Source organism: Enterobacter sp. RHBSTW-01064, assembly GCF_014103035.1.
Taxonomy (GTDB): domain Bacteria; phylum Pseudomonadota; class Gammaproteobacteria; order Enterobacterales; family Enterobacteriaceae; genus Enterobacter; species Enterobacter mori.
In genome coordinates, this window is sequence record NZ_JABXOU010000006.1 from 230,687 (window position 1) to 322,561 (window position 91,875).

At 56.3% G+C, this 91,875-nt stretch carries 94 protein-coding genes, 3 tRNA genes and 1 other annotated feature (1 of these 98 running past the window's edge); of the genes, 50 read left to right on the forward strand and 47 right to left on the reverse strand.

Annotation, left to right across the window (positions count from 1 at the left end):
* From thrB to yjjY, 5 genes are all read right to left on the reverse strand, one after another.
* A protein-coding gene (thrB, locus tag HV355_RS18470; protein WP_010427087.1) for a homoserine kinase crosses the window boundary here: on the reverse strand, positions 1–526 show its 5' portion. 404 nt of this gene lie to the left of the window's left edge; 526 of the gene's 930 nt are visible here — the first part of the coding sequence; it begins with the start codon at positions 524–526; its stop codon lies beyond the left edge, outside the window.
* Between the two features lies 1 nt (position 527).
* A complete protein-coding gene (gene thrA / locus HV355_RS18475) occupies positions 528–2,990 on the reverse strand; it encodes a bifunctional aspartate kinase/homoserine dehydrogenase I (protein WP_182402935.1) in 2,463 nt (820 codons plus the stop codon).
* Positions 2,991–3,014: 24 nt separating this feature from the next.
* Positions 3,015–3,132: a sequence feature (Thr leader region), on the reverse strand.
* On the reverse strand, positions 3,071–3,139 hold the full coding sequence (thrL, locus tag HV355_RS18480; protein ID WP_015572623.1) for a thr operon leader peptide: 69 nt from the start codon (positions 3,137–3,139) through the stop codon (positions 3,071–3,073). (Overlaps the previous feature by 62 nt.)
* Positions 3,140–3,350: 211 nt before the next feature.
* Entirely contained in the window at positions 3,351–4,037 is a 687-nt protein-coding gene (locus HV355_RS18485) for a tRNA/rRNA methyltransferase (protein ID WP_120159190.1), read from the reverse strand.
* A gap of 399 nt (positions 4,038–4,436) precedes the next feature.
* A complete protein-coding gene (gene yjjY / locus HV355_RS18490; protein WP_085928893.1) occupies positions 4,437–4,577 on the reverse strand; it encodes a protein YjjY in 141 nt (46 codons plus the stop codon).
* 95 nt (positions 4,578–4,672) lie between these two features.
* Between yjjY and arcA the strand changes: the two genes are divergently transcribed.
* Positions 4,673–5,389: a two-component system response regulator ArcA gene (gene arcA / locus HV355_RS18495; protein ID WP_003856501.1), complete on the forward strand. Its 717-nt coding sequence runs from the start codon at positions 4,673–4,675 to the stop codon at positions 5,387–5,389.
* 46 nt (positions 5,390–5,435) lie between these two features.
* Here arcA and creD read toward each other — a convergent pair whose 3' ends face one another.
* From creD to creA, 4 genes are read right to left on the reverse strand one after another with little or no spacing between them, the layout of a single operon-like run.
* Positions 5,436–6,788, reverse strand: a complete 1,353-nt coding sequence (gene creD / locus HV355_RS18500) for a cell envelope integrity protein CreD (protein ID WP_182402937.1) — start codon at positions 6,786–6,788, stop codon at positions 5,436–5,438.
* A 56-nt stretch (positions 6,789–6,844) separates the two neighbouring features.
* Positions 6,845–8,269 carry a two-component system sensor histidine kinase CreC gene (gene creC / locus HV355_RS18505; protein ID WP_182402939.1) on the reverse strand — a complete coding sequence of 475 codons (1,425 nt, stop codon included), beginning with the start codon at positions 8,267–8,269 and terminating at the stop codon, positions 6,845–6,847.
* Positions 8,269–8,958 carry a two-component system response regulator CreB gene (gene creB, locus HV355_RS18510; RefSeq protein WP_120159187.1) on the reverse strand — a complete coding sequence of 230 codons (690 nt, stop codon included), beginning with the start codon at positions 8,956–8,958 and terminating at the stop codon, positions 8,269–8,271. The genes creC and creB overlap by 1 nt, the downstream gene beginning before the upstream one ends.
* 14 nt (positions 8,959–8,972) lie before the next feature.
* Entirely contained in the window at positions 8,973–9,443 is a 471-nt protein-coding gene (gene creA, locus HV355_RS18515) for a protein CreA (RefSeq protein ID WP_010427098.1), read from the reverse strand.
* A 211-nt stretch (positions 9,444–9,654) separates the two neighbouring features.
* Between creA and robA the strand changes: the two genes are divergently transcribed.
* Positions 9,655–10,524: an MDR efflux pump AcrAB transcriptional activator RobA gene (gene robA / locus HV355_RS18520; protein WP_010427100.1), complete on the forward strand. Its 870-nt coding sequence runs from the start codon at positions 9,655–9,657 to the stop codon at positions 10,522–10,524.
* Here robA and gpmB read toward each other — a convergent pair.
* Complete coding sequence (gene gpmB, locus HV355_RS18525; RefSeq protein WP_008502057.1) at positions 10,521–11,168, reverse strand: 2,3-diphosphoglycerate-dependent phosphoglycerate mutase GpmB; 648 nt, start codon at positions 11,166–11,168, stop codon at positions 10,521–10,523. The genes robA and gpmB overlap by 4 nt on opposite strands.
* A gap of 49 nt (positions 11,169–11,217) precedes the next feature.
* On the opposite strand from gpmB, the gene yjjX reads away from it, so the two are divergent.
* On the forward strand, positions 11,218–11,733 hold the full coding sequence (gene yjjX / locus HV355_RS18530) for an inosine/xanthosine triphosphatase (protein WP_108417134.1): 516 nt from the start codon (positions 11,218–11,220) through the stop codon (positions 11,731–11,733).
* Here the strand turns inward: yjjX and trpR are convergent.
* Both trpR and sltY read right to left on the reverse strand, forming a co-directional pair.
* Complete coding sequence (gene trpR / locus HV355_RS18535) at positions 11,730–12,056, reverse strand: trp operon repressor (protein WP_021240574.1); 327 nt, start codon at positions 12,054–12,056, stop codon at positions 11,730–11,732. The genes yjjX and trpR overlap by 4 nt on opposite strands.
* A 55-nt stretch (positions 12,057–12,111) precedes the next feature.
* Entirely contained in the window at positions 12,112–14,049 is a 1,938-nt protein-coding gene (gene sltY, locus HV355_RS18540; protein WP_182402941.1) for a murein transglycosylase, read from the reverse strand.
* 226 nt (positions 14,050–14,275) lie between these two features.
* On the opposite strand from sltY, the gene ettA reads away from it, so the two are divergent.
* Positions 14,276–15,943: an energy-dependent translational throttle protein EttA gene (gene ettA, locus HV355_RS18545; protein WP_119935877.1), complete on the forward strand. Its 1,668-nt coding sequence runs from the start codon at positions 14,276–14,278 to the stop codon at positions 15,941–15,943.
* A gap of 128 nt (positions 15,944–16,071) precedes the next feature.
* Here the strand turns inward: ettA and HV355_RS18550 are convergent, their stop codons facing one another.
* Positions 16,072–16,971, reverse strand: a complete 900-nt coding sequence (locus HV355_RS18550) for a LysR family transcriptional regulator (protein WP_182402943.1) — start codon at positions 16,969–16,971, stop codon at positions 16,072–16,074.
* A 108-nt stretch (positions 16,972–17,079) separates the two neighbouring features.
* On the opposite strand from HV355_RS18550, the gene HV355_RS18555 reads away from it, so the two are divergent.
* Entirely contained in the window at positions 17,080–18,081 is a 1,002-nt protein-coding gene (locus HV355_RS18555; protein ID WP_182402945.1) for a zinc-binding alcohol dehydrogenase family protein, read from the forward strand.
* A 54-nt stretch (positions 18,082–18,135) separates the two neighbouring features.
* Here HV355_RS18555 and nadR read toward each other — a convergent pair whose 3' ends face one another.
* The 3 genes from nadR to serB form a co-directional block, all read right to left on the reverse strand.
* Complete coding sequence (nadR, locus tag HV355_RS18560) at positions 18,136–19,368, reverse strand: multifunctional transcriptional regulator/nicotinamide-nucleotide adenylyltransferase/ribosylnicotinamide kinase NadR (RefSeq protein ID WP_010427112.1); 1,233 nt, start codon at positions 19,366–19,368, stop codon at positions 18,136–18,138.
* A 35-nt stretch (positions 19,369–19,403) separates the two neighbouring features.
* Complete coding sequence (gene radA / locus HV355_RS18565; protein ID WP_182402947.1) at positions 19,404–20,789, reverse strand: DNA repair protein RadA; 1,386 nt, start codon at positions 20,787–20,789, stop codon at positions 19,404–19,406.
* Between the two features lie 74 nt (positions 20,790–20,863).
* Positions 20,864–21,832 (reverse strand): phosphoserine phosphatase, encoded by a 969-nt coding sequence (gene serB, locus HV355_RS18570; protein WP_025757501.1) that lies wholly within the window; start codon positions 21,830–21,832, stop codon positions 20,864–20,866.
* Between the two features lie 117 nt (positions 21,833–21,949).
* Between serB and HV355_RS18575 the strand changes: the two genes are divergently transcribed.
* Positions 21,950–22,594: a YtjB family periplasmic protein gene (locus HV355_RS18575; protein ID WP_182402949.1), complete on the forward strand. Its 645-nt coding sequence runs from the start codon at positions 21,950–21,952 to the stop codon at positions 22,592–22,594.
* A 39-nt stretch (positions 22,595–22,633) separates the two neighbouring features.
* On the forward strand, positions 22,634–23,650 hold the full coding sequence (gene lplA / locus HV355_RS18580) for a lipoate--protein ligase LplA (RefSeq protein WP_182402951.1): 1,017 nt from the start codon (positions 22,634–22,636) through the stop codon (positions 23,648–23,650).
* 85 nt (positions 23,651–23,735) lie between these two features.
* On the opposite strand, the gene deoD is transcribed toward lplA, so the two are convergent.
* The 4 genes from deoD to deoC form a co-directional block, all read right to left on the reverse strand.
* Positions 23,736–24,458: a purine-nucleoside phosphorylase gene (deoD, locus tag HV355_RS18585; protein WP_010427122.1), complete on the reverse strand. Its 723-nt coding sequence runs from the start codon at positions 24,456–24,458 to the stop codon at positions 23,736–23,738.
* A gap of 105 nt (positions 24,459–24,563) precedes the next feature.
* Positions 24,564–25,787: a phosphopentomutase gene (gene deoB / locus HV355_RS18590; protein ID WP_010427124.1), complete on the reverse strand. Its 1,224-nt coding sequence runs from the start codon at positions 25,785–25,787 to the stop codon at positions 24,564–24,566.
* Between the two features lie 53 nt (positions 25,788–25,840).
* Positions 25,841–27,163, reverse strand: coding sequence for a thymidine phosphorylase (deoA, locus tag HV355_RS18595; protein WP_042716514.1), 1,323 nt, complete (start codon positions 27,161–27,163; stop codon positions 25,841–25,843).
* A 109-nt stretch (positions 27,164–27,272) separates the two neighbouring features.
* Positions 27,273–28,052, reverse strand: a complete 780-nt coding sequence (gene deoC / locus HV355_RS18600) for a deoxyribose-phosphate aldolase (RefSeq protein ID WP_220470750.1) — start codon at positions 28,050–28,052, stop codon at positions 27,273–27,275.
* A gap of 262 nt (positions 28,053–28,314) precedes the next feature.
* Here deoC and HV355_RS18605 point away from each other — a divergent pair, with 262 nt between their 5' ends.
* Positions 28,315–29,862 (forward strand): YjjI family glycine radical enzyme, encoded by a 1,548-nt coding sequence (locus tag HV355_RS18605; RefSeq protein ID WP_148400830.1) that lies wholly within the window; start codon positions 28,315–28,317, stop codon positions 29,860–29,862.
* On the forward strand, positions 29,837–30,697 hold the full coding sequence (locus tag HV355_RS18610; RefSeq protein ID WP_182402954.1) for a YjjW family glycine radical enzyme activase: 861 nt from the start codon (positions 29,837–29,839) through the stop codon (positions 30,695–30,697). The genes HV355_RS18605 and HV355_RS18610 overlap by 26 nt, the downstream gene beginning before the upstream one ends.
* Here HV355_RS18610 and HV355_RS18615 read toward each other — a convergent pair.
* The 8 genes from HV355_RS18615 to HV355_RS18650 form a co-directional block, all read right to left on the reverse strand.
* Positions 30,692–31,474, reverse strand: a complete 783-nt coding sequence (locus HV355_RS18615; RefSeq protein ID WP_182402956.1) for a TatD family hydrolase — start codon at positions 31,472–31,474, stop codon at positions 30,692–30,694. The two genes, HV355_RS18610 and HV355_RS18615, sit on opposite strands and share 6 nt — an antisense overlap.
* Positions 31,471–32,523: a patatin family protein gene (locus HV355_RS18620; RefSeq protein WP_126816015.1), complete on the reverse strand. Its 1,053-nt coding sequence runs from the start codon at positions 32,521–32,523 to the stop codon at positions 31,471–31,473. The genes HV355_RS18615 and HV355_RS18620 overlap by 4 nt, the downstream gene beginning before the upstream one ends.
* Positions 32,524–32,645: 122 nt before the next feature.
* Positions 32,646–32,807, reverse strand: coding sequence for a DUF1328 domain-containing protein (locus HV355_RS18625; RefSeq protein ID WP_003856556.1), 162 nt, complete (start codon positions 32,805–32,807; stop codon positions 32,646–32,648).
* Positions 32,808–32,934: 127 nt separating this feature from the next.
* Positions 32,935–33,552 carry a molecular chaperone OsmY gene (gene osmY / locus HV355_RS18630; RefSeq protein ID WP_108417146.1) on the reverse strand — a complete coding sequence of 206 codons (618 nt, stop codon included), beginning with the start codon at positions 33,550–33,552 and terminating at the stop codon, positions 32,935–32,937.
* A 304-nt stretch (positions 33,553–33,856) separates the two neighbouring features.
* The gene (prfC, locus tag HV355_RS18635; RefSeq protein ID WP_010427141.1) at positions 33,857–35,446 is read right to left on the reverse strand and encodes a peptide chain release factor 3; all 1,590 of its coding nucleotides are present in this window, start codon (positions 35,444–35,446) and stop codon (positions 33,857–33,859) included.
* A gap of 91 nt (positions 35,447–35,537) precedes the next feature.
* Positions 35,538–36,215: a pyrimidine 5'-nucleotidase gene (yjjG, locus tag HV355_RS18640; protein ID WP_010427143.1), complete on the reverse strand. Its 678-nt coding sequence runs from the start codon at positions 36,213–36,215 to the stop codon at positions 35,538–35,540.
* Between the two features lie 20 nt (positions 36,216–36,235).
* Positions 36,236–36,679, reverse strand: coding sequence for a ribosomal protein S18-alanine N-acetyltransferase (gene rimI, locus HV355_RS18645; RefSeq protein WP_148400833.1), 444 nt, complete (start codon positions 36,677–36,679; stop codon positions 36,236–36,238).
* Positions 36,648–37,061, reverse strand: a complete 414-nt coding sequence (locus HV355_RS18650; RefSeq protein WP_182402957.1) for a DNA polymerase III subunit psi — start codon at positions 37,059–37,061, stop codon at positions 36,648–36,650. The genes rimI and HV355_RS18650 overlap by 32 nt, the downstream gene beginning before the upstream one ends.
* A 102-nt stretch (positions 37,062–37,163) precedes the next feature.
* On the opposite strand from HV355_RS18650, the gene rsmC reads away from it, so the two are divergent.
* The 4 genes from rsmC (at position 37,164) to HV355_RS18670 (ending at position 38,688) form a co-directional block, all read left to right on the forward strand.
* Positions 37,164–38,192 (forward strand): 16S rRNA (guanine(1207)-N(2))-methyltransferase RsmC, encoded by a 1,029-nt coding sequence (gene rsmC / locus HV355_RS18655; protein WP_120159173.1) that lies wholly within the window; start codon positions 37,164–37,166, stop codon positions 38,190–38,192.
* A 174-nt stretch (positions 38,193–38,366) separates the two neighbouring features.
* Positions 38,367–38,453, forward strand: a tRNA-Leu gene (locus HV355_RS18660).
* A gap of 28 nt (positions 38,454–38,481) precedes the next feature.
* Positions 38,482–38,568 (forward strand) — tRNA-Leu (locus HV355_RS18665).
* Positions 38,569–38,601: 33 nt separating this feature from the next.
* Positions 38,602–38,688 (forward strand) — tRNA-Leu (locus HV355_RS18670).
* 38 nt (positions 38,689–38,726) lie between these two features.
* Here HV355_RS18670 and HV355_RS18675 read toward each other — a convergent pair.
* Entirely contained in the window at positions 38,727–38,996 is a 270-nt protein-coding gene (locus tag HV355_RS18675; protein ID WP_182403023.1) for a DUF1435 domain-containing protein, read from the reverse strand.
* A gap of 215 nt (positions 38,997–39,211) precedes the next feature.
* On the opposite strand from HV355_RS18675, the gene HV355_RS18680 reads away from it, so the two are divergent.
* Both HV355_RS18680 and fhuF read left to right on the forward strand, forming a co-directional pair.
* Complete coding sequence (locus HV355_RS18680) at positions 39,212–40,276, forward strand: GGDEF domain-containing protein (RefSeq protein WP_089601011.1); 1,065 nt, start codon at positions 39,212–39,214, stop codon at positions 40,274–40,276.
* Between the two features lie 91 nt (positions 40,277–40,367).
* A complete protein-coding gene (fhuF, locus tag HV355_RS18685) occupies positions 40,368–41,156 on the forward strand; it encodes a siderophore-iron reductase FhuF (RefSeq protein WP_108417150.1) in 789 nt (262 codons plus the stop codon).
* Between the two features lie 95 nt (positions 41,157–41,251).
* Here fhuF and HV355_RS18690 read toward each other — a convergent pair whose 3' ends face one another.
* Positions 41,252–42,598, reverse strand: coding sequence for a PTS sugar transporter subunit IIC (locus HV355_RS18690; protein ID WP_126816022.1), 1,347 nt, complete (start codon positions 42,596–42,598; stop codon positions 41,252–41,254).
* 327 nt (positions 42,599–42,925) lie between these two features.
* Between HV355_RS18690 and HV355_RS18695 the strand changes: the two genes are divergently transcribed.
* A complete protein-coding gene (locus HV355_RS18695) occupies positions 42,926–43,384 on the forward strand; it encodes a YbaK/EbsC family protein (RefSeq protein WP_042714997.1) in 459 nt (152 codons plus the stop codon).
* Positions 43,385–43,421: 37 nt separating this feature from the next.
* On the opposite strand, the gene bglJ is transcribed toward HV355_RS18695, so the two are convergent.
* Positions 43,422–44,057 (reverse strand): DNA-binding transcriptional activator BglJ, encoded by a 636-nt coding sequence (bglJ, locus tag HV355_RS18700; protein ID WP_120159171.1) that lies wholly within the window; start codon positions 44,055–44,057, stop codon positions 43,422–43,424.
* A complete protein-coding gene (locus HV355_RS18705; RefSeq protein ID WP_182402959.1) occupies positions 44,057–44,791 on the reverse strand; it encodes a LuxR C-terminal-related transcriptional regulator in 735 nt (244 codons plus the stop codon). The genes bglJ and HV355_RS18705 overlap by 1 nt, the downstream gene beginning before the upstream one ends.
* 413 nt (positions 44,792–45,204) lie before the next feature.
* On the opposite strand from HV355_RS18705, the gene HV355_RS18710 reads away from it, so the two are divergent.
* The 13 genes from HV355_RS18710 to HV355_RS18770 all read left to right on the forward strand — a co-directional run bounded on the left by HV355_RS18710 (position 45,205) and on the right by HV355_RS18770 (position 55,364).
* Positions 45,205–45,978, forward strand: a complete 774-nt coding sequence (locus tag HV355_RS18710) for a threonine/serine exporter ThrE family protein (protein ID WP_126816023.1) — start codon at positions 45,205–45,207, stop codon at positions 45,976–45,978.
* Positions 45,969–46,442 (forward strand): threonine/serine exporter, encoded by a 474-nt coding sequence (locus HV355_RS18715; protein ID WP_120159169.1) that lies wholly within the window; start codon positions 45,969–45,971, stop codon positions 46,440–46,442. The genes HV355_RS18710 and HV355_RS18715 overlap by 10 nt, the downstream gene beginning before the upstream one ends.
* A gap of 67 nt (positions 46,443–46,509) precedes the next feature.
* Positions 46,510–47,148: a TetR family transcriptional regulator gene (locus HV355_RS18720; RefSeq protein WP_148400838.1), complete on the forward strand. Its 639-nt coding sequence runs from the start codon at positions 46,510–46,512 to the stop codon at positions 47,146–47,148.
* A gap of 41 nt (positions 47,149–47,189) precedes the next feature.
* Positions 47,190–47,642 carry a MarR family transcriptional regulator gene (locus tag HV355_RS18725; RefSeq protein ID WP_182402961.1) on the forward strand — a complete coding sequence of 151 codons (453 nt, stop codon included), beginning with the start codon at positions 47,190–47,192 and terminating at the stop codon, positions 47,640–47,642.
* Positions 47,643–47,726: 84 nt separating this feature from the next.
* Positions 47,727–48,155: an organic hydroperoxide resistance protein gene (locus HV355_RS18730; protein WP_182402963.1), complete on the forward strand. Its 429-nt coding sequence runs from the start codon at positions 47,727–47,729 to the stop codon at positions 48,153–48,155.
* A 149-nt stretch (positions 48,156–48,304) separates the two neighbouring features.
* Complete coding sequence (dnaT, locus tag HV355_RS18735) at positions 48,305–48,850, forward strand: primosomal protein DnaT (RefSeq protein ID WP_182402965.1); 546 nt, start codon at positions 48,305–48,307, stop codon at positions 48,848–48,850.
* Entirely contained in the window at positions 48,847–49,584 is a 738-nt protein-coding gene (dnaC, locus tag HV355_RS18740) for a DNA replication protein DnaC (RefSeq protein WP_010427177.1), read from the forward strand. Before dnaT ends, dnaC begins: the two co-directional genes overlap by 4 nt.
* Before the next feature lie 84 nt (positions 49,585–49,668).
* Positions 49,669–50,151 carry a DUF2501 domain-containing protein gene (locus tag HV355_RS18745; RefSeq protein ID WP_100165522.1) on the forward strand — a complete coding sequence of 161 codons (483 nt, stop codon included), beginning with the start codon at positions 49,669–49,671 and terminating at the stop codon, positions 50,149–50,151.
* A 270-nt stretch (positions 50,152–50,421) separates the two neighbouring features.
* The gene (gene opgB, locus HV355_RS18750; RefSeq protein WP_089601372.1) at positions 50,422–52,713 is read left to right on the forward strand and encodes a phosphatidylglycerol--membrane-oligosaccharide glycerophosphotransferase; all 2,292 of its coding nucleotides are present in this window, start codon (positions 50,422–50,424) and stop codon (positions 52,711–52,713) included.
* A 201-nt stretch (positions 52,714–52,914) separates the two neighbouring features.
* On the forward strand, positions 52,915–53,466 hold the full coding sequence (locus HV355_RS18755; RefSeq protein ID WP_182402967.1) for a LuxR C-terminal-related transcriptional regulator: 552 nt from the start codon (positions 52,915–52,917) through the stop codon (positions 53,464–53,466).
* 146 nt (positions 53,467–53,612) lie between these two features.
* Positions 53,613–54,356 carry a winged helix-turn-helix domain-containing protein gene (locus HV355_RS18760; protein ID WP_182402968.1) on the forward strand — a complete coding sequence of 248 codons (744 nt, stop codon included), beginning with the start codon at positions 53,613–53,615 and terminating at the stop codon, positions 54,354–54,356.
* 3 nt (positions 54,357–54,359) lie between these two features.
* A complete protein-coding gene (locus HV355_RS18765; RefSeq protein WP_126816029.1) occupies positions 54,360–54,833 on the forward strand; it encodes a hypothetical protein in 474 nt (157 codons plus the stop codon).
* Positions 54,834–54,857: 24 nt separating this feature from the next.
* Positions 54,858–55,364, forward strand: a complete 507-nt coding sequence (locus tag HV355_RS18770) for a GNAT family N-acetyltransferase (RefSeq protein WP_182402970.1) — start codon at positions 54,858–54,860, stop codon at positions 55,362–55,364.
* 92 nt (positions 55,365–55,456) lie between these two features.
* Here the strand turns inward: HV355_RS18770 and tsr are convergent, their stop codons facing one another.
* The gene (tsr, locus tag HV355_RS18775; RefSeq protein WP_126816030.1) at positions 55,457–57,121 is read right to left on the reverse strand and encodes a methyl-accepting chemotaxis protein; all 1,665 of its coding nucleotides are present in this window, start codon (positions 57,119–57,121) and stop codon (positions 55,457–55,459) included.
* An 82-nt stretch (positions 57,122–57,203) separates the two neighbouring features.
* Positions 57,204–57,644: a homoprotocatechuate degradation operon regulator HpaR gene (gene hpaR / locus HV355_RS18780; protein WP_089598019.1), complete on the reverse strand. Its 441-nt coding sequence runs from the start codon at positions 57,642–57,644 to the stop codon at positions 57,204–57,206.
* A 270-nt stretch (positions 57,645–57,914) separates the two neighbouring features.
* Here hpaR and hpaG point away from each other — a divergent pair, with 270 nt between their 5' ends.
* From hpaG to HV355_RS18855, 15 genes are all read left to right on the forward strand, one after another.
* Complete coding sequence (hpaG, locus tag HV355_RS18785; protein WP_182402971.1) at positions 57,915–59,192, forward strand: 4-hydroxyphenylacetate degradation bifunctional isomerase/decarboxylase; 1,278 nt, start codon at positions 57,915–57,917, stop codon at positions 59,190–59,192.
* Positions 59,189–60,655: a 5-carboxymethyl-2-hydroxymuconate semialdehyde dehydrogenase gene (hpaE, locus tag HV355_RS18790; protein WP_089598021.1), complete on the forward strand. Its 1,467-nt coding sequence runs from the start codon at positions 59,189–59,191 to the stop codon at positions 60,653–60,655. The genes hpaG and hpaE overlap by 4 nt, the downstream gene beginning before the upstream one ends.
* 2 nt (positions 60,656–60,657) lie before the next feature.
* Positions 60,658–61,509, forward strand: a complete 852-nt coding sequence (gene hpaD, locus HV355_RS18795; protein WP_042717302.1) for a 3,4-dihydroxyphenylacetate 2,3-dioxygenase — start codon at positions 60,658–60,660, stop codon at positions 61,507–61,509.
* Positions 61,510–61,518: 9 nt separating this feature from the next.
* The gene (locus HV355_RS18800; protein WP_182402973.1) at positions 61,519–61,899 is read left to right on the forward strand and encodes a 5-carboxymethyl-2-hydroxymuconate Delta-isomerase; all 381 of its coding nucleotides are present in this window, start codon (positions 61,519–61,521) and stop codon (positions 61,897–61,899) included.
* A gap of 107 nt (positions 61,900–62,006) precedes the next feature.
* Entirely contained in the window at positions 62,007–62,810 is an 804-nt protein-coding gene (gene hpaH, locus HV355_RS18805; RefSeq protein ID WP_104949458.1) for a 2-oxo-hept-4-ene-1,7-dioate hydratase, read from the forward strand.
* Positions 62,811–62,820: 10 nt separating this feature from the next.
* Entirely contained in the window at positions 62,821–63,618 is a 798-nt protein-coding gene (hpaI, locus tag HV355_RS18810) for a 4-hydroxy-2-oxoheptanedioate aldolase (protein WP_182402975.1), read from the forward strand.
* 21 nt (positions 63,619–63,639) lie between these two features.
* Positions 63,640–64,992 carry a 4-hydroxyphenylacetate permease gene (gene hpaX / locus HV355_RS18815; RefSeq protein WP_126816034.1) on the forward strand — a complete coding sequence of 451 codons (1,353 nt, stop codon included), beginning with the start codon at positions 63,640–63,642 and terminating at the stop codon, positions 64,990–64,992.
* Positions 64,964–65,854, forward strand: a complete 891-nt coding sequence (gene hpaA / locus HV355_RS18820) for a 4-hydroxyphenylacetate catabolism regulatory protein HpaA (RefSeq protein ID WP_182402976.1) — start codon at positions 64,964–64,966, stop codon at positions 65,852–65,854. The genes hpaX and hpaA overlap by 29 nt, the downstream gene beginning before the upstream one ends.
* Before the next feature lie 195 nt (positions 65,855–66,049).
* Complete coding sequence (hpaB, locus tag HV355_RS18825) at positions 66,050–67,612, forward strand: 4-hydroxyphenylacetate 3-monooxygenase, oxygenase component (RefSeq protein WP_010427196.1); 1,563 nt, start codon at positions 66,050–66,052, stop codon at positions 67,610–67,612.
* Between the two features lie 17 nt (positions 67,613–67,629).
* A complete protein-coding gene (locus HV355_RS18830) occupies positions 67,630–68,142 on the forward strand; it encodes a 4-hydroxyphenylacetate 3-monooxygenase reductase subunit (RefSeq protein ID WP_089598028.1) in 513 nt (170 codons plus the stop codon).
* Between the two features lie 179 nt (positions 68,143–68,321).
* The gene (locus HV355_RS18835; protein ID WP_182402978.1) at positions 68,322–69,212 is read left to right on the forward strand and encodes a WYL domain-containing protein; all 891 of its coding nucleotides are present in this window, start codon (positions 68,322–68,324) and stop codon (positions 69,210–69,212) included.
* Positions 69,213–69,429: 217 nt separating this feature from the next.
* Entirely contained in the window at positions 69,430–71,583 is a 2,154-nt protein-coding gene (locus HV355_RS18840) for a carbon starvation CstA family protein (RefSeq protein ID WP_100165532.1), read from the forward strand.
* Positions 71,584–71,678: 95 nt separating this feature from the next.
* Positions 71,679–71,882, forward strand: a complete 204-nt coding sequence (locus HV355_RS18845) for a YbdD/YjiX family protein (RefSeq protein ID WP_182402980.1) — start codon at positions 71,679–71,681, stop codon at positions 71,880–71,882.
* A gap of 10 nt (positions 71,883–71,892) precedes the next feature.
* On the forward strand, positions 71,893–72,846 hold the full coding sequence (gene yjiA / locus HV355_RS18850; RefSeq protein ID WP_182402982.1) for a GTPase: 954 nt from the start codon (positions 71,893–71,895) through the stop codon (positions 72,844–72,846).
* Positions 72,847–73,032: 186 nt separating this feature from the next.
* Positions 73,033–74,880, forward strand: a complete 1,848-nt coding sequence (locus HV355_RS18855) for a 3'-5' exonuclease (protein WP_182402984.1) — start codon at positions 73,033–73,035, stop codon at positions 74,878–74,880.
* A 41-nt stretch (positions 74,881–74,921) separates the two neighbouring features.
* Here HV355_RS18855 and HV355_RS18860 read toward each other — a convergent pair whose 3' ends face one another.
* On the reverse strand, positions 74,922–76,280 hold the full coding sequence (locus HV355_RS18860; protein ID WP_182402986.1) for an esterase-like activity of phytase family protein: 1,359 nt from the start codon (positions 76,278–76,280) through the stop codon (positions 74,922–74,924).
* Between the two features lie 411 nt (positions 76,281–76,691).
* On the opposite strand from HV355_RS18860, the gene HV355_RS18865 reads away from it, so the two are divergent.
* Positions 76,692–77,237: a YfaZ family outer membrane protein gene (locus HV355_RS18865; RefSeq protein ID WP_063428749.1), complete on the forward strand. Its 546-nt coding sequence runs from the start codon at positions 76,692–76,694 to the stop codon at positions 77,235–77,237.
* A gap of 54 nt (positions 77,238–77,291) precedes the next feature.
* Here the strand turns inward: HV355_RS18865 and HV355_RS18870 are convergent, their stop codons facing one another.
* Positions 77,292–78,662: an NAD-dependent succinate-semialdehyde dehydrogenase gene (locus HV355_RS18870; protein WP_182402988.1), complete on the reverse strand. Its 1,371-nt coding sequence runs from the start codon at positions 78,660–78,662 to the stop codon at positions 77,292–77,294.
* Between the two features lie 151 nt (positions 78,663–78,813).
* Here HV355_RS18870 and HV355_RS18875 point away from each other — a divergent pair, with 151 nt between their 5' ends.
* Both HV355_RS18875 and HV355_RS18880 read left to right on the forward strand, forming a co-directional pair.
* On the forward strand, positions 78,814–79,557 hold the full coding sequence (locus HV355_RS18875; RefSeq protein WP_148400854.1) for an AraC family transcriptional regulator: 744 nt from the start codon (positions 78,814–78,816) through the stop codon (positions 79,555–79,557).
* Positions 79,558–79,604: 47 nt separating this feature from the next.
* Positions 79,605–80,231, forward strand: a complete 627-nt coding sequence (locus HV355_RS18880; protein WP_182402990.1) for a LysE family translocator — start codon at positions 79,605–79,607, stop codon at positions 80,229–80,231.
* A 20-nt stretch (positions 80,232–80,251) separates the two neighbouring features.
* On the opposite strand, the gene tssD is transcribed toward HV355_RS18880, so the two are convergent.
* Genes tssD through HV355_RS18895 form a run of 3 tightly spaced genes read right to left on the reverse strand, consistent with a single transcriptional unit; the run spans position 80,252 to position 81,798 of the window.
* Complete coding sequence (gene tssD / locus HV355_RS18885; RefSeq protein WP_182402992.1) at positions 80,252–80,743, reverse strand: type VI secretion system tube protein TssD; 492 nt, start codon at positions 80,741–80,743, stop codon at positions 80,252–80,254.
* On the reverse strand, positions 80,744–81,256 hold the full coding sequence (locus tag HV355_RS18890; protein ID WP_182402994.1) for a hypothetical protein: 513 nt from the start codon (positions 81,254–81,256) through the stop codon (positions 80,744–80,746).
* A complete protein-coding gene (locus HV355_RS18895; protein WP_249420877.1) occupies positions 81,256–81,798 on the reverse strand; it encodes a tlde1 domain-containing protein in 543 nt (180 codons plus the stop codon). Before HV355_RS18895 ends, HV355_RS18890 begins: the two co-directional genes overlap by 1 nt.
* A gap of 66 nt (positions 81,799–81,864) precedes the next feature.
* Here HV355_RS18895 and HV355_RS18900 point away from each other — a divergent pair, with 66 nt between their 5' ends.
* A complete protein-coding gene (locus HV355_RS18900; RefSeq protein WP_182402996.1) occupies positions 81,865–83,136 on the forward strand; it encodes a DUF445 domain-containing protein in 1,272 nt (423 codons plus the stop codon).
* Here the strand turns inward: HV355_RS18900 and HV355_RS18905 are convergent.
* The 7 genes from HV355_RS18905 to HV355_RS18935 form a co-directional block, all read right to left on the reverse strand.
* Positions 83,133–84,209, reverse strand: coding sequence for a DUF2955 domain-containing protein (locus tag HV355_RS18905; protein WP_182402998.1), 1,077 nt, complete (start codon positions 84,207–84,209; stop codon positions 83,133–83,135). The two genes, HV355_RS18900 and HV355_RS18905, sit on opposite strands and share 4 nt — an antisense overlap.
* Entirely contained in the window at positions 84,199–85,266 is a 1,068-nt protein-coding gene (locus tag HV355_RS18910; protein WP_182403027.1) for an HlyD family secretion protein, read from the reverse strand. Before HV355_RS18910 ends, HV355_RS18905 begins: the two co-directional genes overlap by 11 nt.
* A complete protein-coding gene (locus HV355_RS18915; RefSeq protein ID WP_023334371.1) occupies positions 85,263–85,733 on the reverse strand; it encodes a MarR family transcriptional regulator in 471 nt (156 codons plus the stop codon). Before HV355_RS18915 ends, HV355_RS18910 begins: the two co-directional genes overlap by 4 nt.
* 150 nt (positions 85,734–85,883) lie before the next feature.
* Positions 85,884–86,579: a winged helix-turn-helix domain-containing protein gene (locus HV355_RS18920; RefSeq protein ID WP_182403000.1), complete on the reverse strand. Its 696-nt coding sequence runs from the start codon at positions 86,577–86,579 to the stop codon at positions 85,884–85,886.
* A complete protein-coding gene (locus HV355_RS18925; RefSeq protein ID WP_182403002.1) occupies positions 86,554–86,949 on the reverse strand; it encodes an amino acid-binding protein in 396 nt (131 codons plus the stop codon). The genes HV355_RS18920 and HV355_RS18925 overlap by 26 nt, the downstream gene beginning before the upstream one ends.
* Entirely contained in the window at positions 86,942–87,265 is a 324-nt protein-coding gene (locus tag HV355_RS18930) for an antibiotic biosynthesis monooxygenase (protein ID WP_182403004.1), read from the reverse strand. The genes HV355_RS18925 and HV355_RS18930 overlap by 8 nt, the downstream gene beginning before the upstream one ends.
* 152 nt (positions 87,266–87,417) lie before the next feature.
* Complete coding sequence (locus HV355_RS18935; RefSeq protein WP_182403006.1) at positions 87,418–88,833, reverse strand: aldehyde dehydrogenase family protein; 1,416 nt, start codon at positions 88,831–88,833, stop codon at positions 87,418–87,420.
* Between the two features lie 100 nt (positions 88,834–88,933).
* Between HV355_RS18935 and HV355_RS18940 the strand changes: the two genes are divergently transcribed.
* Entirely contained in the window at positions 88,934–89,836 is a 903-nt protein-coding gene (locus HV355_RS18940; protein ID WP_182403008.1) for a LysR family transcriptional regulator, read from the forward strand.
* Here the strand turns inward: HV355_RS18940 and HV355_RS18945 are convergent.
* The gene (locus HV355_RS18945; protein ID WP_010427243.1) at positions 89,823–90,302 is read right to left on the reverse strand and encodes a carboxymuconolactone decarboxylase family protein; all 480 of its coding nucleotides are present in this window, start codon (positions 90,300–90,302) and stop codon (positions 89,823–89,825) included. The two genes, HV355_RS18940 and HV355_RS18945, sit on opposite strands and share 14 nt — an antisense overlap.
* A 101-nt stretch (positions 90,303–90,403) precedes the next feature.
* Here HV355_RS18945 and HV355_RS18950 point away from each other — a divergent pair, with 101 nt between their 5' ends.
* Complete coding sequence (locus HV355_RS18950; RefSeq protein WP_182403010.1) at positions 90,404–91,792, forward strand: PLP-dependent aminotransferase family protein; 1,389 nt, start codon at positions 90,404–90,406, stop codon at positions 91,790–91,792.
* The last annotated feature ends 83 nt before the right edge of the window (positions 91,793–91,875 follow it).

Here is a 91,875-nt window from a genome sequence, read left to right on the forward strand (position 1 = left end):
CCAGCACCCACAGCCACTCATCAAACCCTGGCACCTGCTGGCTGATGATGCCATTTTCTTCGATCATCAGCTGCATGCCGCCGAGGAAGCACGGCGCCACGTTATCATAATGAATACTGCCCGAAATGCGCCCTTCCAGCTCGCCCATCAGCCCCAGCAGACGGCTGTTGTTCAGCGGCTTGCCGCAGTGCTCGTTCATCGCCACCAGCGCGGCGACCACGGAACACGCGCTGGAGCCCAGGCCTGAGCCAATCGGCATGCTTTTTTCCAGCGTCATGGCGACCGGCACGTTTTTGCCGATCTCCTGACAAAAGCGTTCCCAGCACTGATAAACGATATTTTCGCGCGGCTCAGACGGCAGTTTGCTGGCGAAGCGGCCCACGTTATTCAGGCTGAAGCTGTCCGCCGCTTCCACCGTAACCGTATCGCCCAGCAGCGAACCATCCACCGGCGTGACCGCCGCGCCCAGCACGTCAAATCCGACGCTCATATTCGCGCTGGAAGCCGGGGCATAGACTTTGACCATGTTAAACTCCTAACTTCCATGACAGGGTACGCAGCAGATCGGCAAACACACCCGCCGCCGTAACATCGTTCCCTGCGCCATAGCCGCGAAGCACCAGCGGCAGTGGCTGATAATAGTGGCTGTAAAACGCGAGGGCGTTTTCGCCGTTTTTGACTTTGTACAGCGGGTCGTTGCCATCCACTTCGGCAATCTTCACCCGACACACGCCATCTTCTTCAATGTTGCCAACATAGCGCAATACCTTACCTTCATCACGGGCTTTCGCAACGCGCGCGGCAAAAGCGTCGTCAAGCTGCGGCAAACGGGCCATAAAGGCAGCGACATCACCGCTGCTGTCAAATTCTGCCGGCAGGACCGGCTCAATCACGATATCGGAAAGCTCAAGCTCACGGCCCGTTTCACGCGCGAGGATCAGCAGCTTGCGCGCCACGTCCATACCGGAAAGGTCGTCACGCGGATCCGGCTCGGTATAGCCCAGCTCGCGCGCGGCGCGGGTCGCTTCCGAGAGGCTCATCCCCTCATCCAGCTTGCCAAAAATAAACGACAGCGAGCCGGAGAGAATGCCGGAGAAACGCTGCAGTTCATCGCCTGCGTTCAGAAGGTTTTGCAGGTTCTCGATAACCGGCAGCCCCGCGCCCACGTTGGTGTCGTACAGGAACTTGCGGCGCGACTTGCTCGCCGCCAGACGCAGCTGGTGATAGTAATCCATCGACGAGGTGTTGGCCTTTTTGTTCGGCGTCACCACGTGGAAACCTTCGCGCAGGAAGTCCGCGTACTGGTCGGCAACCGCCTGGTTCGAGGTACAGTCGACGATCACCGGGTTAAGCAGGTGATACTCTTTCACCAGACGGATCAGGCGGCCCAGGTTGAACGGCTCTTGCGCCTCGTTCATCTCGGCCTGCCAGTTTTCCAGGTTCAGACCGTGAACGTTGGTCAGCAACGCTCTGGAGTTGGCAATCCCGCAGACGCGCAAATCGATATGTTTCTTCTTCAGCCACTCCTGCTGACGCTTCACCTGCTCCAGCAGCGCGCCGCCCACGCCGCCCACGCCAATCAGGAACAGCTCGATGACCTGATCGGTGTTGAACAGCATCTGGTGAACCACGCGTACGCCGGTGGTGGCGTCATCGTTGTCCACGACAACCGAAATTGAACGCTCTGACGAGCCCTGGGCAATCGCCACGATGTTGATATTGGCGCGCGCCAGCGCGGCAAAGAACTTGGCGGAGATACCGCGCAGCGTGCGCATGCCGTCGCCGACCACAGAGATGATCGCCAGACGCTCCTGAATAGAGAGCGGCTCCAGCAGCTCTTCTTTCAGCTCCAGATAGAACTCTTCCTCCAGCGCGCGGCGGGCGCGCAGGCAGTCGGCCTGCGGCACGCAGAAGCTGATGCTGTATTCAGAAGAGGACTGGGTGATCAGCACCACCGAGATACCGTTGCGGGACATGGCCGCAAACACGCGTGCCGCCATGCCGACCATCCCTTTCATACCCGGACCGGAGACGCTGAACATCGCCATGTTGTTGAGGTTGGAGATGCCTTTCACCGGCAGACCGTCCTCGTCGGTGCTCGCGCCAATCAGCGTACCCGGCGCCTGCGGGTTACCGGTGTTTTTAATCAGGCAAGGGATCTGGAACTGGGCAATCGGGGAGATGGTACGCGGGTGAAGCACTTTGGCGCCGAAGTAGGAAAGCTCCATCGCTTCCTGGTACGACATCGACTTGAGCAGCCTGGCGTCCGGAACCTGGCGCGGGTCGCAGGTGTACACGCCGTCGACGTCAGTCCAGATCTCACAACAGTCCGCGCGTAAACAGGCGGCCAGCACGGCGGCGGAGTAGTCGGAGCCGTTACGGCCCAGCACCACCAGCTCGCCCTTCTCGTTACCGGCGGTGAAGCCTGCCATCAGAATCATGTGGTCAGCGGGAATTTTGCTCGCGGCGATACGGCGGGTTGATTCGGCAATATCAACGGTAGATTCGAGGTAGTGGCCCACCGCCAGCAATTTTTCAACCGGATCGATCACGGTCACGCTATGGCCGCGCGCTTCCAGCACGCCCGCCATGATGGCGATTGAGAGTTTTTCGCCCCGGCAGATCAGCGCCGCGTTGATGCTGTCCGGGCACTGGCCGAGAAGGCTGATGCCGTGCAGGACGTGTTTGATTTGCGCGAATTCCTGCTCAACGAAGGACTTCAGCTGAGCGTGCGGGAAGCCGGGCAGCGCCTCTGCCAGCCCTTGCAGTAGGTCAGCGAAGATACGCTCTGCGTCACTGATGTTCGGGAGTGCATCCTGGCCACCGATGGTTTTTTCAATCATCGCCACCAGATGGTTCGTGATTTTTGCCGGGGCAGAGAGCACGGTCGCAACCTGCCCCTGCCTGGCGTTGCTTTCCAGGATATCGGCAACACGCAGAAAACGTTCTGCATTTGCCACTGATGTACCGCCGAACTTCAACACTCGCATGGTTCTACCTCGTTTCCTTTAGCCGAAAAAAAAGCCCGCACTGTCTAGGTGCGGGCTTTTTTTTGTTTTTCCTGTACGCGTCAGCCCGCATCGTTACCTGTGGTAATGATGATGGTTGTAGTAATGGTGGTAATGCTGATGCGTTTCATGGATGTTGTGTACTCTGTCATTATTATCTGTCTGTGCTGTATTCTTTTAGGGTTAAAGGATCGGGCACCTTAAGTCAACGAATTTTTAATTTGATCACAATTCGGAGGACTCTCACGTCCCGCTGCCGTCGGATTTATTTTCATCCGAATACCCCAAAAGCAACCCTTAGCATCAGATGATTACACCATAATAAAAATGTATGACAGCACTTTACTCGGCCAATTTTTTTTCAATATCGTGCAGCAAACGGTGCAGCATTGCCGTGTCGCGTTGCTCAAGACGGCCCAAACGCTGCTGTAGCCAGTCGACCATTTTTTGATCGTCAGCCACACCCAGCTGCATGAGCAGGTTTTCCACGCGCGCGCGAAGTGCAGACAGCTGGTTTTCATCGGTGCCTGTAACAGGCGGCTGCGGAATTTGTATTAAGGATGCTAATTGATAGCAATAGACCATCACCGCCTGGCCTAAATTGAGAGAAGGATAATCTGCAACCATCGGCGCGCCTGTCAGCACATCCGCCAGTTCCAGCTCTTCATTGGTCAGCCCGGAATCTTCACGCCCAAACACCAGCGCGGCTTTCTCCAGCCACTGGCTTTTCTCTTCCAGCATCGGCACCAGCTCCGCGGGCGTGGCGTAGTAATGGAACTTCGCCCGGCTGCGCGCCGTGGTCGCAACGGTAAAGGAGATATCGTGAAGCGCGTCGGCAAGCGTAGCGTAAGTGGTTATATTATCGAGAATATCTCCCGAACCGTGCGCGACCCAACGTGCCGCAGGCTCCAGGTGCGCGGCGCTGTCCACAATACGTAAATCGGTAAAACCCATGGTCTTCATGGCACGCGCCGCAGCGCCTATGTTTTCGGGTCTTGCTGGGGCCACCAGCACAATCGACAGATGCATTTATGCTCTCTTTTTAAGCAGTTAGCGGGTAAAAATGTGATGCGGCTCAACATATTACGCAGCACGAATTTACAAAATTGCAACACAAATCACCGAAATAGCGTTTCATAACAAATTAAAAACGCTAAACTATTTTGTGGCTGAACAATCAGTTAGAATGTTAACAGACAGATATTATCCCTATGTTTTATAATGATAATGACTGTGTGAATGCCTATTCTTAATTGGATTCGTATTGTTTATCAATCAATGTCCGCAACTAGTTGGTTTATTGAAAATTTGTGACAAAGGCTAGCATTCGGATACGATGATTTCATCAAACTGTTAACGTGCTACAATTGAACTTGATATATGTCAACGAAGCGTAGTTTTATTGGGTGTCCGGTGTCACTTAGCCTGTTATGTTGCTGTTAAAATGGTTAGGATGACAGCCGTTTTTGACACTGTCGGGTCCAAAGGGAAAGTACCCAAGACCAAGCTAATGATGTTGTTGACGTTGATGGAAAGTGCATCAAGAACGCAATTACGTACTTTAGTCACGTTAAGCCGATCATGTTAATTTGCGACATGCATCAGGCAGGTCAGGGACTTTTGTACTTCCTGTTTCGATTTAGTTGGCAATTTAGGTAGCAAACATGCAGACCCCGCACATTCTTATCGTTGAAGACGAGTTGGTAACACGCAACACGTTAAAGAGCATTTTCGAAGCAGAAGGCTACGATGTCTTTGAAGCGACCGATGGCGCAGAGATGCATCAGATCCTTTCTGAAAATGATATCAACCTGGTCATTATGGACATTAACCTGCCAGGCAAAAACGGCCTTCTTCTGGCACGCGAACTGCGTGAACAGGCGAACGTCGCGTTAATGTTCCTGACAGGCCGTGACAACGAAGTTGATAAAATTCTTGGCCTGGAAATCGGTGCGGATGACTACATCACCAAACCGTTTAACCCACGCGAGTTAACCATTCGTGCGCGCAACCTGCTGTCCCGCACCATGAACCTGGGAACGGTCAGCGAAGAGCGTCGTAGCGTAGACAGCTACAAATTCAACGGCTGGGAACTTGATATCAATAGCCGTTCACTGATCAGCCCGAACGGTGAGCAGTATAAACTGCCGCGCAGTGAATTCCGCGCGATGCTGCACTTCTGCGAAAACCCGGGCAAAATTCAGTCCCGTGCAGAACTGCTAAAGAAAATGACCGGTCGCGAGCTGAAGCCGCATGACCGTACCGTAGACGTGACCATCCGTCGTATTCGTAAGCATTTCGAATCTACGCCAGATACGCCGGAAATCATCGCCACGATCCACGGCGAAGGGTACCGTTTCTGCGGCGATCTGCAGGAGTAATCCCGCAGTTAACGCATTAAAAAACGGCGCATTTGCGCCGTTTTTTTTATTTCCAGATCCGCATCGTATCGTCATCCGGTGCTGCGGGTGGCTCGGGTTGCTTCGGCTGAGAGAGCGAGTACCAGTCGAAATGACGGGTCAGGTACATGACGGCGAACAGCGCCAGCGCGAGAACCGCTGACCCCAACAGCAGTGCGCTGTCCTCCGAGCGCAGCAAGAACCACATCACCACGTCCAGCCCCAGCAAGGCCAGCACAAATAGCCCGCTGCGCTTCCAGCTTTTCAGCACGGCCTGCAGGTACACTCCGTTCATCGCTGCGCCCACCAGACTTGCAACAACCCAGGCTGGCGTAAACCCAACGTGTTCAGACAACGCCAGCAACACCAGATAGAACAGCACCAGCGACAACCCCACCAGCAGGTACTGCATTGGGTGCAGGCGCAGCCCGGTTAAGGTTTCGAAGACAAAGAAGGCCATAAACGTCAGCGCAATCAGCAAAATGGCGTACTTGATCGCCCGGTCAGTCAGCTGATACTGATCGGCGGGCGTGGCTACCGTGACGCTAAAGGCAGGGATCGACTCCCACGATGGCGATTCGCTCCCGCTGAACCAGCTCTCAAGGTTGTTCGCAAACCAGCTGCTCTTCCAGTTCGCCTGGAAACCAGACTCGCCAATTTTGTGCTTAACCGGCAGATAGTTGCCCATAAAGCCCGGATGCGGCCAGTTGCTGTTGAGCGTCATTTCGCTATTACGCCCTACCGGTACCACCGCAAAACTGCCGGTTCCCGCCAGATTGAGTGACATCTCAAGTGCAAACGTTTTGGATTCCAGCGCGTTGTCGGTCAGCGGGATGTGGATCCCCGCAAGCGCCCCGTAGACACCTGAACCGGGTTCCACGCTTAGCGTCTCACCGTTGATTTTAGAGATACTGACCGTGCCAATACCCCGCGCGTCGCCAACGCCCGCCACGATAAACGGCTGCCCTGTCGTGATCGTTTCTCCTTTCAACTGCTTCAGCGCTTCGGTATTAAACTGCGCTTTTATCTTCAGGTCAGTGTTCCAGATTTGCCCGTCGTAGATGCCAATATTTCGGGACTCCACGCGCTGGTTCCCTTCCACAACCAGAGAGTCCGGCAGAATGAAATGCATATAGCTTTTCTTGTATTCGACCTTCTTCTCGTCCTCCAGCTTGTAAAAAATCTCCGTCACCGGAATGGCAATCAGCGGGCCGACCAGTTTTTGCGGTCCGCTGGTGCTCTGGCGAAGCGTATTTTCGACATCGTTACGATAGCTTTCACGCTCTGAAATGAGGTTACTGACCATAAACAGCGGGACTAACAGCAGCAGGATGCACCCCAGCAGGGTGCTTACTTTCCAGAACAGGGGGGATTTCATCATTACGTCTCCTTTGTGATGAGGAGAGCGTAACCAGGCCGTGTGGGGTCAGTTTGAAGCTATGTGAAGGGACGGTGAAGTGCCAGCGTGGCCATCACGCCACCTTCATCGCGATTACGCAATGTAATCGCTCCCTGATGCAGACGCGCCACCTCCTGGACAAACGCCAGCCCGAGTCCGCTGCTCTTCAGCCCGTTCTCACGCGGCAGGGAATAAAAGCGCTCAAAAATACGCGCCAGCGCATAATCCGGGATACCGCTTCCGCTATCGGTCACCGTGAGCAGGACCTGCGTTGGCGCTTCATACGCGGCCAGTGCAATAACCCCGCCGGGCGGCGTGAAGTCGATGGCGTTATCCAGCAAATTACCCAGAGCCTGTTCGAGCAGTTCGGGATCGCCCGCAACACACAGAGAGGTGCTTTGGATCGTCAGCGTGATATTTTTCGCTGTCAGAACCGCCGAACGCGCGTCGGCCAGGCGGGTAAATAGCGTGTCGACGTCGACGCTGACCGGCACGATCTCGACCCGATTTTCAAGCCGCGACTGGGTAAGCAGCTTTTCGACCAGCGACTGCATGCGCGCGTTTTGCACCAGAATATTATCGATAAACCGCGCGGCCACCTGCGGCGGCGGCTGCTCGGCGAGAATTTCCGCCGCGCCGCGTATCGCGGCGATGGGGCTTTTCAGCTCGTGGGTCAGCGCATGGACATAGTGTTCAATGTAGTTTTTCCCTTCCAGGCGAATGCGCATATTCTCCAGCGCCTGGGCCAGCTTGTGCAGTTCGCTGCTGCCAGGATTAGGCAGCGGGAGAGGCGTATCCGTGGTCACCGAGTCGGCATAGCGCGATAACGTACTGATAGAACGATTGATCCACCAGGCGACGAGAAGACCGATCAGCAGGGCAATGCCGAGCAGCGCTCCGCCTGCCCACAGGATCCTTCGCTCGCTGCGATGGATAACCGGTGCCATCGCGCTGTTAGGTTTCCCGACCGACAGCACGCCGATAATCTTGCCCTGCTCCACAACCGGCGCGGCCACATACATCACCGTGCTCTCCGGATCGTCGGGATGGCTCTGGGTACTGCGCGCGCCGTATTCGCCGCGAAGGGTCAGCCAGACATCGTTCCAGCGCGAGTAATCTTTCCCCACGGCCAGACCAGCGGAATCAAACACCACTCTGCCCTGCGCATCGGTCATGTAGACGTGATACTCGTTACGCACTTTATGAATGCCGCCGATATTGGCGCGGAAAGGGCGCTGATGAAGCTGAGAAAAGGCCTGTGCCAGTTTGCCCTGCTGCGCATTGCCCGAAAGGAGATCCTCACGCCCGACTTCGGCGAGTAAGGTCGCCGTATCGATTAACGTGCCCTCGGTTGCCCTGCGCACGCCGGGCTTTACTTCCTGAACAAAGATCGACAGCACGAACCACGCGGCGATGGCCACGATCAGGAAGTACCCCAGCAGCAACCGCATCCCAATGCGCATCAGTAAAGACCCAGACTGTAGCCCATACCGCGATGGGTGCTGATGGGTGAAAGTTCCTCGTTTACCGCCCGCAGCTTGGCGCGCAGGGTTTTGATGTGGGTGTCCACGGTACGGTCGAAACTGTCGCCGTCTTCACCCCATACCTTGTCCATGAGCTGCTGACGAGAAAAGACCCGTCCGGGGGCCTGTAACAAGGTTTTGAGCAGCAAGAATTCATAGCGGGTCAGGGGCAGTGCTTCACCGCACCAGCTAATCCGCGCGGCTGGCTCATTCAGCTCAAACTGCCCGATTCGGACGATGTCAGAAGGCGCAGCCGATTTTTGCATCCGCCGTAAAATGGTCCTTACCCGGGCGCACACTTCCCGTGGGGAGAAAGGCTTGGCAACGTAGTCGTCAGCGCCCATTTCCAGGCCGAGGAGTTTATCCACTTCATCGCTGCGCGCCGTCAGAAACAGCACCGGCAGTGACGGATGCTGGGCCAGCAGCTGGCGGCACAGCTCGAAGCCGCTGATGTCCGGCAGCCCGACGTCCAGAATGGCGAGCGCCGGAGCCTGCCGCCGCGCTGCCTCCAGCACCGGTAAACCGCGCTCAAACGCCTTTACCGCGAATCCTTCCTGCTGAAGCATGTAGATCAGCGTATCGGCGATACTGGTTTCGTCTTCAACCAGCCAGACCACAGGTTGTTGCATGGTTCATCCCTGAATTAATGCCACGGCATAATCGGCACCGCGCTGATCGCGTTTTTCGGCGAGCCTTCCACCACTTTGTCGGAATAGGCGAGGTAAGCCAGGGTGTTACGTTTGGCATCATAGAAACGCACCACCTGCAGCTTTTTAAACACCAGCGAGGTCCGTTTCTGGAATACCACGTCGCCCTGCGCTTTGCCGTTTTTAATTTTATCGCTCAGCTCAACCGGCCCCACCTGCTGGCAGGAGATCGCCGCATCGGAAGTATCTTCCGCCAGCCCCAGCCCGCCTTTGATACCGCCCGTTTTCGCGCGGCTCACGTAGCAGGTGACGTTTTTCACGTCCGGATCGTCAAACGCCTCCACCACGATTTTGTGGTCCGGGCCAAACATTTTGAACACGGTATCGACGGAACCAATCTGTTCCGCCTGCGCGGCGCGGCCGACCATCAGCAGCAACGCGGTGAAGATCAAAGTCTTGTATTTCATATTGTTACCATTCTTTAAAATTGCACTGGGCGATTATTCAACACTTTAGACAAAAATGTAGCAAGATCACAGGATTAGAATATATTCGCCCAAAACGAGCCGTAAAAGGCATTAATGCGCAAAAAAAACACTGAATGCTAAAACATCAAAAAATGCTATTATCCGCTAACCTGTTATCAGGCACCTGCTGTTTTAAGGATGAGGATAGTATATGGATCAGGCTGGAATTATTCGCGACCTGCTAACCTGGCTGGAAGGTCATCTCGACCAGCCTTTGTCACTGGATAATGTGGCGGCTAAAGCAGGCTATTCCAAGTGGCATCTGCAAAGGATGTTCAAGGATGTCACCGGTCATGCTATCGGTGCCTATATTCGCGCACGTCGTTTATCTAAATCTGCTGTGGCATTGCGCCTGACCGCGCGGCCGATTCTGGATATTGCCCTGCAGTATCGTTTTGATTCGCAGCAAACGTTCACCCGCGCCTTTAAAAAACAGTTCTCGTTGACGCCAGCGCTTTATCGTCGTTCGCCTGACTGGAGCTCGTTTGGCATGCGTCCGCCGCTGCGTCTGGGCGAGTTCGCGATGCCGAAATATGAAATTGTCGCGTTGCCGGAAACCCATCTGATTGGCACAACCCAGAGCTACTCCTGTTCTCTGGAGCAGATTTCTGAGTTCCGTCATCAAATGCGCGTCCAGTTCTGGCGCGACTTCCTGAGCCATGCACCGGCAATCCCGCCAATTCTGTATGGTCTGAACGAAACGCGCCCAAGCCAGGAAAAAGACGACGAGCAGGAGGTGTTCTACACCACCGCGCTGACGCCAGAGATGGCGAATGGTTATATTCAGGGTTCGAAACCGGTCGTGCTGGAAGGCGGCGAGTACGTGATGTTCTCGTATGAAGGGCTGGGAACGGGCGTTCAGGAGTTTATCCTGACCGTTTACGGGACCTGCATGCCAATGCTGAATCTTAATCGCCGTAAAGGTCAGGACATTGAGCGCTACTACCCGGCGCAGGATGCCAAACCGGAAGAAGGCCCAATCAATCTGCGTATGGAATTCTTGATTCCTATCCGCCGTTAACGCTGCAGTTCGTCAAGCGCAGGGGCATCGAGATGCGAAATGTCCCCTGCCATCTCCACTACCCAGCCCGACGCCAGCCATGCGCTTTCCTGATAATCAATTCGGGAAATGGAGCAGTTGCGCAGACGCAAACGGCGCTCAGCGTAAGCCGGTAACCCCAGAATAGTGCTCACCAGGCAGCCCAACGCAATCCCGTGACTCACCAGTAGCGGACGGCTTCCCGCCGGGAGCTTCAGGCATTCCGCCAGTGCGGCATGCATACGCACGCTCAGCTCCTGCATGGATTCCCCTTCCGGAATACGGCCATCTTCGGTACCGTTCACCAGCGTGCGACGCCAGCCCTCTTCCGTTTCCGTCAGCGTATCGATATGGCGTTTTTCCAGCACGCCCATATCCAGCTCGCGCAGGCGCGGCTCCAGCATGACATCACAGCCGCAGGCATCTGCGATGATGCGCGCCGTCTGCTGTGTGCGACCTAAATCGCTGGTAATCACGTGAGTAATGCCCAGCGTTCTGGCGCGTTCCGCCACCTGCCACGCTTGCTGCACACCCTTTTCGGTGAGAGGACTGTCCGACTGGCCTTGAATACGTCGCTCGGCGTTCCACTGCGTTTCACCGTGGCGAACAAGGTAAACCTGTAACATGTTTTTTTCCGTTATACTGCGATGAGTTTTTTTTGAATCGAGCTTAATTATGCACCATGTTGTCTCTGCTACCACTAATCCTGCCAAAATTCAGGCAATTCTAAGGGCATTTGACGAGATCTTCGGCGCAGGATCCTGCCATATTGAGGCCATCGGCGTCGAGAGTGGCGTTCCTGAACAGCCGTTTGGCAGCGAGGAAACGCGCGCTGGCGCACGAAATCGCGTGGCAAACGCCAGGGCTGCCGCACCGAATGCGGACTTTTGGGTGGCGATTGAAGCAGGTATCGACGAAGGCGCAACCTTTAGCTGGGTGGTCATCGAAAGCCGCGAGCAGCGCGGTGAAGCGCGCTCGGCCACCCTGCCGCTGCCAGACGTCATTCTTGAAAAAGTGCGTGCGGGTGAAGCGCTCGGGCCGGTGATGTCGCAGTACACCGGCATTGATGAGATTGGTCGTAAAGAAGGGGCGATTGGCGTCTTTACCGCAGGCGCGCTGACGCGTTCTGGCGTTTACCACCAGGCGGTGATTTTGGCGTTAAGCCCGTTCCATAACGCGATTTATCGTTAGGCGTTTTTCAACAACACCGCTTCCAGCCACTGGCGCAGCTCAACCGGTGCCGACTTCAGGCTGTTCGAGCCACGGGTGATCGTTGCAATGCCCGCGCCGAGCTCATTTTTCAGCTCGCGCTGGCTCATCTCGCCGCGCAGCAGCTCCTCAATGATCCGCACGCGCGTGCCCAGCGCCTCACGCTCGTCCGGCGTGAGCATCAGCTGCATGAGAGGTAAGTGCAAATCCTGCTCGTAAGACTGGCGAAGCAGCTCCACAAAACGAAGCCACTCCTGATGACGTTGTTCGGCCATTGCCGAGGAATACGGGGAATGCTGGGTCATGTTATGCTGCCTCTTGTACTCATTAGCGAGTACAGCATAACACAACCCGCGCCGATCAGTAACGCCTCTGCCACTCGGCATCGCTCATCAGGGTATCTTTCTGCCCCATGAAGTAGCGATAGTAGGCATCATAGGCCAGCACGTTCTTCACATAGCCGCGCGTTTCCGAGAACGGGATGCTCTCGACAAACGCCACCGCGTCGATGCGTCCGGCGCTGTTGCCAAGCCAGGTGCGCACGCGTCCCGGCCCCGCGTTATACGCCGCCGAAGAGAAGATGCGGTTATTGCCGAACTGCTGGTAGACGTACTGCAAATAGCTGGTACCGATGTTGATGTTGGTATCCGGATCGAGAAGCTGCGACGGGCTGCTGTAACCGGGAATGTTGAACATCTTCACCGTGTGCGTCGCGGTGCCGGGCATGATCTGCATCAGGCCGCTGGCCCCCACCGGGGATCGCACTTTCGGGTTCCAGGCGCTTTCCTGACGGGCTATCGCCATCGCGTAGCTTTTCGGAATGTCTTTGCCGCTGGTGTAGCGATCGAAAAGATGCTTGTACGCCAGCGGGAAACGCTCTTCGAGATGATCCCACAACTTGCCGGCGATCGTGGCCTGCACGCTCAGATCCCACCAGCGATTATCGAACGCGTAGCGGGCAAGCTGGGCTTTCTCGTCGGTGGTGCGGCTGGTGACCAGATTAGCCCACTCGCTGCGCGCGGTGTTGTCCATATTCCAGTACATCAGCTCGCGCACGCGCGCCATCTCCGGTCCCTGCGTCAGCGCCGGGGTCGCGTTGGCGGGCGCTTTGTCGATCTTAAGCGTGTACTCCTCGCCCAGCCGCTGCGCCGCCGCCATCGGGTAGAATCCGCGCTGTTGCATCAGAGCGTGGAGGATAGCTTTGGCCTCATCGTCACGGCCACGCTCCAGCAGCAGGTCGGCCTGCCAGTAGCGCCATTCATCTTTCTCTTTGGCATCCATCGGCAGACGCGCAAGCCAGGTATTCAGCCCACGACGATCGCCCGTGCCCAGCGCCATTCGCACGCGGCGCTCGACAAGCGAGGTGGAGTTTGAACGCATGATCGCGTCGTCACGCCAGCGCGCCTGTTCGTCGGTCACATCGGTGCCCATCAGTCGCCACGCCACTATGTCGCGCAATTCCTGCGTTTGTTCTTCATTAAGCTGCTGCGCCTGCACCAGCTGCGGGATCATCAGCCGCGCGTTTTCCACATCGTCACGCGCCACGCTGGTAAAGGCGACCGCCGCCATTTGTCGCGTGAAATCTGTCGCGCCCGTACTGCGGGCAAAGGTCAGCACGCTGTTCGGATCGTTTGCCAGCCCAATGACGGCAGACGAAATGGTTTGATAGTCGGACGGCATCTGCCCCGCCAGCGCAGTGACCAGACGCGTGTTCCCGGCCTTCATCGCCAGGCGAATGCGTTCAAGATAAGCCAGCGGATCCTGTTTACCCGATGCGCGCCATGCGCCGAAGAGCGAATCACAGGCGTTAGGCTGGCTTTTGCCCGTCAGCCAGAGATCTTTGGCACCGACCCAGGCCTCTTCCTGCTGTCCTGTGGCCCATTTGGCGTAGTAGTAATTACACTGTGCTTCCGTCGTGCCCGGTTTTTCCGGGCTAAACGCCAGCAGCCCGCGCCAGTCTTCACGACGCGCCAGCTCATTCACAAAACGAGACTGGAGATTACGGGCAGGCGGCAGGGTCGGGTTCGCCTGAATGAAGTTGTTCACGGTGACGGTGGGTTGGTTCATGAGATCGTCGGTTATCTGGCGGTACTCCAGATACGGATACAGCGGATAATCCTTTAGCGTCGGCATCAGGGCCTGCACGGTATCCATCTGCTTGTTGTCCCACGCCTGTTTAATCTGGGCGTAGCGGTTACGTTGTTCATCCAGTGAATCGGCATGCACCGCCTGGCTTACCGCCATTACGCATACGCTGGCAGCCAGCAGACGCCAGACCACCCGTTTGGCTTTTTCCACACGCTCTTCCTCATTGTTTTTCGTTAGTTGCAGCGTCTTGCCACGTCAATGTTACATTCACTTATGCTAACCAGGCATCCTGCAACGCGCCACGTTATGGACACTTTTTTACCTTTCCTGCGCGTTTTAACACTCCCGGCGTTCCTGACTGGGATTAGGGCATGAAAAAGGCTACACTTCGAGGCTGAAATTCCTTCTCATTACGATAAAAGAGGCGAAGTCCAACGTGGCTCAATTCGTTTATACCATGCATCGTGTCGGCAAAGTTGTCCCGCCGAAACGTCATATTCTTAAAAATATCTCGCTGAGCTTCTTCCCGGGCGCAAAAATCGGTGTTCTGGGTCTCAACGGTGCCGGTAAGTCCACCCTGCTGCGCATCATGGCGGGCATCGATACAGACATCGAAGGTGAAGCCCGTCCGCAGCCTGGCATCAAGATTGGTTACCTGCCGCAGGAACCTCAGTTGAACCCGGAACACACCGTTCGCGAATCCGTTGAAGAAGCGGTGTCCGAAGTGGTTAACGCGCTGAAAGGTCTGGATGAAGTGTATGCCAAATACGCCGAGCCGGATGCGGACTTCGATAAACTGGCCGCACAGCAGGGCAAGTTTGAAGAGATTATCCAGGCGCACGACGGCCACAACCTGAACGTGCAGCTGGAGCGCGCGGCGGATGCCCTGCGTCTGCCGGACTGGGATGCAAAAGTTGAGAAGCTCTCCGGGGGTGAACGTCGCCGCGTCGCGCTGTGCCGCCTGCTGCTGGAAAAACCAGACATGCTGCTGCTCGACGAACCAACGAACCACCTGGATGCAGAATCTGTCGCCTGGCTGGAACGCTTCCTGCACGACTTCGAAGGCACCGTTGTGGCGATTACCCACGACCGTTACTTCCTCGACAACGTCGCGGGCTGGATCCTGGAGCTGGACCGCGGTGAAGGCATTCCGTGGGAAGGCAACTACTCCTCCTGGCTTGAGCAGAAAGATCAGCGTCTGGCGCAGGAAGCTTCTCAGGAAGCGGCGCGTCGTAAGTCTATTGAGAAAGAGCTGGAGTGGGTGCGTCAGGGCGCGAAAGGCCGTCAGTCTAAGGGCAAAGCCCGTCTGGCACGCTTTGAAGAGCTTAACAATACCGAATACCAGAAACGTAACGAAACCAACGAACTGTTTATTCCACCTGGAGCACGTCTGGGGGATAAAGTGGTTGAAGTCAGCAATCTGCGTAAGTCTTACGGCGACCGCCTGCTGATTGACGACCTGAGCTTCTCCGTACCGAAAGGCGCTATCGTCGGGATCATTGGTCCGAACGGCGCGGGTAAATCAACCCTGTTCCGCATGATGTCCGGTCAGGAACAGCCTGACAGCGGTTCTATCACCCTGGGTGAAACCGTGAAGCTGGCGTCCGTTGATCAGTTCCGTGACGCGATGGACAACAGCAAAACCGTGTGGGAAGAAGTCTCCGGCGGTCTGGATATCATGCGTATCGGCAACACCGAGATGCCAAGCCGCGCCTACGTTGGCCGCTTTAACTTCAAAGGCACCGACCAGGGCAAACGCGTGGGCGAGCTGTCCGGCGGTGAGCGCGGTCGTCTGCACCTGGCGAAGCTGCTGCAGGTGGGCGGTAACGTGCTGCTGCTCGATGAACCAACCAACGACCTGGACATCGAAACCCTGCGCGCGCTGGAAAACGCCCTGCTGGAGTTCCCGGGCTGCGCGATGGTTATCTCGCACGACCGCTGGTTCCTGGACCGTATCGCGACCCACATCCTGGACTATCAGGACGAAGGTAAAGTGGAGTTCTTCGAAGGTAACTTCACCGAATACGAAGAGTACAAGAAACGCACGCTGGGCGCCGACGCGCTGGAGCCGAAGCGTATTAAGTACAAGCGTATTGCGAAATAAAAGCAAAACGGCAACTTCGGTTGCCGTTTTTTATGTTTGTACCCTCTCCCCGTGGGAGAGGGCCAGGGTGAGGGCATCAGGCCGCGCACTTTGTAGGCCGGGTAAGGCGAAGCCGCCACCCGGCTTTTTTATTTGCCCACGTAATACCGCTTCACCTCATCAAACTGCATCGCAAACTCGATATAGCTCATCAGCGCAGGTGAATTCAGCTTGCGGCTTGGATACGCCAGCCAGAGATCGTTGCCTTCAACGCTCCATTCCGGCAGCACCTTCACCAGCGCCCCCTTTTCGATCTTATCCTCCAGCAGAAACGCGGGTAACAGCGTGATCCCCGCACCGGCAATCGCACATTCGCGGGCGTAGACCAGATTATCGGTCATGTGCGCGTTATCCGGCAGGTAGCGGTAATCCTCGCCCTCGCTTCGCAGAAGCCACTCCGACCACGCCCGGTGCGTAATGCAGCGGTGATCCACCAGCTGACGGGGATGAATTAACGGCTCCCGACGCGCCAGATAGCCCGGCGAAGCCAGCATATAACGCGGGCAGTGCCCGATCATTCGGCCAATCAGGGAGGAGTCCTGCGGCTTGCCGGTGCGCAGCGCCACGTCAAAACCGGCCTCGACCAGATCCACCACGTCGTCAGAAATAGACACGTCCAGCGACACGTCAGGATAGCGAAGCTGGAACTCGGCATTCATGTGCGCCAGCAGCGTCGCGCCAATCCCCGCCGGACAGGTGATCCGCAGCCGCCCGCTGGGGTTATCGCGCAGCCGCTGAATGGCGTACTCCGCGCGCTCGCTGGCCGCCAGCATTTCACGACAGTGCACCAGATAGTGCTCGCCCGCAAACGTGAGGCTGATCCTGCGCGTGGTGCGGTTGAGCAGGCGGATACCCACCTGCTGCTCCAGCTGGCTAATTCGCTGGCTAACGCTGGATTTCGGCAGTTCGGCTTTCTGAGCCGCCGCGGTAAAGCTGCCCATCTCCGCCACCAGCGCGAACAGCGCCATATCCTGCAGCTGTTTAAACATGATTGTTCACCCTGTACGAACGCTGAGTTCCTGATTGTCCATCTTATCACGCAGCTGTCCACTTTATAGACTAGCCTCAACAAAACGCATTCCATTGAGGAGCACACCATGTCTGTTAAAGCCATTGCCGTTAACCCAGCGAACCCTGCTGTTTTTATTGAAATCACCCCGCCGATGCCGCAGCCCGGCGAGCGCGATCTGCTGGTGGAGGTGAAAGCCGTCTCCATAAACCCTGTAGACACCAAGGTGCATGCAGGCATTGCCAAAAATGGGCTGAACGAGCCGCGCGTGCTCGGCTGGGATGCCAGCGGGATCGTCAAAGCCGTTGGGACTGGCGTCACCGGATTCAAACCGGGTGACGAGGTGTGGTACGCGGGCGACATCACCCGCCCGGGCAGCAATACGACACACCAGCTGATTGATGCGCGGATTGTCGGGCACAAGCCTGCAAGCCTCGGCTGGGCGGCTGCCGCCGCACTGCCCTTAACCGCGCTCACCGCGTGGGAAGGCCTGTTTGAACGGCTGAATATTCAGGATGCCGGGGCGGATAAAACGCTGCTGATCATCGGTGGCGCGGGCGGCGTGGGATCGCTGGCGATCCCCTTTGCGAAACACAACAGCAGGGTGAAGATCGTCGCGACGGCGTCGCGAGAAGATTCCGCCCGGTGGTGCCGCGATCGCGGGGCTGACGTAGTCGTCAACTACCGCGACCTGAAAGGCGAGCTGGCGAAACACGGGCTTACCTTTGTGGATTACATTTTCATCCTCAACGACACCGACGGGCACTGGGATGCGGTCAGCGAACTGATTGCGTCTCAGGGGCATATCTGTTCCATCGTTGAGAACGCGCATCCGCTGAACCAGGACAAGCTGAAGTCCAAATCCGCCGCGCTGCACTGGGAGTTTATGTATACCCGCAGCATGTACCAGACCGCGGATATGGCGCGTCAGGGTGAGATCTTAGATGAGGTGGCGAAGCTGGTGGATAACGGCGTAGTGGAAAGTTCGTTAAGTGAAACGCTGCACGGGCTGAGCGTGGAAAGTATTACCGAGGCGCACCGTAAAGTGCTGGAGGGGCATATGCGTGGGAAAGTGGTGGTTGAGTTCTGAGTGGCTTGATGCCCTCACCCCGGCCCTCTCCCACAGGGAGAGGGAGGTTAACACTTACCCCTGCTCCCCCATCATCTCCTTCACCAGCTCGACGCAGCGCAGGAAACGGGAGTCGTAGTCCGACTCTTCCACATGCACAAACTCAACGTTGTTTTCGTTGAGCATCTCCACCAGCATGGACTGGAATTCCCGCCTGTCCACGGAGCTGCCGAGGCTGCGCATGCCATCAGCGACCCACGGAGTATTGTTTTCCAGCAGGATCACCAGGTCAAAGCGATATTCGTCAATCAGCGCCTGCACAAACGGGTGCTCGCGCCCTTCGTATTTTTTACAGAACGCCTGCGTGGTGACGAAATCGGTATCAATAAACGCCACTTTGTTGGCGTATTTCACGGCAAAATCAATGTACTGGGCGTGTCCGAGCGCGATTTTATCGTAGTCGGAATACTGCAGCGCCATCTCGTCGCCGCCAAGGTGTGAGAAGACATAATCGCGGCCGTACTCCCACGCGCTGGTGGTGTTGAAGATGTTCGCCAGCTTATTGACCAGCGTTGATTTGCCGCTCGACTCGCCGCCCAGAATCGCCACCGTGCGCACGAAGAACGGCTTCACTTCGGTCGGAATGTAATCCCAGTAGCGGAACGGGTTTTCGCGGATCTGCGCCCCGCTGATGTTCATAAAGGTGCGTTTCGGATCGATCAGCACCGTCTCGATGCCCAGATGCTCGCGGAACTGCGGCGCATCGGACTCTTCAGAGGTGTAGATCCAGTTCGGCGCAATCCCCTTGTCTTCCATAAAGGTTTTTACACCGTTACTCCACACGTCCCAGCCGTGCGGATACGGCTCCATGCCCTCTTCGTTAAAGGCATGGATACGAATGTTTTTCTGATACTTAAAGGTCTGAAGCAGCCAGCGCAGGCGGTCTGAAACAGTGGGCTGCTGCGACATGGCGCTGTCTTCGAACAGCTGACGGTCGCGGGTTTCGTCGTAGCCCATGATGATGTGCAGCTCGTCCACCTGGCTACAGGCGCGCTGGATCAGATAGATATGCCCGGTATGCAGCGGGTAAAACTTGCCGAACACCACGCCGATGTTCTTTTGCATACGCGGGAATTCCAGCCCCAGAAAGCGGTGCAGCGCTTCGAGCTTCTGCGCGCTGGGGCTTTTGATTTTGGCGTTCAGCAACTGGCTCAGGTAGCCTTTGGTCATGCCACTGGCGTCCGCCACCTGCTGTAGCGTACAGCCTTTCTGACGGATAGCGGTCTTGATGTAGTCAAATGATGACATAAATTACGGTGCCTCCTGCAAAATCGAATACGTAATTATAAGTCGTCAAGGACATTTAACGCATCTGCGAGTTTTTTCACGCCAAATACCTGCATCCCTTCCGGGATTTTTTTCGGCACGTTGGCGGCGGGAACGATCGCCCGGCGGAAGCCGTGTTTTGCCGCCTCGGAGATACGCTCCTGACCGCTGGGCACCGGACGGATTTCCCCGGCCAGGCCCACTTCGCCGAAGACGACCAGATCCTGCGGCAGCGGTCTGTCGCGCAGGCTGGAGACCATCGCCAGCAGCAGCGCCAGGTCTGCGCTGGTCTCAGTAACTTTGACGCCGCCGACCACGTTCACGAAAACGTCCTGATCCGCCATCTGCAGCCCGCCGTGACGGTGCAGTACCGCCAGCAGGATCGCCAGACGGTTTTGTTCCAGACCGACCGCCACGCGCCGCGGGTTGCCCATCATCGACACATCCACCAGCGCCTGAATTTCGACAAGCAGAGGGCGCGTCCCTTCCCACAGCACCATCACCGAGCTGCCGGAGGTGATCTCATCGCCACGGCTCAGGAAGATGGCCGACGGGTTGCTGACTTCGCGCAGCCCCTGTTCGGTCATGGCAAACACGCCCAGTTCGTTCACCGCCCCAAAGCGGTTTTTATGGCTGCGCAGGGTACGGAAGCGGGAATCCGCGTCGCCGTCAAGCATCACGGAGCAGTCGATACAGTGTTCAAGCACCTTCGGCCCGGCCAGCGAGCCGTCTTTGGTCACGTGGCCGACCATCACAATCGCCACGCCGCGCGTTTTGGCAAAGCGCGTCAGGTATGCCGCGGTTTCACGCACCTGCGCGACGCTGCCCGGCGAGGACTGAATGTCCGCCATGTGCATCACCTGGATGGAGTCGATCACCATCAGCTTCGGCTGCTCTTCTTCGGCGATCATGCAGATCTGCTCGATGCTGGTTTCGGAGAGCATGTTCAGGTTGGCGGTTGGCAGACCCAGGCGGTGCGCGCGCATCGCCACCTGCTGAAGTGACTCTTCGCCCGTGACGTACAGGGTTTTCATCTGTTCGGCAAGCTTGCAGAGCGTTTGCAGCAGCAGGGTCGATTTACCCGCGCCCGGATTACCGCCAATCAGGATGGCGCTGCCCGGCACCACGCCGCCGCCGAGCACGCGGTCAAACTCTTTGAAGCCGGTGGAGAAGCGCGGCAGCTCTTCGAGGCTGATGTCCGAGAGCTTTTGCACTTTCGACACGCCGGCGTTGCCCGCGTAGCCGCTCAGGCGCTCGTTGCGGGCCACGCTCGGCGAAGCCGCCACACCACGCACTTCGGTGATGGTGTTCCAGGCATGACAGGCGCTGCATTGCCCCTGCCAGCGCGGATAATCCGCACCACATTCATTACAGACAAATGCGCGTTTTGGAGCTTTCGCCACGGTTTACCTCGTTATTTCTGTGCGGCCTGCGTGCCGGGTGGCGCTTAGGCTTACCCGGCCTACAAAGCAGACCGTTATTTCTGATTAAGGCTGCCGGAGAGAATGCAGAACACCCCCATCAGGTCAGCGTGACGGATAGTCACTTCCGTCTTTTCATTCACTTTTGGCTTGGCGTGGTAGGCAATGCCAAGCCCGGCCGCTTTGATCATCGGCAGGTCGTTCGCGCCGTCCCCGATGGCGACGGTCTGGACGACCGGAATTTCATATTTTTCCGCCAGACGTGTCAGCGTATTGGCTTTGTACTGGGCATCCACGATATCGCCGATCACCTGGCCGGTCAGCTTGCCGTCCATGATCTCCAGTTCATTGGCCACCACGGTGGTCAGGTGCAGTTTTTCCCGGAGGTAATCTGCGAAGAAGGTGAAGCCACCAGAGGCGATCGCCACTTTCCAGCCGAGGGACTGCAGCTTCAGCACCAGCTGCGTTAATCCGGGCATCAGCGGCAGCACGTCGCGCACCTGACGCAGGATGTTGGCGTCGGCCCCTTTCAGGGTCGCCACGCGCTGGCGCAGGCTGGCGGTGAAATCCAGCTCGCCGCGCATCGCACGTTCGGTGACTTCCGCCACCAGCTCGCCGCTGCCCGCCAGCTTCGCAATCTCGTCGATACATTCGATCTGGATCGCCGTAGAGTCCATGTCCATGACCAGCAGACCTGGGGTTTTCAGGTGCGGAATTTTACCGAGCGGCGCGACGTCCAGCCCGGCGTCATGCGCCAGACGCGTTGCGCGCTGCGTCAGGGAACCCGCAAGGCGGATGACCTGGTAATCTTCCACACACCAGGCGGCGACAATCACCATCGCAGCCCCCAGTTTGCTTTGGTACTGGGTCAGGCGTTGCTTGTCCAGACCGCGTCCGTACAGCAGCCAGCCGCTACGACCGGCGTGGTAATCCAGAGGCATCACCTCATCGCCACTTAAAGAGAGCGGCAATCCTGGCCATAAAGAGACATCCGTTGGCAGGTCGCACCAGGTAATGTTCGGCATTAAAGCTCCTGTAAATTCGTTCGCGCCGGAAGGTTCCAGAGGGAAAATAACGCATGAGGCTACCCTGTAACCATCACTTCTGGCAACATTAAGCCGTAAATTTTCAGCAGGTGGAATATGGCTCGCGCAAAACTGAAATTCCGGCTTCATCGCGCCGTGATTGTCCTGATCTGTCTCGCACTTCTGGTGGCGCTGATGCAAGGGGCATCGTGGTTTAGCCAAAACCATCAACGGCAACGTAACCCGCAGTTTGAAGAGCTGGCCCGCACGCTGGCGCGTCAGGTCACGCTCAACGTTGCCCCCTCAATGCGTACTGAAACGCCGGACGATAAGCGGATAAGCCAGGTTTTACGTCAGCTCACTGAAAACAGTCGTATTCTGGATGCCGGCGTTTACGATGAGCAAGGCGACCTGATTGCCCGCGCGGGCGAGCACGTTAATGTGCGCGACAGGCTGGCGCTGGACGGCAAAAAAGCCGGGGGTTATTTTAACCAGCAGATCGTCGAACCCATTCAGGGCAAGAATGGCCCGCTGGGCTACCTGCGCCTGACGCTCGATACGCATACCCTGCCGACCGAAGCCAAACAGGTCGATAATACCACCAATATTTTGCGTCTGATGCTGCTGCTCTCGCTGGCCATTGGCGTTGTGCTGGCGCGTACTCTGCTTCAGGGCAAGCGTACCCGCTGGCAGCAGTCACCGTTCCTGCTGACCGCCAGCAAGTCGGTTCCCGAAGACGAAGAGAGCGAGAAGAAAGAATAATGATAAAGTAGGCGAATGACTCAGAAAAGGAACTTTGCCATGACGACGTTACGCCTGCTTATCTCTGACTCTTACGATCCCTGGTTTAATCTCGCGGTGGAAGAGTGCATCTTCCGCCAGATGCCCGCCACCCAGCGCGTGCTGTTTCTCTGGCGCAATGCCGATACGGTCGTTATTGGCCGCGCGCAAAACCCGTGGAAAGAGTGCAATACGCGGCGTATGGAAGAGGACAACGTCCGCCTGGCGCGCCGCAGCAGCGGAGGCGGCGCGGTATTCCACGATCTGGGCAATACCTGCTTTACCTTTATGGCGGGCAAGCCGGAGTACGATAAGACCATTTCCACGTCTATTGTGCTCAACGCGCTCAATTCACTCGGCGTCACGGCGGAAGCCTCAGGCCGTAATGACCTGGTGGTGAAAACGCCTGACGGTGACCGGAAAGTCTCCGGCTCCGCCTACCGCGAAACGATGGATCGCGGCTTCCACCACGGCACCCTGTTGCTGAACGCTGACCTGAGCCGTCTGGCGAACTACCTGAATCCTGATAAGAAAAAGCTCCAGGCTAAAGGGATTACCTCCGTGCGTGGGCGCGTAGCGAATCTGGTAGAACTGCTGCCGGGGATTACGCACGAGCAGATTTGCGATGCGATCCGCGAGGCGTTCTTTGCGCACTACGGCGAGCGCGTGGAAGCGGAGGTAATCTCTCCAGATAAAACCCCGGACCTGCCCAACTTTGCTGAAACCTTCGCCCGCCAGAGCAGCTGGGAGTGGAATTTCGGTCAGGCACCGGCGTTTTCACACCTGCTGGATGAGCGATTTACCTGGGGCGGCGTGGAGCTGCATTTTGACGTCGAGAAAGGCCATATCTCTCGTACCCAGGTATTTACGGATAGTCTTAATCCGGCACCGTTAGAAGCGCTGGCGGCTCGTTTACAGGGCTGTTTGTACCGGGCGGATATGCTGCAGCAGGAGTGCGACGCGTTGATCGGCGATTTCCCTGACCAGGAAAAAGAGCTGCGGGAGCTGTCGGCGTGGATTGCACAGGCCGTGCGCTAGTAAAAAAGCCCGCTGGCGCTGCGCTTAGCGGGCCTACAAAACCGTAGGCCGGGTCAGGCGAAGCCGCCACCCGGCACAACAGTTCTTACTCTTTATCGCCCAGCAGAACAGATTCCAGCGCGATTTTGATCATGTCGTTGAAGGTAGTCTGACGCTCAGCAGCGGTGGTCTGCTCGTGGGTACGGATGTGGTCAGACACGGTGCAGATGGTCAGCGCTTTCGCGCCAAACTCAGCCGCCACGCCGTAGATACCCGCCGCTTCCATTTCCACGCCCAGGATGCCGTATTTTTCCATCACGTCGAACATCTCGCCGCCGTCCGGCGCATAGAACAGATCAGCAGAGAAGATATTGCCCACGCGCGCCTCAACGCCCAGCGCTTTCGCCGCGTCAACCGCGTCACGCACCATGCCGAAGTCAGCAATCGCTGCGAAGTCATGATCTTTGAAACGCATACGGTTAACTTTGGAATCGGTGCAGGCACCCATACCGATAACGATGTCGCGCAGCTTAACGTCCATGCGCACCGCGCCGCAGGAGCCCACGCGGATGATTTTCTTCACGCCGAAATCGGTGATCAGCTCTTTGGTGTAGATAGAGCAGGATGGGATACCCATACCGTGGCCCATCACGGAGATTTTGCGGCCTTTGTAGGTCCCGGTGAAGCCCAGCATGCCGCGAACGTTGTTCACTTCACGCACGTCTTCCAGGAAGGTTTCTGCAATGTGCTTCGCGCGCAGCGGGTCGCCCGGCATCAATACGACGTCAGCGAAATCACCCATTTCTGCATTAATGTGAGGAGTTGCCATCTTCAGTTCCTTTTCATTTGAGTTTTTTTTGCCCGGTGGCGCTTCGCTTACCGGGCCTACGGTTTTGTAGGCCGGGTAAGGCGCAGCCGCCACCCGGCAATGACCTCAGAACATAGCCTTGCCATATTCCATGTCAGACGTACCAAAATATTTCGCGATAGTCTGCCCGATGTCCGCGAAGGTTTCACGGTGACCGAGCGAGCCCGGCTTCACTTTCGGGCCGTACACCAGCACCGGAATGTGCTCACGGGTGTGGTCGGTACCGGTCCAGCTTGGGTCGCAGCCGTGGTCAGCGGTCAGGATCAGAATGTCATCTTCCCCCACCAGCTCCATCAGCTCCGGCAAACGACGGTCGAACAGTTCAAGACCGGCGGCGTAACCTGCGATATCACGACGGTGACCCCAGGATGAGTCGAAGTCCACGAAGTTGGTGAAGACAATGGTCTTGTCACCCGCTTCTTTCATCTCTTTGATGGTGGCATCGAACAGCGCATCCAGACCGGTGGCTTTCACTTTTTTGGTGATACCGCAGTTGGCGTAGATATCCGCGATTTTACCCACGGAAACCACGTGGCCGTCTTTCTCTTCAACCAGCTTCTGCAGCACGGTCGGTGCCGGTGGCTCAACGGCCAGGTCGTGACGGTTACCGGTACGCTGGAAGTTACCCGCTTTGTCGCCGATAAACGGACGCGCGATCACGCGGCCGATGTTGTAGCCACCTTCGGTCAGCTCTTCACGGGCGATTTCGCACAGTTCGTAGAGTTTATCCAGACCATAGGTCTCTTCGTGGCAGGCAATCTGGAACACGGAGTCGGCAGAGGTGTAGAAAATCGGCTTGCCGGTTTTCATGTGCTCTTCGCCCAGCTCGTCCAGAATCACGGTACCGGAAGAGTGGCAGTTGCCGAGGTAGCCAGGCAGATTGGCACGCTTCACCAGCTTATCCAGCAGCTCCTGCGGGAAGCTGTTCTGGTGATCGGAGAAGTAGCCCCAGTCAAACAGAACCGGCACACCGGCGATTTCCCAGTGACCAGACGGAGTATCTTTACCGGAAGAGAGCTCGTGCGCCCAGGCGTAGGCACCCACGACTTCCGCGTTGCCGTCCATACCGGCTGCGATTTTACCGGTAGAGCCTTCGTGCGCTTTCACCAGCCCGAGGCGGGTCAGGTTTGGCAGGGTCAGAGGACCTTTACGACCGTTGTCCGCTTCGCCTTTGGCACAGGCTTCCGCGATGTGACCCATGGTATCGGAACCCACGTCACCAAAACGATCAGCATCTTCGGTTGCGCCGATGCCGAATGAGTCCAGCACCATAATAAATGCACGTTTCATAATTGTTCTCCGTACGTAGTGCTTCAAAAAATAGCGATCAGATCAGTATACAGTTATTCAGTGATGCGGCGATAGACAGTCGGTGTGGTTTCCGGTGCTTTATCGTCAAGCGTGATTGCCGCTTTCACCGCTTTTGCCGCATCCTGCCAGCTGGCTTCGTCTTTCGCGTGGATCACCGCCAGCGGACGTTGACCGTCAACGCTGTCGCCCAGACGCGCCATATCGGTAAAACCGACGCTGTAATCAATGGTGTCCGATGCCTGACGACGACCGCCGCCCATCGAGACCACCGCCATGCCGAGCGCGCGGGTGTCCATTGCGGAAACGAAACCTTCGGTATCTGCGTAAACGGCTTTGCTGAGCATCGCGGTTGGCAGGTATTTCGCGTAGTTTTCGACGAAATCGGTCGGGCCTTTCTGCGCCGCAACCATGCGGCCAAAAATTTCCGCCGCTTTGCCATTGTCCAGCACCGCCTGCAGTTTCGCGCGCGCTTCTGCATCGTCTTTGGCCAGCTTGCCGGAGATCAGCATCTCAACGCACAGCGCCATGGTGACGTCGAACAGACGCGGGTTACGGTATTCACCAGTGAGGAACTGTACCGCTTCACGCACTTCAACCGCGTTACCGGCGCTGGAGGCCAGCACTTGGTTCATATCGGTGAGCAGCGCGGTGGTGCGCACGCCTGCGCCGTTGGAGACGCCAACGATCGCTTCGGCAAGCGCAGCAGAAAGCTCATAGGTCGGCATAAACGCGCCGCTGCCCACTTTTACGTCCATCACCAGCGCGTCCAGCCCTTCAGCCAGTTTCTTCGCCAGGATAGAGGCAGTGATCAGCGGGATGGAGTCCACGGTCGCGGTAATATCACGCGTCGCGTAGAAACGCTTGTCTGCCGGAGCAAGAGAGCTGGTCTGGCCGATAATCGCCACACCAACGTCTTTAATAATGTCGCGGAAGCGGCCGTCATCCGGGAAGATATCGAAGCCCGGAATAGCTTCCAGTTTGTCGAGCGTACCGCCGGTGTGGCCCAGGCCACGCCCGGAGATCATCGGGATGTAACCGCCGCAGGCTGCCACCATTGGGCCGAGCATCAGGGAGGTTACGTCGCCCACGCCGCCGGTGGAGTGTTTATCCACAATCGGGCCGTTGAGGTTGAGGCTTTTCCAGTCCAGAACGGTTCCTGAATCTCGCATCGCCATGGTCAGCGACACGCGCTCAGGCATCGACATATCGTGGAAGAAAATGGTCATCGCCAGAGCCGCAATCTGACCTTCAGAGACGGTGTTATCACGAATGCCATTGATAAAGAAGCGGATCTCTTCGTCGCTTAATGCATGACCATCACGTTTTTTACGAATAATTTCTTGTGCGAGAAACACGGTAACCTCCATGCGGAATCGGGGGAGTTGTGGCGGGTGGCGCTACGCTTACCCGCCCTACGATCCTGTAGGCCGGATAAGCGAAGCGTCATCCGGCATTGTCTGGCAATCAGTAGCTGCTTGCGCTCTTACCGTCGCCGTGACCCAGCGCTTTCAGCAGGCTGGCCAGCAGGCTGGACGCGCCGAAGCGGTAGTGACGGGAATCGGCCCAGTCGGAGCCGAACAGCTCGTCGGCAATCGCCAGGAACTGCTGCGCGTCTTCAGCGGTACGCACGCCGCCCGCAGGTTTGAAACCAACGGTTTTGGACACGCCCATATCACGGATCACTTCCATCATGATGCGCGCGCTTTCCGGGGTGGCGTTAACCGGCACTTTACCCGTTGAGGTTTTGATGAAATCAGCACCGGCATTAATGGAGATTTCAGACGCTTTACGAATCAGCGCCTCTTCTTTCAGTTCGCCGGTTTCGATGATCACTTTAAGCAGCACGTTTGCCGCCGCACACGCATCTTTACAGGCTTTCACCAGGTCAAAACCGACCTGCTCGTTGCCCGCGATCAGCGCGCGGTACGGGAACACCACGTCCACTTCGTCTGCACCGTAAGTAATCGCCGCGCGGGTTTCTGCCAGCGCAATCTCGATATCATCGTTGCCATGCGGGAAGTTAGTTACGGTTGCAATGCGCACGTCCGGCGTGCCCTGCTCTTTCAGCGTCTTACGGGCAATCGGGATAAAGCGCGGGTAAATACAGATGGCTGCGGTGTTACCCACCGGCGTTTTCGCCTGATGGCACAGGGCGATGACTTTTTCATTGGTGTCGTCATCGTTCAGGGTGGTCAGGTCCATCAGTTTCAACGCGCGCAGGCTGCTTGCAGTTAAATCGGTCATAACATTCTCCAACGGCAGTGCCGTATAAATTTTACCTTGCGGGTCTGTGAGTATTCTAACATTCACCCGCATCCACACTTCGACATTCATCACAGTTAATGAAAACTGCGTACAAATTTGCATTACTGTAATGAGATCTTCTTCAAACTTTATCGCGCTAACTGCTGACTAAAGCAGCGATACCCCCTGTCGGATCAAAAGCCCCAACAGGCTGGCTTTCTACAATCTGTTCATCATCCGCAGAATATTAAAGGAAGCGCACATGCCCCACTCCAGCCTCGACGCCCTGCAACAACGTTGCCAGCACATTGTGACAAGCCCGGTGTTAACGCCTGAGCAAAAACGTCATTTTCTGGCGCTGGAAGCGGAAAACGATCTTCCCTATCCCGCCCTGCCGCAGGCAGCACGCGCCGCGCTGGACGAGGGTTTTATCTGCGACATGTTCGAAGGCCATGCGCCTTACAAACCGCGCTACGTTCTGCCGGATTATGAAAAATTCCTGGCTAACGGTTCAGAATGGCTGGAGCTGGAAGGGGCGAAAGACTTTGATGACGCCCTCTCGCTGTTAACCATCCTTTATCACCATGTTCCGTCCGTCACATCGATGCCCGTCTATCTGGGCCAGCTGGATGCCATTCTGAACCCATATGTTAGAATTCTAACACAAGAAGAGATCGATAGCCGAATAAAACGTTTCTGGCGCTATCTCGACAGAACCCTGCCAGATGCCTTTATGCACGCCAATATCGGCCCGGCAGATACCCCCGTCACACGCGCCATTCTGCGCGCTGATGCAGAGCTGAAGCAGGTTTCGCCGAATCTGACCTTTATCTACGATCCCGATATCACCCCGGACGATTTGCTGCTTGAGGTGGCGAAAAACATATGTGAATGCAGTAAACCGCATGTTTCCAATGGTCCGGTGAATGATAAAATTTTCACAAAAGGTCGCTATGGCGTGGTGAGTTGTTACAACTCTCTGCCGCTTGCAGGCGGTGGCAGCACCCTTGTACGCCTTAACCTTAAGGCCATTGCCGAATACAGCGCTTCTGCCGAAGACTTCTTTACCCGCACGCTCCCGCACTACTGCCAGCAGCAAATCGCCATCATCGATGCGCGCTGCGATTTCCTGTATGCGCAATCTGGCTTCTTTGAGAATAGCTTCCTGGTGAAAGAGGGGCTGATTGACGCCGATCGGTTTGTGCCGATGTTTGGCATGTACGGTCTGGCGGAAGCGGTGAACGTGCTCTGCGAGAAGGAAGGCATCGAGGGGCGTTACGGTAAAGACGAACAGGCTAACGCGCTGGGGTATCGCATCAGCGAGCAGCTCGCGGCATTCGTTGAAAACACACCGGTGAAGCACGGCTGGAAGCATCGCGCGATGCTGCATGCGCAGTCGGGGATCAGTTCGGACTCGGGTACCACGCCGGGCGCGCGTCTGCCTTACGGCGACGAGCCGGATCCTATCAGCCATCTGCTGGCCGTTGCGCCGCATCACAAGCACTATCACGCCGGGATCAGCGATATTCTCACTCTGGAGGAGACGGTCAAACGCAATCCTCAGGCGGTGGTTCAGCTTTGTTTGGGCGCGTTCAGGGCCGGTATGCGTGAATTTACCGCTAACGTGGCGGGTAACGATCTGGTACGCGTCACTGGCTATATGGTGCGATTATCGGATCTGGAGAAATATCGGGAAGCGGGTTCGAGAACCAACACTACGTGGCTGGGGGAAGAAGCCGCACGCAATACCCGCATTCTGGAACGTCAGCCGCGCGTGATAAGCCATGAACAGCAGATGCGCTTTAGTTAGTCAGGTCATTCCTTTTTCCTGCGTGGACGGGCCGGGCAGCCGCCTGGCGCTGTTCCTGCAGGGCTGTAACCTGCGCTGCAAAACCTGCCATAACCCGTGGACGATCGGCCGCTGCAACGACTGCGGCGACTGCGTGCCCCACTGCCCGCACGATGCGCTGACCCTTCAGGCCGGGCGCGTCTGGTGGCAGGAGAGTGACTGCCACCAGTGTGATACCTGCCTTCACCTGTGCCAGCAGCAGGCAACGCCTATGGCGCACCGCTTCAGCCTGGAAGAGATCCTCACTCAGGTCCGCAAATCCGCCCCCTTTATCGAAGGGATCACCGTGAGCGGCGGTGAAGCCACAACGCAACTGCCGTTTTTGATTGCCCTGTTCACCGCGATCAAAGCCGATCTCGCCTTGCGCCACCTGACCTGTCTGGTCGACAGCAACGGTCTGTTAAGCGAAACCGGCTGGCAAAAGCTGCTGCCGGTACTGGATGGCGCGATGCTGGATCTCAAGGCGTGGGGGAACGAGCATCACCGCTTCCTGACCGGGCGCGAAAACCCGCAGATTAAGCAGAGCATCCGCTGGCTGGCAGATCGCCACCGTTTGACGGAACTTCGCCTGCTGGTTATTCCAGAGCAGTGTGATTACCTGGAACATCTCAAACCGCTAGCGACCTTTATCCACGGGCTTGGGAATGTGCCGGTGCGCATCAATGCGTTTCATGCGCATGGCGTTTACGGTGAGGCGGCGTCATGGCGCAGCGCCACGCCCGACGACGTTGAACCGCTGGCGCGGGCGCTGGAAAAGCAGAAGATAACGGTGATCCGTCCGGCGCTTTATCTATAGCGTGATGCCAAATACCGAACGGGTGTTTTCAAGCAGCGCATCAGCAATCACCTCTTCAGGCTCCTGTCGCAGTTCACACAAGGTGGTAAACACGCGCGCCGCCTGTTCCGGGCGATTCGGCTGCCCCTGAAAACCATTCAGCGGCATATCGGGCGCATCCGTTTCCAGCAGCAGCGCCGACAGCGGCAGCCGTGCCATCACGTCACGGGTTTTACTGGCGCGCGGATAGGTAATGGTGCCACCGACGCCAATGTGATAGCCCAGCTCGATAAAACGCTGCGCCTGCTGCAGGCTGCCGGAGAAACCGTGTACGACGCCCCTTCGCGGCAGATCGATGCGTTTCAGGTGCATCGCCAGCTTATCGTGCGTGCGTCTCGAATGGAGGATCACCGGCAGATCGTGACGCTTCGCCAGCCTGAGCTGCGCGTCGAGGATCGTCTGCTGGCGCGCGAACTGCGGGTTCTCGCGATAAAGATCGAGGCCGATCTCACCGATGGCAACCAGTTTCTTCTCCGCCGTCTGCAAAACAGCGTCCAGCCTGTCGAGATGTTCGTCCAGATGATGTTCGATGACGATAGGATGCAAACCCAGTGCGGCATACAACGCGTCGTGACGGCGGGCGAGATCGAGCACGCGTTCGAAATACGCCGCTTCAATCGCGGGCACAATAATCGCGTCGACGCCCGCCCGTGCGGCGCGATCGATGCTCGGCACCTCGTCGCCGGTGAAGGGGGGAAAATCAAAGTGACAATGGGTATCGACAAAGCGGTGCGTCACGCCAGATCCTCGTTATCCAGTGGAACATCGTTCGCCTGGGGAATATCCACCAGCGGCACGGTCAGCGGGTCGTTGGCGACAATCGCTGGCGGGGTGATAATGCGTTTATGCCGATGCAGAGGCGGCTGTTCAGCCAGCATTTTCCCCACCGTCGCCAGGAAGTAACGTCCGCACAGTCTTCCCGTCTTGTAATCCATGCGCAGCGCAGGAATACGGCTGCCGAGCGCCATGCTCAGCAGCGGCTTAGGCGGATAGATTTCAAAAATACGCAGCTTACCCGGCGGTTTTTCAATGAAGCGCTGCATCGCGCCGTAGGTGGTTTCATGCTGCTTCGCGATGTTCACCAGCGGCTGCAGGCTGCTGTCGCCCAGCCAGCGCTCCATGCGTTTGAACCACTGCGGCGTGTAATACATTTGCGACGGTACGGTTCGGATCACCACGATGGTTTTCGCCCCGCGTCGGGCGGCCTCCTGTACCGGCACCGCGTCACTGATCCCACCGTCCAGATAGCTGATGCCATCCAGCAGCGCACCGGTTCGATAAAAACCGGGAATCGCGCTGGAGGCGCGGATAATATCCAGCCAGTTCTCTTTCTGCGGCGAAAAGTAACCCGGCGAATAATCATCACCCCGGCTGGCGCACATCCAGAACTCTTTTCCGGCATCAAACAGACGGGCGGCGGTGTCCATCGCCAGCGGCATCTGACTGGACGTGGAATCCAGTAGCCAGTCGAGATCGATCAGGTTCCCGCCGCGTACGAAGCGCACCGGGTTAAAAAATTCTTTTGCCGTGGTGTAGCGCATAATCACTTTGCGCGCGTAGCCGGGCTGGTTGCAGACATAAGCGGAGAGGTTCTGTGCCCCGGCAGAGGTACCGAAGTAGAGGTCAAACGGGTTGAACTGCGCGCGCATAAATTCATCCAGCACGCCCGCGGTGAAAATGCCGCGCTGGCCGCCACCTTCACAAACCAGTGCAAGTTGACCCGTGCGGAACGGTTTTAACGTCAGCGGCGCAATATTGCCGAGCGTAACGGGAATTCGCTGCCCCACCTCTGCCTTCCTGTTTTCATTATTGTGTTCAGACACAGTAACGCCATCCCATCAGGTTCTCAAACGAGAAAAAGCCAGTCACGAGGACTGGCTTTACTTTGTTTATGAAATATTGCGTTTTGCTAAGGACGGCGTCGACCTGTAAACAGGCTGACCAGGAACAGAATAATACCAACGACGAAGACAATTTTTGCTGCCCATGCCGCTGTACCCGCCAATCCACCAAAGCCCAAAGCGGCGGCAATTAACGCGATAACCAGAAATATAATGCCCCAACGAAACATAAGCTTCTCCTTTACCATAGTTAATGTCGGCCGCTAAACGTGAGCGCTCAGGTCACTCACCGGCGTTTTTCCAGAATCGTTCTTATTTCGCCCGCAGGCCTCAGCCAGACGGGCGAATGGTGAAGATTTACTTCGCTTTCAGATCGTTTTTAACGCTTTTCACACCATCAATCGCTTTCGCAATAGACTCGGCACGTTCGATTTGTGCCTGGGAATCAACCGTGCCGGAAAGCTGCACCACACCATCTGTGGTTTCTACTTTCACCTTGCGGGAAGGCACGATGTCATCTGCTAACAGTTTAGCTTTGATTTCGCTGGTGGTTGCCGCATCCCCGGCATAACCCTTCACGGAGGTGTCTTTAGCGTCGCGAACGTGCAGCTTATCGCTAACCGATGCGACACCCTCGACACCCTTCGCCACGTTAACAGCCTTTTCGGCCTGAGCCTGGCTTTCCACGAAGCCGCTCAGGGTGACGACTTTCTTGTCGGTCTTAACGGAAATATCGGTGCTCTTGATGGCTTCATCATCCACCAGTGCGGCTTTCACTTTTGCTGTGATGGAGCTGTCATCCATGAAATTACCGACTTTATTCATAGAGCTATCGATTTTTTCCCCTGCGGTGTTGGCAGTGGACTGTGCTTTATCCATGGTGCTGCTTTCCGCCAGGGCAGAACCGCTAACCAGAACGCTACCCAGAGTCACCGCCAGCAGAGTTTTAGAAATCTTCAGTCTTGTCATATTCATCGATGTATTCCTGTGTTTTGCTCGTCATTCGAGCGACAAACGTCCTTTATTACTAGTTTTATATTTCGCGAATAAGCACACGGGTGAAATGGAGAACCTAAAGTCATGCATTGAACAGTTTATTCATCCACGCCCGGTGCTAAACACTGAGTTAAATATAGATCACTCTCACAGTGTCGCTTTCAGAATCGGATAGAAAATGAGCAAAAGGCGTGAAATTGCCATGAATTAAGAACATTCCGCAAGGGATTAATAAGACAGGAATTAAAGAAGAGCACGGCGGTAGCCGTGCTCTGAGAGGGAATTAGTGCTCGCGGGTTTTGCGGAACTGAACGTCAGGATAACGTTCCTGCGTCAGGTTCAGGTTTACCATGGTTGGGGCGATATAGGTCAGGTTATCGCCGCCATCCAGCGCCAGCTGGATCTCATTCTTACGCTTAAATTCTTCGAATTTCTTCACGTCAGAACACTCAACCCAGCGCGCCGTCGCCACGTTTACGGATTCGTAGATCGCTTCCACGTTGTACTCGCTCTTCAGACGCGCAACCACCACGTCGAACTGCAGCACACCGACCGCGCCAACGATCAGGTCGTTGTTCGAAATTGGGCGGAACACCTGCACGGCGCCCTCTTCGGAGAGCTGAACCAAGCCTTTCAGCAGCTGTTTTTGCTTTAGCGGGTCGCGCAGGCGAATACGACGGAACAGTTCCGGTGCGAAGTTCGGAATACCAGTGAACTTCATCATTTCGCCCTGGGTGAAGGTATCACCGATCTGGATGGTGCCATGGTTATGCAGACCAATGATATCGCCCGGGTAGGCTTCTTCAACGTGCGAACGGTCGCCCGCCATAAAGGTCAGCGCGTCGGAGATCACCACATCTTTCCCGGTACGCACCTGGCGCAGCTTCATGCCCTTCTCATACTTGCCGGACACCACGCGCATAAAGGCCACGCGGTCGCGGTGTTTCGGGTCCATGTTGGCCTGAATTTTAAAGACGAAGCCGGTGAACTTCTCTTCCTGCGCTTCCACTTCACGGGTGTCGGTTTTACGCGGCATCGGGCGTGGAGCCCACTCCACCAGACCGTCGAGCATATGGTCAACGCCGAAGTTACCCAGCGCGGTACCGAAGAAGACCGGGGTGATTTCACCCGCCAGGAACAGCTCTTTATCGAACTCGTGGGAGGCGCCTTTCACCAGCTCCAGCTCGTCGCGCAGCTGCGCGGCCAGCTCTTCACCGACGGCAGTATCCAGTTCTGGGTTATCCAGGCCTTTGACGACGCGGACGTCCTGAATGGTGTGACCTTTACCGGTCTGATACAGGTAGGTTTCGTCTTTATAGAGGTGGTAAACCCCTTTAAACAGCTTACCGCAGCCGATGGGCCAGGTGATTGGCGCACAGGCGATCTTCAGTTCGCTTTCGACTTCGTCCATCACTTCCATCGGGTCACGGATGTCACGGTCGAGTTTGTTCATGAAGGTGAGGATCGGCGTATCGCGCAGACGGGTGACTTCCATCAGCTTACGGGTCCTGTCTTCTACCCCTTTCGCGGCGTCGATCACCATCAAACAGCAGTCAACCGCCGTCAGGGTACGGTAGGTATCTTCAGAGAAGTCTTCGTGGCCCGGGGTGTCCAGCAGGTTCACCAGGCAATCGTGATACGGGAACTGCATCACGGAGGTGGTAATCGAAATACCACGCTGCTTTTCCATCTCCATCCAGTCAGATTTTGCGTGCTGGCTGGAGCCACGGCCTTTAACGGTACCCGCAGTCTGGATCGCCTGTCCGAACAGCAACACCTTCTCGGTGATGGTCGTTTTACCGGCATCCGGGTGCGAGATAATGGCAAAAGTGCGGCGCTTGGCCACCTCTTGCAGATAAGGAGACAACGTCATAATTAAATCTTCTTTTATAAGCGCGGCAGCACGCCACGCATCATGAAATACAAAATTGCGGCTATTTTACCCATCAATAGGGGGCAGGCAATCATTGTTTACACAGGAGCTGCTCCAGTTCGTTCAATGACGTGACGGTCCAGGTCGGCTCGATGCCTTCCGGCTGCACACGACCATGCGCATTCAACCAGACCGTCGACAGGCCGGAGTTGATGCCGCCAAGAATATCAGACTCTGCGGTATCCCCCACCATCAGGACGCGATCGCGGTCAGGATTGCCAGCCTGCGTCAGCGCGTAGTCAAAAATACGCGGGTCCGGCTTCGGTACGCCCACCTCTTCGGAGATCACCAGCGCGTCGAAATAATCGCGCAGGCCGGTGCGCTCGAGGCGGATCTGCTGCAGGGCGGTAAAACCGTTGGTGATGATCCCCAGTTTTACCTTGCCTTTTAACGCATTCAGCAGAGAAACCGCGCCCGGCAGTGGCGCACAGATATCCGCCATCGCGTTCAGAAACGCCTCGTTCAGCGTCCCCGGACTGACCTTTAAACGTTCCGCCCAGACGTCAAAGCGCTGGTGCTGAAGTTGTAACGCAGTGATGGCACCGTTCTGGTAATCCACCCACAGCGGCTTGTTCACCGCCTGATAGTCCTGAAAATCTTCAGCGGTGAAGGTCACGCTATAGTCGAGAAACATCCGCTGTAGGCCACCGAACGAATCGAACGTAAACAGCGTTTCGTCGGCATCAAAGAAAATCCAGTCCCATTTCATCGTTACAACCTTATTTTTCGTTATCCAATCGGCAGGGCCATTATGATGGCGTCTTCACGTCCCTCTGTGGTGGGGTAGTAGTTACGGCGGATTGTCGCCTCGTTAAAGCCTAAGCTTTCATAGAGCGCGATGGCGGCGACATTCGACGCACGCACCTCCAGCCACAGGGTGAAAACGTCACGGGTTTCGAGCTCACGGATGAGGTGCTCGAGCAGTTCTCTTCCCAGCCCACGGCGCTGAAACGCGGGATCAACGGCGATGTTAAACAGCGTCGCTTCATCAAGAACAACCTGCGTAATCGCGAAGGCGGCCAAGGTGCCGTCAACGTCCAGGCGGTAGTTCAGGTACCGTTCGCCCTGGTTGCTGGCGAAGGTTTTTTCGCTCCACGGAAAGGCGTGGGCGCGTGTTTCAATCGCAAACGCGGCGGTCAGGTCAGACGTCGTGAGGGAAGAAATCGTGTTCATATTCGCAGATTTGTTGCCATAGCGCGCTTCGCGCTTTTGGGTTGGCTTTCAGTTCGTCCAGCGCTGGCGAGCAGATCTGGCTCCCCTGGAGAGGCATGTCGCTTATCTCCCCGATGCGCCAGCTGTTACAGCGGCTTTCGGGAGGAAGCATCGTGACACGCTCTGGCGTCAGCTGTAAAACCTCGTCGGCCGTCAGCTTCAGGCTGCGAAGGACATCACCGATAAGGGGTTCATTCAGGGCAGGCAGTTCTTCCGCCACCATCACCAGACGTACGTGCGCAGGGATGGAAATGGCGATTTCGCCCTGCAACGCCGTCGGGCGACGCAAAGCCCACTGGGTAATGCCCAGCTGCTGCAACTGCCAGTCTCGTCGGGATGTCATAGGGAAAACTCCTGTCTCTCAGGCGCGCAAATATAGCAAATGTGTCGAAAGTGCGCCATCTACCTACTATAATCCCCGCCTGAGTTTATTGAGGAACAATTCATGTCTGCATTTACCCCGGCAAGTGAAGTCTTGCTGCGCCACAGTGATGATTTCGAACAAAGCCGTATTCTGTTTGCCGGAGATATGCAGGATGACCTGCCTGCGCGTTTCGACTGTGCTGAAAGCCGTGCCCATACGCAATACTACCACCACTGGCAGGTGCTGAGCCGCCAGATGGGCGAGCGTGCGCGCTTTAGCCTGGTGGCAGAACAGAGCGACGTTGCCGACTGCGACACGCTGATCTACTACTGGCCGAAGAACAAACCGGAAGCCCAGTTCCAGCTGATGAACCTGCTCTCCCTGCTGCCCGTTGGCTGCGATATTTTCGTGGTCGGTGAAAACCGCAGCGGCGTGCGTAGCGCTGAACAGATGCTGGAAGGCTACGCGCCGCTGAATAAAGTCGACAGCGCCCGCCGCTGTGGTCTGTACCATGGCCGTCTGGAAAAACAGACAACGTTTGATCCACAGGCTTACTGGGACGAGTACCAGCTTGACGGCCTGACCATCAAAACCCTGCCGGGCGTGTTCAGCCGTGACGCGCTGGATACGGGTAGCAAACTGCTGCTCTCTACCCTGACGCCGCACACCAAAGGCAAAGTACTGGACGTGGGTTGCGGCGCGGGCGTGCTCTCTACCGTGCTTGCCAGCCATTCGCCAAAAGTGCGTTTAACCCTGTGTGATGTCAGCGCCCCGGCGGTAGAAGCCAGCCGCGCAACGCTTACCGCAAACGGCATTGAAGGGGAAGTGGTCGCCAGCAACGTCTTCTCTGACATTACCGGTCGTTTCGACATGATTATCTCCAACCCGCCGTTCCACGACGGTATGGAAACCAGCCTTGAAGCGGCACAAACGCTGATCCGTGGTGCAACCCGTCACCTTAACAGCGGCGGCGAGCTGCGTATCGTGGCGAACGCCTTCCTGGCGTACCCGAAAGTGCTGGACGAAACCTTTGGCTTCCATGAGGTGATCGCCCAGACCGGTCGCTTCAAAGTCTACCGCACCGTCATGACGCGTCAGGCGAAGAAATAATTCGCCATGCAATGCAGGCCGGATGAGCGCAAGCGCCATCCGGCGAGCAGGCGTCTCAGTTCCGGCCATTTTTGCAGCAATCAATAAAAGGTGCGCACTTTTCAGTTGACGTAAAGCTGAAAACATCTAGAATGCGCCTCCGTGGTTACGATACTTTTACAGTATCGATGGTATGCGAAGGTGGCGGAATTGGTAGACGCGCTAGCTTCAGGTGTTAGTGTCCTTACGGATGTGGGGGTTCGAGTCCCCCCCCTCGCACCATAAATCACGTTGATATTGCTCGCACTGGGCGAAGGTGGCGGAATTGGTAGACGCGCTAGCTTCAGGTGTTAGTGTCCTTACGGATGTGGGGGTTCGAGTCCCCCCCCTCGCACCAACGAGGCGATATCAAAAAGAGTAAGATGACTGTGCGAAGGTGGCGGAATTGGTAGACGCGCTAGCTTCAGGTGTTAGTGTCCTTACGGATGTGGGGGTTCGAGTCCCCCCCCTCGCACCAATTATCTTACGTTCCTCTGAAGTCCCTCTTTTTTCCTGTTATTTCAAACTCATCAGAATTACCAGTATTCCACTGACCAGCGCAACGCATGAAGGCAGCAGCACAAAGTGCCGTAATTGCTTATGCCAGATCATCCCTGACGTGACTAACAGCCCTGAAGCAATAATGGCTTTCCAGATATCGATGGAGAGATCGGCAAACAACAGACCGCCAATAATTGCCCCAGGCAGCAACACTCCCCAACCACTTCCCAGCGCTTTGCTCAACATGGTTTGCCCTTTCGCATCAATAATGATAACCAATATCATATGATAACAATTATCATTTGTCAGCATTCATCATCAAAATCCATCGACCTTTACCTTTCCCATAATGACAGGAAATGTCTAAGGTGATAAATTGCTCATCTGTTAACTCCCTATAAAGATTTTCTGATAATTACTATTCATCTTTTTTGCTTTTACTATTTTCTAACAACACCTATTCATTTGTTTTAATTAAATATTAATAAAAAAGCATTACTATGACATCACAATCCTGGCGGTCTTTGGTCAACAGCAAATATCAATTATCTTTACGTTTATTTCTCTTTCTGAATGCAGCCTCAGCGGTGTTCTCGGTAACAAACCCGCTCTATTCTGTACGCCTGTTCTCGTTCCCCCTGGTGGCTATTTTTATTCTCAGCACGGGATTGTTCGCCTGGCACTGGAAAGAGAGAACCCGGAAAATCAATATTCCCGTCGTTTCAGCGATCTTCGGTATTTTGTGGGCCTGGCAAATTGTCTCGAAATTTTCGTTAATTACGCACGATCGGGCGACCTATTTAGTCATGGCACTCTTAACGGTGCTTTTTATTGGCTCTCTGGCATTTGCCAGTAATATCAAGGCATTTACCCTTCATTCATTACCCGCCTTTATTGCCTGCCTGTGGTTAGGCAGTCATGAAAGCTGGCTGAGAATGATCTACTCCTTTGCCCTCCCGGTGGCGGCGATTGGCATACATAACATCCTGCAAAAACGTAACGATCGCTTTGCTCAGACGCTTCTTTCCCAACTCCTGGAAGAACGCGAGACGCTTTCCGATCTCAGCATGATGGACCCGCTCACCGGCCTGTATAACCGTCGCGGCCTGCAAAGCCGACTGGAAAACCTGCCGAGAGTCGATAACGGTGAACACTTCGTTCTGCTGCTGGATATCGACCATTTTAAAGCATACAACGACCATTACGGCCACATGATGGGCGACCAGGCGCTGATCCGCGTCTCAGCGGCGATCCGTGATGCCGTACGCTCGCGTGATATCGTCGCGCGCTTTGGCGGTGAGGAGTTTATGGTATTGCTGACGAGCATCTCGCTCGATCATGCCCGCCAGACGGCTGAGCGCATCCGCCAGAAGGTCTACGATTTAAAAATCCCGCATATGTTCAACGAAAGCGTGGCAACAAACGTCACCATCAGTATCGGTATTGCCATCTACGATGACGATGACCCGGAAGGCGCGCTGGAGAAAGCGGATAAAGCCCTCTACGAAGCGAAGCACATGGGGCGTAATAACATCCTGCTCAGCGACGAGTTGCAGACAGCTTAAGCCCGACATCCCACATTCAGGACAAAAGGCTTGCGATCGTTTTTATCTATAGTTAGGATTGGCAATCATTATCATTTAGATTCCTATCCTTATGGCAACACGTACCGCACAAGCCGTTGACTCACTTCTCTGGCGAGCCCCTCTCTCCACAGGGAGCGCTACGCTTGCGGATGCTATTCGTGACAGGATTGCCGATACCCGCGCGCATCTGCTGGATTTTATCAAGCTGGATGAGCCTCACCCGCATAACACCATGACGCTTGCCGAATGGCAGCGTCCGGCAGAACGCCAGTCACTGCTGGCGGCGTATTCCGACCATATCTATCGCAATCAACCGACCCTTGCGCGGGAAAATAAACCCCTGCTCTCTCTTTGGGCGCAATGGTACATCGGGTTGATGGTCCCGCCGATCATGGTGGCCTTGTTAACCCAGGACACGATGCTGGATCTCTCCCCGGAACATTTCCACGTTGAGTTCCACGAAACCGGGCGTGCGGCCTGCTTTTGGATTGACGTTCATGAAGATATGCGTGCCGGGCAACGCTCAGCTCAGGAGCGCATGGAACAGCTCATCACTCAGGCATTGATGCCGGTAATTGACGTGCTTGAGCAGACGGGAGAAATTAATGGAAAGCTTATCTGGAGTAATACTGGTTATCTGATCCACTGGTATTTGACAGAGATGAAACCGCTGCTGGGCGATGAGAAAGTGGATGCCCTGCGCCAGTCCTGTTTCTTTGCAAAACAGCTTTCTGATGGGCGGGATAACCCTTTATTCCGTACCGTCGTCCCGCGTGACGGCCTTCTGGTGCGTCGGACCTGCTGTCAGCGCAATCGCCTGCCTGACGTTCAGCAGTGCGGGGATTGCACGCTGAAGTAGTGCCGTTTATTGCCCGGCGGCGCTTCGCTTACCGGGCCTACAGCTCCTCAAAACGTAGGCCGGGTAAGGCCCAGCCGCCACCCGGCACAAACGACTCAGGCTACCTGCTGATTTTCCTCTTCCGCATTACGCTGCGCTTCTTCCGCTTCCTGTTCCAGCAACTGCTTCTCGTACACTTTAAAGAACGGGTAGTAGATAATGGCCGATACGCAGGCCAGCACAACGACGAGAATAGCCGCGCGGAAGTCCCAGCCCAGCGCCCATGCCGCGCCTATCGGAGCAGGGGCTGTCCAGGGAACTACTGAGATAACGCGACCAATCAGATCAAACGTCATCGCCGCCCAGGCCAGCACGGCGTTTACCATCGGTGCCAGCAGGAACGGAATAAAGAACACCGGGTTCATGACAATCGGCGTACCAAAGATGACGGGTTCGTTGATGTTAAAGAAGCTGGGCACCACGCTCAAACGTCCAATTGAACGCAGGTGTGCAGAGCGGCTACGCAGATAGCAGATCACCAGCCCCATCGTTGCGCCAGAGCCACCAATCACAATAAAGAACGTCCAGAATGCTTCCATAAAAATGTGTGGCAGAGGTTGGCTTGCCGCCAGCGCGGTCTGGTTAGCGCCCAGGTTGGTCAGCCAGAACATCTGCAGCATCCCGGAGACAATGGCAGCCCCGTGGATACCCGCAAACCACAGCAAGTGACCAATCAATACCGCCAGCAGGATAGCAGGCAGCGAGTCAGCAGCGGACACCAGCGGTTTGAAGATCGACATAATAGCCTGTGGGATCAGCATACCAAACTGAGACTGAATCAGCAGGCTCAGAGGATAGAGCGTTAACACTACCACCAGCACCGGGATCAGGAGATCAAAAGAGTTTTTGATCATCGGAGGAACCTGGTCTGGCAGGCGAATACCGATGTTGTGCGATTTAAGGAAACGCATCATTTCGACGCAGTAAACCGCCACCAGAATGGCGGTAAAGATCCCCGTTCCGCCGAGGCTGTCGACAGGCAGAGTGCCTTTGGTTTTCGGCGCAGCAACCAGCAGAAACGCCATCAGCGACAGCATGGCGCACATGAACGGGTCAAGCTGATGAGATTTCACATAATGCTTGCCCAGGTTGTAGGCGATGGCCGCACAGATATAAATGGACATAATGCCCATCGTCATATCAAACGGGGTGAGAATTTGCCCTTCAAATTGCTTCGCCATATCCAGCCAGGCGCGAGCAAAACCCCAGGTCGTATCAGGTGAGAACGGTGGGTAAGCAAACACCAGCAGAAATGAACCCACAATCATGAAAGGCATCGCTGAGATAAATCCATCACGAATGGCCATAACATGACGCTGGGAAGAGATTCGCCCGGCAATCGGACTGACGTAATTTTCAACGAAACGGAATATCAGATTAAACGCAGCATGGTTGGCAGACATAGCAGCTCTCCTGTCAGACGTTTGTTACGGGCGAATTCGCGCCACACGTTGTTCCATAAATCAGCTTCACAACCTTGCCGGTTTGCGTACCAGCGGTACTGCTCAGAAGAAATGGTTTCATAATTAGCTCTTATTATTGGATACAGGGACGTTACATTCTCAGTATTAATCTCTGATTCACGCTCTGCAACCGGTTACTGTAACCGGTTTCTGTGAATGTGAAGGCGATCCATAAATCGGCTCAACAGGATAATTGTTACTGAAGAGATATTTACAGAACCTAAAGGCTTATGACAGATTACGCAGGATATTTGTCAGGAGGAAACAATGAGTTTGCAGTCTGTACAGCAGTTTTTTGCCGACAACGCACCCGATGTCGAAATCATCGAGCTTAGCCAAAGCACCGCGACCGTGGCCCTGGCTGCTGCAGCGCATAACGTTGAACCGGGTCAAATCGCCAAGACGCTATCGTTAAAGGTTAAAAACGAAGTTATTCTCGTGGTGGCCAAAGGTGACGCGCGGCTGGATAACAAAAAACTGAAAGACGCATTCGGCGCAAAAGCGCGCATGCTGAGCAGTGACGAAGTGGTCACCGTTACGGGTCATCCCGTGGGTGGGGTCTGCCCTTTCGGACTGGAGAATCCCCTTTCGGTTTTCTGCGACGTTTCACTGAAACAGTACGCTGAAGTACTGCCTGCTGCCGGTGCAATTCATAGCGCCGTACGTATTTCCCCCGACAGAATGGCAGAACTGACTGCAGCAAAATGGGTGGATGTCTGCATTTGATTGTTGCGCCAGAAGCGTTCTGGCGCATGACAAACAGCTAAGAGAATGAAGGAACACTCAACGCCGAGCGACGCGGCTCCCGGGCGGGAAGATGAGCGAGGATATCTGCTGCATCCAGTAATCCCACATCAGAATTGACCCCGAGCTTTACCATCGCATTGAACTTGTGCGCCCTGATAGTCTTAATATTGCGCTCAAGCTGTGTCGCGATTTCAGGGATGGAATAGCCCGACGACATATAACGCAGAATTGCCCGTTCGGTGGGGCTCAACATGCGGTTCTGATTCACATACCAGTGATTGTACATGTTGTCGTTTACACGATGCGTTTCGTTAAGAAAGGTCACCATGCCTTCGATCAACTGCTCAAGCGACACCGATTTACTGATTATCCCGTGCAGGCGTGCCGGAGAAAGATGGCAAATCAGCCTCGCTTCTACATCATCGGACGCCAGGACAATACGCTGGATATTGCCGTGTGAGAACATCAGATCACGCAGACTCGCAAGACAGTTACGACGCTCCTCACGCGCATCGGATAATGAGTAAATAACCGAATAAAACGCGGTCTGGGAAAGTGCCTCTTTAAAACTGGCGAATCGACTAAACAGGTGGACCTGATAGCTGCTGAATGCCGGCAAAGCAAAAATATGCTGCAGCCCAACAGCACTCATTACGCAATTTTCGATGACGGCGATATGTCTTGTTGCTGCGGTCTCTTCCATTCCTCAAACTCTCCATAGGCCGACATTAAACTCAGTTCTCGCATCCCCTGTGTACTGCTGATCCAGGCATACATATCGGCATTGCTTCGCAGGGACAACCTGCGCATCGCACTGTTCTTCTGTGCACTGATCGTTTTGTTACTCTTCTTCAATAACGTCGCGATTTGATTAATACACCAGCCTTTCCCCAGCAGTCGCAATACTTTGCGCTCAGAGTGAGTTAGCGCGATAAAGCTCTCGGACTCGTCTTCAGGCTCTGGAGTGTCTGGCATTAACAACGTCTGGCTAATGCGTTCTGCGCGTTCACTTCCGGCACGAATAGCATTAATGACCCCGTCGATCGGTTCCATATCTGACAGCAAGGTGCTTTCAGGACGCATGAGTAATTCTACCGCCAGAGGGTAAAGGGGGCGGGAAACTAAAAAGATCCAATGGATATCCCGATACTGATTCAGCAGCCCGTAATATTGCTCGAGCGTACCGCGAGGATTTCGATAATCACCAGAAATATCCGCAACAACCACACTGGCGCGGCGGAGTTGCAGCAGTGTTAGCTCCTGAATCGAGCGGCAAAAGGTCAGTTCATACTCGGGGAAATGGCGTACCATCACCCCACCAAGCCCGGATTGCATAACCGGTATCTTACTAATCACAACTCCGTGTTTACCTTTCAATGGCAACATAGAACCTCCGAGTCCATTCTTCATTTTCTAAATAGCGATAAAACGCATTGAGATAAAATTATTTCATCCCTGAGTGCACACACCATAAATAATGCTAATTTTAAGAAAATCTTTACAAGATTAAGAAATGCCCAAAACAGGGTTAATATCTCATAAATAACAACCGAATTTAATTACAGTTAGCTGAAAAGAACGAAAATATAAAATTAGAAATACTTAATATATGCGAGATATATTTTTACCTTCTAAATATTCACAAAATAAATATTCTTAATCGCTTTCCTTCACTCTCGCTCGTGAGGCTGTTTGCACAAATCTTGATCTGACCCAGAGCAAGTGGCACCGCACTTTGTGCTAAAAATAGGCATTCCGGGCCAACAGGCAAGCTATCCATCCTCTCTTCAGGGCAATACATGCAAGATCGGTCAACACAACGCGCAACGACGCGGATATGTATTCAATGTGGGCTTTTTCTCTTACAGCACGGGGCTGAAAGCGCCCTTGTCGAGGAACTCTCAACGCGTCTTGGCGTGGCGCTCGGCATGGACAGCGTCGAAAGCTCCATCTCGTCAAACGCCATTGTACTGACCACCATAAAAGACGGGCAGTGCCTGACGTCCACCCGTAAAAATCACGATCGCGGCATCAATATGCACGTCGTGACGGAAGTGCAGCACATCGTCATTCTTGCTGAGCATAAGCTGCTGGATCTGAGAGACATTGAGAAACGGTTCGCGCAAATTAAACCGTTACGCTATCCGCGCTGGCTGGTGGTGGTCATGGTTGGGCTGTCGTGCGCCTGTTTTTGCAAACTCAACCAGGGCGGATGGGACGGTGCCATTATCACCTTTTTCGCCAGCAGTATCGCCATGTATGTCCGCCAGCTGTTGACCCACCGGCAACTGCACCCGCAAATTAACTTTTGCATTACCGCTTTTGTCGCCACTACGGTTTCTGGCCTGCTGCTGCGCCTGCCGCAATTTGCAAACACCCCGACGATTGCCATGGCCGCCAGCGTGCTTCTGCTGGTCCCGGGCTTCCCGCTGATTAACGCCGTGGCTGACATGTTTAAAGGGCACATCAATACCGGCCTGGCGCGCTGGGCGATAGCCAGTCTTCTGACGCTCGCCACCTGCATCGGCGTGGTCATGGCGATGACGCTGTGGGGGTTACGCGGATGGGCATAATCGAATTTCTCTTTGCGCTGGCGCAGGACATGCTTCTGGCCGCCATTCCCGCCGTCGGCTTTGCAATGGTGTTCAACGTGCCGCAGCGGGCGTTGCCCTGGTGTGCACTGCTGGGTGCCATTGGTCACGGTTCACGTATGGTCATGATGACGGCTGGTTTCAACATCGAATGGTCAACGTTTATAGCCTCGATGCTGGTCGGCAGCATTGGCATTCAGTGGTCGCGCTGGTATCTGGCGCATCCAAAGGTCTTTACCGTGGCGGCCGTTATTCCGATGTTCCCGGGCATCTCCGCCTATACCGCGATGATTTCAGCGGTAAAGATCAGCCATTTTGGTTACACCGAGCCGCAAATGATCCTCCTGCTGAGCAACTTCCTGAAGGCGTCTTCCATTGTCGGGGCGCTCTCCATCGGCCTGTCGATTCCCGGCTTGTGGCTTTACCGCAAGCGCCCGCGCGTTTGAGATTTGTGTTATCACGCTGCCATGGTAATAATCCCTGCATTCTGTTTGGTGACGATAAGGAAAGGATGTGGCTAACCCTGGCAGCGAAAACCCGGAACACAATGAAGGCAGCCTGAAGGAAAACATTTTCCAGAGCGCTATTGCGCTGTTTGCCGAATATGGGCTAAACGGTGCCCGCATGGAGCAAATCGCCGAGAAAGCCGGCACGACCAAACGGATGGTGGTATATCACTTTAAGAATAAAGAAAACCTGTATCTTCTGGCCCTGGAGTACGTTTACACCCAGATCCGCGCCAGTGAGAAACGGCTCAGACTTGCCGGTATGCCACCGGTAGAAGCGCTGGTTCATCTTGTTGAAGCGACCTTTGACTACCACGCCGACCACCCGGACTACATTCGCATCATCTGTATGGAGAACATGCAGCGCGGCCGCTTCATGCAGCAGTCCAGCTACCTGCGCCAGGTTAACCGCAGCGCGCTGGAACTGCTGGAAGCCATTCTGCAGCGCGGGAAAGAGAAGCAGCTGTTCAATCAGACGGTAGACGCGCGCGACCTTCACCGTCTGATCAGCAGCTTCAGCTTCCACTATGTCGCCAACAGCTACACCTTTACGCTGTTGTTCGAAGAGGGAGCAGACGAAGCCGCGCAGCGTCAGCACTACCGCAAAATGGCGGTCCAGGTGGCACTGCGCTATACGTGCCCATAAAATAGCTTGCAATTATATCGCGCACTATCTATATTCATCTCATGAACGCAAAAACGAACGACACCAATGCGGCGCTGCTGCTGGATAACCAGCTCTGTTTTGCCCTCTACTCGGCAAACCTGGCGCTTAACAAGCTGTACCGGCAACTGCTGGCACCGCTGAACCTGACCTACCCGCAGTACCTGGTCATGCTGGTACTTTGGGAGCAGGATGACGTGACGGTGTCGGAGATTGGCGAACGGCTGTTTCTTGACTCAGCCACGCTGACGCCGCTGTTAAAGCGTCTGGAAAGCGCCGGGCTGATCAACCGCCACCGTTCCCGTAAAGACGAACGCCAGGTTGCGGTCACCCTGAGCGATGCCGGGCGTGCACTCCAGCAACAGGCCGTGGGGATCCCTCACGCGGTTGGGTGCGCAGCGCAATGCGATACCGACACGATGCTGGCGCTTAAGCAGCAGCTTGAGCTTTTGCGACAACAGTTACACCACGCGTAAGGCTATACTTTATGCGTCTTTCTTTACCTATATATATCGCACGCTATTTAATAGCACACATAAATGTAAGATGAGGAACCTGCCATGTCTTTAGAAAAAGTTGTCTACAATGCCAAAGCCAAAGCCACCGGAGGCCGTGACGGCCGCGCGACCTCTTCCGACGGCGTCCTGGACGTTAAACTGGGTGTGCCAAAAGAGATGGGCGGCATGGGCGGCGAAGTGACCAACCCGGAACAGCTGTTCGCTGCGGGCTACTCCGCCTGCTTCCTGGGCGCGATGAAGTTTGTGGCCGCTCGTGACAAATTCGCGCTGCCGAAAGAGGCGTTTATCGAAGGTGAAGTCGGCATTGGCCCGCTGCCAACCGGTTTTGGTATCGAAGCGAAGCTGAACATTCACGTTGAAGGTATGGATCCTGCGGAAGCGAAAAAACTCGTGGATGCAGCGCACATCGTTTGCCCATACTCTAACGCCACGCGCGGCAATATCGACGTTACGCTGAACATCATCGCGTGATAACTGCCTGATGGCGCTGCGCTTATCAGGCCTACAACTGTAGCCCCGGTAAGCGCAGCGCCACCGGGGAAATCCCCTCCTTTCCTTTCCCCTCTCTGTGCTACCATAAGCCCATATCACGCCCGTAGTAACCCAGTAGAGATAGCGTTATGTCCTCCAGAATCCTGACCACCAGCATTGCTGGCATTGATGCCTTTATGCGCGATCCCCGCGGCGTGCTGACCAATGCCGAAGGCGGTACCCTCGCCGTGTTTGCCGATAACGCCCCGGCGTTTTACGCAATCACGCCGGAACGTCTGGCGCAGCTGTTGGATATCGAATCGCGGCTGTCGCGCCCGGCCAGTGATGTCACCCTGGATAACCAGTTCTTCGACGAACCGGAAAACGCGCCCGTTGCCATACCGATGGGGAAATTCCCCATGTACGCGGGCTGGCAACCGGATGCCGATTTTCAGCGCCAGGCGGCACTGTGGGGGATTGCGCTCTCGCAGCCGGTCACGCCCGAAGAGCTGGCCGCGTTTACCGCTTACTGGCAGGCGGAAGGAAAAGTGTTTCACCATGTGCAGTGGCAGCAAAAGCTCGCGCGCAGTATTCAAATCAACCGCGCCAGCAACAATGGCCAGCCCAAGCGCGATATCAACGCGTTTTCTGAACCGGACAAACAGATCCCTAATGGATTCCGAGGTGCGAAATGAAGAACGTCGGCGACCTGATGAAACGTCTGCAAAAAATGATGCCAGCTAACGTGAAGCCAGCCTTCACAACGGGTGAAGAGCTGCTGGCGTGGCAAAAAGAGCAAGGTGAAATACGTGCGGCGGCGCTCGCCCGTGAGAACCGTGCGATGAAAATGCAGCGCACCTTTAACCGCTCGGGTATCCGCCCGCTTCATCAGAACTGCTCGTTTGATAACTACAACGTCGAGTCGCAGGGACAAATGAATGCGCTGAGTCAGGCACGTCAGTACGTGGACGAGTTTGATGGCAACATCGCCAGCTTCATTTTCAGCGGCAAGCCCGGCACCGGGAAAAACCACCTTGCAGCGGCCATCTGCAACGAGCTGCTGCTGCGGGGTAAATCCGTATTGATCATCACCGTGGCCGATATCATGTCTGCCATGAAAGAGACGTTCAGCAACCGCGAAACCAGCGAAGAACAGCTGCTTAATGACCTGAGCAACGTTGACCTGCTGGTCATCGACGAGATTGGCGTTCAGACGGAATCCCGCTATGAAAAAGTCATCATCAACCAGATCGTTGACCGCCGCTCTTCGTCCAAGCGACCAACCGGAATGCTGACAAACCACAATATCGACGAAATGACCCGTCTGCTGGGAGAACGCGTAATGGATCGCATGAAGCTCGGCAACAGCCTGTACGTCATCTTTGACTGGGAAAGTTATCGCAGCCGCGTCACCGGCAAAGAGTATTAAGACAGTTCCAGGAATCGCGCGCGGCGCGGAGGTATATACTGGAACCACTTCCGGCCCTAAACGGACCTTTTTGAGAAAGCCATTATGAAAAAACAGTTACTTATCAGCACACTTTTCGGTGCACTGCTGGCAACCAGCGCGGCGCAGGCAGCGTCATGGCAGGAGTCACTTTCCAGCGCAGCCAACGAACTGACCAAAGAGAGCGGCAGCACGCAGGGGGGACTGTCTGCCTCTTCCCTCACCAGCCTGCTGGGTAACAGCTCCCAGAGCCTGAGCGCGGGTACGATGAACAACGCGGCGGGGATCCTGGAATATTGTGCGAAGCAGAAGCTGGCTTCCGTCACCGATGCGCAAAACGTAAAAAACCAGGTGCTGGGTAAACTGGGTCTGGACACGCAGGAGCAGAAAGCGGACACCAACTATATGGACGGTATTCAGGGCCTGTTGAATGCGCAAAACGGTCAGCAGCTGAACCTGAGCACCATCGGTAACTCCTCTCTGGCAAAACAGGTGAAAACCAAAGCCTGCGATCTGGTGCTGAAGCAAGGCGTTAATTTCATCTCCTGATTGACCCCATTTTCTGCCACAACATGCCGCGTTTGTTACGTTAGTCTTACGGCGCGGCGTTAAACGACTGTTTTCCTGCCTTACCACCGTCTCAGCGTCCGCATGCCAGGATGCGACCGCCTTCAAAAAAACGATTTTCTAAACCAAATCCTAACAACAGCACACTTTCGTGACACTAAAATTGCAGCTAAACGACATCGCCATTACATTGTATTACCCAAAAAATAATCAGTTAGCCAGCAAAGCGTCTGGCGTCATGAGGATATGCTGTTGTCAGAGTTAATGTCCCTTATCCTTTTCCTGGCTTCCGTTGGCGTTTACGCCTGGAAAGCGGGCCGAAACACCTGGTGGTTTATTGCCACGCTGGTGGTGCTCGGCATTTTTATTGTTTTGAACATTACGTTATACGCCAGCGATTACTTTACCGGTGACGGTATTAATGATGCGGTACTCTACACCCTGACGAATAGCCTGACGGGCGCAGGGGTTGGTAAGTACATACTTCCCGGTCTGGGCGTGGTATTTGCTCTGGTTGCTATTTTTGGTTCCCTTGCCTGGGTGCTGCGTCGTCGTCGCCATCACCCGCACCATCATGGCTACAGTCTGCTGGCGCTGTGCCTGGCGTTGGCCTCTGTTGACGCCAGCCCGGCATTCCACCAAATCACCGAACTGGTGAAATCCCAGTCGCGCGAGGGTGACCCCGATTTCGTGGCGTATTACAAAGAACCCGCGAAGAAGATCGACAATCCGAAGCTCAACCTCGTCTATATCTACGGCGAGAGCCTGGAGCGCACCTATTTTGATAACGATGCCTTCCCGAACCTGACCCCGGATCTGGGGCCCCTGAAAAACGAAGGTCTCGATTTCAGCCACACCATGCAGTTACCCGGCACCGATTACACCATCGCCGGTATGGTTGCGTCGCAGTGCGGTATCCCGCTGTTCGCGCCTTTTGAGGGCAACGCCTCGGCGTCCATGTCGAGCTTCTTCCCGCAAAATGTCTGTCTTGGCGATATCCTGAAAAATTCCGGCTACGAAAACTACTTTATGCAGGGCGCAAACCTGCGTTTCGCTGGCAAAGATGTGTTCCTGAAATCACACGGCTTTGACCACCTCTACGGCTCTGAAGAGTTAAAAACCCTCGTCGCGGACCCGAGCTACCGTAACGACTGGGGCTTCTACGACGATACGGTACTGGACGAGACCTGGCAAAAATTCGAGGAACTCTCCCGCGCGGGCAAACGCTTCTCGCTCTTCGCCCTGACCGTGGATACCCATCATCCGGATGGATTTGTCTCTCGTACCTGTAAACGCAAAAATTATGACATCAATGGCAAGAGTAATACGTCATTTAGCGCCGTCACCTGCAGCCAGGAACATATCGCCGCACTGATCGACAAAATCAAAGCCTCGCCGTATTTCAAAAACACGGTGATTGTGGTGTCGTCTGACCATCTGGCGATGAAAAACAGCGCCTGGGATGAGCTTAACAAGCAGGACCGCAGCAACCTGTTCTTCATCCTGCGCGGCGACCAGCCTCAGCAAGAGGTGATCGCCACCAAGCGTAACTCGATGGATAACGGCGCCACGGTGCTGGACATACTGGGCGGCGATAACTTTATTGGCCTTGGCCGCAGTACGCTGTCCGGGCAATCGCTCTCAGAAGTGTTCCTCAACATGAAGGAGAAAATCCTGGCGTGGAAGCCGGATATCATCCGCCTGTGGAACTTCCCGAAAGAGATGAAAGACTTCACCATCGACCAGGATAAAAAAATGATTGCCTTCTCCGGCAGTCACTTCCGCCTGCCGCTGCTGCTGCGCGTGTCGGACAACCGCGTCGAACCGCTGCCGGAAAGTGAATACTCCGCACCGCTGCGTTATCAGCTGGCTGACTTCGCCCCGCGCGACAATTTTGTCTGGATCGACGCGTGCTACAAGATGGGCCAGCTCTGGTCGCAGCCGCTGGCCCTGTCGACCGACTGGTGTGTCGCTCAGGGACAGCTCGGCGGAGAGCAGTCCGTCCAGCATGTTGATAAAAAACAGTGGAAAGGCAAAACGGCGTTTAACGATACGGTTATCGATACCGCGCGCTATCAGCGTAACGTCGACATGCTGAAGATTGTCGATAACGACATTCGCTATAAAGCGGACAGTTTTATCTTTAACGTGGCCGGCGCGCCGGAAGAGGTCAAACAGTTCAGCGGCATCTCCCGGCCGGAATCCTGGGGACGCTGGTCCAACGCCCAGCTGGGTGACGAAGTGAAAATTGAGTATGCCCATCCGCTGCCGGAAAAATTCGATCTGGTGATCACGGCCAGAGCATTCGGGCCCAATGCTAACCGCCCTATCCCGGTGCGCGTGGGGGATAAAGAGCAGATCCTGACGCTTGGCAATGACGTAAGCACCACCACGCTGCATTTCGACAATCCGTCGCGCAGCAGCACGCTCGTCATCGTTCCGCCAGACCCGCAGTCCACTAACGAAGGCAACATCCTCGGCCATTCCCCGCGACAGCTTGGGATCGGGATGGTGGAAATTAAAATTATCAGTCGCGACAGTTAATATCCTCTCTGCCCGGCGTTCCGCCGGGCAATTTCAAAATTATAAAAAGCTTTATGCTTATTATAAAACAGAGAAAATCACTATATTTAATGCAATTTCATCTATATACATATTAGTATAGGCTCAGGATGTAGAGTATTGCCCTACTTTGATTTTCATGAGGACCCTCTGGCTCCCTCACGTTAACGGGCGACACCTGACATGACTCTCTCACGCAGCACCCACGTCGACTTTCACGTCATCGTTCTGAGCGATAACTATTTCCTGTGGCTTGGTCTGAAAACGCTTATTTCGATGATGATGACGCCGCGTCCTGATATTTTCTGGCTCAACAGCGTCAGCCCGGAAACCCTCTTGCGCATGCGCGAGCAAATCATGAAAGAGACCACCGATAACGGCTGGCTTATATTTACGGACGAATGCCGCGTGAACGACATCAACGTCTATCTGCCTGCCGGGCGCGTCAGGGTGCTGGCTGGAAACATCTCGATAATTCAGCTCAGCCAGCATTTGAGAAACGCCGATTTCACCCAGCGCTACCGTCCTGATGCTAACCTCACACGCTCTGAACTGCGGGTGTGCACCCTGCTCAGTCAAGGGATCAGCCTGGTTCGCATTGCGCAACTGCTGAATAAATCCCCCAAAACCATCTATACCCACAAGCGTAACGCGATGACCAAATTCCGCTGCCAGAACCTGGCGGAGTTTCACCGTAAAATCTGCCTGCTGGAACAGCAATCGTTCTACCTCTGACGGCGCTCATTTATTAATCAGCGTGAATACCCGCCTGGATCAATGTTATCGGTAACAAAGCAGTTAGAATACCCAGCTTCTTAGATGAATAGCACGCGTACTATTCACCATATGTATTTTCCCAACTGCTCTTTTGACAATACTCTATGAAATACCTGCTCGCTGATACCCTCGTCTATAACGATGAAGACGGTTCCGTTTCACTTGTTGCTACGCCAGATGTCGAACCCCAGGTGATGACGGCAACCGCCAACAGCATTATGAAAATGCTGGTGCTCCATCACGGTAACGTCGTCGAACGCGAGGCGTTCCTGCATGACGTGTGGGATGAGCGCGGCCTGCAGGGCTCCAACAATTCACTTAATCAGTACATCAGTATCCTGCGGAAACTGCTGGCAAGCCTCGTGCCCGAGATGGTGTTTATTGTCACCGTGCCCAAAGTGGGCTTTATGCTGAGCGCGGACATCACGGTCCATTCCCAGGCTGAAAAATCTGATTGCCCAGCCTCAGCCAGTAGGCCGTATCGTTTTCAGCCTCAACTGCTGTTCTGTAGCGGGCTGACGCTTGTGGTGCTGGCGCTGTGCATCTGGATAGTCGCGATCAAGCAAAACCAGCAGCATGCAGAAATGCATCTTCTGACACATTTCGGTGAATGTCCGGTCTACACCTTCTCACCGCTGGCAGATGTGTTTCGCAACAAGGCAATAGCGCTGGCACAAGCGATACAGCGCGACGGCAACCTGCCGTGCCTGAAAAACTCCCTCTTTTATCTGCACATTCAGAACACGCTCTTCTACGGCCATGAAGGAAGGATGGTGCTTTCACAATGCTCCTTGTCGAAAGAGAATACCGCCAGCGCCTGCCGCACGCTTTATGCCTACGAATGGTGAATCATGACGCGTAAAAAAATAGGGCTGGTTATCGCCTTCAACCTGCTGTTAATCATCATGGCCGTGGCATGGTACCGACATACACCGCCCCTGCCCGTCATTTGCGAAGGCAACTTGACCTTCACGCAGCAGCGTGACGACAACAACTTCACGTTCGACGGCGAGATCCTGATGCGATTTCACCCCGACGGCACGGGTTACTTCACGCTCAACGGGAATGTGCAGAATATCCGGCAGGGCTGGGAAGTCTCCCGTCAGGAAACGTTTAACTGGCGGCACATGCACGACACGCTTTTTGAAATCGCCATTATCAAGGTCGAGCGATTTAGCCACGATGAATTACCCGATGGGGTATTTGAGAAATACGTTGCTGGCTTAACGCCGGGACAGAAAAGGCTACTGACCATCGAACGCACGCCGGAGGAGGCGATGGTGATCGGCAATTTCTACTCGCCGCTGCTGATCTGCTCGGAATAAACAGATCAGGCTATACTTGCCGCCATGAAAATCACCTTCCGCCCCACCACTGCGCATGACGTTGCCAGTCTGCCCGCCATTGAGCGCGCGGCAGGCCAGCGTTTTCGAGCCTGGCCTGAACTGGCCTGGCTCGCTGATGGCGACGTCATTTCCGTTGAACAGCATCGCGACTATGTCGAACAGGGCCTGAGCTGGCTGGCGCTGGCAGCGGATCGTCCTGTGGGTTTTCTCCTCGCAGAAGCCCATCCTTTGTCGTTGTTTATCGTGGAGCTTTCGGTTGATCTGGACTGGCAGGGAAAAGGAATAGGTCGGCAGCTCATCGCCTGTGCGGCTGAGCATGCCCGTAAAAAGGGGCTGACGTCACTGACGTTAACGACGTTCCGGGACGTGCCGTGGAATGCGCCATTCTATGAAAAGCTGGGGTTTGAATACGTCACTGAACTCACGCCTGAACTGGGTGAAAAACGTGAAGAAGAAGCAGCGCACGGCTTAGCGTATAACTCCCGCTGCGCTATGCGTCTGCCGCTTTGATATCGCCCGGTGGCGCTTCGCTTACCGGGCCTACAAATCCCTGAACCGTAGGCCGGGTAAGGCGTAGCCGCCACCCGGCACAACGCGCTGGATTAGAACGTTTCCCAGTTATCACCCGCGTCGGCCGTCGCGGCTTTACGCGACATCACCGGGGTGACAACGTTTTTCGCTGACGCGAACTCGCGCGCTTTCATCTGCTCCTGCTGAATGCGGAACACCGCCACGGCCTGGGTCAGACGGCTCGCCTGCTCTTCCAGTGCGGCAGCCGCTGCGGCAGATTCCTCAACCAGCGAGGCGTTCTGCTGGGTCACGCGATCCATCTCCGCGACCGCCAGGCCGACCTGGTCGATACCGCGGCTCTGCTCGTCAGACGCAGACGCAATTTCACCCATGATGTCCGTCACGCGGGTTACCGCATTCACGATCTCACCCATGGTTTCCCCCGCGCTCTCTACCAGAGTAGAGCCCACTTCCACGCGGCTGACGGAGTCTTCAATCAGGCTCTTGATTTCACGAGCCGCCTGGGCGCTACGCTGCGCCAGGTTACGGACCTCGCCTGCAACAACGGCAAAGCCACGGCCCTGTTCACCGGCACGCGCCGCCTCTACCGCCGCGTTCAGCGCCAGAATGTTGGTCTGGAAGGCAATGCCGTCGATCACGCTGATAATATCGGCAATTTTCTGCGAACTGCCCGCGATGTCACGCATGGTTTGCACCACGTTATCCACCACTTTACCGCCTTTCTGCGCGGTCTCAGACGCGCTCAGCGCCAGGTTGCTCGCCTGGCGGGCGTTTTCGGCGTTCTGCTTCACGGTGGCGGTCAGCTCTTCCATGCTGGCCGCGGTCTCTTCCAGGGAGGCGGCCTGCTGCTCGGTACGGGAAGAGAGATCGTTGTTACCCATCGAGATTTCGCTCGCGCCGCTGTAGATGGCATTGGCACCGTTACGCACGTCGCCGACGGTACGCACCAGCTCGCCCTGCATGTGGCGCAGCGAGTCGGCCAGTTCACCCATCTCATTGGAACCTTCAACATCGATGCGCTTCACCAGGTCGCCGCTGGCGATATGGCGAATGCTGTCGATCAGGCGATTCAGCGGAGAAATCAGCGCCTGCTTGATGCCCAGCCAGACGGCGACAATCACCACCACCACGGCAATCAGCACGCTAATCAGCACCCAGATAGCCTGGCTGTAAGAGCTGTTGCTGTCTTTCACCGCCGTTTCATACAGCTTGTCGTTCTGCTGCAGGTAGCTCACGTACTGCTTCTCAAAACCGTCCTGATAGCTCTGGGTCGGCTGGTCGAAGAAGGCGTTGATTTTCCCCGCACCCAGCAGCTGAATCAGCTCAGCCAGCGCGCCGTGGTAGATCTCGTAATTACGTTTGATTTCCAGCGCAGCGGCGTCGCTCTGACGCGGATCGCGCGGCAGGGCTTCGTAATCCGCCCAGTTTTTTTCCGCCTGCTTCAGCGAGGCAGACGCAATCTGCATCAGATCGTTAACGGTCGCGCCGCTACCGATGTTGCTCTGATCCATCATGTAGCGGATACCCGCGCGGTTCAGGGTATTACGGGTTTGCAGCAGGGCAACCCAGCTCCCGTTGAGGGTGGATTGTTGCTGGCGAATGGTTTGCAGGACGGTGAAATTCTCTTTGTCATTCTTCAGGGCATTAAAGAAAAGACCACCGGATGTGAGTTGTAAAAGGCCAAATATCGCTAAAACCAGCAGTAAGCTGGTGACAATCTTGATACGGTTTAACATGTTTTCTCTTCCTCAGACAGATACAGAATTTTCGGCCTGGAAAGGGAAAACTTTACGAAAATCATCCTGGAATTTGTGGTTTTTACTCTTCTTCCCGCGCTGCGTTATCCCGGTTTCCGAGTTCAATAAACTCTTCCAGCAGCGCCGTCAGCTGCTTCATCTTCTCCGGCGTGTATTCCGCCTCAATCTGCCGATACGCCTCTTCGACCTGCGCCTGGGCGTGTTCATACAGCGCATTCCCCTCTTTGGTCAGCGACACGTACAGCTTGCGCTGGTCGTTCACCGGCTTTAAGCGCAGCACCAGGCCGTCGCGCTCCATGCGCGTCAGAATGCCGGTCAGGCTCGGGCGCAAAATGCAGGTGCGAAACGCCAGATCGTGAAAATCCATCGACGGATGTTCAGCCAAAACGCGCACAATGCGCCACTGCTGCTCGGTCAGGTTATGCCGCTTCACAATCGGACGGAAGTAGGACATCGCCGCTTCCCGCGCCTGCAGCAGCGCGATGGTTAATGAGTCATGCATAGCCTCTCCCTTCACATCATTAACAAGTAAACAATCACTAAAAGACGCTTTTATAAACAAAACGTTTTCCGTCAAAAAGTCTAACAGAAACCATCCAGTTTTATTAACAACCTGATTTATATATAAATAAAAACCAATTTGTAAATTTATTGTTATTCATATCACAAATTTTTCACTTCTGATTGCGAAATAAACAGCAAAAGCATAAAACCAGATCATTAACATATTAACGAAATCATAACCCGGACCTCCGGGGTGAGGAGTATGTGAATGAAAGGTACCGTTTTTGCCGTCGCCCTCAACCATCAAAGCCAGCGTGATGCCTGGCGTGAAGCGTTTGAAAAAGCCCCTTACAGCACGCCGCCGAAAACAGCCGTGTGGTTTATCAAACCGCATAACACGGTGATCCGCGCGGGCGAGCCGATCCCCTTCCCGCAGGGGGAAACGGTGCTAAGCGGCGCGACGGTGGCGCTGGTCGTAGGCAAAACCGCCAGCAAGGTGCGCGTGGAGGACGCCGCGGCGTACATCGCGGGATACGCGCTGGCCAACGAGGTGAGCCTGCCGGAAGAGAGCTTCTACCGCCCGGCCATCAAGGCCAAGTGCCGGGACGGGTTTTGCCCGCTCGGCGAGCTGGCCGCCGTTGATAGCGTGGATAACCTGACCATCATCACCGAGATTAACGGTCGCGAAGCGGACCACTGGAACACCGCCGAACTGCAGCGCAGCGCCGCCGGGCTGCTGAGCGCCCTCAGCGAGTTCGCCACCCTCAATCCCGGCGATGCGATATTGATCGGTACACCGCAAAGCCGCGTTGAGCTCCGCCCGGGCGATCGCGTGCGCATTCTCGCTGAAGGCTTTCCGCCGCTGGAAAACCCGGTGGTGGACGAGCGCGACGTCACTATTGCACACAGCACGCCGCCGCACGCCACGCTGTTTGCCCTCGGTCTGAACTATGCCGATCACGCCAGCGAGCTGGACTTCAAGCCGCCCAGCGAGCCGCTGGTATTTATCAAAGCGCCAAACACCTTCAACGGCGATAACCAGACGTCGGTGCGCCCGAATAATATCGAATACATGCATTACGAAGCGGAGCTGGTGGTGGTCATCGGTAAAACCGCGCGTAAGGTCAGCGAAGCCGAGGCGATGGACTATGTTGCGGGCTATACGGTCTGCAACGACTACGCCATCCGCGACTACCTGGAAAACTACTACCGTCCGAACCTGCGGGTAAAAAGCCGCGACGGGCTGACGCCCATTTCCCCCCACATCGTGCCGAAAGCGGCGATTCCCGACCCGCACAACCTCACCCTGCGCACCTTCGTCAACGGCGAGCTGCGCCAGGAAGGGACCACCGCCGATCTCATTTTCAGCATTCCGTTCCTGATTGCGTACCTGAGCGATTTTATGACCCTGCAGCCGGGCGACATGATCGCCACCGGCACGCCGAAGGGGCTGTCCGACGTGGTGCCGGGCGATGAAGTGGTGGTGGAAGTGGAGGGCGTGGGGCGCCTGGTGAACCGAATTGTCAGCGAGGAGACTGCAAAATGAAAAAGATTAACCACTGGATAAACGGTAAAAACGTCGCGGGAAGCGAGTACTTCCACACCACCAACCCGGCCTCCGGCGAGGTGCTGGCGGAAGTCGCCTCCGGCGGTGAAGCTGAAATTCACCAGGCCGTCGCCGCCGCCAAAGAGGCATTCCCGAAGTGGGCCAACCTGCCGATGAAGGAGCGCGCGCGCCTGATGCGCCGTCTGGGCGACCTGATCGACCAGAACGTGCCCGAGATCGCCGCCATGGAAACCGCCGACACCGGCCTGCCGATCCACCAGACCAAAAACGTGCTCATTCCGCGCGCCTCGCACAACTTCGAGTTCTTCGCCGAGGTGTGCCAGCAGATGAACGGCAAAACCTACCCGGTCGACGACAAGATGCTCAACTACACCCTGGTGCAGCCGGTGGGCGTCTGCGCGCTGGTGTCGCCGTGGAACGTGCCGTTTATGACCGCCACCTGGAAGGTCGCGCCCTGCCTGGCACTCGGAAACACCGCGGTGCTGAAGATGTCTGAACTCTCTCCGCTGACCGCCGACCGTCTGGGCGAGCTGGCGCTGGAGGCGGGCATTCCGGCGGGCGTGCTCAACGTGGTGCAGGGCTACGGTGCGACGGCAGGCGACGCGCTGGTGCGCCATCACGACGTGCGCGCCGTCTCCTTCACCGGCGGCACCGCCACCGGGCGCAACATCATGAAAAATGCCGGGCTGAAGAAATACTCCATGGAGCTGGGCGGCAAATCCCCGGTGCTGATTTTTGAAGATGCCGACATCGAGCGCGCGCTGGACGCCGCCCTGTTCACCATCTTCTCGATCAACGGTGAGCGCTGCACCGCGGGCTCGCGCATCTTTATCCAGCAGAGCATCTACCCGGAATTCGTGAAGCGCTTTGCCGAGCGCGCCAACCGCCTGCGCGTTGGGGATCCAAACGATCCGAATACCCAGATTGGCGCGCTCATCAGCAAGCCACACTGGGAGAAGGTCTCCGGCTACATCCGCCTCGGCATTGAGGAAGGCGCGACCCTGTTGGCGGGCGGCCCGGACAAACCGACCGATCTGCCTGCGCACCTGAAGGGCGGCAACTTCCTGCGCCCCACCGTGCTGGCGGACGTCGACAACCGCATGCGCGTGGCGCAGGAGGAGATCTTCGGGCCGGTGGCCTGCCTGCTGCCGTTTAAGGACGAAGCGGAAGGCCTGCGCCTGGCCAACGACGTGGAGTACGGCCTGGCGTCGTACATCTGGACCCAGGACGTCAGCAAAGTGCTGCGCCTGGCGCGCAGCATCGAAGCGGGCATGGTGTTCGTGAACACCCAGAACGTGCGCGACCTGCGCCAGCCGTTTGGCGGCGTGAAGGCCTCTGGCACCGGCCGCGAGGGCGGCGAGTATAGCTTCGAGGTGTTCGCGGAGATGAAGAACGTCTGCATCTCCATGGGCGACCATCCGATTCCAAAATGGGGGATCTGATCATGGGTAAATTAGCGTTAGCGGCAAAAATCACCCACGTACCGTCGATGTACCTCTCCGAACTGCCGGGGAAAAACCACGGCTGCCGCCAGTCGGCCATCGACGGGCATAAAGAAATCAGCAAGCGCTGCCGCGAGCTGGGCGTGGACACCATCATCGTGTTCGACACCCACTGGCTGGTGAACAGCGCCTACCACATCAACTGTGCGGACCATTTTGCGGGCGTCTACACCAGCAACGAGCTGCCGCACTTTATCCGCGACATGACCTACGACTACGACGGCAACCCGGCGCTCGGCCAGCTGATTGCCGACGAGGCGGTGAAGCTCGGCGTACGCGCCAAAGCGCACAACATCCCGAGCCTCAAGCTGGAGTACGGCACGCTGGTGCCGATGCGCTACATGAACGCGGATAAGCACTTCAAGGTGATCTCCATCTCGGCGTTCTGCACGGTTCACGACTTTGCCGACAGCCGCCGGCTGGGCGAGGCCATCGTCAGCGCGATTGAGAAATACGACGGCACCGTGGCGGTGCTCGCCAGCGGCTCGTTGTCGCACCGCTTTATCGACGACCAGCGCGCGGAGGAAGGGATGAACAGCTACACCCGTGAGTTTGACCGTCAGATGGACGAGCGCGTGGTGAAGCTGTGGCGCGAGGGCCAGTTCAAAGAATTCTGCAGCATGCTGCCGGAATACGCCGACTACTGCTATGGCGAGGGCAACATGCACGACACGGTGATGCTGCTGGGCATGCTCGGCTGGGACAACTACGACGGCAAGGTGGAGTTCCTCACCGAGCTGTTCGCCAGCTCCGGTACCGGCCAGGTTAACGCCGTTTTCCCGCTGCCCGCATAAGGAGCCACCATGCCGCACTTTATTGCTGAATGCACCGACAACATCCGCGAGCAGGCCGACCTGCCGGGGCTGTTCGCCAAAGTCAACGAGGCGCTCGCCGCCACGGGCATCTTCCCCCTCGGCGGTATCCGCAGCCGCGCCCACTGGCTGGACACCTGGCAGATGGCCGACGGCAGGCACGATTACGCCTTTGTGCATATGACGCTGAAGATTGGTGCCGGGCGCAGCCTGGAGAGCCGGGAAGAGGTCGGTGAAATGCTGTTTGGGCTGATCAAAACGCACTTCGCGGAGCTGATGGCCGCCCGCTATCTGGCGCTGTCGTTCGAGCTCGACGAGCTGCACCCGACGCTCAATTACAAGCAAAACAACGTGCACGCGTTGTTTACGTAGCCGTCTGCTCGCCCGGTGGCGCTTCGCTTACCGGGCCTACAACGGCCCCGAACGTAGGCCGGGTAAACGAAGTGCCACCCGGCAACAGCCGCACAAAGGATATCGCCATGCTCGACAAACATACCCATACCCTGATCGCCCATCGCCTGCATCAGGCGGAACAGTCCCGGGAGCAGATCCGCGCGATCTCGCTGGACTACCCGGAGATCACGATTGAAGACGCCTACGCCGTCCAGCGCGAATGGGTCAGCCTGAAGATCGCCGAAGGCCGCGTGCTGAAGGGCCATAAGATCGGCCTCACCTCGAAAGCGATGCAGGCCAGCTCGCAGATTAGCGAACCGGACTACGGCGCGCTGCTGGACGACATGTTCTTCCACGATGGCAGCGATATTCCCGTCGATCGCTTCATCGTTCCGCGCATCGAAGTGGAGCTGGCCTTCGTGCTGGCAAAACCGCTGCGCGGACCGAACTGCACGATTTTCGACGTTTACAACGCTACGGATTACGTCATCCCCGCGCTGGAGCTGATCGACGCCCGCTGCCACAACGTTGACCCGGAAACCCAGCGCCCGCGCAAGGTGTTCGACACCATCTCCGATAACGCCGCCAACGCGGGGGTGATCCTCGGCGGCCGTCCGATTAAGCCCGACGCGCTGGATCTGCGCTGGATCTCCGCCCTGCTCTACCGCAACGGCGTGATCGAAGAGACCGGCGTCGCCGCGGGCGTGCTTAACCACCCGGCGAACGGCGTGGCGTGGCTGGCGAACAAGCTGGCGCCGTACGACGTGCAGCTTGAACCGGGGCAAATCATCCTCGGCGGCTCCTTTACCCGCCCAGTGCCTGCCAGCAGAGGCGATACTTTCCATGTTGACTACGGCAACATGGGCTCCATTAGCTGCCGCTTTGTGTAAGGAGACGACCATGCAAAACGCATTCAAAGCGGCGCTGCAGGCAGGCCGTCCGCAAATTGGTTTATGGCTGGGGCTGACCAGCAGCTACAGCGCCGAGCTGCTGGCCGGGGCAGGCTTCGACTGGCTGCTGATCGACGGCGAGCATGCGCCGAACAGCGTGCAGACCGTCTTAACCCAGCTGCAGGCCATCGCGCCCTATCCCAGCCAGCCGGTGGTCCGCCCGTCGTGGAACGACCCGGTACAAATCAAACAGCTGCTGGACGTGGGCGCGCAAACCCTGCTGGTGCCGATGGTGCAAAACGCCGATGAAGCGCGTCTGGCGGTCCGTTCTACCCGCTACCCGCCCGCGGGCATCCGCGGCGTCGGCAGCGCCCTGGCTAGAGCGTCGCGCTGGAACCGCATTCCGGATTACCTGCAGCAGGCTAACGACGCCATGTGCGTGCTGGTGCAGATCGAAACCCGCGAGGCGCTGAAAAACCTGCCGCAGATCCTGGACGTGGAAGGCGTCGACGGCGTGTTTATCGGCCCGGCGGATCTGAGCGCCGACATGGGCTTTGCCGGCAATCCGCAGCACCCGGAGGTGCAGGCCGCCATTGAGCAGGCGATCGCGCAGATACGCGCCGCCGGTAAAGCGCCCGGCATCCTGATGGCGAACGAGCAGCTGGCAAAACACTATCTCGACCTTGGCGCGCTGTTTGTCGCCGTCGGCGTCGACACCACCCTGCTCGCCCGCGGCGCGGAAGCGCTGGCGGCACGCTTTATCGAACAACCGGTTACGTCAGTTAATAACAATAAATCCGTCTACTAAACGTAAGATCTGGAGCGCACCATGACGACCTCTACCCTGCAAACTCATGATAATAAAGCTGTTGAACATCGCGCCATTAACAAGCTGTTCCGACGCCTGATCGTCTTTCTCTTTATCCTGTTTGTCTTTTCGTTTCTCGATCGCATCAATATCGGCTTTGCCGGGCTGACGATGGGTAAAGATCTGGGCCTTACGTCCACCATGTTTGGCCTTGCCGCGACGCTGTTTTACGTTACCTACGTGCTGTGCGGGATCCCGAGCAACATCATGCTGGCGAAAATCGGCGCGCGGCGCTGGATCGCCGGGATCATGGTGGTGTGGGGCATCGCCTCCACCTGCACCATGTTCGCCACCAGCCCTGAAACGCTCTACGTCCTGCGCATGCTGGTAGGCATTGCCGAAGCCGGCTTCCTGCCGGGGATTTTGGTCTATCTCACCTGGTGGTTCCCGGCCTATCACCGCGCCCGCGCCAACGCGCTGTTTATGATCGCCATGCCGGTGACCATGATGCTCGGCTCGATCCTCTCCGGCTATATTCTGGCGATGGACGGGCTGTGGAACCTGAAGGGCTGGCAGTGGCTGTTCCTGCTGGAGGGGCTACCGTCGGTGGTGCTCGGCGTGGTGACCTGGTTTTACCTCAACGACACGCCGGATCAGGCCACCTGGCTGGACGACGACGAAAAGCAGGCGCTGAAAACGATGATTGCCCGCGAGCAGGAGGTCGCCATTGCCCAATCCGTCACGCCGCGCTCGACGCTGCGCGAAGTGCTGACCCCGGCGGTGCTGCTCTACACGCTGGCCTACTTCTGCCTGACCAATACGCTCAGCGCGATCAATATCTGGACGCCGCAGATCCTGCAAAGCTTTAACACGGGGAGCAGCAATATCGTCATCGGCCTGCTGGCGGCGATCCCGCAGTTTTGCACCATTCTCGGGATGATCTGGTGGAGCCGCCGCTCCGACAGGCTGAAAGAGCGAAAAAAGCACACCATCCTGCCGTACCTGTTCGCCGCGGCGGGATGGATGCTGGCCTCGGCCACCGATCACAGCCTGATCCAGCTGCTTGGCATCATCATGGCCTCAACCGGATCGTTTACCGCCATGGCGATATTCTGGACCACGCCGGATCGGGTGATTAGCCTTCAGTCCCGCGCCGTGGCGCTGGCGGTGATCAACGCCATAGGCAACGTGGGTTCTGCCGTCAGCCCATTGCTGATTGGGATCCTGCGCGACGCGACCGGCAGCTTCAGCTCCGGTCTGTGGTTCGTGGCCGGGCTGCTGGTGGTCGGCGCGCTGGTGCTGACGCGCATTCCGATGACGCAGCGGGATCAACTGAGGAACGATCATGTGCCAGAGCCCCATCGCCAACATTGATATCAGCAAGGAGTACGACGAAAGTCTGGGCACCGACGACGTGCACTACCAGTCGTTCGCCCGCATGGCGGCCTTTTTTGGCCGCGACATGCAGGCGCATCGTCACGACCAGTATTTTCAGATGCACTTTCTCGATACCGGACAGATTGAACTCCAGCTCGACGATCACCGCTACTCGGTGCAGGCCCCGCTGTTTGTCCTCACGCCGCCGTCGGTGCCGCACGCATTTATCACCGAATCCGACAGCGACGGACACGTGCTGACGGTGCGCGAGGATCTGATCTGGCCGCTGCTGGAGGTGCTTTACCCCGGCACGCGGGAAGCGTTTGGCCTGCCGGGGATCTGCCTCTCGCTGGCCGACAGGCCGGACGAGCTGGCGGCGCTGAAGCACTACTGGCAGCTCATTGCCCGGGAATCCACGGAACAACTGCCGGGGCGCGAGCATACCCTGGTCCTGCTGGCGCAGGCGGTCTTTACTCTGCTGCTGCGCAACGCAAAGCTCGACGACCACGCTTCAAGCGGAATGCGCGGCGAGCTGAAGCTGTTCCAGCGCTTTACCCAGCTGATTGATGCCCACTACCACCAGCACTGGACGGTGCCGGAATACGCCAGCGAACTGCACCTGACCGAATCACGCCTGACCGATATCTGCCGCCGCTTCGCCAACCGTCCGCCAAAGCGGCTGATCTTCGACCGGCAGCTGCGTGAAGCCAGACGTCTGCTGCTCTTTTCCGACAGCGCGGTCAGCGAGATTGCCTGGCAGCTGGGGTTTAAGGATCCGGCTTACTTTGCCCGCTTTTTTAACCGCTTAGTGGGGTGCTCGCCGAGCGCGTACCGGGCGCAGAAAGTACCGGTTTCCTGAACGCATCACGGTTCGTAGGGCGGGTAAGCGCAGCGCCACCCGCCGAAAAGCCGCACAGATCACAAAACTACATCCCACCCGAAAAGTACCCGCCGTTGCCCCAAACGTCCCTTCACGTTCCGCCCCGCTCAGGCTTCAATTAAACAACAAAAACAAAACATAAATTTAACAACCCTATTCCGATACGAGGTCCCTATGAAGCCTGAAGATTTCCGCGCTGATGCCAAACGTCCGTTAACCGGCGAAGAGTATTTAAAAAGCCTGCAGGACGGTCGTGAGATTTATATCTACGGCGAGCGCGTCAAAGACGTCACCACCCATCCGGCGTTTCGCAACGCGGCGGCCTCCATCGCGCAGATGTACGACGCGCTGCACAAGCCGGACATGCAGGATACCCTCTGCTGGGGCACCGACACCGGCAGCGGCGGCTATACCCACAAATTCTTCCGCGTGGCGAAAAGCGCCGATGACCTGCGTCAGCAACGCGATGCCATCGCCGAGTGGTCACGCCTGAGCTACGGCTGGATGGGCCGCACGCCGGACTACAAAGCCGCGTTTGGCTGCGCGCTCGGTGCCAACCCGGCCTTCTACGGCCAGTTCGAGCAGAACGCCCGTAACTGGTACACCCGCATTCAGGAAACCGGCCTGTACTTCAACCACGCCATCGTTAACCCGCCAATCGACCGTCATAAACCGGCGGACGAAGTAAAAGACGTCTACATCAAGCTGGAGAAAGAGACCGACGCCGGGATTATCGTCAGCGGCGCGAAAGTGGTGGCAACCAACTCGGCGCTGACCCACTACAACATGATCGGCTTCGGCTCCGCGCAGGTGATGGGGGAAAATCCGGACTTCGCGCTGATGTTCGTCGCACCGATGGACGCCGAAGGCGTGAAGCTGATCTCCCGCGCCTCTTACGAGATGGTGGCAGGCGCAACCGGATCCCCGTACGACTACCCACTCTCCAGCCGCTTTGACGAGAACGATGCGATCCTGGTGATGGATCACGTGCTGATCCCGTGGGAAAACGTGCTGATCTACCGCGATTTCGACCGCTGCCGTCGCTGGACGATGGAAGGCGGCTTCGCCCGCATGTACCCGCTGCAGGCCTGCGTGCGTCTGGCGGTGAAGCTCGACTTCATCACCGCCCTGCTGAAAAAATCCCTGGAGTGCACCGGTACCCTGGAGTTCCGCGGCGTGCAGGCGGATCTCGGCGAAGTGGTGGCCTGGCGCAACATGTTCTGGGCGCTGAGCGACTCCATGTGTTCCGAAGCCACCCCGTGGGTCAACGGTGCGTACCTGCCCGATCACGCCGCGCTGCAAACCTACCGCGTGATGGCGCCGATGGCCTACGCCAAAATCAAGAACATCATCGAGCGTAACGTGACGTCCGGGCTGATCTACCTGCCCTCCAGCGCTCGGGATCTGAACAACCCGCAGATCGACCAGTATCTGGCGAAATACGTGCGCGGCTCCAACGGTATGGATCACGTCGAACGCATCAAGATTTTGAAACTGATGTGGGATGCCATCGGCAGCGAGTTTGGCGGTCGTCACGAGCTGTACGAAATCAACTACTCCGGCAGTCAGGATGAGATCCGCCTGCAGTGTCTGCGTCAGGCGCAGAGCTCCGGCAACATGGACAAAATGATGGCAATGGTCGACCGCTGCATGTCCGAGTACGACCAGCACGGCTGGACGGTACCGCACCTGCACAACAACACCGATATCAACATGCTCGACAAGCTGCTGAAATAGCGCAGCGGGAGGTTGCAATGCATTCAGATGAACAACGCCTGCGTTTTCGCGACGCGATGAGCAGCCTGTCGGCTGCGGTTAATGTGGTCACCACCGAGGGCGAGGCGGGCCGCTGCGGTATCACCGCCACCGCCGTCTGCTCGGTGACGGACACGCCGCCGTCGGTCATGGTGTGCATCAACGCCAACAGCGCCATGAACCCGGTCTTTCAGGGTAACGGCAGGCTGTGCGTCAACGTGCTGAACCACGAGCAGGAGATCATGGCTCGCCATTTCGCCGGGATGACCGGTATGGCCATGGAGGAGCGCTTTGCCCTCTCCTGCTGGCAGAAAGGCCCGCTGGCGCAGCCGGTGCTAAAAGGCGCGCTCGCCAGCCTGGAAGGGGAGATAAGCCAGGTGCAAACCATCGGCACGCATCTTGTTTATCTCGTTGAAATTAAAAACATCATCCTCAGTGAAGAGGGCCACGGCCTGATCTATTTCAAACGCCGCTTCCACCCCGTGATGATGGAGCTTGAAGCAGCCGTTTAATCCCTTCCCGCGCTGACCTTTCTTCGGTCAGTGCGGCTTTCTACAAAAAACCCCTAAGGTTTCCGCTAAAGCACGCCGTTATATAACCATAAGAGAAATTTTCTGTGCCTGAATACTGACACCCCGTGTCAGTGCTACCCGCATCATTCAGCGCCGACCCCAATATACAGGAAGACCTTATGGCTAAATCGACGCGGAGCCGCTCGGCTGAACGTCTGGTCGATATTCTGGTTGAGCTACATTTACACGGTGTGGTAAACCGCAGTGCGCTCATGGATAAATTTAAAATTACCGAGCGCACTGTCTACCGCGATTTAAATGCACTCTCCCCGATTGTTGAACATACCGGAAATGGGCTTTATCGGCTCATTCATTCAGCGCAATCTCCCGGCTCGCAAGGACTGCACCACACCCTTGCTAACCTCCTGAATGCTGATAACTTTTTTCCCGATCGTAATACCGAATTTTGGCAGAAACTCGAAAACCGCGTTGATGAAAATCATATTCTTATTCTTGGCAACGACGCTGAGCACACCGTACACCGTGATATTGGTCGTTATTTACCGAAAATTGAGAAATCGATTAAAAACCATAATGTTTGTCAGATCGTTTATAAAGGTAAAACCCGTCTGATTAATCCTTACAAACTCATTAACAAAAAAAATATATGGTATTTACAAGCCACCGAAAATAGCAGGTTAAAATCCTTTTCGCTGAGCCAGATTCGCTGGATGGATATTCAGGGCACGACATTTATTCCTGAAGAGAGCGTGATTGAACTGCTGGAAAAAAGCCTCGATCCCTGGGTCTCTGAAGATACTTTCGAAGTGAAAATATTTATCAACGATAATATTTCCCATTACTTTATGCGACGCGATCTCCTGCCGGAACAAGAGCTGCTGGAAGACCGTCACGATGGCGTCACGCTCCGCTGTCAGGCAGCACATGAGAACCAAATTTTGCCGCTGCTTTTGTACTGGCTGCCAAATATTCACATTTTAGAACCTGCCTGGCTGAGGGAAAAGCTGGTGACGACCCTGACAACCTATCTGGCTGAGTGCACGGCATAGCTAACTGCGTGATCGCAATCACATATTTTCTCCCACCGGCGGCGAGCCTGAACCACTCGCCCTCACCTTTGACCGCTTACCCATCACTTTCAACCACTCACTCATTTACCGTCCTTTACACGCGCGAGGATCTGGCACGATCGCTCCAGCATTAATCAATACCTCCTCACAACGAACCCTGACCCTTTTTTCTTTACATAAAAAACCAGGTCTTACTATGGATACTAAAAAACTACTGAAGCACGTGCCCTGGGCCTTACTCGGGATCCTCGGCGCTTTTTGTCTGGCGGTTGTCGCATTACGCCGGGGCGAACACGTAAGCGCCCTGTGGATCGTGGTCGCGTCCGTTTCCGTCTATCTTGTGGCTTATCGCTACTACAGCTTGTACATCGCGCAGAAGGTCATGAAGCTCGACCCGACGCGCGCCACGCCGGCGGTCATTAACAATGACGGCCTGAACTACGTGCCAACCAACCGCTACGTGCTGTTTGGTCACCACTTTGCCGCTATCGCCGGCGCAGGCCCGCTGGTCGGCCCGGTACTGGCCGCGCAGATGGGCTACCTGCCGGGTACCCTGTGGCTGCTCGCGGGCGTTGTGCTGGCGGGTGCGGTGCAGGACTTTATGGTGCTGTTTATCTCTTCTCGCCGTAACGGTGCCTCTCTGGGTGAGATGGTCAAAGAAGAGATGGGCCGCGTGCCGGGGACTATCGCCCTGTTCGGCTGCTTCCTGATTATGATCATCATCCTCGCGGTGCTGGCCCTGATCGTGGTGAAAGCGCTGGCCGAAAGCCCGTGGGGCGTCTTCACCGTCTGCTCAACCGTGCCGATTGCGCTGTTCATGGGGATCTACATGCGATTCCTGCGTCCGGGACGCGTGGGTGAAGTGTCGGTGATTGGTATCGTGCTGCTGGTGGCCTCCATCTACTTCGGCGGCGTGATTGCGCACGACCCATACTGGGGCCCGGCGCTGACCTTCAAGGACACCACCATTACCTTCGCGCTGATTGGCTATGCGTTTATTTCCGCGCTGCTGCCGGTCTGGTTGATTCTGGCCCCGCGTGACTACCTGGCGACCTTCCTGAAAATCGGCGTTATCGTCGGTCTGGCGATCGGTATCCTGGTGATTAACCCGGATCTGAAAATGCCTGCGGTAACGCAGTACATCGACGGCACCGGCCCGCTGTGGAAAGGCGCCCTGTTCCCGTTCCTGTTCATCACCATCGCCTGCGGTGCGGTCTCTGGCTTCCACGCCCTGATTGCCTCCGGTACCACGCCTAAGCTGCTGGCGAACGAGAAAGACGCGCGTCTGATCGGCTACGGCGCAATGCTGATGGAGTCCTTCGTGGCGATCATGGCGCTGGTTGCAGCCTCCATTATCGAACCGGGTCTGTACTTCGCGATGAACACCCCGCCTGCTGGCCTCGGCATTACCATGCCAAACCTGCACGAGATGGGCGGTGACAACGCGGCGCTGATTATGGCGCAGCTGAAGGACGCGAGCGCACACGCTGCGGCGACCGTCAGCTCCTGGGGCTTCGTGATTTCGCCTGAGCAGATCATGCAGACCGCGAAGGACATCGGCGAACCGTCCGTGCTGAACCGCGCCGGTGGCGCACCGACGCTGGCGGTAGGTATCGCACACGTGTTCCACAAAGTGCTGCCGTGGGCGGACATGGGCTTCTGGTACCACTTCGGTATTCTGTTCGAAGCGCTGTTCATCCTGACCGCGCTGGATGCGGGTACCCGTGCGGGCCGCTTCATGCTGCAGGACCTGCTTGGTAACTTCGTGCCGTTCCTGAAGAAAACCGACTCTCTGGTGGCGGGCATTCTGGGTACCGCGGGCTGCGTAGGCCTGTGGGGCTACCTGCTGTATCAGGGCGTTGTCGACCCGCTCGGCGGCGTGAAGAGCCTGTGGCCGCTGTTCGGTATCTCTAACCAGATGCTCGCAGCCGTTGCTCTGGTGCTCGGTACCGTGGTCCTCGTGAAGATGAAACGCACCAAATACATCTGGGTAACGGTTGTTCCTGCGCTGTGGCTGCTGCTCTGCACCACCTGGGCGCTCGGCCTGAAGCTGTTCAGCGCCAACCCGCAGCTGGAAGGTTTCTTCTTCATGGCTAACCAGTACAAAGAGAAGATTGCCGCAGGCGGCGCGGATCTGACCGCGCAGCAGATTGCCAACATGAACCATATCGTGGTGAACAACTACACCAACGCGGGTCTGAGCATTCTGTTCCTGGTGGTGGTGTACAGCATCATCTTCTACGGCATCAAAACCTGGATGAACGTGCGCAACGCCGACGGTCGTACGGATAAAGAAACCCCGTACGTGCCGGTGCCGGAAGGCGGCGTGAAGACCTCTTCACACCATTAAAAAATGGCGGGTGGCGCTACGCTGACCCGCCCTACACAGAAACTGTAGGCCCGGTAAGCGTAGCGCCACCGGGCTTTTTCTGTCTGGAACCCACAATGTTTGGTAACTTAGGCGAAGCAAAAAAATACCTCGGTCAGGCGGCGAAAATGCTGATTGGCATTCCGGACTATGACAACTACGTTGAGCATATGAAGACCAACCATCAGGATAAACCGTACATGACCTACACCGAATTCTTCCGCGAGCGTCAGGAAGCGCGCTACGGCGGAAGTGGAGAAGGCGGCGTCCGCTGCTGCTAAAGGAGAGACCATGACCCCGATTGCCGTTACCCTACTGACCGGTTTCCTCGGCGCCGGTAAAACCACCCTGCTGCGCCACATCCTGAATGAACAGCACGGCTTCAAAATCGCCGTCATCGAAAACGAGTTCGGCGAAGTCTCCGTTGACGACCAGCTGATTGGCGATCGCGCCACCCAGATCAAAACCCTCACCAACGGCTGCATCTGCTGCACCCGCTCTAACGAATTAGAAGACGCCCTGCTGGACCTGCTCGACAGCCGCGATCGCGGTGAAATCGACTTCGACCGTCTGGTAATCGAGTGCACCGGCATGGCCGACCCCGGCCCAATTATTCAGACCTTTTTCTCGCACGAAATTCTTTGCCAGCGCTACCTGCTGGACGGCGTGATTGCCCTTGTCGATGCGGTCCACGCCGACGAGCAGATGAACCAGTTCACCATCGCCCAGTCTCAGGTGGGCTACGCCGACCGCATCCTGCTGACCAAAACAGACGTGGCGGGCGGAAGCGAAAAACTGCGGGAGCGCCTGACCCGCATTAACTCCCGCGCGCCGGTTTACACGGTGACGCATGGCGACATCGTTCTGTCTCAGCTGTTCAACACCAACGGCTTTATGCTGGAAGAGAACGTGACCGCAAAACCGCGCTTCCACTTTATGGGAGATAAGCAAAACGACGTGGCGTCGATTGTGGTGGAGCTTGACTACCCGGTGGACATCGGCGAGGTTTCGCGCGTGATGGAGAACCTGCTACTCTCGTTTGCCGACAAGCTGCTGCGCTACAAAGGGATGCTGTGGATTGACGGCGAGCCGAACCGCCTGCTGTTCCAGGGCGTACAGCGCCTGTACAGCGCCGACTGGGACAGACCGTGGGGCGATGAAACGCCGCACAGCGTGATGGTGTTTATTGGCATACAGCTGCCGGAAGAGGAAATTCGGGCGGCGTTTGCGGGGCTGAAAAAGTAAATATACGCTCCCTTTTAATCAGGAAAGGGAGCGTAATTCATTGAGGCAAAATGCGGGTTTCGCCCTTTCTGTTTGCAATATTGTCTGTTAATGTTCTTAACAATAATGAAATCATGCTTTGATTAATATTCCTTAAAATATTAATTAATTGGATTTGTATAATTTTCATGAATTGGTAGGCGTAATATGGCAATCATTATTCCCACAGTAAGCAGCTGTAGCGAGAAGATTACGGCCGGAGAAAAAAGGCTGGCAAGGCTTCTGGAGGGTGGGCTCAGTGAGCAGTGTACCTGCTGGTATGACACCCGAATGGGAGACAAAGACGATCATCCTGATTTTGTGATTCTGGCCCCCGAAAAAGGGCTGTTGTTTCTAGAAGTGAAAGACTGGTTTATCACAAAAATAAAGTCGGCTAATAAAACGCATATTGATTATGAGACCAAAAATGGCGTAGAACCGTTGAAGAACCCACTCGAACAGGTTCGGCAATATACCTTTCATATCATCAATAGTCTGAAAAACGATCCCCAGCTTCGCCAGCAGCAGGGAGATCATGAAGGCAGTTTTATTATGCCGTATGGATATGGTGTTTATTTGAGCAACATAACCCGGGCACAGTTGGAAAAGAGTTTTACACCCGAGGAGTTGAATGAAATATTGCCCGCCAGCCAGGTGATATGCAAAGACGAGCTCAGTGAGTTTATGACCAGGGAACAAATCTCTGCCCGCCTCGAATCCCTTCTAAGACATAGCTTCGTTCATCTCACAACACCACAACAGCTTGACCGCATAAGATGGCATCTTTATCCGGACGTACGCATTAATACATCCGTGACGCGGGTCGATCTGGACAATTTTACGTTCCACACACCAGACGTGGTTTGTATGATGGACAGGAACCAGGAACAGCTCGCCAGAAGTATGGGGGCAGGACACCGGGTAATTCACGGCGTAGCAGGTTCCGGCAAAACACTCATTCTGTATCATCGCTGCATTGAGCTTGCCAATAATATCGAAAACACCAAACCGATACTGGTGATTTGCTACAATATTACGCTAGCCAAAAAACTCAAAGCGCAGCTCGAACACCATAGCCTGCGGCTTCCTGTCGAGGTTATCCATTTTCATGCTTGGTGCTACCAGCAATTAAACGCGCATCGACGTCTTCCCCCAAAGAGTAAAAACTTTATTGAATTAATGGAAAATGCGCTAACGGTGGCATTTGAAGAAGGGATTATCAAACCGGAGCAGTATAGCGCCGTTTTGATAGATGAAGGACACGATTTTAAGCCAGAATGGCTAAGAATTCTCGCTAAGATGCCGGACAATAAAGATAGCTCCCTGCTTTTCCTGTACGATGACGCTCAGTCAATCTATCAGAAAAAGAAAGCTCTTGATTTCACCCTTTCAAGCGTCGCTATAAAAGCTCAGGGTCGTACAACTATTCTCGATACCAATTATCGCAACACCCGGCAAATACTCCACTTTGCCAGCAGCATTGCTTTTAATTATCTCAATAATCACATTGAAGACTCGCTTAAATACCAGCTGCCTGCCGCAGGAGGTCTGACCGGGAAGTATCCGGCACTGGCCAGCTTTGATAATCAGGACGAGGAGATTACACGCGTTCTCGATTGGGTTACTGAGCAGCGACAGCAGGGTATTGCATGGTCGGAAATCGCCATACTGTGCCCCTCAACTTACAGCATTTCAGGTATGCTCGGGCCAAGGCTCGAAGCCCGCAAGATCCCATACCAGATGATTGTCTCCAGCGATGATAAAAAGCACTGGTCACCGCAGAATGATTTTCTCTGCGTAATGCCGCTACCTAGCAGCAAGGGTCTTGAATTTCACTCGGTCGCCATTATGGATGCTGCAAAGGAAAGGGATGAAGAGGATTTGAGTGACGATATCAAGCGGCTATATGTCGGATTTACCCGCGCGCGCCAGAATCTTTTGGTGACAATGCACGGAGCCGGGAGCCTGCGCGATCATCTTGTCGATACCTACGAAAATAGCGTGAAGCTGTTCTAGCAGGTATAAATATCCCCTCTCCTGAAGGAGAGGGGCCAATCCTATTTCACCGCCTCTGGCAGCGTCATAATCCACAGCTCGCTGTCTGACTCCGGCTTCTTCAGCGGCTTCACGCTGAGCGTGGTTTCAACCGGTTTATCATCCAGCGTCAGCTTGCCTTCCGCATTCACCCGGTAATCCTTGAGCTTTTTGCCCTCGACCGGGTTTTGCATCGCCACCTTCACGCCAAAGTCATTATCGTTCGCCACCGCAAGCGTTTTGCTGTCGATCAGCGCCAACCCTTCGGCCTTCTCCTGCTGCCAGCCCAGCGCGCGCAGATCGACGACCTGCGTTTTTGCAGCAAGCGTTATGCCGCGCTGCGCCAGGGTTTTCTCATCATCAAACTCCGGGTACTCGCCCGGCTTGTCAAAGGCGCTCAGGTCACTCGCCTTGCTGAGATCCACCTTGTAAATCAGGTTGCGCATCCCGTCGTTTTTATCGCTTCCTTGCTCAATCAGCAGGATATGCTGGTCATCGAGCGCCACGATATCGCCGATTTTGGCGTCGCTGTTTTTACTGTAGGCCGCACTGTCGATAGGGTAGCCGTACATCGCGGTTTTCCCGGTCGCCGGGTCAAAGCTCACCAGACGCGTAAACAGCGCCTGCTTTTTGCTCTTACCGTCGATATCCAGCGTACTTTGCACGGCGGCGATAATCCGCCCGTCCGGCATGCGGGTTAGGCCTTCAAAGCCACGGTTTGCCTGACGCCATTTGATAATGTTTGGCAGACCGCCCGCGATGGATTTCTCCCCTTCCGCCGCCTGCGGCCCGTGGATCGCCAGGATCTTGCCTTTGCTGTCGACGTTAATCAGGAACGGGCCATACTCGTCGCAAAGCCAGTATCCGCCTTTACCGTCCGGCGTGATGCCTTCGGTGTCCAGCCCGCGGTTGTCACCCTTCAGGATCGTTAAGGTGTCGCTGAACGCTACTTCATTGGTGGAGCCAATCACGCCGCTTTGCAGCGGCAGACCGTTAATCTCGCCTTTATCATCATGCAGCGGGCGCGCATCGACAGCCTCCGCTTTGCCGTTCTCAACGCGGATGGTCATCAGCAGCGGCGCGAAATCTGGCGTGACAAATATTTTGGCTTCGTTTTTACCCATTTTTGGCGCATCGGCGTTGGGACCGCGATCGGTCACGGTCACAAAGGTCAGGGCGTCCCCCTGCTTGCCAGTAAATAGCAGGCCAGAGCCAATCCCCACCGGGAGTCCGTTCGGAAACGCGCTGGCAAACGCGCCGCTGTATTTCACATGTGAGCCTTCAGGGAAGCTGACGATATAGCGCTCTGCGGTAGGTTGTGCCGCCACGGCAGAGAATGAGAGCGCACAGCCCACGAGTACAGGAATGATTTTTCTTTTCATGTTGTTAGCATCCGGTTAGTGAAGCCAACACCGTAATGAAGAAACGTGTCAGAAAAATGACACAGACGGGACGCTGACCCATGCAGCGACACGTATATCCCTCTTCAGAAATGTAAACTTACGTCTTTATCTATGACAACTGAAACACTTCTGGAAATTATTAGAAATTCAATTAATTCATCTCAAAGGGCTTTTTTCTCCTCGTTCAAACGTCGTTTAGCAAACTCTTTAAACTTTTCCTAAACGCGAATTTAATTGCCATTGACGGCTCGCCAAACAAACAATTCAGCAACAGATAAAAACTAAATAACTAACAAAATCAGCATAAAACCACGACATGCATCACATTTGCAGTCATAAACATCACTTGTTAAGGTGCCCTCAGATTAATTTAATGACGAGGAAAAACTCATGAAAAAGCTTAACGTACTTATCCTTTCCGCTCTGACCGCGGTATCTGGCTCCGCACTGGCAATGGGCGGCAGCATTGAGCAGGGTAAAAACTTTACCAACCTGAATGTGGAAATGGGTAAATCTACCTCCGGCCTGTATACCGAAGGCAACTGGCTGAAAAATACCGATGACGGCACCACAACCGGTGGCGTAGGTGCAGGCTACAACTTTGAAGTCGGCCCGGTGATGTTGAACGCAGGCGCTAAGGCTCTCTACGTTGGCCCGAAAAAAGGCGATAACGGCGTGGCGTTCCCAATCGGCGGCGGCGTGAACGTTGCTCTGACCGACAGCATCAAGGTCTTCGGCGAAGGTTACGTTGCGCCAGACGGGCTAAACAACAGCGTGAAAAACTATGTTGAAGCTAACGGCGGCGTAAGCTGGACCCCAATCAAACCGGTTACGCTGAAAGTGGGTTACCGCCACGTGAGCGTTGACGGCAAAGACGGTCGTCCAAACCACACCCTGATCGACGGCGCATACGTGGGCGGCGGCGTAAGCTTCTAAGCCGACGAACGAACAAGAAAACCTGCCATGCGGCAGGTTTTTTTGTCTCGGTTATTATTTGCGCACCACCACCAGCTTCTGGTTCACAAACTCTTTGATCCCCAGATCCGACAGCTCGCGTCCGTAGCCGGAGCGCTTCACGCCGCCGAACGGCAGCTCTGGCGCGGTATCGGTGAGCCAGTTGATATACACCATCCCAGTCTCAATGCGCGATGCCATTTTCTTCGCGCGCTCGATATCCTGGCTGAATACCGCCCCGCCCAGGCCGTAGTGGGAGTCGTTCGCCAGCGCGACCGCTTCGTCGTCGTTTTTCACCACGTAAACCTGCGCCACCGGGCCGAAGAATTCTTCGAAGTACGCCGGGTTGTCGCGGGAGATATTCGTCAGGATCGTCGGTTCGAAGAAGCTCCCGTCGCGCTGTACGGGCTTGCCACCATGGTGCAGCGTCGCGCCGTTTTTCACCGCCTCGTTAACCTGTTTGGTCAGCGTTTCCAGAGCATCTTTAGACGACAGCGGCCCCAGCGTGGTGCTTTCGTCCAGCGGATCGCCTATCTTCACCTGCTTAAACGCCTCGGTAAATTTGCTCAGGAACGTATCAGCAATCTTCTCGTGCAGGATAAAGCGCTTCGCCGCAGTACACACCTGTCCGGCGTTGTTGAGCCGCGCGTTAACGCCGATCTTCACGGCTTTATCAAGGTCGGCATCGTCCAGCACCACGAATACATCGTTACCGCCCAGTTCGAGCGTGGATTTCTTGATGTGCTTCGCCGCCTGCGCCGCTACAACGCTGCCCGCTTTTTCGGAACCGGTCAGCGCCGCCCCCTGCACGCGATCGTCGGCAATAATATTTGCCACCTGATCCGAAGAGATAAACAGGTTGGTCCATGCCCCTTCCGGCGCTCCCGCCTCGCGCACCAGGTGGGCAAAGGTTTCGGCGCAGTGCGGCACAATGCTGGCATGCTTGGCGATCACCGGGTTGCCCGCCGCCAGGTTTGGGGCCAGGACGCGCATCAGCTGGTAGTACGGGAAGTTCCACGGCTCAACGGCCATCAGCACGCCGATGGGGTGGTGTTCCACCCAGGCTTCACCGAGTTCTGAATCATATTTCACCGGCGCCAGGAACTGCTTTGCGTTGTCGGCGTAGTAGCGGGCGATCTGCGCGCACAGCTTCACCTCGCCGCGGCTCTGCTCGATGAGCTTACCCATCTCCTGGCTGGCGATTTTCGCCAGCTCATCGGTGCGCTCGTCGATCAGATCGGCAAGCTTATGCAGCACCGGCAGGCGCTGGCTGATGTCGCCTTTCGCCCAGTCCGAATGGTAAAGCGCATCGGCCGCCTTGAGCGCCGCTTCGATATCCGCATCGGTATGTGAGGGGTATTCTTTGATGAGCTGGTTAGTGGCAGGATTTACTGTCTGATAAGCCATGTCGAATCTCCTTGTTTTACCGCTTAGGGTATTAAGGGTAGTCAACATGACTGGCTGTGGGCGTAAAGTTGGGTATATCCGGAAGGTTCTTAATGAAGCGCTGCCAGAGGGTTTGCTGACGTGGTATAAAAAACCTTCAGAAGGAGCGCCCATGACCGATACCCGACACGTCCGCCAGACTTTTCACCGCGCCTCAGGCCTTGAGCTGCGCAGCACCTGGCAGAGCACGCAGGCGTACAAACGCCATAGTCACCCTCAGCTTTCCATCGGCGCGATTGTGGAGGGCCAGACCTGCTGCGTATGTCACGACAGAGAGTACATTCTTAATCCAGGTGACCTCATCGTGATCCCAGCCTATGCGCCGCACAGCTGCAACCCCGTCGCCGGGCAACCGCGCAGCTACCATATGCTCTATATCGATACAGAGCTTCCTCTGGCGCTGCAGGTGATTCGTAGCCCTGACCTGTTTGCCCATTACCTGGACGTTGTCGAGACGCTGTCTTCAGCAGCCCTGGACATACTGCTTTCTGCCCTTCCCCGCGGCACAGATAACGCAGATGCGCTTCGTTCAACCAGCCAGCAGGTTCAGGAGGCATTTCTTTCCGACCTTGCTGCACCACCTTCGCTTGACGAGCTTGCTCAACGCTTCTCGCTGCGCAAGGAGACGCTGATTCGCACCTTCAAACAGGACACCGGCCTGACGCCGGGCAGCTTCCTTAACATCTCCCGCGTGGAGTACGCCAAGGCGCGGCTGCGCGCCGGGGATGATATTGCCGACGTCGGCTACCAGAGCGGGTTTGCCGACCAGAGCCATTTTCATAAGACCTTCGTCAGCTATACCGCTGCCACGCCGCGCCAGTACGCCACGGGCCGATCAATATCAGACAATAAATAGGATCTGCAGCGCCGTACTCTAGCCTCGGATTGTTAACCGAGGTCGCTATGGAACTGTTATTCCCTTCCGCTTTTCTCGCCCTGGCGCTGGCGCACTTTGTTGCCCTGCTAAGCCCGGGCCCGGATTTCTTCCTGCTGGTGGGCTACGCCGCGCGCTATCGGGTGCGCGGCAGCGCTGGATTGTGCTTCGGCATCGCCGCGGGTAACGGGGTGTACATCCTGCTGGTGATTCTCGGCTGGAGCGCGCTGCGCCAGTTTACGTGGCTGTTTACGCTTATCGAGCTTTGCGGGGCGCTTTACCTGCTGTGGATCGGCTCGCATCTGGTGCGCAGCCGCCCGCAAGCGCTGGCGCTGAATGAAACTCGCAAGCGCTTTCCCTCGCTGCGCAAGCAGATCCTGCTGGGGCTCGGCTCGGCGCTGTTAAACCCGAAGAACGCGCTGTTTTATCTGGCGCTGACGACGGCGCTGCTGGGGCCGGACGTGACGCTGCTTCAACAGGCGACCTGCGGCGTCTGGATGGTGATGGTGGTGCTGGTGTGGGATCTGGCGCTGGTGTCGCTGATGGGGTTAGCGGTGGTGCAGCAGAGGCTCAGCCGCTCGCTCTGGCTGATAGAACGCACGGCGGGGGTGGTGTTGATGGGGTTTGGGGGATGGGTGCTGTGGCGGTTGATATGAAAGAATTTACAGGGCTGCTTTCAAGCCCCTAACCGATAATCCCAGTCATCCGAATGGATAACGTTACCGTCACGGTAATGCCAGGTGATCTTTTCATAACGAAGCAAAACAAGCTCAAGATGCCCCTGCTTTTCATGGTAAGTCTCTTTCACGTCATGCATCAATGAAAATAGCGTGACGACCTTCACCGCTTCCAGCGTTATCGTGAAATAGATTTCTTCCTGACCGGCATCATTGATTCTGTACAGGTCGATAGTCGCTTTTCTGAGGGTACCGCCCGTGCTAAGTGCTTTATAGAGAAAAACGCTGGAGGCATCAATTTCTTTCTCAATAAGAAAGGGACGATGCTGGCGCTTGCTCAACGCTCTACCGTTGTGCAAGTCAGAGTTATAACTCACATTATGATAAAGTCCCAAAACCTCAATCTGGTTTTCTCGGTCTTTAATCTTCACGCTCCCTTTTATAATATTACCCGCATCGTCAATTAATGACATATATCCCGGAATGGCCATTTAAATATCCTTATCGAATGGAACAGAGTGTTCAACGGTGGCGATCATAACAGCGAGGCATCTTTTACCCTTCGGGCTGTTAACTTTAAACATCTCCCTGATGGAATCGACATAAAGCTTATTACTTTCTGCTTCCGTCTCAGGGAAATTGGCAAAAGCGCAGACTTGTTCAATAGTGAGCAACGGTTTATCGTCTTTTAAGATTGCTAAGACATCTTCAGGGTTATGCGGGATGGCTTCAGAAAGTGCCGCCTTTAAATCTTCAGCCGTACTGGCGTCCACCCCGGGTTCAAGGGCACTCGCTACGGCTAACCATGCTTGTGTGCCGCTCCTAATTTTCGGGATGATATGATTCCACCATTCCGACTCACCGTTATCATTTGAATCCAGTTCACTTACAACGGTCCTGGCACCTTTGTCATTTATCATTTGCAATATCTGTTCAGGAGTGTGGTTTTTGGCAAATAAACCCACCGGCAAGCAAAAAAAGAATAGCGCAATAATATACTTCATTATCGCACCACCAGTATTGTGTCACCTGAATCATAAATCATATGACGTTTGTCCTGGCCGTTCATAATGATGCAACCTGCTGATGCCGAACCTGGCGGTTGACCTTTTTTATCCCCATGAATCTGGAAATGATCTCGGCCAAAAGTATTAGTGCCAGCTATAGGTTCAAGAACAATGGCCTCTGCACTTTTGTGATTATTCCATCCGGCAATAAAATAAATACCTCTGCGAATCGGTCCTCTGTTTCGTTGACTTTCACACTCAGGCTTATCTTTCGATTCACCCGCGCCGCTGTAGCAGTGAGCGACAAATTCGCCGTTATGGCTCAATACTCCTGTCGATACTTTATATTCCCATGTCATTAATACCGTCTCCTTGTGCGAATAGTCCTTTATCTTATGACTCACAAGAAAATCGAAATTACCGTGTCGGTCACAAAACCTTACTGTCGGGAATAAATAAGCACAAAAAACATAGAAAAATGAATAATAGATAATTTTGATGTATATATTTTTTAATATAATAGCCGTTTGTTCGCACATAGGCTGCGTCTCCCTCCTCTTACATCAGCTTTGCACTTTTGGTGCACAACCCTCTATCCTTAACCCATGGAAAAACATACCGAACTCAAACGCGCCAAGCTTCTGGCGCTGTCGCTGCTGCTGATTGCTGCCGCAGCGTTCCTCACCACCCTGTTCCTGCCGCAGACCTTCTGGGTGCGCGGCGTGAAGGCCATTGCCGAGGCGGCGATGGTCGGCGCGCTGGCAGACTGGTTTGCCGTGGTTGCGCTGTTCCGCCGGGTGCCTATTCCGTTTATCTCGCGCCATACGGCGATTATCCCGCGTAATAAAGACCAGATCGGCGACAATCTCGGCCAGTTCGTGCAGGAGAAGTTTCTTGATACCCAGTCGCTGGTGGCACTCATCCGCCGCTATGAGCCCGCACAGATGATTGGCGTCTGGTTCAGCCAGCCGGATAACGCGCAGCGGGTTGGGCAGCATCTGATTCAGGTGATGAGTGGTTTTCTGGAACTCACCGACGACGGGCGCATTCAGCGATTGCTCAAACGGGCGGTGCATAAGGCCATCGATAAGGTCGATCTCACCGAAACCAGCGCCGTCATGCTGGAGAGCATGACCAAAAACAACCGCCACCAGGTGCTGCTGGATGCGATCATCAACCGCCTGATTACCTTGATTCAGCGGGAGAGCACGCGGGAATTTATCTCTGACCAGATAGTCCACTGGCTGAAGACCGAACATCCGCGCAAAGCGATGGTACTGCCCACCGAGTGGCTGGGCGATCAAAGCGCGGAGATGGTGTCGAACGCGGTGAATACGCTGCTGGACGATATCAGCCACGACCGCACGCACCAGATCCGCCAGGCATTTGACCGCGCTACGCTGAAGCTTATCGACAACCTGAAAACCGATCCGGAGATGGCGGCGAAAGCCGACAACATCAAGCACTACCTGAAAAACGATGAGGCGTTTAACCGCTATCTGGGCGAGATGTGGGCTGACCTGCGCCAGTGGCTGAAAGCGGATATGCAGAGCGAGGATTCCCGCGTGAAGCAGCGCGTTGCTAATGCCGGTCAGTGGTTCGGTGAAACGCTGACAAACGACGTTAACCTGCAGGCTTCGCTGAATGAACATCTGGAGCAGGCCGCCCATCGCGTCGCACCGGATTTTGCCGCGTTCCTGACGCGCCACATCAGCGACACGGTCAAAAGCTGGGACGCCAAAGACATGTCCCGCCAGATAGAGCTGAATATCGGTAAAGATCTGCAGTTCATCCGCGTCAACGGCACGCTGGTGGGCGGGACGATTGGCCTGATCCTGTTTTTACTCTCGCAGCTGCCGACCGTGCTGGGGCATTAATCTACTTTGGGCGGCGCGATGACGTAGCGCGTCGCCTCGAAGCGGTTCAGGATCAGGTGCACCAGGAAGACCATCGTCAGCGTTGCGACCAGCGAAAAGGTGACGGAGGTGATGCGATAGAGATCGCTGAACACCAGGTCAGTGTCCGGGTGCATATTCTGCCCGAACATAATGCCGATGGTGGTGATGCTGGAGAAGCCCACTCCCGCACCCACCTTCTCCATCACGTGGAGTCGCGCGCCAAACGCCAGCCCGAGGCCAATCAGGGGCATCATCAATAGCATATGGCTGCTGTGATCGTAGAGGATCAGCTGCACCACCAGAATATAGAGGCAGCCCAGCACCACGCCGACCACGCGCCAGATAGAGCTCATCACCGAACCGCGGTAGTGCATGGGGAACAGAATCAAAATCCCCGCCATCAGCGCCGAAAGCGAATCGCTTAAGTCGCTAATCTGAAACACCACGAATATCAGCGTCGCGACGGTGCCGGAAAGCAAGGACTCGTGGCGCACGCGGGCATCGTCTTTCTCAATCAGCGGCGGCGGCTTGCGGGGCTCCACGTCCGGCAGCAGATAGTTCATCAGCGCGCTCAGGCACACCGCCATGATGCTCGCTTCGATGTTGGAAAACAGCAGCGTGTGCCAGTTGGTAGTGGGGTAGCTCATAAAATTGAGCATCACGCTCTGGCATACCACGCCCATTGAGCCAAACAGAAACAGCGGCCCCTTGCTCATAAAGCGAAAACGCATCACGTACAGGGCAAACACCACCAGCGTCATGATGACCGGCCATTGCGACAGATAGCCGATGATGAAGATCATTTCGACGCAGTTAAGCGCGGCGCTGAAGATAAACTGCTTCGCCACGTGGCGGTTAAAGACCGGCACCAGCGACAGCAGCATGATCGGATAGACCACGAAAAAGACGCCGTAGCTGGTGTTGTAAAAGCTGGAGATGCTGAGCGCAATCATCCCGGCAAAGACGATGCGCAGGGTCTGGCGAAAGTCGTTTGCCGTGTAGACGATGTTGCCGTGCGGGGTAAAAACCCGCGCCAGGGTGCTAATAGACATAGTGAAGCAGGCTCACCAGGTGGATCTGCATCCCGGAGAAGAAGCGCGCAAACGGCCCCTCGCTGTTGTAGAGCTGCACGGTCGCGCGCGCGCCGGTCGGCAGATGCTTCGGCAGCGCCTCGTCCAGCGCGACGTGAATGCGCATGCGTTGGGCGTCACGCACCCAGCGGTTGGAGGTTTCCGGTTCGGACAGTTGACCGTTAACGGCCTCCTGACCCGCCAGTATCCCCGCGTCGCTGCTGGTCACGTGGGCGCGGAACACCTGTCCCGGGAAGGCGTCAAACACCACAGCGGCGTCGGTGCCCTGATGGGTGTGGCGCAGGCTCTTCTCGCGGAAATCGGCGACGATATCGGTCTGGTTGTTCACCAGCGCCAGCGCGGCTGAGCCGGACGAAGCGTAAAAGCCAGGGCTTAACTGCAGGTTACTGACCGTGCCGTCCGCCTGGGCGTAGACCTTCGTCCAGCCGAGGTTGAGTTCTGCGTCATCCAGCGCGTTGCGGTATTTTTGCAGCGTCACGTTGCGGTGCTCGTCCCGCTCGCCGCGCTGAATGCGCAGGTTATGGATATTGGCCTGGATGGAGCTGACGGACTGCTCGCTGCTCTGCCAGGTGGTGCGAACCTTATCCAGATCCGCCTGCGAGACGTTCTGCAGGGTGCTCAGCTTCTGGTAGCGGTCGAAGGTCACTTTGTCATTACGCGCGGTCAGCACGGCGGTTTTCAGGCTGGCCTGCGCGGCGGCGATCTGCGCATCCAGCTGTTCGTTGGACAGGCGTGCCTGCTCAAGCGCGATTTGCGCCGCTTCCACTTTATTGTGAAACGGCGTGTCGTCGAGCTCAAACAGCAGATCGCCTTTCTTCACCTGGCTGTTGTTGTGGACGTGTACCGCCGCCACATAGCCGGAGACGCGCGGAGAAACCGGCGTCACCACGCGCATCACGGTGGAGTCCGGCGTCAGCGGGATCCAGATATCCGCGACGATAAAGTAGACAAACATCAGCAGGAAAGAGGCAATACTCACCCTTACCCAGCGGGCAAACTTTTGTTCAGGAGTCATTATTTTTCGGTCTTGTTATCTTCTTCGCGGATTGTCCGCAAATTGCAGGCGATTTGATTCAACGTGGCGCTGAAAATCTCGATATGCTCCGGCGCGATGTTTTGCGATACGCGCGCCTGATAGGTCTCAATCACCTGAGTGAGCCTTTTTAATATGGCTTTTCCCTCAGGCGTCAGCGTCAGAAGCCGGATGCGCTTGTCATAAGGCGATACGGCGCGCAGCAGGTAACCCTGCTTTTCCAGCTGTGTCAGAGTGCGCATCAGCGGCGGCAGTTCAATGCCCTGCACCTCCGCCAGCTCACTCATGGAGACGTTATCCCCGAGCTGATGCAGCTGCATCATCACCGTCCAGCTCGACTGGGTTAACCCGGTATCGAGAATGGCATCGTCAATGACGGCACGCCACTGGCGCACGATCATCGCCATCCGCATACCCATCGGCCTGCGGCAGAACAGTTCTTCTTCACTCATGGGGGGAAACCTCTCGTCACACGCGGTCAAGATAATAGTTATCATGGTAAGTATCAAGAAACGAGAGGTAAAAGCGCAGGAATTGCGAAATGATGTCTCCCTCTCCCCGTGGGAGAGGGCCGGGGTGAGGGCACCAGTCCGCAGCAGAGTTTAGCGGCTAAAATACTTCCTGACGGCACTTTTCCCCGAAGCCGTCACCACCACCTCCCTGTACCCCGCCACCCGCAGGATCCAGCCTTTGCTTTCCAGATAAATCAACAGCGCCGCGCCCGCCTCACCGCCAAGATGAAACCGCCGCTCGCTCCAGTCCAGACAGGCACAGCAAGCCTTGCGACGGGGGTGAGGCGTTAGCGGAATACCGAGCGCCAGGAACTGCTCCCGGCCATAGAGTGTCAACGCTGAACCGCCAGCCTCAAGCCAGCCTTCCGCCTGCATGAATTCATAGATCTGCACCGCCACCGCGCCCGCAAGATGGTCGTAGCAGGTTCGCGCTTCGCGCATGGCTTTCGGCGCGGTGGTTTCCGGCGGCGTGATGCGGCTCCAGGAGAGCCCCATCATCTGCTCGACCAGCGCCGCCACGTCGTGTCCCGCCAGGCGATAGTAGCGATGCCGCCCCTGAGACAGGCAGGTAATGAGCTTTCCCTCCACCAGCCGCGCGAGATGCCCGCTGGCGGTCGACGGCGCAACGTCTGCCACCGCGCTCAGCTCGGTAGCGGTCCACGCCCGCCCGTCCATCAGCGCGCACAGCATCTTCACGCGCGACGGATCGGCCATTGCCGCCGCCACAGCCGCAACGGCCTGTTCCAGCGCCGCGCTACTATCAGGGGGTAAGCTCGTCTTTAACATTCGTCGCCCAGGGTTCTGTGATCTCTGCGGCCAGCTTATCATTATCCGTCAGCAGAATAAGGTGATTCGCATGGTCGCTGTACTGGGTCAGGATTGACACGCCCTTTGCGGCCAGCGCCGCCGCAATTTCACCCAGCTCGCCGGGACGCTCCTGCTTGAGTTTTCTGATGACCGGCTTGCGTATGGCCTGCACGTTGAACCCGCCATCGGTCAGCACGCGACGGGCTTTTTCCCCCTCTTCCACCAGGAAATGGGCATGCGTTCCAAATACGCCACCGCCTTCCAGCCCCACGCCGCTGCGGCCCAGCAGCTGTCCAAAGCGCGCCAGTTCACCGGGGATATCGCAGAAAATCACATGAACGTCATACATCGCTATGCCCCCCGGTTTCAGAAGTATATTCCCGCACCACCTGCGCCACGCGAATGCGGTAGTACGCGAAAATCGACTCCCGCCCTTCGGCCTGCGCCGCCTGGTGAAACGCGTTCTGCTTCCAGCGGCGGACGGCCTCTTCGTCACGCCACCAGGAGAGCGAGAGAATTTTGCCGTCGGTGGTCAGGCTCTGAAAACGTTCGATATCAATAAAGCCGTCGATGTCCGCCAGCAGCGGCTTAAGCTCTGCGGCAAGCTGCAGGTAGCGCGCCTGATGATGAGGCTCCGCTTTGGCTTCAAAAAGGACTGCAATCATGGGTGTCTCTCCGTTGTGAGGGTGAGGAGAGAATGCAGGAGGAAAAAGCACAATGCTTCGGTAAGGAGCGAAGTGTTGTGCCGGATGGCGCTGCGCTTATCCGGCCTACGGACTCATGTAGGCCCAGTAAGCGTAGCGCCACCGGGCAGGGTTTAACCCAGAACCGACCTCGGCTCCATAAACGCCCTAATCCCCCACTCGCCCATCTCGCGCCCCACGCCGGAGTGCTTGAACCCGCCGAACGGCGCTTTCGGCTCATGGGCAAGCGTGTTCACCAGCACGCGACCGGAAACAATCTGCTGCGCCACGCGTCGCGCGCGGTCCGCATCGCCGCCCAGCACCATCGCGCTCAGTCCGTATTCTGTGTCATTGGCAATGGCGATCGCCTCCGCCTCGTCACGATAGGGGATCACGCACAGCACCGGGCCAAAAATCTCGTCGCGGGCAATGGTCATCTGGTTATTCACGTCGACAAACAGCGTCGGGCGCACAAACCAGCCGTCTCGCGTCCCGTCCGGTCGCCCTTCGCCGCCCGCCAGCAGGCGCGCCCCTTCTTCGATCCCTTTGCGGATATACCCCTGCACCCGCAGCCACTGCTTCTCGCTGACCATCGGGCCGATCTCTGTCACGCTATCGCGCGGGTCGCCGGATTTCACCGCCGCCACGGCCTGCGCCAGCGCGGTTTCGATCTCCGCCTTGCGCGCCTGCGGTACCAGAATACGCGTCCCGGCCACGCACGCCTGCCCGCTGTTCATAAACCCGGCCTGCATCGCCAGCGGGATTGCCTGAGTCAGATCCACATCATCCAGCAGGATCGTCGGCGATTTACCGCCTAACTCCAGGGTCACGCGCTTAAAGCTCTCCGCCGCGTTGCGCAGGATCGCTTTGCCGGTATTCGTGGAGCCGGTAAACGAGATTTTTGCCACGTCCGGATGGCGGCTGATGGTTTCACCTACCGTCTCGCCGCGCCCGGTGACGATATTAAACACGCCCGGCGGTAGTTCAGCGTCGCGAAGCGCTTCGGTGACAATCCAGGTTTGCAGGGCGCTCATTTCGCTCGGCTTGATGACTGCCGTACAGCCCGCAGCCAGCGCGGCCGCCAGCTTACCGCAGATAAATCCCGCGTCGCTGTTCCACGGCGTAATCAGCCCGGCTACCCCAAGCGGCGTCATCTGCACCGTTGCCGCGCCTGCGGGGGTGACGAATGCAAACGCCTCCAGCGCCTCAATGGCCTGAGCAATCACCTCCGCCGGATAGCTGGCCATCCACGCCGAGCGCGAGGCGGGGGCACCGTACTCTTCAATGACCGCTTCCAGTAGATCGTCGTGGCGAGCGGCCACGGCGGCGTGCATACGTTTCAGCGCTGCGATGCGTTCCTGCTTTGTGGTCTGCGACCACGCCGGAAACGCCGCTTTTGCCGCCGCAATGGCGCGCTCTGCGTCGACCTCATCCGCCAGACGAACCTGGCCGATGACCCGCGCCGTCGCCGGGTTGTACAAATCAAACCACTCGGTGCCGTGCGGGGTAACAAATTCGCCGTTAATAAAGATCTGTTCGATGGTGTGCATATAAACCTCCTCAGGCTGTGTGAGCACAGTCTGGCACGGCTTCTCCGTTGCGATAATCCACGCTATGCTGCAAGGGTTGTTTCGATTTTCAGGATAATCTATGCATCGTTCAGGTCTGACAGAGCTGGAAGTAGTGATGGCCGTCGTGCGGCGCGGCAGCTTTCGCGCCGCGGCGCAGGAGCTGGGCATGTCCGCCACGGCGGTAAGCAACGCCATCGCCGGGCTGGAGAGCCGCCTTGATACCCGCCTTTTCAACCGCACCACCCGCAGCGTGGCGCTCACCAACGCCGGACAGCGCTATGTGTCGCGTATCGGCCCGGCCCTGCAGGAGATCCGTCTCGCCGGCGAGGAGATCCACAGTGACGCCGGGGAACTTACTGGCACGCTGCGCCTGAACGTGCCGAACCATATCGGCACCCTGTTTCTGGACCAGCTGCTGATCGACTTTATGATCCGCTACCCGAAGATGCGCGTAGAGACCGCCAGCGAAGCGCGAATGATCGACATCGTCGCGGAAGGCTATGACGCGGGGATCCGCCTGGAGGAGTCCGTGCCGCAGGACATGATCGCCGTGCCGCTGACCGGGGAGATCCGCCAGCTGGTGACCGCCACGCCGGACTATTTTGCACGTCACGGCATTCCGCAGACGCCGGACGATCTGCTTTCACATCAGGGGATCGGCATGCGCATGGCCCACGGCGGGATCTACCGCTGGGAGCTGGCGCGTCGGGGTGAGACGTACGCCCTTGCCGTGCCGCCGCGCTTTGCGACGTCCGATCTTTTTGCCTCGATCCGCGCCGTGAAAGCGGGATTAGGGGTGGGATTTTTGCCGGAACTCTATATCCGGGAAGAGCTTGAGCGTGGAGAACTGGTGAGCGTCTTAAACGACTGGGCGCAGCCCTTTGCCGGGCTGCGCCTGTATTACCCCGGCCATCGCCACGTTCCGCCAGGGCTACGGGCACTGGTGGCGATGATCCGCGAGCGCGGGATTATTCCAGGTTAGCCTTATTCAGCCCGTAAGCCGCATCCAGCGAGCCGGGTTCCATGCGGGAGGTGATCCCCAGACGGTTCCAGGCGTTGATCGCCACGATGGCGAAGTTCAGCTCTGAAATCTCCACGTCTGAGAAGTGCTCCGCCACGCTGCGGTACAGCGCGTCGCTCACGCCGTGAACGCCAATCTGGGTCAGCGCTTCGGTGAAGGCCAGCGCGGCTTTCTCGCGGGCGCTGAACAGCGGGGACTCGCGCCAGGCCGCCAGATGGTACAGGCGCAGCTCGCGCTCGCCGGCGATTTTGGCCTCTTTCGAGTGCATATCCAGACAGAAAGTACAGCCGTTTAGCTGCGACACGCGAATGTCGATCAGGTGCTTCAGCGCCGGGTCGATGGAGGTTTTTGCCACTTCCATGCTCAGGGCGGACAGGGCGTTGGCGAGGGCAGGTGTAGCTTTATGGTGGTTGACGCGAGTGCTCATGGTCTTTCCTCTTTTTGTGCGGCATATGTCATGCGATACAGCAAATCTACGCCGTTCATGACATAGTAAAAAGATACAAAAATAGTAAAATGAGGTAGGACATGAAGCCGGGCTATCACGAGATTTATTCCCGCTATCGCGACAATATCACGCGCGGCGTGCTGAAGCCGGGCGATAAGGTGCCAGCCATCCGCGTGCTGGCGGAAGAGCTGAAGGTGGCGCGTAAAACCGTCGAAACGGCCTATGCCATTCTGACGGGTGAAGGGTATCTGGTGAGCCAGGGCGCGCGCGGCACGCGGGTGAACCCGGATTTACTGTTGCCGGATAAGACTGCCCCTGCGGAGCAGCCCACCGGCGCGCTTCCGGCATCGCTCATCAGCCAGCGCGAGCGGGCGGGGTTTCTGCGCCCCGGCATCCCCGCCCTCGACAGCTTCCCGTATAAAAAATGGCTGCTGCTGGCAGGCCAGGCAACGCGCGCCATGCGTCAGGAGGAGATGCTCAACCCCCCGGTGCTGGGCTGGTATCCGCTGCGCCAGGCGATCGCCAGCTATCTGAACATCTCGCGCGGGCTCTCCTGCACCGCCGAGCAGGTGCTGATCACCAGCGGCTATAGCGGCAGCCTGCGGTTGATCCTCGACACGCTTGCCAGCCGCAGCGACAAGGTGGTGTTTGAGGATCCGGGCTATTTTATGGGCCAGCAGCTGCTCAAGCGGATCGTGCCGCGCCTGCACACGGTGCCGGTCGATCGCTGCGGTATCGACACGGACTTCCTGCTCCGTCACCATCGCGACGCCCGTTTTGCTATCGTCACCCCGTCGCACCAGAGCCCGCTGGCGGTCACCCTCTCGCTGCCGCGCAAGCAGCAGCTGCTCGACTGGGCCAGCCAGAACGCGGCGTGGATCATTGAAGACGATTACGACGGGGAGTTTCACTACACCCGCAAGGTGCTGCCGTCGCTGAAAAGCCTCGACCAGCATGACCGGGTGATTTTTATGGGGACCTTCAGTAAAACCATCATGCCGTCGCTGCGCATGGGCTACGTGGTGATGCCCGCCAGCACCGTCGGGGCTTTTACCGACTGCGCGGACATTACCACCAGCGGCCAGCCGGTGCTGACGCAAAAGATCCTCACCGCGTTTCTCAGCGAGGGGCATTTCTTCCGTCATCTGAAAAAGATGCGCGCCCTGTATCAGACCCGCCGCGACTGGATGATTGCCGCCCTGCGCGAGGTGTATGGCGATCTGTTTTTCACCGAGCAAAACGACGGCGGGATGCATATCGTGGCGTTCCTGACCAGAGGAAGCGGTGACCGGGAAGTGGCGCGCTGCTGGCAGGAACAGCAGCTGCAGGTGAATGCGCTTTCGGAGTGGTATCGCGGGTCGGGCAAACGCTACGGGCTGGTGATGGGCTATAACAACGTGCGGTCGTATGAAGAGGCGGTTGAGCTGCTGGAAAGGCCGAAGCGGCAGACGTTTGCGCTGTTGAGCTGAAATCGCCGGGTGGCGGCTGCGCCTTACCCGGCCTACTCGATCCCGTAGGCCCGGTAAGCGTAGGGTATGAACCGGAAACATGG

Excerpts from the sequence above, each read along its gene's own strand:
- hpaR (WP_089598019.1), bottom strand. The coding sequence starts at position 57,644 with ATGCATGACTCATTAACCATCGCGCTGCTGCAGGCGCGGGAAGCGGCG.
- HV355_RS18940 (WP_182403008.1), top strand. The coding sequence starts at position 88,934 with ATGCATCGTTCAGGTCTGACAGAGCTGGAAGTAGTGATGGCCGTCGTG.
- HV355_RS18605 (WP_148400830.1), top strand. The coding sequence starts at position 28,315 with ATGCCCCACTCCAGCCTCGACGCCCTGCAACAACGTTGCCAGCACATT.
- creA (WP_010427098.1), bottom strand. The coding sequence starts at position 9,443 with ATGAAATACAAGACTTTGATCTTCACCGCGTTGCTGCTGATGGTCGGC.
- hpaH (WP_104949458.1), top strand. The coding sequence starts at position 62,007 with ATGCTCGACAAACATACCCATACCCTGATCGCCCATCGCCTGCATCAG.
- fhuF (WP_108417150.1), top strand. The coding sequence starts at position 40,368 with ATGGCAACACGTACCGCACAAGCCGTTGACTCACTTCTCTGGCGAGCC.
- HV355_RS18770 (WP_182402970.1), top strand. The coding sequence starts at position 54,858 with ATGAAAATCACCTTCCGCCCCACCACTGCGCATGACGTTGCCAGTCTG.
- HV355_RS18835 (WP_182402978.1), top strand. The coding sequence starts at position 68,322 with ATGGCTAAATCGACGCGGAGCCGCTCGGCTGAACGTCTGGTCGATATT.
- HV355_RS18875 (WP_148400854.1), top strand. The coding sequence starts at position 78,814 with ATGACCGATACCCGACACGTCCGCCAGACTTTTCACCGCGCCTCAGGC.
- creD (WP_182402937.1), bottom strand. The coding sequence starts at position 6,788 with ATGATGAAATCCCCCCTGTTCTGGAAAGTAAGCACCCTGCTGGGGTGC.
- hpaA (WP_182402976.1), top strand. The coding sequence starts at position 64,964 with ATGTGCCAGAGCCCCATCGCCAACATTGATATCAGCAAGGAGTACGAC.
- HV355_RS18650 (WP_182402957.1), bottom strand. The coding sequence starts at position 37,061 with ATGACATCCCGACGAGACTGGCAGTTGCAGCAGCTGGGCATTACCCAG.
- osmY (WP_108417146.1), bottom strand. The coding sequence starts at position 33,552 with ATGAATATGACAAGACTGAAGATTTCTAAAACTCTGCTGGCGGTGACT.
- yjiA (WP_182402982.1), top strand. The coding sequence starts at position 71,893 with ATGACCCCGATTGCCGTTACCCTACTGACCGGTTTCCTCGGCGCCGGT.
- HV355_RS18890 (WP_182402994.1), bottom strand. The coding sequence starts at position 81,256 with ATGAAGTATATTATTGCGCTATTCTTTTTTTGCTTGCCGGTGGGTTTA.
- dnaT (WP_182402965.1), top strand. The coding sequence starts at position 48,305 with ATGTCCTCCAGAATCCTGACCACCAGCATTGCTGGCATTGATGCCTTT.
- deoC (WP_220470750.1), bottom strand. The coding sequence starts at position 28,052 with ATGACCGATTTAACTGCAAGCAGCCTGCGCGCGTTGAAACTGATGGAC.
- HV355_RS18610 (WP_182402954.1), top strand. The coding sequence starts at position 29,837 with ATGAACAGCAGATGCGCTTTAGTTAGTCAGGTCATTCCTTTTTCCTGC.
- HV355_RS18715 (WP_120159169.1), top strand. The coding sequence starts at position 45,969 with ATGGGCATAATCGAATTTCTCTTTGCGCTGGCGCAGGACATGCTTCTG.
- HV355_RS18905 (WP_182402998.1), bottom strand. The coding sequence starts at position 84,209 with ATGTCTATTAGCACCCTGGCGCGGGTTTTTACCCCGCACGGCAACATC.
- dnaC (WP_010427177.1), top strand. The coding sequence starts at position 48,847 with ATGAAGAACGTCGGCGACCTGATGAAACGTCTGCAAAAAATGATGCCA.
- hpaE (WP_089598021.1), top strand. The coding sequence starts at position 59,189 with ATGAAAAAGATTAACCACTGGATAAACGGTAAAAACGTCGCGGGAAGC.
- gpmB (WP_008502057.1), bottom strand. The coding sequence starts at position 11,168 with ATGTTACAGGTTTACCTTGTTCGCCACGGTGAAACGCAGTGGAACGCC.
- HV355_RS18725 (WP_182402961.1), top strand. The coding sequence starts at position 47,190 with ATGAACGCAAAAACGAACGACACCAATGCGGCGCTGCTGCTGGATAAC.
- HV355_RS18935 (WP_182403006.1), bottom strand. The coding sequence starts at position 88,833 with ATGCACACCATCGAACAGATCTTTATTAACGGCGAATTTGTTACCCCG.
- thrA (WP_182402935.1), bottom strand. The coding sequence starts at position 2,990 with ATGCGAGTGTTGAAGTTCGGCGGTACATCAGTGGCAAATGCAGAACGT.
- HV355_RS18710 (WP_126816023.1), top strand. The coding sequence starts at position 45,205 with ATGCAAGATCGGTCAACACAACGCGCAACGACGCGGATATGTATTCAA.
- HV355_RS18895 (WP_249420877.1), bottom strand. The coding sequence starts at position 81,798 with ATGTGCGAACAAACGGCTATTATATTAAAAAATATATACATCAAAATT.
- lplA (WP_182402951.1), top strand. The coding sequence starts at position 22,634 with ATGACGACGTTACGCCTGCTTATCTCTGACTCTTACGATCCCTGGTTT.
- hpaD (WP_042717302.1), top strand. The coding sequence starts at position 60,658 with ATGGGTAAATTAGCGTTAGCGGCAAAAATCACCCACGTACCGTCGATG.
- deoD (WP_010427122.1), bottom strand. The coding sequence starts at position 24,458 with ATGGCAACTCCTCACATTAATGCAGAAATGGGTGATTTCGCTGACGTC.
- hpaX (WP_126816034.1), top strand. The coding sequence starts at position 63,640 with ATGACGACCTCTACCCTGCAAACTCATGATAATAAAGCTGTTGAACAT.
- HV355_RS18575 (WP_182402949.1), top strand. The coding sequence starts at position 21,950 with ATGGCTCGCGCAAAACTGAAATTCCGGCTTCATCGCGCCGTGATTGTC.
- creC (WP_182402939.1), bottom strand. The coding sequence starts at position 8,269 with ATGCGCATTGGGATGCGGTTGCTGCTGGGGTACTTCCTGATCGTGGCC.
- HV355_RS18855 (WP_182402984.1), top strand. The coding sequence starts at position 73,033 with ATGGCAATCATTATTCCCACAGTAAGCAGCTGTAGCGAGAAGATTACG.
- HV355_RS18550 (WP_182402943.1), bottom strand. The coding sequence starts at position 16,971 with ATGTTTAAACAGCTGCAGGATATGGCGCTGTTCGCGCTGGTGGCGGAG.
- HV355_RS18865 (WP_063428749.1), top strand. The coding sequence starts at position 76,692 with ATGAAAAAGCTTAACGTACTTATCCTTTCCGCTCTGACCGCGGTATCT.
- HV355_RS18485 (WP_120159190.1), bottom strand. The coding sequence starts at position 4,037 with ATGCATCTGTCGATTGTGCTGGTGGCCCCAGCAAGACCCGAAAACATA.
- HV355_RS18690 (WP_126816022.1), bottom strand. The coding sequence starts at position 42,598 with ATGTCTGCCAACCATGCTGCGTTTAATCTGATATTCCGTTTCGTTGAA.
- HV355_RS18705 (WP_182402959.1), bottom strand. The coding sequence starts at position 44,791 with ATGTTGCCATTGAAAGGTAAACACGGAGTTGTGATTAGTAAGATACCG.
- HV355_RS18870 (WP_182402988.1), bottom strand. The coding sequence starts at position 78,662 with ATGGCTTATCAGACAGTAAATCCTGCCACTAACCAGCTCATCAAAGAA.
- hpaB (WP_010427196.1), top strand. The coding sequence starts at position 66,050 with ATGAAGCCTGAAGATTTCCGCGCTGATGCCAAACGTCCGTTAACCGGC.
- prfC (WP_010427141.1), bottom strand. The coding sequence starts at position 35,446 with ATGACGTTGTCTCCTTATCTGCAAGAGGTGGCCAAGCGCCGCACTTTT.
- robA (WP_010427100.1), top strand. The coding sequence starts at position 9,655 with ATGGATCAGGCTGGAATTATTCGCGACCTGCTAACCTGGCTGGAAGGT.
- HV355_RS18860 (WP_182402986.1), bottom strand. The coding sequence starts at position 76,280 with ATGAAAAGAAAAATCATTCCTGTACTCGTGGGCTGTGCGCTCTCATTC.
- HV355_RS18800 (WP_182402973.1), top strand. The coding sequence starts at position 61,519 with ATGCCGCACTTTATTGCTGAATGCACCGACAACATCCGCGAGCAGGCC.
- HV355_RS18765 (WP_126816029.1), top strand. The coding sequence starts at position 54,360 with ATGACGCGTAAAAAAATAGGGCTGGTTATCGCCTTCAACCTGCTGTTA.
- yjjX (WP_108417134.1), top strand. The coding sequence starts at position 11,218 with ATGCACCATGTTGTCTCTGCTACCACTAATCCTGCCAAAATTCAGGCA.
- creB (WP_120159187.1), bottom strand. The coding sequence starts at position 8,958 with ATGCAACAACCTGTGGTCTGGCTGGTTGAAGACGAAACCAGTATCGCC.
- HV355_RS18675 (WP_182403023.1), bottom strand. The coding sequence starts at position 38,996 with ATGATATTGGTTATCATTATTGATGCGAAAGGGCAAACCATGTTGAGC.
- HV355_RS18760 (WP_182402968.1), top strand. The coding sequence starts at position 53,613 with ATGAAATACCTGCTCGCTGATACCCTCGTCTATAACGATGAAGACGGT.
- HV355_RS18925 (WP_182403002.1), bottom strand. The coding sequence starts at position 86,949 with ATGTATGACGTTCATGTGATTTTCTGCGATATCCCCGGTGAACTGGCG.
- HV355_RS18880 (WP_182402990.1), top strand. The coding sequence starts at position 79,605 with ATGGAACTGTTATTCCCTTCCGCTTTTCTCGCCCTGGCGCTGGCGCAC.
- serB (WP_025757501.1), bottom strand. The coding sequence starts at position 21,832 with ATGCCGAACATTACCTGGTGCGACCTGCCAACGGATGTCTCTTTATGG.
- HV355_RS18845 (WP_182402980.1), top strand. The coding sequence starts at position 71,679 with ATGTTTGGTAACTTAGGCGAAGCAAAAAAATACCTCGGTCAGGCGGCG.
- tsr (WP_126816030.1), bottom strand. The coding sequence starts at position 57,121 with ATGTTAAACCGTATCAAGATTGTCACCAGCTTACTGCTGGTTTTAGCG.
- bglJ (WP_120159171.1), bottom strand. The coding sequence starts at position 44,057 with ATGAGTGCTGTTGGGCTGCAGCATATTTTTGCTTTGCCGGCATTCAGC.
- nadR (WP_010427112.1), bottom strand. The coding sequence starts at position 19,368 with ATGTCATCATTTGACTACATCAAGACCGCTATCCGTCAGAAAGGCTGT.
- yjjG (WP_010427143.1), bottom strand. The coding sequence starts at position 36,215 with ATGAAATGGGACTGGATTTTCTTTGATGCCGACGAAACGCTGTTTACG.
- HV355_RS18830 (WP_089598028.1), top strand. The coding sequence starts at position 67,630 with ATGCATTCAGATGAACAACGCCTGCGTTTTCGCGACGCGATGAGCAGC.
- HV355_RS18695 (WP_042714997.1), top strand. The coding sequence starts at position 42,926 with ATGAGTTTGCAGTCTGTACAGCAGTTTTTTGCCGACAACGCACCCGAT.
- HV355_RS18555 (WP_182402945.1), top strand. The coding sequence starts at position 17,080 with ATGTCTGTTAAAGCCATTGCCGTTAACCCAGCGAACCCTGCTGTTTTT.
- trpR (WP_021240574.1), bottom strand. The coding sequence starts at position 12,056 with ATGACCCAGCATTCCCCGTATTCCTCGGCAATGGCCGAACAACGTCAT.
- HV355_RS18840 (WP_100165532.1), top strand. The coding sequence starts at position 69,430 with ATGGATACTAAAAAACTACTGAAGCACGTGCCCTGGGCCTTACTCGGG.
- HV355_RS18950 (WP_182403010.1), top strand. The coding sequence starts at position 90,404 with ATGAAGCCGGGCTATCACGAGATTTATTCCCGCTATCGCGACAATATC.
- rimI (WP_148400833.1), bottom strand. The coding sequence starts at position 36,679 with ATGAACACGATTTCTTCCCTCACGACGTCTGACCTGACCGCCGCGTTT.
- HV355_RS18730 (WP_182402963.1), top strand. The coding sequence starts at position 47,727 with ATGTCTTTAGAAAAAGTTGTCTACAATGCCAAAGCCAAAGCCACCGGA.
- HV355_RS18920 (WP_182403000.1), bottom strand. The coding sequence starts at position 86,579 with ATGTTAAAGACGAGCTTACCCCCTGATAGTAGCGCGGCGCTGGAACAG.
- HV355_RS18680 (WP_089601011.1), top strand. The coding sequence starts at position 39,212 with ATGACATCACAATCCTGGCGGTCTTTGGTCAACAGCAAATATCAATTA.
- HV355_RS18930 (WP_182403004.1), bottom strand. The coding sequence starts at position 87,265 with ATGATTGCAGTCCTTTTTGAAGCCAAAGCGGAGCCTCATCATCAGGCG.
- HV355_RS18625 (WP_003856556.1), bottom strand. The coding sequence starts at position 32,807 with ATGTTTCGTTGGGGCATTATATTTCTGGTTATCGCGTTAATTGCCGCC.
- HV355_RS18745 (WP_100165522.1), top strand. The coding sequence starts at position 49,669 with ATGAAAAAACAGTTACTTATCAGCACACTTTTCGGTGCACTGCTGGCA.
- rsmC (WP_120159173.1), top strand. The coding sequence starts at position 37,164 with ATGTCTGCATTTACCCCGGCAAGTGAAGTCTTGCTGCGCCACAGTGAT.
- HV355_RS18945 (WP_010427243.1), bottom strand. The coding sequence starts at position 90,302 with ATGAGCACTCGCGTCAACCACCATAAAGCTACACCTGCCCTCGCCAAC.
- hpaG (WP_182402971.1), top strand. The coding sequence starts at position 57,915 with ATGAAAGGTACCGTTTTTGCCGTCGCCCTCAACCATCAAAGCCAGCGT.
- HV355_RS18900 (WP_182402996.1), top strand. The coding sequence starts at position 81,865 with ATGGAAAAACATACCGAACTCAAACGCGCCAAGCTTCTGGCGCTGTCG.
- deoB (WP_010427124.1), bottom strand. The coding sequence starts at position 25,787 with ATGAAACGTGCATTTATTATGGTGCTGGACTCATTCGGCATCGGCGCA.
- arcA (WP_003856501.1), top strand. The coding sequence starts at position 4,673 with ATGCAGACCCCGCACATTCTTATCGTTGAAGACGAGTTGGTAACACGC.
- tssD (WP_182402992.1), bottom strand. The coding sequence starts at position 80,743 with ATGGCCATTCCGGGATATATGTCATTAATTGACGATGCGGGTAATATT.
- HV355_RS18915 (WP_023334371.1), bottom strand. The coding sequence starts at position 85,733 with ATGAGTGAAGAAGAACTGTTCTGCCGCAGGCCGATGGGTATGCGGATG.
- hpaI (WP_182402975.1), top strand. The coding sequence starts at position 62,821 with ATGCAAAACGCATTCAAAGCGGCGCTGCAGGCAGGCCGTCCGCAAATT.
- HV355_RS18755 (WP_182402967.1), top strand. The coding sequence starts at position 52,915 with ATGACTCTCTCACGCAGCACCCACGTCGACTTTCACGTCATCGTTCTG.